At 56.1% G+C, this 101,096-nt stretch carries 96 protein-coding genes (1 of these 96 running past the window's edge); 42 read left to right on the forward strand and 54 right to left on the reverse strand.

Translation table 11 applies throughout. From position 1 onward, the window contains the following. The 7 genes from ABNS66_RS00830 to ABNS66_RS00860 form a co-directional block, all read right to left on the reverse strand. A protein-coding gene (locus ABNS66_RS00830; RefSeq protein WP_286837413.1) for a parallel beta-helix domain-containing protein crosses the window boundary here: on the reverse strand, positions 1–347 show its 5' portion. The gene continues 2,713 nt to the left of window position 1, outside the view; the window shows 347 of its 3,060 coding nt (coding positions 1–347); it begins with the start codon at positions 345–347; its stop codon lies beyond the left edge, outside the window. Positions 348–647: 300 nt separating this feature from the next. After that, positions 648–782: a hypothetical protein gene (locus ABNS66_RS00835; RefSeq protein WP_275587286.1), complete on the reverse strand. Its 135-nt coding sequence runs from the start codon at positions 780–782 to the stop codon at positions 648–650. Between the two features lie 161 nt (positions 783–943). Then, the gene (locus tag ABNS66_RS00840; RefSeq protein WP_204994794.1) at positions 944–3,484 is read right to left on the reverse strand and encodes a TonB-dependent receptor; all 2,541 of its coding nucleotides are present in this window, start codon (positions 3,482–3,484) and stop codon (positions 944–946) included. Positions 3,485–3,808: 324 nt separating this feature from the next. Then, complete coding sequence (locus tag ABNS66_RS00845; protein ID WP_286837416.1) at positions 3,809–4,738, reverse strand: mechanosensitive ion channel domain-containing protein; 930 nt, start codon at positions 4,736–4,738, stop codon at positions 3,809–3,811. A gap of 52 nt (positions 4,739–4,790) precedes the next feature. Beyond that, the gene (locus ABNS66_RS00850) at positions 4,791–7,277 is read right to left on the reverse strand and encodes a TonB-dependent receptor (RefSeq protein WP_286837419.1); all 2,487 of its coding nucleotides are present in this window, start codon (positions 7,275–7,277) and stop codon (positions 4,791–4,793) included. A 117-nt stretch (positions 7,278–7,394) separates the two neighbouring features. Continuing rightward, positions 7,395–7,961: a chalcone isomerase family protein gene (locus ABNS66_RS00855; RefSeq protein WP_286837421.1), complete on the reverse strand. Its 567-nt coding sequence runs from the start codon at positions 7,959–7,961 to the stop codon at positions 7,395–7,397. Next, on the reverse strand, positions 7,954–9,189 hold the full coding sequence (locus ABNS66_RS00860) for an MFS transporter (RefSeq protein WP_286837423.1): 1,236 nt from the start codon (positions 9,187–9,189) through the stop codon (positions 7,954–7,956). The genes ABNS66_RS00855 and ABNS66_RS00860 overlap by 8 nt, the downstream gene beginning before the upstream one ends. Before the next feature lie 160 nt (positions 9,190–9,349). Between ABNS66_RS00860 and ABNS66_RS00865 the strand changes: the two genes are divergently transcribed. The 4 genes from ABNS66_RS00865 to ABNS66_RS00880 are packed head-to-tail and all read left to right on the forward strand — an operon-like array spanning position 9,350 to position 13,695. Continuing rightward, positions 9,350–10,690: an NAD(P)/FAD-dependent oxidoreductase gene (locus ABNS66_RS00865; protein WP_286837425.1), complete on the forward strand. Its 1,341-nt coding sequence runs from the start codon at positions 9,350–9,352 to the stop codon at positions 10,688–10,690. Further along, positions 10,687–11,466: a DUF1365 domain-containing protein gene (locus ABNS66_RS00870; protein WP_286837427.1), complete on the forward strand. Its 780-nt coding sequence runs from the start codon at positions 10,687–10,689 to the stop codon at positions 11,464–11,466. Before ABNS66_RS00865 ends, ABNS66_RS00870 begins: the two co-directional genes overlap by 4 nt. 31 nt (positions 11,467–11,497) lie before the next feature. After that, positions 11,498–12,745, forward strand: coding sequence for a cyclopropane-fatty-acyl-phospholipid synthase family protein (locus tag ABNS66_RS00875; RefSeq protein WP_286837428.1), 1,248 nt, complete (start codon positions 11,498–11,500; stop codon positions 12,743–12,745). Continuing rightward, the gene (locus ABNS66_RS00880) at positions 12,733–13,695 is read left to right on the forward strand and encodes an FAD-dependent oxidoreductase (RefSeq protein WP_286837430.1); all 963 of its coding nucleotides are present in this window, start codon (positions 12,733–12,735) and stop codon (positions 13,693–13,695) included. Before ABNS66_RS00875 ends, ABNS66_RS00880 begins: the two co-directional genes overlap by 13 nt. Here the strand turns inward: ABNS66_RS00880 and ABNS66_RS00885 are convergent. Further along, on the reverse strand, positions 13,692–14,795 hold the full coding sequence (locus ABNS66_RS00885; protein ID WP_204994803.1) for a ketoacyl-ACP synthase III: 1,104 nt from the start codon (positions 14,793–14,795) through the stop codon (positions 13,692–13,694). The genes ABNS66_RS00880 and ABNS66_RS00885 overlap by 4 nt on opposite strands. 254 nt (positions 14,796–15,049) lie before the next feature. Here ABNS66_RS00885 and ABNS66_RS00890 point away from each other — a divergent pair, with 254 nt between their 5' ends. The 9 genes from ABNS66_RS00890 to ABNS66_RS00930 all read left to right on the forward strand — a co-directional run bounded on the left by ABNS66_RS00890 (position 15,050) and on the right by ABNS66_RS00930 (position 22,540). Further along, on the forward strand, positions 15,050–15,628 hold the full coding sequence (locus ABNS66_RS00890) for a TetR/AcrR family transcriptional regulator (protein WP_286695216.1): 579 nt from the start codon (positions 15,050–15,052) through the stop codon (positions 15,626–15,628). 162 nt (positions 15,629–15,790) lie between these two features. After that, positions 15,791–16,897 carry an acyl-CoA dehydrogenase family protein gene (locus tag ABNS66_RS00895; protein ID WP_286837432.1) on the forward strand — a complete coding sequence of 369 codons (1,107 nt, stop codon included), beginning with the start codon at positions 15,791–15,793 and terminating at the stop codon, positions 16,895–16,897. Positions 16,898–16,912: 15 nt separating this feature from the next. Further along, on the forward strand, positions 16,913–18,139 hold the full coding sequence (locus tag ABNS66_RS00900) for an acyl-CoA dehydrogenase family protein (RefSeq protein WP_286837433.1): 1,227 nt from the start codon (positions 16,913–16,915) through the stop codon (positions 18,137–18,139). A 150-nt stretch (positions 18,140–18,289) separates the two neighbouring features. Then, complete coding sequence (locus tag ABNS66_RS00905) at positions 18,290–18,478, forward strand: hypothetical protein (RefSeq protein ID WP_204994807.1); 189 nt, start codon at positions 18,290–18,292, stop codon at positions 18,476–18,478. Positions 18,479–18,681: 203 nt separating this feature from the next. Next, positions 18,682–18,861 carry a hypothetical protein gene (locus ABNS66_RS00910; RefSeq protein ID WP_204994808.1) on the forward strand — a complete coding sequence of 60 codons (180 nt, stop codon included), beginning with the start codon at positions 18,682–18,684 and terminating at the stop codon, positions 18,859–18,861. A 29-nt stretch (positions 18,862–18,890) separates the two neighbouring features. After that, on the forward strand, positions 18,891–19,562 hold the full coding sequence (gene yrfG / locus ABNS66_RS00915) for a GMP/IMP nucleotidase (RefSeq protein ID WP_204994809.1): 672 nt from the start codon (positions 18,891–18,893) through the stop codon (positions 19,560–19,562). A gap of 8 nt (positions 19,563–19,570) precedes the next feature. Beyond that, entirely contained in the window at positions 19,571–19,957 is a 387-nt protein-coding gene (locus tag ABNS66_RS00920) for a S4 domain-containing protein (protein ID WP_286837520.1), read from the forward strand. 10 nt (positions 19,958–19,967) lie between these two features. Next, positions 19,968–20,819 (forward strand): Hsp33 family molecular chaperone HslO, encoded by an 852-nt coding sequence (gene hslO / locus ABNS66_RS00925; RefSeq protein WP_286837435.1) that lies wholly within the window; start codon positions 19,968–19,970, stop codon positions 20,817–20,819. A 170-nt stretch (positions 20,820–20,989) separates the two neighbouring features. Further along, positions 20,990–22,540, forward strand: a complete 1,551-nt coding sequence (locus tag ABNS66_RS00930; protein WP_204994811.1) for a phosphoenolpyruvate carboxykinase — start codon at positions 20,990–20,992, stop codon at positions 22,538–22,540. Positions 22,541–22,649: 109 nt separating this feature from the next. Here the strand turns inward: ABNS66_RS00930 and ABNS66_RS00935 are convergent, their stop codons facing one another. Beyond that, entirely contained in the window at positions 22,650–23,435 is a 786-nt protein-coding gene (locus ABNS66_RS00935; protein ID WP_286837436.1) for an alpha/beta hydrolase, read from the reverse strand. Positions 23,436–23,707: 272 nt separating this feature from the next. Here ABNS66_RS00935 and ABNS66_RS00940 point away from each other — a divergent pair, with 272 nt between their 5' ends. The 4 genes from ABNS66_RS00940 to ABNS66_RS00955 all read left to right on the forward strand — a co-directional run bounded on the left by ABNS66_RS00940 (position 23,708) and on the right by ABNS66_RS00955 (position 27,925). Beyond that, positions 23,708–24,154, forward strand: a complete 447-nt coding sequence (locus ABNS66_RS00940) for a hypothetical protein (RefSeq protein WP_027873297.1) — start codon at positions 23,708–23,710, stop codon at positions 24,152–24,154. Between the two features lie 159 nt (positions 24,155–24,313). Continuing rightward, a complete protein-coding gene (locus ABNS66_RS00945; protein WP_036255753.1) occupies positions 24,314–24,796 on the forward strand; it encodes a phasin family protein in 483 nt (160 codons plus the stop codon). A 105-nt stretch (positions 24,797–24,901) separates the two neighbouring features. After that, on the forward strand, positions 24,902–25,540 hold the full coding sequence (locus ABNS66_RS00950) for a TetR/AcrR family transcriptional regulator (RefSeq protein WP_204994814.1): 639 nt from the start codon (positions 24,902–24,904) through the stop codon (positions 25,538–25,540). Between the two features lie 66 nt (positions 25,541–25,606). Next, complete coding sequence (locus tag ABNS66_RS00955) at positions 25,607–27,925, forward strand: Tex family protein (RefSeq protein WP_286837439.1); 2,319 nt, start codon at positions 25,607–25,609, stop codon at positions 27,923–27,925. Between the two features lie 3 nt (positions 27,926–27,928). On the opposite strand, the gene ABNS66_RS00960 is transcribed toward ABNS66_RS00955, so the two are convergent. From ABNS66_RS00960 to ABNS66_RS00980, 5 genes are all read right to left on the reverse strand, one after another. Further along, entirely contained in the window at positions 27,929–28,885 is a 957-nt protein-coding gene (locus ABNS66_RS00960) for a PA2778 family cysteine peptidase (RefSeq protein ID WP_286837441.1), read from the reverse strand. A 6-nt stretch (positions 28,886–28,891) separates the two neighbouring features. Continuing rightward, the gene (locus ABNS66_RS00965) at positions 28,892–29,290 is read right to left on the reverse strand and encodes a PA2779 family protein (RefSeq protein ID WP_286837443.1); all 399 of its coding nucleotides are present in this window, start codon (positions 29,288–29,290) and stop codon (positions 28,892–28,894) included. An 84-nt stretch (positions 29,291–29,374) separates the two neighbouring features. After that, positions 29,375–29,914, reverse strand: a complete 540-nt coding sequence (locus ABNS66_RS00970) for a glycine zipper 2TM domain-containing protein (RefSeq protein WP_286695224.1) — start codon at positions 29,912–29,914, stop codon at positions 29,375–29,377. Between the two features lie 123 nt (positions 29,915–30,037). Further along, complete coding sequence (locus tag ABNS66_RS00975) at positions 30,038–30,805, reverse strand: adenosylcobinamide-GDP ribazoletransferase (RefSeq protein WP_286695225.1); 768 nt, start codon at positions 30,803–30,805, stop codon at positions 30,038–30,040. 81 nt (positions 30,806–30,886) lie between these two features. After that, on the reverse strand, positions 30,887–31,291 hold the full coding sequence (locus tag ABNS66_RS00980) for an Hsp20/alpha crystallin family protein (RefSeq protein ID WP_027873303.1): 405 nt from the start codon (positions 31,289–31,291) through the stop codon (positions 30,887–30,889). A 163-nt stretch (positions 31,292–31,454) separates the two neighbouring features. Here ABNS66_RS00980 and ABNS66_RS00985 point away from each other — a divergent pair, with 163 nt between their 5' ends. Next, a complete protein-coding gene (locus ABNS66_RS00985; RefSeq protein ID WP_286837446.1) occupies positions 31,455–31,934 on the forward strand; it encodes a peroxiredoxin in 480 nt (159 codons plus the stop codon). A 7-nt stretch (positions 31,935–31,941) separates the two neighbouring features. Further along, positions 31,942–32,745, forward strand: coding sequence for a glutamate racemase (gene murI, locus ABNS66_RS00990; RefSeq protein WP_286837448.1), 804 nt, complete (start codon positions 31,942–31,944; stop codon positions 32,743–32,745). Here murI and ABNS66_RS00995 read toward each other — a convergent pair. The 3 genes from ABNS66_RS00995 to ABNS66_RS01005 all read right to left on the reverse strand — a co-directional run bounded on the left by ABNS66_RS00995 (position 32,732) and on the right by ABNS66_RS01005 (position 35,086). Then, on the reverse strand, positions 32,732–33,070 hold the full coding sequence (locus ABNS66_RS00995; RefSeq protein WP_027873305.1) for a hypothetical protein: 339 nt from the start codon (positions 33,068–33,070) through the stop codon (positions 32,732–32,734). The two genes, murI and ABNS66_RS00995, sit on opposite strands and share 14 nt — an antisense overlap. A gap of 109 nt (positions 33,071–33,179) precedes the next feature. Then, entirely contained in the window at positions 33,180–34,193 is a 1,014-nt protein-coding gene (locus ABNS66_RS01000) for a Rieske 2Fe-2S domain-containing protein (protein WP_286695229.1), read from the reverse strand. A 185-nt stretch (positions 34,194–34,378) separates the two neighbouring features. After that, a complete protein-coding gene (locus ABNS66_RS01005) occupies positions 34,379–35,086 on the reverse strand; it encodes a hypothetical protein (RefSeq protein ID WP_286837451.1) in 708 nt (235 codons plus the stop codon). 65 nt (positions 35,087–35,151) lie between these two features. Here ABNS66_RS01005 and moaA point away from each other — a divergent pair, with 65 nt between their 5' ends. From moaA to ABNS66_RS01035, 6 genes are all read left to right on the forward strand, one after another. Then, positions 35,152–36,144 carry a GTP 3',8-cyclase MoaA gene (gene moaA / locus ABNS66_RS01010; protein ID WP_286837453.1) on the forward strand — a complete coding sequence of 331 codons (993 nt, stop codon included), beginning with the start codon at positions 35,152–35,154 and terminating at the stop codon, positions 36,142–36,144. A gap of 5 nt (positions 36,145–36,149) precedes the next feature. Next, positions 36,150–36,632 (forward strand): cupin domain-containing protein, encoded by a 483-nt coding sequence (locus tag ABNS66_RS01015; protein ID WP_286837454.1) that lies wholly within the window; start codon positions 36,150–36,152, stop codon positions 36,630–36,632. Positions 36,633–36,653: 21 nt separating this feature from the next. Next, the gene (locus ABNS66_RS01020) at positions 36,654–37,577 is read left to right on the forward strand and encodes a MoxR family ATPase (RefSeq protein ID WP_204994826.1); all 924 of its coding nucleotides are present in this window, start codon (positions 36,654–36,656) and stop codon (positions 37,575–37,577) included. A gap of 6 nt (positions 37,578–37,583) precedes the next feature. After that, positions 37,584–38,942 (forward strand): VWA domain-containing protein, encoded by a 1,359-nt coding sequence (locus ABNS66_RS01025; RefSeq protein WP_286837456.1) that lies wholly within the window; start codon positions 37,584–37,586, stop codon positions 38,940–38,942. A 101-nt stretch (positions 38,943–39,043) separates the two neighbouring features. Continuing rightward, positions 39,044–39,682 (forward strand): DUF502 domain-containing protein, encoded by a 639-nt coding sequence (locus ABNS66_RS01030; RefSeq protein WP_286837458.1) that lies wholly within the window; start codon positions 39,044–39,046, stop codon positions 39,680–39,682. 8 nt (positions 39,683–39,690) lie between these two features. After that, entirely contained in the window at positions 39,691–41,151 is a 1,461-nt protein-coding gene (locus ABNS66_RS01035) for a TrkH family potassium uptake protein (protein ID WP_286837460.1), read from the forward strand. 19 nt (positions 41,152–41,170) lie between these two features. Here ABNS66_RS01035 and ABNS66_RS01040 read toward each other — a convergent pair whose 3' ends face one another. The 5 genes from ABNS66_RS01040 to gshA are packed head-to-tail and all read right to left on the reverse strand — an operon-like array spanning position 41,171 to position 44,963. Then, complete coding sequence (locus tag ABNS66_RS01040) at positions 41,171–41,866, reverse strand: LrgB family protein (RefSeq protein ID WP_286695236.1); 696 nt, start codon at positions 41,864–41,866, stop codon at positions 41,171–41,173. After that, positions 41,859–42,227 (reverse strand): CidA/LrgA family protein, encoded by a 369-nt coding sequence (locus ABNS66_RS01045; RefSeq protein ID WP_286837461.1) that lies wholly within the window; start codon positions 42,225–42,227, stop codon positions 41,859–41,861. The genes ABNS66_RS01040 and ABNS66_RS01045 overlap by 8 nt, the downstream gene beginning before the upstream one ends. Continuing rightward, on the reverse strand, positions 42,227–42,721 hold the full coding sequence (locus ABNS66_RS01050; protein ID WP_286837462.1) for a disulfide bond formation protein B: 495 nt from the start codon (positions 42,719–42,721) through the stop codon (positions 42,227–42,229). The genes ABNS66_RS01045 and ABNS66_RS01050 overlap by 1 nt, the downstream gene beginning before the upstream one ends. Before the next feature lie 47 nt (positions 42,722–42,768). Beyond that, the gene (locus ABNS66_RS01055; protein WP_286837463.1) at positions 42,769–43,398 is read right to left on the reverse strand and encodes an ACP phosphodiesterase; all 630 of its coding nucleotides are present in this window, start codon (positions 43,396–43,398) and stop codon (positions 42,769–42,771) included. After that, on the reverse strand, positions 43,395–44,963 hold the full coding sequence (gene gshA, locus ABNS66_RS01060; RefSeq protein WP_286837464.1) for a glutamate--cysteine ligase: 1,569 nt from the start codon (positions 44,961–44,963) through the stop codon (positions 43,395–43,397). The genes ABNS66_RS01055 and gshA overlap by 4 nt, the downstream gene beginning before the upstream one ends. A 143-nt stretch (positions 44,964–45,106) precedes the next feature. Here gshA and ABNS66_RS01065 point away from each other — a divergent pair, with 143 nt between their 5' ends. After that, a complete protein-coding gene (locus ABNS66_RS01065) occupies positions 45,107–46,012 on the forward strand; it encodes a Dyp-type peroxidase (RefSeq protein ID WP_286837466.1) in 906 nt (301 codons plus the stop codon). 65 nt (positions 46,013–46,077) lie between these two features. On the opposite strand, the gene oxyR is transcribed toward ABNS66_RS01065, so the two are convergent. Beyond that, positions 46,078–46,992: a DNA-binding transcriptional regulator OxyR gene (oxyR, locus tag ABNS66_RS01070; protein ID WP_027873319.1), complete on the reverse strand. Its 915-nt coding sequence runs from the start codon at positions 46,990–46,992 to the stop codon at positions 46,078–46,080. Positions 46,993–47,134: 142 nt separating this feature from the next. On the opposite strand from oxyR, the gene ahpC reads away from it, so the two are divergent. Together ahpC and ahpF are read left to right on the forward strand one after the other, a co-directional pair. Then, on the forward strand, positions 47,135–47,704 hold the full coding sequence (ahpC, locus tag ABNS66_RS01075; RefSeq protein ID WP_027873320.1) for an alkyl hydroperoxide reductase subunit C: 570 nt from the start codon (positions 47,135–47,137) through the stop codon (positions 47,702–47,704). A gap of 57 nt (positions 47,705–47,761) precedes the next feature. After that, the gene (gene ahpF / locus ABNS66_RS01080) at positions 47,762–49,357 is read left to right on the forward strand and encodes an alkyl hydroperoxide reductase subunit F (protein ID WP_286837468.1); all 1,596 of its coding nucleotides are present in this window, start codon (positions 47,762–47,764) and stop codon (positions 49,355–49,357) included. Positions 49,358–49,407: 50 nt separating this feature from the next. On the opposite strand, the gene ABNS66_RS01085 is transcribed toward ahpF, so the two are convergent. From ABNS66_RS01085 to ilvD, 7 genes are all read right to left on the reverse strand, one after another. Further along, positions 49,408–49,791: a DUF4112 domain-containing protein gene (locus ABNS66_RS01085; protein ID WP_286837470.1), complete on the reverse strand. Its 384-nt coding sequence runs from the start codon at positions 49,789–49,791 to the stop codon at positions 49,408–49,410. After that, positions 49,788–49,946, reverse strand: coding sequence for a YqaE/Pmp3 family membrane protein (locus ABNS66_RS01090; protein ID WP_036255757.1), 159 nt, complete (start codon positions 49,944–49,946; stop codon positions 49,788–49,790). The genes ABNS66_RS01085 and ABNS66_RS01090 overlap by 4 nt, the downstream gene beginning before the upstream one ends. A 132-nt stretch (positions 49,947–50,078) precedes the next feature. Continuing rightward, a complete protein-coding gene (locus ABNS66_RS01095) occupies positions 50,079–52,358 on the reverse strand; it encodes a TonB-dependent receptor (RefSeq protein ID WP_286837472.1) in 2,280 nt (759 codons plus the stop codon). Positions 52,359–52,434: 76 nt separating this feature from the next. Next, the gene (locus ABNS66_RS01100; RefSeq protein ID WP_286837474.1) at positions 52,435–53,184 is read right to left on the reverse strand and encodes an SDR family oxidoreductase; all 750 of its coding nucleotides are present in this window, start codon (positions 53,182–53,184) and stop codon (positions 52,435–52,437) included. Positions 53,185–53,218: 34 nt separating this feature from the next. After that, positions 53,219–53,776, reverse strand: a complete 558-nt coding sequence (locus tag ABNS66_RS01105; protein ID WP_286837476.1) for a hypothetical protein — start codon at positions 53,774–53,776, stop codon at positions 53,219–53,221. A 34-nt stretch (positions 53,777–53,810) separates the two neighbouring features. Beyond that, complete coding sequence (locus tag ABNS66_RS01110) at positions 53,811–54,443, reverse strand: DUF998 domain-containing protein (RefSeq protein WP_286837478.1); 633 nt, start codon at positions 54,441–54,443, stop codon at positions 53,811–53,813. A gap of 82 nt (positions 54,444–54,525) precedes the next feature. Continuing rightward, positions 54,526–56,367, reverse strand: coding sequence for a dihydroxy-acid dehydratase (ilvD, locus tag ABNS66_RS01115; protein ID WP_204994848.1), 1,842 nt, complete (start codon positions 56,365–56,367; stop codon positions 54,526–54,528). A 161-nt stretch (positions 56,368–56,528) separates the two neighbouring features. Between ilvD and ABNS66_RS01120 the strand changes: the two genes are divergently transcribed. After that, the gene (locus tag ABNS66_RS01120; RefSeq protein WP_204994849.1) at positions 56,529–57,617 is read left to right on the forward strand and encodes a mechanosensitive ion channel family protein; all 1,089 of its coding nucleotides are present in this window, start codon (positions 56,529–56,531) and stop codon (positions 57,615–57,617) included. Here ABNS66_RS01120 and ABNS66_RS01125 read toward each other — a convergent pair whose 3' ends face one another. From ABNS66_RS01125 to trxA, 6 genes are all read right to left on the reverse strand, one after another. Then, entirely contained in the window at positions 57,618–58,103 is a 486-nt protein-coding gene (locus ABNS66_RS01125) for an NUDIX domain-containing protein (protein WP_204994850.1), read from the reverse strand. It abuts the gene before it with no gap. A gap of 65 nt (positions 58,104–58,168) precedes the next feature. Further along, positions 58,169–59,347, reverse strand: coding sequence for a Na+/H+ antiporter NhaA (nhaA, locus tag ABNS66_RS01130; protein ID WP_286837481.1), 1,179 nt, complete (start codon positions 59,345–59,347; stop codon positions 58,169–58,171). A 210-nt stretch (positions 59,348–59,557) separates the two neighbouring features. Next, positions 59,558–60,709, reverse strand: a complete 1,152-nt coding sequence (gene hemW, locus ABNS66_RS01135; protein WP_286837483.1) for a radical SAM family heme chaperone HemW — start codon at positions 60,707–60,709, stop codon at positions 59,558–59,560. Beyond that, a complete protein-coding gene (ubiD, locus tag ABNS66_RS01140; RefSeq protein WP_027873330.1) occupies positions 60,706–62,172 on the reverse strand; it encodes a 4-hydroxy-3-polyprenylbenzoate decarboxylase in 1,467 nt (488 codons plus the stop codon). Before ubiD ends, hemW begins: the two co-directional genes overlap by 4 nt. A gap of 75 nt (positions 62,173–62,247) precedes the next feature. Then, positions 62,248–63,516: a transcription termination factor Rho gene (gene rho, locus ABNS66_RS01145; RefSeq protein WP_027873331.1), complete on the reverse strand. Its 1,269-nt coding sequence runs from the start codon at positions 63,514–63,516 to the stop codon at positions 62,248–62,250. A gap of 214 nt (positions 63,517–63,730) precedes the next feature. After that, positions 63,731–64,057, reverse strand: a complete 327-nt coding sequence (gene trxA, locus ABNS66_RS01150; RefSeq protein ID WP_027873332.1) for a thioredoxin TrxA — start codon at positions 64,055–64,057, stop codon at positions 63,731–63,733. A 65-nt stretch (positions 64,058–64,122) separates the two neighbouring features. Here trxA and waaA point away from each other — a divergent pair, with 65 nt between their 5' ends. Then, entirely contained in the window at positions 64,123–65,478 is a 1,356-nt protein-coding gene (waaA, locus tag ABNS66_RS01155) for a lipid IV(A) 3-deoxy-D-manno-octulosonic acid transferase (RefSeq protein ID WP_286837485.1), read from the forward strand. A 56-nt stretch (positions 65,479–65,534) separates the two neighbouring features. On the opposite strand, the gene ABNS66_RS01160 is transcribed toward waaA, so the two are convergent. Beyond that, on the reverse strand, positions 65,535–66,971 hold the full coding sequence (locus tag ABNS66_RS01160) for a TolC family outer membrane protein (protein ID WP_286837486.1): 1,437 nt from the start codon (positions 66,969–66,971) through the stop codon (positions 65,535–65,537). A gap of 120 nt (positions 66,972–67,091) precedes the next feature. Here ABNS66_RS01160 and ABNS66_RS01165 point away from each other — a divergent pair, with 120 nt between their 5' ends. From ABNS66_RS01165 to ABNS66_RS01190, 6 genes are all read left to right on the forward strand, one after another. Continuing rightward, positions 67,092–67,553, forward strand: a complete 462-nt coding sequence (locus ABNS66_RS01165) for a DUF1249 domain-containing protein (protein ID WP_027873334.1) — start codon at positions 67,092–67,094, stop codon at positions 67,551–67,553. 122 nt (positions 67,554–67,675) lie between these two features. Next, entirely contained in the window at positions 67,676–68,479 is an 804-nt protein-coding gene (cpdA, locus tag ABNS66_RS01170; protein ID WP_286837487.1) for a 3',5'-cyclic-AMP phosphodiesterase, read from the forward strand. Next, positions 68,476–69,063 carry a YqiA/YcfP family alpha/beta fold hydrolase gene (locus ABNS66_RS01175; protein WP_286837488.1) on the forward strand — a complete coding sequence of 196 codons (588 nt, stop codon included), beginning with the start codon at positions 68,476–68,478 and terminating at the stop codon, positions 69,061–69,063. Before cpdA ends, ABNS66_RS01175 begins: the two co-directional genes overlap by 4 nt. 61 nt (positions 69,064–69,124) lie before the next feature. Continuing rightward, positions 69,125–71,014 carry a DNA topoisomerase IV subunit B gene (gene parE / locus ABNS66_RS01180; RefSeq protein WP_286837490.1) on the forward strand — a complete coding sequence of 630 codons (1,890 nt, stop codon included), beginning with the start codon at positions 69,125–69,127 and terminating at the stop codon, positions 71,012–71,014. A gap of 104 nt (positions 71,015–71,118) precedes the next feature. Next, a complete protein-coding gene (locus ABNS66_RS01185; protein ID WP_286695255.1) occupies positions 71,119–71,904 on the forward strand; it encodes a methyltransferase in 786 nt (261 codons plus the stop codon). Further along, entirely contained in the window at positions 71,894–72,304 is a 411-nt protein-coding gene (locus ABNS66_RS01190; protein WP_286837492.1) for a hypothetical protein, read from the forward strand. The genes ABNS66_RS01185 and ABNS66_RS01190 overlap by 11 nt, the downstream gene beginning before the upstream one ends. Before the next feature lie 52 nt (positions 72,305–72,356). On the opposite strand, the gene ABNS66_RS01195 is transcribed toward ABNS66_RS01190, so the two are convergent. From ABNS66_RS01195 to ABNS66_RS01255, 13 genes are all read right to left on the reverse strand, one after another. Next, the gene (locus tag ABNS66_RS01195; RefSeq protein ID WP_286837494.1) at positions 72,357–72,560 is read right to left on the reverse strand and encodes a hypothetical protein; all 204 of its coding nucleotides are present in this window, start codon (positions 72,558–72,560) and stop codon (positions 72,357–72,359) included. Positions 72,561–72,581: 21 nt separating this feature from the next. Then, a complete protein-coding gene (gene rluF / locus ABNS66_RS01200; RefSeq protein ID WP_204994858.1) occupies positions 72,582–73,382 on the reverse strand; it encodes a 23S rRNA pseudouridine(2604) synthase RluF in 801 nt (266 codons plus the stop codon). A 175-nt stretch (positions 73,383–73,557) separates the two neighbouring features. After that, entirely contained in the window at positions 73,558–74,334 is a 777-nt protein-coding gene (locus tag ABNS66_RS01205; protein ID WP_286695259.1) for a glucose 1-dehydrogenase, read from the reverse strand. A gap of 9 nt (positions 74,335–74,343) precedes the next feature. Beyond that, positions 74,344–75,162: a glucose 1-dehydrogenase gene (locus ABNS66_RS01210; protein ID WP_027873342.1), complete on the reverse strand. Its 819-nt coding sequence runs from the start codon at positions 75,160–75,162 to the stop codon at positions 74,344–74,346. Between the two features lie 26 nt (positions 75,163–75,188). Further along, a complete protein-coding gene (locus tag ABNS66_RS01215) occupies positions 75,189–76,184 on the reverse strand; it encodes an MDR family oxidoreductase (RefSeq protein ID WP_286837497.1) in 996 nt (331 codons plus the stop codon). Between the two features lie 17 nt (positions 76,185–76,201). Continuing rightward, entirely contained in the window at positions 76,202–77,578 is a 1,377-nt protein-coding gene (locus tag ABNS66_RS01220) for a DUF1329 domain-containing protein (RefSeq protein WP_286837498.1), read from the reverse strand. 81 nt (positions 77,579–77,659) lie between these two features. Further along, complete coding sequence (locus ABNS66_RS01225) at positions 77,660–79,576, reverse strand: DUF1302 family protein (RefSeq protein WP_286695262.1); 1,917 nt, start codon at positions 79,574–79,576, stop codon at positions 77,660–77,662. 21 nt (positions 79,577–79,597) lie between these two features. After that, on the reverse strand, positions 79,598–80,545 hold the full coding sequence (locus ABNS66_RS01230; RefSeq protein ID WP_286837500.1) for a YCF48-related protein: 948 nt from the start codon (positions 80,543–80,545) through the stop codon (positions 79,598–79,600). Between the two features lies 1 nt (position 80,546). After that, the gene (locus ABNS66_RS01235) at positions 80,547–81,926 is read right to left on the reverse strand and encodes a DUF1329 domain-containing protein (protein ID WP_286837502.1); all 1,380 of its coding nucleotides are present in this window, start codon (positions 81,924–81,926) and stop codon (positions 80,547–80,549) included. A gap of 59 nt (positions 81,927–81,985) precedes the next feature. Then, the gene (locus ABNS66_RS01240) at positions 81,986–84,445 is read right to left on the reverse strand and encodes an MMPL family transporter (RefSeq protein ID WP_286837504.1); all 2,460 of its coding nucleotides are present in this window, start codon (positions 84,443–84,445) and stop codon (positions 81,986–81,988) included. Positions 84,446–84,614: 169 nt separating this feature from the next. Further along, entirely contained in the window at positions 84,615–86,219 is a 1,605-nt protein-coding gene (locus ABNS66_RS01245) for an AMP-binding protein (protein ID WP_286837505.1), read from the reverse strand. Positions 86,220–86,236: 17 nt separating this feature from the next. Then, positions 86,237–87,472: a thiolase family protein gene (locus ABNS66_RS01250; RefSeq protein ID WP_286695267.1), complete on the reverse strand. Its 1,236-nt coding sequence runs from the start codon at positions 87,470–87,472 to the stop codon at positions 86,237–86,239. Positions 87,473–87,485: 13 nt separating this feature from the next. Continuing rightward, entirely contained in the window at positions 87,486–88,814 is a 1,329-nt protein-coding gene (locus ABNS66_RS01255; RefSeq protein ID WP_084497933.1) for an acyl-CoA dehydrogenase family protein, read from the reverse strand. A gap of 82 nt (positions 88,815–88,896) precedes the next feature. On the opposite strand from ABNS66_RS01255, the gene ABNS66_RS01260 reads away from it, so the two are divergent. Further along, on the forward strand, positions 88,897–90,000 hold the full coding sequence (locus tag ABNS66_RS01260; protein ID WP_286695268.1) for an AraC family transcriptional regulator: 1,104 nt from the start codon (positions 88,897–88,899) through the stop codon (positions 89,998–90,000). Here the strand turns inward: ABNS66_RS01260 and ABNS66_RS01265 are convergent. Next, positions 89,973–90,980, reverse strand: coding sequence for an AraC family transcriptional regulator (locus tag ABNS66_RS01265; RefSeq protein ID WP_286837509.1), 1,008 nt, complete (start codon positions 90,978–90,980; stop codon positions 89,973–89,975). The two genes, ABNS66_RS01260 and ABNS66_RS01265, sit on opposite strands and share 28 nt — an antisense overlap. Before the next feature lie 174 nt (positions 90,981–91,154). On the opposite strand from ABNS66_RS01265, the gene ABNS66_RS01270 reads away from it, so the two are divergent. Beyond that, complete coding sequence (locus ABNS66_RS01270) at positions 91,155–92,267, forward strand: DUF5938 domain-containing protein (protein WP_027873352.1); 1,113 nt, start codon at positions 91,155–91,157, stop codon at positions 92,265–92,267. Positions 92,268–92,401: 134 nt separating this feature from the next. Here ABNS66_RS01270 and ABNS66_RS01275 read toward each other — a convergent pair whose 3' ends face one another. Beyond that, the gene (locus ABNS66_RS01275) at positions 92,402–93,490 is read right to left on the reverse strand and encodes a hypothetical protein (RefSeq protein WP_286837511.1); all 1,089 of its coding nucleotides are present in this window, start codon (positions 93,488–93,490) and stop codon (positions 92,402–92,404) included. A gap of 72 nt (positions 93,491–93,562) precedes the next feature. Further along, positions 93,563–95,953, reverse strand: coding sequence for a hypothetical protein (locus tag ABNS66_RS01280; protein WP_286837513.1), 2,391 nt, complete (start codon positions 95,951–95,953; stop codon positions 93,563–93,565). A gap of 365 nt (positions 95,954–96,318) precedes the next feature. Between ABNS66_RS01280 and ABNS66_RS01285 the strand changes: the two genes are divergently transcribed. Next, positions 96,319–97,377 carry a nitronate monooxygenase gene (locus tag ABNS66_RS01285; RefSeq protein WP_286837515.1) on the forward strand — a complete coding sequence of 353 codons (1,059 nt, stop codon included), beginning with the start codon at positions 96,319–96,321 and terminating at the stop codon, positions 97,375–97,377. 97 nt (positions 97,378–97,474) lie between these two features. Further along, positions 97,475–97,888, forward strand: a complete 414-nt coding sequence (locus ABNS66_RS01290; protein ID WP_286695273.1) for a DUF805 domain-containing protein — start codon at positions 97,475–97,477, stop codon at positions 97,886–97,888. Here the strand turns inward: ABNS66_RS01290 and ABNS66_RS01295 are convergent. Then, on the reverse strand, positions 97,885–98,550 hold the full coding sequence (locus ABNS66_RS01295; RefSeq protein ID WP_286695274.1) for a nitroreductase: 666 nt from the start codon (positions 98,548–98,550) through the stop codon (positions 97,885–97,887). The two genes, ABNS66_RS01290 and ABNS66_RS01295, sit on opposite strands and share 4 nt — an antisense overlap. Positions 98,551–98,713: 163 nt before the next feature. Here ABNS66_RS01295 and ABNS66_RS01300 point away from each other — a divergent pair, with 163 nt between their 5' ends. Both ABNS66_RS01300 and ABNS66_RS01305 read left to right on the forward strand, forming a co-directional pair. Then, positions 98,714–100,516: a bifunctional diguanylate cyclase/phosphodiesterase gene (locus tag ABNS66_RS01300; protein ID WP_286837518.1), complete on the forward strand. Its 1,803-nt coding sequence runs from the start codon at positions 98,714–98,716 to the stop codon at positions 100,514–100,516. An 82-nt stretch (positions 100,517–100,598) separates the two neighbouring features. Further along, positions 100,599–101,096, forward strand: a 498-nt coding sequence (locus tag ABNS66_RS01305) for a TSUP family transporter (RefSeq protein WP_348655190.1), incomplete at its 3' end; no start/stop codon positions are given.

The raw sequence follows: 101,096 nt of genomic DNA on the forward strand, positions 1-101,096 counted from the left end.
TCTTGCGAGCTACTCTCCTTGAAGGACAGGATCGTTTCGTTCATCCCCTGGCCTTTGATGTGAATATTTTCCGTGGAGGAAATCTGCAGCCCTGAGCGCAGCTCAAAGTAACCTTCGCTAAATTCGATAGTGTCACCGGGGCGGGCGGCGATCATCGCCGTCACCATATCATTGGTGGCGGACTCTCCCGGCTCAATGACAAACGTTCGGCCGACAACGGGCTCCTGGTCACCGCCACCATTGTCGCCCGGAACATCGCCCGAGCCACCCGACGAACTCGAACCGGAGCCCCCACACCCTGTCAGCGCCGTTAATAATAAAAGTATTCCCGCGAGATACCGCATCATCACTCACTACCTATGGCCAATATAGTTATTCTCATTAATGCATTAGGTGTGCCATAGCAGCTACATCTGCACACCTCAGCAGCAATTTGCCCGAAAGGCTATCAGATACCCACTAATACATAAATTAATAAATTGATGCCGTAGAGGACTGAAAGAAGAAAAATGCGGATAAAAAAAGGGGCCTAAAAAGGCCCCGTAAATTTGGTGTCATCGTATTCGATCACCGCCGCCCATTTCGGCAGTGTCCCGTCATGTGATGTCACCCGTCCCAAAACTGCGACGGCACATCCTTGCTCCAGCTTACTGACGCGTATCAATATCCTTTGCATCGCCGTTTTCTTGCGCACTCGCCGCTTTAACGCTGCGCACCGGCATCAAAGAGTGCCAGGCAACAAGCGCGACTGCGAACGCAAGTAAAAATAGTCCGGGTGTCATAACGGTATACCTTGTTCTCGCTCGGATTCGCCGATTTTCGGCGTTTGTTATACGTTAGACGAGCAGGAAATAATTGGTATACGCAGTTACCACAGTCCAGAGAGTAGGATTGTTACATGCCTCTCGCACAGCGGCAAGCCACTGCGCGAGAGAGAGCGCCCCTACCAGCGATAGCTGGCTTGTAAGGCGAAAGTGCGGGGGTTGTTGATCAAACCGTGGTGCGTGGTCGCCCCGGTGATGGTTTTCGCGGTGGGCGCATCAACACCGTAGACAACGATCAGCTCATCACTGAGGTTTTTACCCAGCAGGGCCAGTTCCCAATCGCCTTCGATAGAGGAGATTGCCAAGCGGCCGTTATAGGTAATGTACGCTTCTTGCTTAATACGGTTATCCATATTCGGCGAGGGGTGGTACTCGTCGGTGAAAATCGCATCCACGTTGGCGCGGAACATCAGGAAATCCCACAGCGGGCGCTCGTACGACAGCAACAAGTTACCGGAGTAGTCGGCAACATACTGGTTGGTCTTGCCGCTGTAGTCACAGTTGATGCCATTGGGGTTGTCCGGAATTTGATCCTGAACACAGGTACCGAACTTGTGGTCCTGGAACTCGAAATCAAGGAAGGCCAAACCACCGGCAAGCATCAGGTTCTCGGTCAATGCCATCCGGCCGTCCAACTCGATACCCTGTGAGATTGCGCTCGCCGCGTTACCCACGTTGAAGCCAAGGGTGCCGTCAAAGACACTGACCTGCAGGTTGTCGAATTCGGTGCGGAATAGCGCAACGTTCAGCTCTGCGGCGCCATCGAGCAGTGTCGACTTAAAGCCCAGTTCGTAACTCAATGCTTCCTCTTCTTCGAATTCGAAGCTACCGATCAGCACTTGCTGGTTAGTGCCTGTTGGCGCATTGGGATTGATCGGCGTGGGATCAGCGCTGGGTGAAGAATTCGAACGAGCGTCGAAGCCACCGGACTTGAAGCCCTTACTTGCCGTGAAGTACGCCATCAACTCATCGGTGGCATCCCACTGGAAGTTGATCGACGGTGCGAATTGCAGCTCTTCGCGCTCGCCCTTGAGGTCGTGACGCTCGGCAGCGAAGCTGACCGCAGCAGCCGTATCCACCTCACCAATAGGCTGGATAGAGCCATCGTCTAAGGCAAAGTTCAGGTTACGCGATGCTTCTTTATTCTCCCAGGTTAGGCGGCCACCCAAGGTCATGCGGAAAGTGTCCGCCATATTCCAAGTGGTTTGCAGGAAGGTCGACGCGATGCTCGATTCGCTGTAGAAGTTACGTGGGGTACGAATACCGCGCAGTGCGTTACCGGCATCACCCACACCCAACAACTCGAAGCCTGTTGCACCGGCTAGTGGGTCGAGGTCACCGCGTGCACCACCCTCCAACAAATCGGCCGCGTTAACAAGCTGCGGAATAATGTCTGAGGGGAGGTAGAGCGAGTCGAAGAAGTCCAGCTCGCTGTACTGGAAGTAGGCGCCACCGATAAATTCAAAGGTTTCTCCAGCGGGCGAGATCCAGCGGAACTCCTGGCTGAACTGCTTGTACTCTTCCTGGAACTCAACCTGGAACAGCGGAGCACCGGTAAAGTCACAGTCACAGTCTTCGTCGTACTCATAACCCATGATGCCGGTGATGGACGTGAACTGATGGTCGTCACGATACCAATCCAGGTTAGCGGTAAAGTTGTAGGTATCGTTGTAACTAAAGTCGCCATTGCTGTGACGCTTACGATCGGCCTTGTTGTTCAGTACGCCTTCATCCGAGTCGATATCAACCAAGGAGCCATTCGGCTGCAATTGAAGAATATTGAGAATTGGCGCCGGCAGAAGACCAACCAAACCACCCAGTCCACCCACGTCAGGAAAGACGGTACGATCCATAATCTCTCCGTAGGTACGTCCCTGGAACAGGAATACATCGGAGTTGGACTCGTAGTTAGTGATGATTTCCGAGTTTCGGCCCACCACGTCGAAGCTACCCGCTTCAACTTTAAACATCGCCGTAACGTTATCGGTGACATCCCAGCCTAGCTTCAAGCGGAATGTTTCTTCATCGCGCTGCGCTTCGTCGCGATCCAGGACGAGGTTTTCCATAAAACCATCGAGTTCGCGCTTACGCGCAGCGAAGCGGTAAGACCAGCGGTCACTGATGGGGCCACTGACAACCAAATCGACAATGCGCTCGTTTTGGTCTGGCTCGTAGGTAACCTGAACGTTACCCTCAAAATCTTCGGTGGGATCCGCTGTTTTGATGTTAATCGCACCAGCGATACTGTTTTTACCTAGCAGGATGTTCTGCGGCCCTCGCAGCACTTCCACCCGAGATAAGTCCAAGAATGGTGCACGCGCCAACTGAGCGCGGCCAAAGTAGATACCATCGACATACATACCTACAGACTGCTCAAAGCCCTGGTTCTCACCAGAGCCGATACCGCGAATGTAAATATCGGTACCGATGCCGGACTCAGACATGGTGAAGTTGGGAACATAGGCCTGCAGGTCTTCTATTTTCGCCAGGCCCGCCTCCATCATTTTCTCACCACCAATGGCGCTCACCGATACCGGCACGTCTTGCAGGCTCTGCTCGCGCAGTTGAGCGGTGACGACAACCTCTTCTAGCACCGGCGCTGCATGGGCGAGACCACCCACCAAGCTTAACGGTAATAAGGCGCTGATCCGTTTCTTCATTGTGACCCTCGTTTTTCAAGAAGTTAAAGCTGTTACCGAGCTCCACGAAAACCCGGCGATATTGTTGTTATCGGTAAGGCGGCAAGAATGTTGTTTTCCTGTTTTTTTACTTGGACGTTCGCTCTCGGCGAATTATGCTCTCGCTCTCTGCAAACCGAACCTCTATAGCATCCCGCAGCGTGAAGTATGCACAATCTTCATGTGCATACCATTGGCATGAATTACTTTTTTTTAATTTTTTTCAGTCAATGTAAAGAAATTACCCCCAAATTCCACGAATAACGGCGACGTTTAGTGGAAAATTACCCACAGCACTCCGATTTTTCAGCCGCTGTCCTCTGCAACCTGAGGGTGCAGGCCCGACACAAGATGAAGGTCTCGCTGCGGGAATGGCACCGTAATACCCGCCTCATTCAGCGCGGAATCCAAGGCCCATAGGTAGGCAGAGCGCGTTGAGCTTTGCTGCGCAGCAAATTCAGGCTTAACCCAAACTAACAGCTCAAAGTCCAAGCTTGAATCGCCAAAACCTTTCATTTGAAGGGTGGGTTGATGCGATGGCGAATCCAACAGGGTTTGATGCTGCGCCGCTACCGCCGCCAAAACAACCTCTCGCAGGCGTTCTTTATCGGTTCCGTAGGCGACGCCAAAGGGAATCCGCAAGCGACAGAAGTTATTGCTCAATGTAAAGTTAGTCACCTTACCGTTCACAAACTCCGAGTTCGGCACCACCACTTCTGCGTTTTCTAGAGTCGTAATTAAGGTTGCCCGAACGCGGATTTCACTGACCACGCCAATCACGCCGCTCTCCAGCTGAACGTAGTCACCGACCTTCAGTGAACGTTCGACCAAAATAATCAAACCGGAAACAAAATTACTGAATATCGCCTGAAGCCCAAAGCCAATGCCCACAGATAACGCAGAGGCGACCAGGGCCAGCTTAGAAAAATCGATACCGACAACAGAGAGTGCGAAAAAACTGCCCAGCACCAACACAACATAGTGGGTGAGGCGTTCCATGGTGTAGAGGGAGCTGGGACTAAAGCCACTGCGCCGCGAGGCAATACCCCTGAGGCTTCGACGCAGTGTTTTGGAAAGCAGCAGCGCAGCAACGACAATCACCGCCCCGGCGAGCAGTGTCCCCAGCGTAATGGGCCGCTCACCCAGCGTGATAAGCGGATAGTTGAGACTACTCTGGACGTTCAGTAGAAAGGCTTCAGGGCTAATAGCGTGTTCCTCACCAGCAAGTACCGCCACGGCAACTTGTTAGATATATAGCGCAGTTGGCGAATTCTACCAGCGATTGACGCTAGCGGCGCCAGCTAATTGTTGCCCCCCACACCACCGGCATAGCGGTATAACGACCGATGGTATCGAGCTGGTTGGTCACGTTATTGTAGTAGTACTCATCGGTGATGTTGCGCCCCCACAGCTGTACCTTCCAAGGCCCCGCCAGCGGCGCAAAGCCTAAGCGCGCATTGATTACCGTATAATCTTCCATGAAAAAGCGTGGATCTTTCTGCAAGGAGGCATTGGTCTCACCCCGATAGCTCAGGTCGCCGCCTATGGAGAGCTCATAGTCGTCGAACAGCGGCAAGGTGTATTCAGCAACAACGGAGTATTCCCATTGCGGGCTGTAATTAAAGGGCTTGCCGCTGAAGTCAAACTCTTCACCGTTGCGATCGCCACTGATGAACTCTTCTACTTCAGTGTCCAGATAGGAGGCCTGAAGGGCGAGGAACAGGCCCGCGAAGGGTGTCATTTTCAAGTCCAGCTCAGCGCCGCGCACGGAGGATTTGGGCGCATTGCGGAGCGCTGGCAACGCCCCGAAAATCGGGTCGCGAAAGTTCGTTACCAGCTGCTTGTCTCGGTAGCGGTAGTCGAATACCGAGGCATTCAATTGCATGCGCTCAAATAAGCGCAACTTCGTTCCCAGCTCTATAGCATCCAGGCGTTCCTGCGTCGCAGGCGCATACTGCACCGAGTCCGAAATATTGATCAGCGGGAAGCTTCCCGACTTGTAGCCCCGACTCAAGCCCAAAAACACCAGCTTCTCCGGCGCGAACTCCCAGTCCACGGCGATGCGCCCGGACACGTTGTCCTCGTGCAGCTCACCAAAAAACCGGCCGGGGCGACGTGTTTCGCTGTCGAGGGTAAAACACCCACCGCGCTCTGCTCTGCCCGGTGCATAACCAGCCATCGGCGCCTGCGCCAGGCTGATCAGCGTTATCGCATTGGCCAAGCCTATCCCTCTGTTCTGGGCTCCCGGTGCTTCCTGATCTGCACCGGGGTTGTCCTCCACATCAACATCGCGGGAACAACCGTTAAACTCACGCAGCTCGTCGGTATAGCGCGCACCAAGAGTCAGCTTCCAGTCCTCAGCGAATTGCCACTCGGTGTTGGCAAAAATCGCCGCCACCTCTGCCGTTTGATTCCCGCCAAAGCCGGAGCGATTGTCCAGCAGTGCAAAGCCGTCACCGAGAAGGCCACCCAGCGGGCCAACCGGGAAGACGATACTGACGTTTTCGTGGTGAAGACGCTGGAATTCATCGACTTCGTCCTCACTGTAGTTCACACCTAACTGCCAAAACAGGTCGTCACCCAATTCGCCGGAAAAACGCAGCTCCGCGTTGTAAAAATCGCTTGTTGCGAACACATTTCGTTCTGTATTAACGGTATCCAGACCCGACTGGGGAATAAAGCTACCGTCAGACTCAAACCGACCCGCCGATAGCAACAGCACCATATCGTGGCGCTCGTCCAACTGATACTCCAGGCGCAGCCCACCCGAGACAAAGCTATCGTTCAGGCGAAAGTTCAGCCCATTGTTCGGCCAGTCGGCCGCCTGGGCATCGCGAGTGTCCGGATCATTAACGGGGTAATTAGCCACGTCAGGGTGCAGGCCAAAATCGCCGAGGATGGCGTTTTGCGACTCAATGGCAATGACCTGAAGCGCTTGCGGTTCTGAGCGATCGCGCCAGCCCGACAGGTGGGTATTCACACTCCATTGCTCGCCCCCTTCCCAGCGCAGCGACAACCGCGCGGCATCGCGATCAACCTCTCCTAAACGGTCGTAGCCGAAGCGGTCGTATTCATTGCCGGGGTCGCGCCCCGTTTTGCCGTTGTAGGCATCACTGCCCGCATAGCGCGTGCGGCTGCGCTGCCAACCCTCTCCCGATTGCGTGGTGGTGTAAGCCAGTCGCGCGAACACGGTATCGGTGACCGGGCCCGACACAAAACCCTCGGCAGCCAGCGTATCGAAACGGCTGTAACTGAGGTCGCCGCCGTATTCGAATTCTTCACTGGGCTTATTGGCAATATAATTGATCGCGCCACCAGTGGTATTGCGGCCGTAGAGCGTGCCCTGCGGGCCTTTCAATACCTCAACGCGCGCCAGATCGAGGTTGCTGCCTTTGCTCATTACCGGGAACGGCAGATTGAACTCGTCAACGTACACACCCACTGTGGCGCTGGCAGTCTGGCTGTTTTCGTTAAAGCCGACCCCACGCAGGGTATAAATAGGAACGTTAAACCCGCCATCCGCGTAGGAAAACCCTGGCAGCAAGCGACCCAGGTCGCGCGTATCGGCCACACCGAGGGCAGTCAAATCTTCGCCGGTGTAGGTGGCAATCGCCAGCGGGATACTGTTGGCCCCTTCCTCTTTCTTCTGGGCGGTGACGATAATTTCTTCAATGTCCAAGCCCCGACTGGGCGTCACGGCCTGGGCCTGTTCGCTCAGACCAAATGCGACAAGGAATAAAAACTTAGGAAGCAGAGAGGGCGTTTGACGAGCCACAAAGATCACCTTTTGCTAACACCGCAACGGTAGCGCGGCATAAAATGACGCGAATGCTAGCAAAATGTGTCGTAAAGCTGGATTTTTTATATAGACCGAAGCGTTATATCCATATAACTAATTATCGGCCAACCGGTTCGTGGCACTGCGCCATTGCCGCAGGAAGGAATCTCGCTGATCCTCACTAACCGCCGCTCGTCCCAGCCACACGCTCAAGATCACCTGCGCAGCCTGCGCGTCTGCCAAGGTGCCAAGGTGAGCCTCGTTGTGATGCAAACTCAAGCCAACATCGGGCTGCCAGCTGAGCCGGTACTTGTCTCCCTTTTCAACACCGAGATACCAACTATTAAAGGTATCAATGGCGCGACGATGAGGTGCTAACTCCTCCTCGCTGTAGCCGTCCGCCAAGCTGTCATCAGTCAATTTGCGAAAACGCTCGGCAGACACCGACAAGCCGTAGCGAATAATAATTTGCTTGGCATAGCTGGGCGTAAGAATGTCTCCCTCCGCGGGCATCGCTTGCTCACCGTCCACCTGTAACTCAGTGTAGGTAATTTCCTTCCAGAGCAATTTATAGGTGTCAGCGGCCACTGTTTGCCAGTTCATGGCCTGAACGGTCCCCGCCACCCCGGCAAGCAGGGTCATTACCACTACAAATCGCCAACCGCCTGCTAATTTACGCATCGTGCACCTCTTCACTTAAGTAACGCAGCTGTTTGCGTCCGAGTAAGAAAAACACTGCCAGCTTCAATACCACCGGCGCCGCAACATAAGCCGCCGTGATCGCCCAATCAGGCGGCACCGACGCTAATTCTGGTTCAAGCTGGCTACCCAGCCATAAATAGCCCACACCAACAGCCAGCCCCATCGCCGCCTTACCCAGCATGCTCCACAGTGCAAATAGACTGGCCGCGATGGCGGTATTCGGTTTTTCTGCCATCAGCTTCTTTGCCAGACCTGTCTGCATCGCTGAGGGAATTGCCTGATCCGCACCGAGCATCAAACCGGTGCCCACACTAATCGCGATAAACCAGTACGCATCGCCTGCCCCAAGCAGTATGGCAAAGCTAAATAAAACCGCCGACAGCACCAACCCGAGGCGCCAGCAGAACAAGCTACCCCACCGCCGCGCGAGACCGTACCACAGCGGCACGGCAAGCAGACCCGCGAGGAAATAGCTCAGAAGCGCTGCCGGAATCATTGCCTCGGCCTCCAACACCTCGCGCATAAACAACACCAGCACGGTACCGGGAATCGCATTCGCCAACATGTTTAAAAACCAGGGTACGGCCAATGCCGACACGCGAGGCTCGGCCAAAAGATGGCGAAAAGGTGCCGCTTCGGTGCCCGGCGGCGGGCGATGACTGCCCTGATATAAAACTGCCACCAAAAGCAGGAGAAGCATGAAGGCCGCCACCGTAATCAGGTACTCCGGTGCAAACACCGCGGGCACCAACATGGCCAGTAGCGTGCCAAACAGCAACATGGCCTCTCGCGCGCTATTAAACGCTAAACGCTGGTCGTCATCCCGGCTAAGCGTCACTGGTAGCGCAAGCCAGGGCACCGTAATCAGCGTCCACCCCAGCATCAACACTACTAATGCCAACAGCAGGCTAACCGTCGGCCAGGGGTGAGGCAGGAATAACAGCGAGGCCGCACTCAGTGTCATGAGCACCCAGCCAGCGAGCCACAATATTCTTCGCGCACCGAGCCGGTCTACCAGCGCGCCAACGGGCAAATCTGTGACAACATCGGCAAGTCGCGCTAAAAAGAAGACCGCTCCGACTAAGGCATAACCATAATTGCCCTGCTCAGCCAGCCACAGCGGCACGTAAATATAAAAGGGCAGCCCAAGGGCGGACAGGGGTAAACCGGGCAAGGCATAGCGAAACAGCCTTCGGGGTTGGGACATGGTAGTATCTCCTTGGATCGCTGAGCACGGACGGGCACAGCCAACACCCTGTTAATTATTTCCCAAAGTCCGTATAAAGTGACATAAGAACAAGGAAAAGTGATCGCAACAGTGAGGGAGTACGTAACTAATAACTCATAAGATCAGAATTGCCCGCACTATGACAACTAAGCAACGAATCGCCATCATCGGCTCAGGTATCTCGGGACTGAGCTGCGCCTGGCTTCTGCAACGCAGTGGCCACGCCATCACCGTATTCGAAAAAGACGATCGCATAGGCGGTCACAGTAACACCGTGGAAATCTCCACAACCGCGGGCACCACGGCGGTAGACACCGGCTTCATCGTGTTCAACGACAAGTGCTATCCCAACCTTGTTAACCTTTTCAAGCAGCTCGGCGTCGACAGCCTCGCCACAGACATGTCATTCGGCGTGTCGCTTGACGACGGCAGACTCGAATACAGCGGCTCGAACTCACTGGCCACTATGTTCGCGCAAAAGCGCAACCTACTGCGCCCTCGCTTTTGGAAAATGCTCTCGGACTTGCTGCGTTTCTACCGAGAAAGCGAAAACTGGATGGAAACCTTGCCTGACAGTATGTCGCTGGGAGAACTACTGAAACGAGAGCGCTTCGGTGCGGGTTTCTGCGACGACCACTTACTGCCAATGGGTGCCGCCATCTGGTCAACGCCGGTAAACCAAATGCTCGCCTATCCGGCCAAAACATTCCTGCGCTTCTGTGAAAACCACGGATTGCTGCAGGTAAAAAATCGGCCGACGTGGCGAACCGTGGTTGGCGGTTCAATCGAGTATGTGAAACGGCTGTCTGCGCCGTTCGAGCAGCACATCAAGCTCAACTGCGGCGTTTCCCGCGTTGACCGTTTCGAGGACCACGTGATTGTTGTCGATGACTCTGGAGAGGCTCATCGCTTTGACCAGGTGGTCTTTGCCTGCCATGCCGATCAGGCGCTCGCGATGCTCAGCCAGAGCAGCGAGGCCGAGCGCAAGACGCTTGGCGCCTTCCGTTACGAGGAGAATCGCGCAGTGTTGCATTGCGATCCTCGTTTGCTCCCCAAGCGACCGACTGTTTGGTCCAGCTGGAATTACATGGGAGACCGCCAGCAAGGTGAAACCAAGGTCTCGGTAAGTTACTGGATGAACGCCCTGCAGCATTTACCATGCGCAGAGCCCATCGTCGTCTCGTTAAACCCGTTGACCGAGCCCCGCGCTCGCCACGTTTTTCGCGAGTTCAGCTATCAGCACCCGGTATTCGATGGCAAGGCACTGGCAGCGCAAACAGACCTCTGGGCATTGCAAGGTCAGCAACGCAGCTGGTTCTGCGGCAGTTATTTTGGCTACGGCTTCCATGAGGATGGCATCCAATCGGGGCTCGCGGTGGCAGAGCGCCTCGGTGGCGGCCTGCGCCCCTGGCAGGTAAAACCGGAGGACGATCGTATCAATCTGCCGCTGCCTGTTGAGGTTAGCAGTTCAGCAGCATGAGTGACGCAAGCAGCGCCCTGTATCGAGGCGAAGTGCTCCACCATCGCTTTCGGCCAGTAAAGCACCGCTTTCGCTACCGTATCGACAGCTTCCTGTTTGACCTGGATAAACTCGAGCAAGACGCCGCGCGCTGTCGCCTGCTGTCGATGAACCGGTTTAACTTGTTTAGTTTTCACTACCGCGACTTCGGCGCTGGCGATGGCCGGGCGCCGAAAGACTACCTCCAACAAACGCTTAGCGAGCACGGTATCGAAGAGCCCCTCCATCGTGCAGAATTACTGTGCTACCCGCGCATCCTCGGCTACACCTTTAACCCCCTCAGCGTTTACTACTGCTACAACGCCAGTAACGACATCTTCGCGGTACTGTACGAGGTCAGCAACACCTTCGGGCAGCGTCATAGCTACTTAATTACTGCCACAGGTGAAGGCCAGAAAGAGATTATTCGCCAGCGTTGCGATAAAGCGTTTTACGTTTCACCCTTTATTCCTATGGAGGCGACTTACCACTTCCGGCTGCGCAAACCAGGCTCCCGATTGGCTGTTGCGATACGTGAGACCGAGGACGGCAAAGCGCTGTTGCACGCTGTATTTCGGGGTGTTCGCCATACACTAAACGACTGGAATTTATTGGGCAGTTTCTTCCGCCTGCCGTTCATGACCGCCAGCGTGATGGTTGCCATTCACTGGCAGGCGCTTAAGCTCTATATCAAGGGTATGCGAATACTTCCCCGCCCCGCTGAACCAAAATACCCTGTCTCTCGTAATGATTCGTAAACCATAAACGTAATCGTTAACGGGATACGCGATGAAGACAGCCGCCATAGAATTACAGCACCAGCTTGGCACCAGCTGGTGGGGAAAACGCCAACGGAACTTGCTGGCAAAGGTGCTTGCACCGCTCGCCAATGCCAAAATCGGTTCACTCACAGTCACTTTACCCAACAAAAGTCAGCTCAGCTTTGGAGACCAACATGACAAGCGGCTGGCACCCAGTGTGATTCTTAATAACTGGAAAGGATTGCGTAAAGCCTTTAGCGGCGGCTCTGTCGGATGGAGCGAAGCCTATATGGATGGCGATTGGGATTGCCCCAACCTGGCTGCGCTGGTGGAGTGGATCGTGGTCAACGAGGAACACTTCGGCGATATGCTGGCGAGCGGCAAAACCAAGCAGTGGCTGCAACGCCTACAACACCGGCGCAACGCAAACAATAAGCGCGGCAGCAAGCGCAATATTGCCTACCACTATGATCTGGGCAATCACTTTTATCGCCACTGGCTGGACGACAGCATGACCTACTCGTCAGCACTATTCGACGAGGGCATTGATGATTTGCGCAGCGCCCAGCACCGCAAATATCAGCGCTTAATTGACGAACTGGCGGTGCAAAGTGGCGACCGCGTGTTGGAAGTGGGCTGCGGCTGGGGCGGCTTTGCCGAACAACTCTGCCAACAACAGGATGTCTCCCTACACGGCATCACCCTATCCAAAGAACAGCTGAGCTATGCCCGGCAACGTATCGCGGACGCCGGCCTTAGCGGCCGAGCCAAATTTAGCCTCACCGATTACCGCGACACCCGCGATCAATACGATCACATTGTTTCCATAGAAATGCTTGAGGCTGTCGGTGAACAGTACTGGCCAACCTATTTCGACACCCTGTATGCCCGCCTCAAACCAGGCGGCAGAGCGGCAATACAGGTGATCACCATTGAAGAAAAACGTTTCGAAGGCTACCGCGACAACCCTGATTTTATCCAGCGCTACATCTTCCCCGGAGGCATGCTGCCCAGCCCTGACATCTTCCGCTCACATGCCAGCAAAGCGGGCTTCGACGTAAAAAGCGAGCTGCCCTTCGGCCTGTCATATGCCAAAACCCTGGCGCACTGGGCGACAGCGTTTAATGCGCGCTGGGAAGACATCGTCCCGCTGGGGTTTGATCAACGCTTTAAACGCATGTGGCAATACTATCTTGGCTATTGCGAAGGCGGCTTTCGCGCAGGCTCGATAGATGTTTATCAATTCGTGCTTGAGAAGCCCCATTGCGCCCCGTAGCCATCATCGGCGCCGGATTGAGCGGCCTGCTTTGCGCAAAAATGCTCAACGAGTGCGGCCTACCCGTCGCCGTCTTTGAAAAGTCGCGCGGCCTGGGCGGGCGACTCGCCCGGCGCAGGCACCCCTGGGGTAACGTTGATATCGGCGCCCCCTTACTTGCCCTGACGCCAGAGCAGTTGCAATACTTCCCCAGGGACGCCATCAGCGCCCAACCATATACCACCGCGCAGTGGCGCGACGATAAATTACTGCCTCAAGCGACGCAAACACACTACACGGCTGCGGGCAGCAACAACCGACTATGCCATGCTCTGGCTGACGGCGTTGAGGTTCGCCGGGGGCAACGAGTGGCCGCCATTCACCCAACATCAACAACGCTGTCATTGCGCGATTACAAAGAGGAGGATCTCGGTGATTTTTCGGCGGTGATTCTCGCCACCCCCGCCCCCCAGGCGCGAGACCTGTTACCCACAACCAGCTCTCTCACCATTGCCGAATCACCCTGGCAAGCGGGCTGGACGGTGATTGTTCAATTTGACGGTGCGTGGACGCCGAGCGAAATAATCGATATTGAATCGCACGCGATACTGCGCCGAATTGTTTGCTTGTCGTCCGCGCCAGGACGGGACCATCAGCACTGCTATTCCATCGAGCTGACCGACGATGCCAGCCACCACTTTGAACAACGCAGCGATAACGAAATTATCGATAGAGTGATGACCGAGCTGGCATCGATAGCGCCCACGCCACCACTGCTACACAGCGACATACAGCGCTGGCGTTTCGCCAGACCGGAAACAGCAGTTATCAGCGACTCACAGCGTGCTGACGACAGCTTGAAAATAGCATTGGCGGGGGATTACTGCGTTGGAGGCAATGCGGAAGGGGCGCTACGCAGCGCCACCTTCGCGGTACAGCGGGTAAAACAGTGGTTGGCCAGCGCCTGTTAGCTATCTACCTCGGCTGCTTTTTTGGCTGCTGCAGCATTGCTGCCGTCAATCCAGGGTTTCAGCAGCTCCAACGCTGTTTTATCGCAGGGCGGCAGATCTTCTTCGCATTCACGCAGCGGCGTCACGCGATCACCCCATTTAATGAGTGCCGCCCCCCAGGTTAGACCTGCACCAAAGGCGGCTGTCAAAATGTGGTCGCCGGGCTTGATGCGGCCCTGCTCAAGCGCTTCACACAACGCAATCGGCACCGTCGCGGCAGAAGTGTTGCCATATTTTTCAATATTAACGATGACCTTTTCTTCCGGCGCCTTCAAACGTTTCATCAGCGTTTCGATAATACGAATATTCGCCTGATGCGGGACCAGCACATCCACGTCTTCAGCAGCCAGCCCGCACTTATCAAGTACGTCCGTTACCGCTTGGCCCATGCCGCGCACCGCGCGTTTAAATATTTCCGGCCCCTCGAAATTGATATCGTAATAACCATCGATACCGGCAAAGCGCTCACGAACGGTACCGGAATCACGCGCCGACAGAATATCGCGCGCGTCGCCATCACAACCCAAACGCTCCGCAAGCATGCCGCTTTCTTCTTCACCTGCTTCAAGGATGACTGCGCCCGCACCGTCGCCAAACAGCACCGCTACATCGCGCATGCTGTAGTCGAGGAAATAGGGGATTCGATCCGCGCCGATTACCAGTACTTTCTTCATTGCACCAGAACGGATCATGGCCGTGCCCACACTTAGACCATAAACAAAACCCGTGCAGGCCGCATTGAGGTCAAAAACCGCCGCATTGGTCGCGCCGATACTGTCCTGCACGAACGACCCCGAATTCGGAATCAGCGTATCCGGGCAAGCGGTTCCCATAATGATCATGTCCAGCTCGGCAGGGTCGAGGTCGGCGGCGGCCAGGGCGCGCTTTGCCGCCATGCTTGCCAGAGTCGCGGTGGACACATGAGAGATTCTGCGCTCTTTGATCCCGGTACGCGTCGAGATCCACTCATCAGACGTATCGAGGAAGGTTGTCAGGTCTTCATTACTCAGCACAGCGGGGGGAACGCATTTACCCCATCCAGTTATCGTCGCGTATGGCATGCACAGGTATCCTCTTCAGTGATGAGCGGCATTATGCCGAGCCAGATCGTTGCTGTCACGCCGCGCATCCAACGGGATATAGAGAGGCAAGCAGGGCCGTTTTGCACCAAAATGATCACTACTTCACAGGCTATACGTATAATCCCTTAGTCGATTGGGCCTTTTTCTGATCATCTGCAAGATTACAGCGTGCTAGCATAGTGACACACAAACAAGCTGTAAGAACCGTGTTGTAAATTCAGAGCGTGGTAAGTATGAAAACGAACAAACGTTGGGGCAATGGCGCCCGAGTAGATGATCTGGTAACCGGCAAGAAACTCCTGCTTGAGGCGGCCGTAAGCTGCTTTGCAGCGAAAGGCGTTAAGTCTACAACCATCGAAGACATTGCCAATGTCGCCAACGTGACGCGGCGGACAGTTTATCGCTACTTCACCGGCAAATCCGACATCATCTCTTCGCTTGTCGATATTGAGCGCAATCGCATGTTCGAACAGCTCAAGGATGTCGTTGCAGAATATAAAGAGGATTTCCCTCGTATGCTGGAAGAGTGTATTTGGTTTACTGCCAACTACCGCCCCGCCGAGGACAACCGCCTGGAAATCACCAGCGGCCGCAATTCCGCAGAGATCATGCCGCACATCGACAACGATGAGTCCGACCGCCTGTGGCGCGAACTGCTCATCGAGCCGCTGCGCAACTACAATGCGCAAACCGGCAAGAGCCTGAGCATTGATGACCTCGTGCCGCTAACTGGACGCTTGGCACTGATTTACCGTCAGCACCCTGTGAGCAAAGCTGAATTCCACGCCAGCATGCGCGCACTGCGCTTCTAATCTCAGCTCCCCCCGCTTTATCTAAACGGCCGCTAGCTTCTAGTGGCCGTTTTTTATTTCTCGCTCTTCTATAGTTAGTTGGCTCATATCACTGCTGCATTGCGCACGCGAATCCAACAAACTAATACGGCCGTATTAGATAAAAATAGTGGGAGCCGATCTATGAATTTTGATTTTTCCGACGACCAGAAAACCATTCAGGACCAAGCTCGCCTCGTTCTGAGCCGAGAATGCCCGCCAGACCGCGCGCGACAGGCCCTTGAGCACGCGAGAGCCTATGACGAAACACTGTGGAAACAGGTGGCCGAGCTTGGCTGGCCTGCCATCGCGATCGACGAAGAATTCGGGGGGCTCGGCATGGGCTACCTGGAGCTGTGCGTCATCGCCCAAGAGCTGGGTCGCGCAGTGGCACCACTGCCCTTTACCGCCTCAGTCTACCTTGCCACCGAGGCGGTAAAACTCTGCGCCAGCGACACCCAGAAGGCTGAATGGCTTCCTCAGTTGGCCAGCGGCGACGCCATAGCCTGTGTTGCCCTGCCCGAAACGCGCAGTGTCAACCACGGTTCCATAAATACCGTCACGGCTAGCAGCGCCGTCTTGAACGGCACGGCTCAGGCTGTTTTGCACGGCCACGCCGCTGATTTCGCCATTGTTGCTGCGCGCGATGACGCTGGCCGCATGGCCTTTTATAAGGCAGACCTCAACCACAGTGCCATACAACGCCAAGTCCAGCCGACAATCGACCCCAGTCAGGCAATGGCCACACTTCAATTTACCGACGCCCCCTCTGAGCCGTTGGGCAGTGGCGAAGATTTCTCCCATTGCTATCAACAGCTACTTGATCGCACCGCCGTACTGCTCAGCTTTGAGCAAGTAGGCGGCTGTGAAGCCGTAATTGATATGGCAAAAACCTATACCGAAGGCCGCTACGCATTCGGTCGCCAAGTTGCCTCTTTTCAGGCGATTAAACACAAGCTCGCCGACATGTTTGTGGCAAAAGAGCTGGCCAAATCCAACGCCTACTATGGGGCGTGGGCCATGACCGATGGCGAACGTGAATTGCCTCTGGCCGCCGCCACCGCTCGCGTCAGCGCAATAAACGCCTACTACTTGTGCAGCAAAGAGAACATTCAGGCCCACGGCGGCATGGGGTTCACCTGGGAGTTTGACTGCCACCTTTACTACCGACGCGCCCAGATACTCTCAAGCGTTATCGGCAGCGCCCCCGTCTGGAAAAACCGCCTCACCGAACAACTGCTAACTGCTTAAGCACCGGAGCTGACAATGGACTTCAAAGATACCCCCGAACAAGCAGCGTTTCGCGCAGAAGTACGCCAATGGCTCACTGCCAATGCGCGCCCAAAACAAACCGGCGCGGGTCGACCCTCCCAGGCCGAACGCTATGAAGATGCCAAACGCTGGTACAAAAAAGTGGCCGACGCGGGATTTGCCTGCCTCGACTGGCCTAAAGAGTATGGCGGCGCTGGCTTGAGCCAGATCCACAAAGTGATTTGGTCTCAAGAAGTGGCCAATTATGCCGAGCCCGATGGCTACTTTGTTATTGGCATAGGCAACTGTGGTCCGGCGATTATGCACTTCGCCAGCGAGCAGCAAAAACAGCACTTGCTACCAAGAATGGCCAGCGCTGAAGATGTTTGGTGCCAAATGTTTTCGGAACCGAGTGCCGGCTCCGACGTCGCCGGGCTGCGCACCAGCGCAGTCAAGCAAGGTAACAAATGGGTAGTAAACGGCCAGAAAATCTGGACCTCTGGCGCCCAGCACTCGGACTACGGTGTTATTTTGTGCCGCACCGATACCGAGGTGTCTAAATACCGCGGCATGACGATGTTTTACATCGATATGCACCAGCCCGGCGTGGAGGTTAAGCCCATCAAGCAAATGGATGGCGACGCGCATTTTAATGAAGTATTTTTCAATGACGCCGAGATTCCAGACAGCCAGCGGCTCGGCGAGATTGGCGGCGGCTGGGGCGCTGCGCTGTTAGTGCTGATGAACGAGCGCCTTGCGATCTCCGGTGTCCAGCCGGACGGCTTCCCAGAGCTCCTGCAATTAGTCAAAACGCTGCAGATAGACGGCGAGCCAGTATCCGACAACCCCTCTGTGCGCGAGCATTTGGCCGATTGGTACTGCCAGCACGCCGGGATCAAGGCCTCCACCAACCGCATGCTCACCGCTGTGGCCAAAGGGGGAATGCCCGGCGCCGAAGCCGCGCTCGGAAAACTGGTCGGTGCCGTGATGAATCAAGACATTGCCAACTATGCCCTGCAATTGCTCGGTGAAAGCGGCCCGGTGATGAACCCCGACTTCGCGCCGCAGCAGGCCCACTTCCAGAAAACCGCCCTGTTCTCTCCCGGTATTCGCCTGGCGGGTGGTACCGATGAAGTCATGCGCAATATCATTGCCGAACAGGTATTAGGCATGCCTCAGGAGCCCAGAGCGGATAAGGGCATGGCATTCAAAGACATCCCATCCGGCAACCAATCTGCTTAGCCAGCATGCACGGAAGTGATAGTCGGTAGCGGCCAGGCCTGTTAACAGGCCCTAGGTAAATGCCGCTACCGACTATTGCGTATACGCAGGAAGATATGACATTGCTACAGTCACTCCAGTATTAAAAATACCGAATCACTGGGGGCTACCATGGCAACGCAATTTTTAAAGCGCCGCTCCAACGCGCAATTATCGGCAAAAAAAGACACCGACAGCATTTTCCGACCTCGGGCCGCCGCCCGCCGTCTTTCTCGCCTAGGCCTCAACCACAGCGAATGGTGGCTGAGCGTGGACTACGCGGAATTCATCGACGCCAGCGCCAACACCGCTCGCGCTTAAGCTCAGCAATTCACGTGATTATCAACACCGATATGCGGTGACACATCAACCAAGGCAACGTGTGCTAACACCGTGCACAGCGCACATTTTTCTACAGCACTTCACTGATTACGGGCTTTTCCCTATACTGCTGCCGAGCCGCTATCACTATGGTTAACACTCGAACAGCGCAACTACTTAAGCGCACAGCAGAGGACACAGTGATGGCAACAGCAGCGAACAGCACAAACTCTATCTTCAGCGAAAATAAGCATCGCGGCCGCCCTATCGATCAATTCCGTAGCAACCGCGATGAGTGGTGGCTCAATGTGAACTACGCTGAAACCATTGATATGAAAGATGCCATTAGCCACCAGGCAATGCGAGTCAACGCGGCGCGCTAGTTTTCGCCGCGCAATTAGGGCGCGGCACTATGATTAACTGGCAAGACGTCGACACCGTTCTGTTAGACATGGACGGCACACTACTCGACCTGCACTACGACAATTTTTTCTGGACACAGCACCTCCCCCGCCGGTACACCGAGATTCATGGCGGCGACCTCCAAACCGTTAGCGAAGAACTGATCGCCCGCATCATGGCTGAGCGTGGCTCACTGAACTGGTACTGCCTCGACTACTGGTCTGAAGAGCTTCAACTCGACATCACCGCGCTCAAACGCGAAATTAGCCACCTCATTCGCATGCACCCCAGCACAGAACGATTTTTGAATGCCCTGCAACGCAGCGGCCGGGATGTTTGGCTGGTCACCAATGCCCACCAGGGCGGCCTCGATATCAAGCTGGAAAAAACCGGCCTTGGTCAGTGGGTTCAGCGCATCATTACCTCTCACGAACTCGCCCTGCCCAAGGAGGACGACACCTTCTGGCAAAAGCTCGCCCAACACTGGCATTACGAGCCCGCTCGCAGCCTGCTGATTGACGATACCGCCACCGTGTTAGACTCTGCCGCTCGCCACGGTATACGCCACTTAATTACCATGAAGCGCCCCGACAGTCGCGCGCCCCTGCGCCAGGGGTTATGCTACCCCGCTATTGAGCATTTTGACGAAATTCTGCCAATACCACCGCGAGACCGAGATTGAGCAAAGACATACAACGCCTTCGCCTGGATAAGTGGCTGTGGGCCGCCCGTTTCTACAAAACCCGCAGCATCGCAAAACAGGCCATAGAGGGCGGCAAAGTGCATTATAATGGCGCCCGCTGCAAGGTAAGCAAGGAAGTAGAAGTGGGCGGCATGCTAACGCTGCGCACCGGCTGGGACGAGCGCGAAGTCGAGATTATCGCTATCTCCGACCAGCGGCGTGGCGCGCCCGAAGCCGCCTTACTCTACCGCGAAACCGACGCCAGTATCACCAAGCGCCAGCAGAATGCAGCCGACCGGAAAGCGCTGGGGGCTGCAGCAGGGGTACTGCGCAGCGAGCGCCCCAATAAGAAACAGCGCCGCCAAATTCACCGATTCCGCGAACAACAGGACTAAACAGCCCCTTATGAGTGATCAAATTCACCGCTTCATTTTCGACGGCAGTGATGTGCGAGGCGTGCATATCCAGATTCAGCAAAGCTATCGCGAGATGCTGGAAAACCACCACTACCCGCCAGCCGTCGCGGCTTTGCTGGGGGAATTCTTGGTTGCCGCAGCCCTGCTGAGTGTCACCATTAAATTTCGCGGCAGCCTGATTCTGCAGGTTCGCGGGGACGGTCAGGTCCCACTCATTATGGCCGAGGCAAATTCCAACGGCGATATTCGCGGCATTGCTCGCGACGCCGGCCAGGCGATCGGCGAGGACTTTCATAGCCTGCTGGGCAACGGCCAGCTAGCCATCACTATCGACCCTGAAAAAGGGCAACGTTATCAAGGAATTGTCAGCTTAGATGGCGCGAATCTCGGCGCGTGTATAGAGGCCTACTTCCGCCAGAGCGAGCAATTGGCCACCCGCTTGTGGCTATCCGCCGATGGCGAAACCGCCGCGGGTATCCTGCTACAAGAGCTGCCGGAGCAACAAAGTGATGCCGCCGTTTGGCAACACCTCACCACCCTGGCCGATACCGTTCAACAAGAAGAGCTACTGACACTCAGCGCAGACCGCTTGCTGTACCGCCTGTACCACCAAGAAACGGTGCGGGTATTCGAGCCCAAGTCGCTAAAATTCGTCTGTAGCTGCAGCCAGCAACGCATGGAATCCGCACTGGTTTCTCTGGGTCGAGAAGAGCTGGAGAGCATTCTCAGTGAGCAGGGGAAAATAGATAGCCACTGCGAGTTCTGCCACCGCCAATTCCACTTTGACGCCGGGGATATTGCCAATCTCTTTGGTGACCCAGCGCCCAACACTCGACATTGAGTGAAAAAAAACCAAAATCGCCGCAGATCGGCGGCGATCAGGGTTAGCGCCGCTTGGCGATTTTTGCAATAATAGCCGCCTTCAAAATCTGGCCACCCGCGCGGGGGGTTTACCCCGATCAACTGTGACCTCCTAATGTCCCCAGGGACGACGTGACAGGAATACCGAGAATGAGTGCTGAAACAACTGTTTATAAAGATTTAACCCCCGCCCAATTAATCGAGCAAGCGCTGGCCCGCGGCGAAGGCCAACTGGCCGACACAGGCGCGCTGGTGGTAACCACTGGCAAGCGTACCGGCCGTTCTCCCGGTGACCGCTTTGTTGTTCAAGAGCCATCAACGGCTGACAGCATCGATTGGGGCAGTGTTAACCGCCCCTTCGACGCCGCCAAATTTGATGCGCTGTGGAGCCGTGTAGAAGACTACCTCGCCGACCACGATCGCTTCGTTTCTAACTTGCACGTTGGCGCTCACGAAGATCACTACATTCCCGTTGTTGTTAACACGCAAACCGCTTGGCAAGGCCTGTTTGGTCGCAACATGTTTGTACGCCCTGAGAAGTACAACCCAAAAGCCAAGGAAGAGTGGACAATTCTGAACTGCGCGGGCTTTGTATGCGACCCCGAGCGCGATGGCACTAACTCTGACGGCTGCGTCATCATTAACTTCGCCCAGCGCAAAGTACTGCTGGCAGGCATGCGTTACGCCGGTGAAATGAAGAAAGCCATGTTCTCTGTGCAAAACTTCCTGCTGCCAGAGAAAGACGTTATGCCAATGCACTGCTCAGCGAACGTCGATGAGCAAGGCAACACCACCTTATTCTTTGGCCTGTCTGGCACGGGTAAAACCACCCTGTCTGCCGACCCTAGCTGCTACCTGATCGGCGACGACGAGCACGGCTGGGCGAAGGGCTCGGTATTCAATATTGAAGGCGGCTGCTACGCTAAAACCATCAACCTGAGCCAGAAGAACGAGCCCATCATCTGGGACGCCATCCGCTTCGGCGCCATCGTTGAAAACGTAGTAATCGACCAAAACAGCCGCACCGCAGACTACGACGACACAAGCCTGACGGAAAACGGCCGCTGCTGTTACCCACTGGAAAACGTTGAAAAACGCGTTATCGAGAATGCCGCCGGCGAACCGAAAACCGTTATCTTCCTGACTTGTGACGTGTCAGGCGTTTTGCCTCCGATCTCTATCCTGTCCAAAGAAGCGGCGGCTTTCCACTTCCTGAGCGGCTACACCGCCCGCGTTGGCTCAACTGAGCTGGGCGCAGAAGCAGGTATCCACCCCACTTTCTCCACGTGCTTTGGTGCGCCCTTCATGCCGCGTCCCGCAGGCGAATACGCCGAACTGTTGATGAAGCGTATCGAAGACTTCGACTCTCAGGTTTACCTGATCAACACCGGCTGGACTGGCGGCTCAGGCGCAGCTGGCGGCACCGGTTCGCGCTTCCCCATCCCAGTGACTCGCGCTGTGGTTGCCGCTGCACAAAGTGGCGCGTTGATCGGCGCAGAAACCGAGCAACTGGATATTCTGAACCTGACTATCCCCAAGGCAATTCCGGGCGTAGACGACAAATACATCAACCCACGCAAGGCGTGGGGCGATGAAGCAGCCTACGACCAGGAAGCCAGCAAATTGGCGAAACTGTTCCAAGAGAACATCACCAAGTTTGACGTCTCTGACGCTATCGTAGCCGCTGGCCCGAAAAGCTAAGCGAATAATAGCCGGATAGCAAAAAGGGCAGCCCTTGGGCTGCCCTTTTTTATGCGCGACGGTTTCATACTGAAACCGCCCGTCACTGCGGCACTTCTCTCTTAGCGTATTACGCGACGGCCAAGTGCTCACTCACGTGGAATAACCGGCGGCGCAGGCCCGTCAATTCAAAGGGCCGCCACTGACCCTCTCGTTGAGAGAGACGGTCGGCCAAGGCATACAGCACTGCCAAATTATGGGTCATCCCCATATGGCTCGCTGGTACCCGTAAATTTTCGCTCTGTTCGCCCGGTTCCTGATGAACGCAGTACTTCCAATCCACAATACCGTCACTGGCGCTATACATCGCCGTAGAAGGCACTGGCGGCGCACTGCACCACTCCTCCCGCCAATTCAGCATGGGGTCATCCATCGCCCCGGGGTTAAGCATTTCGTATAACTTCAACACAGGGCCGGATACACCGCGCATTTCCGGAATATTTACCGGCGAGCCCAGTGTCACCACCTGGCGAATAAAGTCGGGATTCCGCTGGGCAAGGCTGCGAGCATATATGCCACCCAGGCTCCACCCCACCAGACTGACTTTACGCCCATAGCGGCTCGCCAAATCCTTTACATGGCGCTCGAAATTCAGGTAAACCTGCTCGCGCAGCCCTGTATTCAGACCCTGCTCCCAACCATAGGCATCGAACCCAGCTTGACGCAAAGCTCGTCGCATTACCGAGGTTGCGACATCGCTGGTCATAAATGACGGCGCAATCACCACTGGGTGACCGTCGCCTGAAGATAAATGACGGTGAAAACCGCGCATGGAGATTGCCGAAAAAATCTCTGCAAGAGAACGCAACTCTTTCGCGGTACTGCGTGAGGCCGCAGCATTAGTGCTAGTTTCCATCTTTTTCTCTCTTATTATTCGGGTTCGTAACAGCGACCCTGTCATATTATCTAAACAGTATTCGGCGGCACTGGCAATCCTTTCCGTCACCTCCTACCGGCCGTGAGATAATTCGACCCTCTGCGACACAATGTTTGGAAACGTGCACTTTAGTATGCCCTTTCTAATTTTTATGCGTAACGTTCACCCCATACAGCGAGACCGGCGGCCAGCAGTTTGCGCCGTCGCTGATAACACACATTACGGGGCATCCCCCAAGAGAGGAACGTACTATGAGCGACGCAAAAACTAACTTCGTTGAGAAAGCAAACACTGTTGCCAAAGATGTATTTTTGGCTCAACTGGGCTTGGCTGGTAAAGCGTTTGAGCAAAGCCAAGAGCTGGCTAAATTGACCGAAGAAAAAATCAAGGCAACTGAAGCTAAGTACAAAGATCTGTACGCAAAGCGCAACGAAATTTTTGAAGGCCTGGTAAGCCGTGGCGAGCAAGTACAAAGCAGCGCCATTGCCAAGTTTGAAGAAAGCAAAGAGCAAGTTGTTGCCAAGATCAACGAAACAAAAACCGAAGCGACTGCCAAGCTTGAGTCAGTAAAAAGCGAAGCGGTAGACGTGCGCATTAAAGAGCTGCGTGAAAGTCTGGAAAGCAACCTCGAAAAGGTAAAAGGCTTGGTTTCTCGCAAGAGTGAAGATGCTGTAGCAACAGAAGCTGCTGCATCGTAATTGAGCATTTTGGCGGTCACTTTGACCGCCTACCCCCCTAGGTCCTTACCCTAACTATGCTTTGCACGATGCGCCAACTTGGTCATCGTGCTTTTTTGCATCAGTGCGGAGCTCCACTCTCACTGCTGCGCAAAAACGTTTCGCACATTGGAGAATCTTATGAGCAACGACAGCAAGAAAAGCCTGAAAGACGTTTCTTCTCAAGCCGGTGAACTGGCAAAAAGCATTTGGCTGGCTGGCCTTGGTGCATACGGCCGCGCCTACGACGAAGCACAAGAAGTCTACGAAAAAGCAAGCAAAGACAGCCCACGCCTGTTCAAAGAGTTGGTCGACAAGGGCAACAAACTGGAAGTGCAAGCTCGCGAAAAACTGGGCGAAGCCAGCAATATTGGCAAGACTATTTCCATTGAAGAGCGCATCAGCAAAATGCGCGCAAGCCTGGGCTTTGGTCACACTGCCAGCGCCGACGACCTCGAGCGTCTCGAGAAAAAACTGGATGCACTGAGCAAGAAAGTCGATGCACTGAGCAAGGCCAGCAAAGCGCCAGCAAAGGCGGCCCCCGCTAAGAAAGCTGCCGCGAAGAAAACTGCAGCCAAAAAAGCGCCCGCGAAAAAGGCCGCTGCAAAGAAAGCTGCCGAGTAAGCCCTTCGCGACCCGCTTTTTAGCGGGTCGCGTCCTCTCTGGACAAGCGCCCACAGGCGTGTCACTTTAACGCCCTGTCGATGAATATGGGTGGTTAACTCAGGGATGAAAACCCGCGAAAAAATCCTGCTGGCAAGCTTGGCCCTATTCAATGACGAGGGCGAAGCCAACGTCACCACCGTCGATATCGCCAATGAGCTGGACATCAGCCCCGGCAATCTCTACTACCACTTCCACGGCAAAGAAGAAATTATCGAAGAGCTGTTCTCTGCCTTTGAGCTAGAGCTCAGCGATATTCTGCAAGCCCCGCTGCAAAAAAGCCTAAGTCCCCAAGACGCTTGGTTTTATCTGTATATTGTTTTCGAGCAACTGTTTAAGCACCGTTATTTATACCGCAACCTCAACGATATTTTACAGCGCTACCCCGATATCGACCGTCGCTTCCGCAAACTACTCAATCTAAAATTACAAGCTGCCGAAGCCGTTGCCGAAGAGCTGGTCGCCGCGGGAATTCTGGACACCACCGGCACACCACTTTCGCGCCTCTGCGACAACGTCGTACTCAATCTCACATTCTGGCTAAACTACAACAGCCTGAGAGAGAAAAATTGCGCCGACGAGATCACCATCCACCGAGGCGTCTTTCATCTTATGTCGCTGGTTGCCCCCTATCTCACGGCGGACTTCCGCTACTTCTACGACGAGTGCTGCACCCTTTTCGACGTATTAACCAAAGACGCCTAAAACCTCGCCGCGAGCGCGAAGTTTCTGCATAATGTGGCGTTTTTACGCGGTATCAGGCCACACATTATGCAAGCAATTTCGAGTCGTATTGCCCAGGAATTGGGCGTAAAAGAATCACAGGTTAGCGCCGCTGTTAACCTGCTTGATGACGGCGCCACGGTCCCCTTTATTTCTCGTTACCGAAAAGAAGTCACCGGCGGGCTCGACGATAGCCAAATGCGCGAGCTGGAGAGCCGCTTAGGCTACCTTCGCGAAATGGAAGAGCGCCGCGACAGTATTCTTAACAGCATACGCGAGCAGGGCAAACTCAGCGCCGAACTTGAGGCAGACATTCTGGCGGCAGATAGCAAGAATCGACTCGAAGACCTCTATCTCCCCTACAAACCCAAACGCCGCACCAAGGGCCAAATTGCCATAGAGGCTGGCCTGGAACCGCTGGCCAATGCCCTGTTCGACAACCCAAACCTCGACCCGAACACTGAGGCAGTCGCTTACATCGACGCCGAGCAGGGTCTTGCCGACAGCAAAGCCGTGCTAGACGGTGCCAAATATATTCTTATGGAGCGCTTCAGCGAAGACGCCAACTTGATCGCCAAGCTGCGTAGCTACCTTTGGGAAAACGCGCAGCTGAGTAGCACGGTAATGGCTGGCAAAGAAGAAGAGGGCGCAAAATTTCGCGACTATTTCGCGCACAGCGAGCCGCTAAAAAGTGCCCCTTCTCATCGCGCTTTGGCCATGTTCCGCGGGCGCAATGAGGGCATTCTGGCGCTGAGCTTGGTCGCGGGTGAGCCAGATGCCAAAATTCACCCCTGTGAACTGATGCTGGCAGAACACCTATCTCTGCAGGATCAAGGTCGCCCCGCCGACAGTTGGCTACGGGAAGTACTGCGTTGGACCTGGCGAATCAAACTCTACACCCACCTTGAAACCGATCTGCTCGGCCGGCTTCGAGAGCAAGCCGACGCCGGCGCTATCGAGGTATTCGCCAGAAACTTAAAAGACCTTCTACTCGCCGCCCCAGCAGGGCCACGTGCGACCATCGGGCTCGACCCCGGCCTGCGTACCGGTGTTAAAGTCGCAGCGGTTGACGCCACCGGCAAGGTATTGGATCACGGCGCTATTTTCCCGAATCCACCGCAAAATCGACAGGCGGAGGCCGCTGCCAGCCTGCTCGCGATGATTAAAACTCACAATATAGAATTGATCGCCATCGGTAACGGCACCGCCAGTCGCGAGACCGAGCGCTTTGTCAAAGACCTGCTTTCCGCCCACCCCGAACTGGGCTGTACCAGTATCATGGTCAACGAGTCAGGGGCGTCGATCTATTCCGCATCGGAGTACGCGGCGCGGGAATTCCCCGACCTGGACGTAACCATCCGCGGGGCCATTTCTATCGCCCGACGATTGCAGGATCCGCTGGCCGAACTGGTGAAGATAGATCCCAAGTCCATTGGTGTTGGCCAGTATCAGCACGATGTCTCGCAAACGGCGCTGTCTCGCAGCCTGGAAGCCGTCGTTGAGGACTGTGTTAACGCCGTCGGCGTGGACGTGAACACCGCATCACCTGCGCTGTTGTCGCGGGTGTCGGGGCTCAATCAGTCGATATCGGCGAATATTGTCGACTACCGCAACCAGCATGGCGCCTTCCGCAACCGCGCGCAGCTGATGGAAGTTAGTCGCTTTGGGGCCAAAACCTTTGAGCAAGCCGCCGGCTTTTTACGCGTAATGGGCGGTGAAAACCCTCTGGACAGCTCTGCGGTTCACCCAGAGTCTTACTCCGTAGTGGAAAAAATTGTGCAGCGCTGCGGTCGAGAGGTCAGTAACCTGATCGGTGATAGTCGCTTCCTGAAAAGCCTCAACGCCGCCGACTACGCCGACGACAGCTTCGGTATCCCCACCGTCAGCGATATTATTAACGAGCTGGATAAACCGGGCCGCGACCCGCGGCCGGAATTCAAAACCGCCGAATTCAAAGATGGCATTGAAAAGATCTCTGATCTTGAAGCCGATATGGTGCTGGAAGGCGTAGTAACCAATGTGACCAACTTTGGCGCCTTTGTGGATATTGGCGTTCATCAAGATGGCTTGGTCCATATTTCTGCGCTTTCCGAGAGTTTTGTAAAAGACCCTCACAGCGTTGTGAAGGCCGGCGATATCGTGAAAGTGAAGATCATGGATGTTGACGCCGCGCGTAAGCGTATTGCCCTGTCCATGCGCCTGAGCGATCAGGCCAGCGACCACCAAGCCGAGGGCAGGGGCGGCCGCCGACCTGAACGCAGTAATCGCGACGTCAAACAGCAGCAGAAAAAACAGCAAAACGCCCCCGGCGGCACGATGGCAGCGCTCTTTGCTCAAGCGAAACAGGGCAAAGGCAAACGCCTGTAGCGGCTATTGCGGGAGCCGCTCCGGGCAGCTCCCGCGCAGGGCGCTGCCCCCTGGCCGCTGCAGTAAATCATTGCGACTATCCGCAATATTTTCGTCCTGCGGCGCTAAGGCCAATGCACGTTCCAGGGCGTCAAGGGCGAGCTGCGAGCAACCCTGCGCATGCAGGGCGTAGGCATAATTATTCCAGACTGACGCGCGTTCTGGCGCAATCGTAAGTGCACGCTCATAGCTATTTATCGCACCAGCGAAATCACCCTGAGTATAGGCGGCATTAGCCAGGGCCAGCCATGCCAACACGCTGCCTGGCCATTCATTTACCGCGCGCTGATAAAAGTCCATCGCACGCTTAGTATCACCGGTTTCCTCAAAGGCGTGGGCACTCTTCAAATAGGATACAGGCATTGCCGTGACCGGCATCACCGATGCCGGAACCAGCACTCTCGCCCAGTGTTTTGCCCGCGCCCATGTTGCAGCAAACGTTGCGAAACCCAGCCGATAGTACGCCTCTTCCCCGGAGTGCAGGAGCAGGGTAATGGACCTGAGGTCATAACCCACTGCCAGCGCATAATGCCACTGCGGCCACCAGCTCAAACCGAGGTTTTGTAGCACCAAAACCGGGTTACCCGCATTGAGCTCTCTTAATAAGTCTTCGAATTTTGGTGCGAGAGGATAGGGCAGCAAGCCGATGCGTCTTCCCGCGGCTTGCATATCAACCGTTAAACTACCCTTGCGCTCGGGCACAAAACTCATGTCAGCGACAGACTGCTGATCAATGTGAATATCGCGATAATTCGCCACAGAGCTTAACGCCGCGGGACCGCAGTAGTAGGCCTGCTGAGCAACGAAGGGAACATCGAGCTTACGACTATCTGCCAAGTCATTCAGGGTGGCAGGGGGAAGTGCGGGGACACTGCTGCAGGCAACCAGCAGCAGCGCCCATATAACAAGTAAAGAACGCAACGGTCTTTAGTTGGCCGCGTTCACAAAGGGAAAGATGTCGGTAATCCCGAGTACATCGGTAATGAAAAACACCAGCACAACAAAGGCGAGTAAACCCACCGCACCAGCACCGGCGGGCATATCGTCCATGTTCGCTTTTAGGCTGGCCAGCTCATCTGCCGTCAGCGCATCGATGCGGGTATCGACATCGTCGATAGAGATACCGAGGTCAAGCAAGCGCTCGCGAACATCGTCGCGGTCGAGCGCCGACTTCAACGCCGCCTTGTCCTCTGCAAGGCTGTACTCACTGATCGTCACCGACGTATCGACCATGGCCGCAGAGGCCGTCGTCGCGGCCATGCCCATCCACGAGAGCAATACACTCATAAAGATCGCGGCTAACTTTCGTGATTTATTAAATTTCATACTCTCTCCCATTTTTTTCGAAAAAGATTACCTGCAGAGCTGACCGTGAAACGCTCCGCCATATCGTCCAGCGTTACGTGCTAGCTAGCCCTCCGGGTTTTCCAGCACCAGCTCGCCATTAACAACAGGAATCTGCTCGCCCGGGCGCTGCGCTAAGGTAACTGTGCCCGCCTCACCATCAAGACTATAGCTGACTTCATAGCCAGTGACGCGCTGCTTAGGATCTTGCAGGGTTTGGCAGCGGCGCTCTGTGCGGGTTTGCACATTCTTGCTCTGCATATCTTCCTGAATACGCTTGCCCGCGTAGCCACCTGCAGCCGCCCCCGCCACTGTCGCGAGCTTTTTACCGTTCCCGCCACCCACTTGCTTACCGATAACCGCGCCGAGTACAGCGCCGACTACCGTGCCGGCTATTTGATTGCTGTCGCGGCTCGGTGCCTGCTCCTGCACCACCTCGTCGTAACACTCTTCACGGGGGACAAAATAGGTTTCGGTAATTGGCTCAACAGACAATACCTGCGCATAGCGCGGCTGCGACTCCAAGTAGTGGTAACCGCCATAGCCACCCGCCGTGGCCAGCGCAACCGCACCAACACCAGCGGCAACAACTGCAAACTTAGACATTGTTATCTCCTCTTACTGATACTTCTCTGACCAGCGAGCGCCGACAAAGTGCGCCGCTAAAAGGAACAACAATTTACAGTCGCCGTTCAGCTGCGGTTCAGCGACATCTTTGCCTGCTGACAACTACAGTAAGATCACTAAGTAGATAAGTATTTCACTCAGTTGCTGCGCCGCCCCCAGTGCATCTCCGGTATACCCTTGTATACGGCGCGACAAATACCGCCCAAAACCCAGCCGAAAGCCCCCCAAAATCAGCAACAAGAGCAGCCACTGCGAGGCCTGTGCAAAGCCTGATAACAACAGAACAGGCAGCCCTGCCAATAGCCAGTCACGCAGTGATAGCGCGGTCGCCAGAGGCTTCGACTTTCCTTCACCGCTCACATAGGGCATATCGATCAGAAAGGAGATGGCCAACCAACGGCTCACCACTTGCGCGATAAGGATTCCGCCAACCGCTTGGGCGATCGGCATCGCCGCCAAGCTCGCTGCCTTAATGGCTAGCACCATGAATAACGCGGCGGTGCCATAGCTGCCGATGCGCGAGTCTTTCATGATGCGCAGCACGTCATCGCGGCGCCATCCGCCGCCAAAGCCATCGGCGCTGTCGGCCAAACCATCCTCATGAAAGGCGCCTGTCAGCAACAAGCCCACTGCCATACTCAACAGCACCGCCAACAGCGGGTTATTAAACAGCGCAAAAAAAACCAGCAAGGCAATAGCCGTTACGCCACCAATCAGCAGCCCCACGAGAGGAAAGTAGCGCGCTGTACCATCAAGCTTTTCGGGGCTGAAGTCAGGGTCTTGGGGAACAGGAATACGACTCAAAAAGCCCAGCGCCAGCAGGAATATTTGCCACTCGCGACGCAGTGACGCTTTATCAAAGGGGGGCATAGGAGAGGGCTCAGTGATTAAAAACCCTGCGATTCCAGCACAGGCAATTAAGCCCTGCAAGGGCAGGGCTTAACAGGGGGCCTATTGAACGGTGATACGACGCGGCTCCGCCGCGGCAAGTTTGGGTATGTGCAGCGCCAAGACGCCGTTTTCTACCTTGGCAGCAATCTTCTCCTGATCCACGGTATCGGGCAGCGAGAAGCGGCGAACAAATTCTCCTTGCCAGCGCTCGTTTACCGCCAACTTTGCGTCGGCATAGTCGATAGTGCGCTCGCCCTTAACCGTTAGCACGCCACCGTCAACGCTAACCTCAATCGCCTCTCGACTGATACCGGGAACATCCATACTTAGCAGGTAGGCGTCGTCCGCCTCACTGATATCCACAGCAGGCGCCCATGCACGACGCGCCTTCTCGGCCGGCTCACCGCGGCTATCAAAATTGCGGCTTAGGTCTCCAAATAATGTGAAGGGCAGATAGCTATTCATAAAACCACCTCCAATAACGCTTCAACGCAATTTCAGCTTTCGCTGTTGAACATTATCTGGGTATTGGCGTCGCATATTTCAAGTGCATGTCGACACGCTATTAGCTCTGCTACACTTGTCGCGCAGCACAAACTCCTCTTTTTTCTGGTTAAAGGACAACGATATGAGCATCCAAGCTGGCGATAAAATCCCCGACGTTACGCTCAAAGTTATGGGCGAAAAGGGCCCCCAAGACATCACCACTGGCGATATATTTAGCGGTAAGAAAGTTGTGCTGTTTGCCGTGCCCGGTGCCTTCACCCCCGGCTGTAGCCTCACCCACCTACCTGGCTATGTCGTGCACGCTGACACAATTAAAGCCAAGGGTGTCGACAGCATCGTGTGCATGTCGGTCAACGACGCTTTTGTGATGGATGCCTGGGGTAAGAGCCAAAACGCTGAACAGCTGCTCATGCTCGCCGACGGCAACGCAGAACTCACCGCCGCACTGGGCCTGGAAATGGATGCCAGTGGCTACGGCATGGGCAAACGCAGCCAGCGCTTTGCGTTGATTGCAGAAGATGGTGTCGTAAGCTTTATTGCCGTCGAGCCAGCCGGTGGCGTCGATGTCAGCGCCGCTGAAAAGATTATTGAACAGCTGTGATCCGGGAATGAATAGTGTTGAGCACCGCCCCCAGGTGCTGGTGTTCGACAGCGGTGTCGGTAGCCTGAGCATCGGCGCCGAAATCCACCATTTGCTTCCCGATGTTGACCTGCTCTACGCGATGGATCGCGGCGGCTTCCCCTACGGCATGTGGCAGGAGGATGCACTGGTAGAACATATTCTCCAGCGTATTCACACCTTGCTACAGCGCCATCGCATCGATATCGTGGTGGTCGCATGCAACAGCGCCAGCACTGCCGTGCTACCCAGTTTACGACAGCAAGTCTCCCTTCCTGTTGTGGGTGTCGTGCCCGCCATTAAGCCTGCCGCCCTGCAAAGCAAAAGCCGTGTTATTGGCCTGCTCGCCACGCCCGGCACCATAAAACGTCGCTACACTGCCGAGCTAATCGACACCTTTGCCAGCGACTGCACCGTGCTATCGGTAGGAGCAGAAGCGCTGGCACCGGCGGTGGAAGCGTTATTCTGGCAGGACGAGGATTCCCCTGACGTTTGGCAGAGTGTGGCAGCGGCATTTCACCAACACCCCAGCGCAAAAGCGCTGGACACAATTGTATTGGCCTGCACCCACTTCCCACTGGTTAAACCACAACTAGCCAAACACCTCCCGGGAATCAATTGGATAGATTCTGGTGAAGCCATTGCCCGGCGAGTGAAAGATTTGCTTGAAAATAATCGCTACATTCGCGGAGGCAAGGGGCGCCAACGCGCGTGTATTCTCGGGGCAGAAGCGGCCAGCCAGACTCTGGGCGATAAGCTCGCCACCCGCGGCATTGAACTCATCGCAGATTAAAGCGCTCAGCCTCGCGGTTATAACGCTCCACCGCCGCCGACATCTCCGCCATCGCAGTATTGTAACGAGCGATGCGCTCTAACCGGCGTTGCGCCGTGTCATACCCGGTTCCCTTGGCAGTTTTTTCCATGGCGTCCAGGCACTTTAGGTAACGGCCTTGCTCGTCGACATAACGCTCGAGTTGCTGGCGCAGCTGTTGCATCTCGTCGCGGCTTGCCGCCTCGCCATCGGGGAACTGCTTGGGCGGCGCAGGCAGTTTGCAGGCCGCCCAGCTGGATAGGGGCATCAGGCAAACGATCCAAAGCAGGATGACTGCGCGCTTCATTGCATCTCCAGAAAGAGTAGGTTGCGCACTAGTATAGCTGCTACCCATACAAAAAAGGGCGCCCAGTTGGGCGCCCTTTTCATTTATCTGACCAGATTCACACTTGCCCTTACAGCGAGCGTGGGTCGAAGCCACCGGCATAGAACTGAGAATACCATTTGCGGAATTTCGCGATAGGGCCATCGCCGTCACACAAAATTGGCAGTGGGCGATAGATCTTGTTTTCCCAGATGGGCTTATCTTCCTCAAGCTGGCCAACGATATTGGCGATAATCGCCGCGTTCACACCACCTTTCTGTACTTCACCGTTAACCTTGGGCTGGGTGAAAGCAAAACGTACGTGTACCGTCTCTTGGTCGATCGGCGTCGTGAGACCCATCAGGAACGTATCGGCAATGCCTTCAAACTTAGTAAAGCCCTGGCCTGGACCAGCGCTACCAGTGTGAATAGCACCGCGAACTTCACCGCGCGGCGTGGGCATATTCGCCTTTTGCAGGCCGCGAACCATTGGGCCGTCATAGGTTGTTTCCCACTCAGGGAAAGAGGCCGTACCGTGAACGTATTTAAAGTGAGCAGGGTCAGCGGCATTTTCCGCCATTTCCTGAGAGTGAGTATTCAGAATCCACTCGTAGCGATCCAGCGGCGACCAATCATCGGAATTCGCTTCCTCGTGTTCGATCACTTCCCACATGGGCGACTCACCTTCAGGGTGGTACCACGCCCAGATCACCTGATTCACTTCACGCACGGGGAAAGACTTCAGGCACTTCTGGCCGGCAATCTTAGGCGGCATATTCTTCGCGTAAGGAACCTCAACACACTCGCCCTCGGGGCTAAATTTCCAAGAGTGGAAAGGGCAGACAATGTTATTGCCTTCAATACGGCCACCGCCGGTACCGGAGCGCTCGTGAATACCGTGGCCCAGGTGAGCACCAAGGTGGGGACAATACGCTTCCATCAATACCGCGCGACCAGCCTCGGTACGAAACAGCACCAACTCTTGGCCGAAGTAATGCACAGCGCGGGACTGGCTGGGAGCCAGTTCGTCAGAAAAAGAAACCGCAAACCAACCATAAGGCATGGGCATTGGGTAGCGTTTTACGGTAGTTGTTGTGCTAGTCATTGGCTTGTCCTCAGCTCTAACGCATTAAGATCGCCGCAAGGCGGCTAAAAACCCTATAAAAAGAAGGCCTATTCACGGCTTCCAGAGTAAACGTTGCCAGCAGCCAGACAATGACAAAATGAGACATCCCACTGGCAAAATACGACAGTGGGGGATTCTAAGGCCAATAAAAAACGGTCTCTTCGCTACTGGCGCCAGCTGCGAAGCTTCTCCATAAACACATCGGCGCCCATGCGAATTAGCGACTCATCAGCAGAACCGGGCTTGGCACCGGTGTAAATAATGGCTTCTTGTACAGCGATTTCCTTGGCGACATCTTCCAGTGTTTGCTGGTCCACCTCTTCGCCATCAGCCGTTTCAATACGCCCCTCGGCCGCCGCACGGATCTGCGCCGCCTGCTCACTGTCTGGATCTATCCCCGCACGCCCCATCACCGCTATGGCAGCAAAACGCTCACTGGCCTGGCGGTGTGAAATCGCTTCACCCTGCGCATTATAAGCACCGTCGTTGGGCTTATCCGCAATTTCTGGCGATTGCCCCATGCTTATGCGAATCATCGCCGCCTCTTGCGAATAGGGGTCGACACCCGCTTTTTTGACCGCCGCCTCTACAGCGACGGCATCTGCTAATGCGCTGGCCGATATCGCCTGACCAAAGCGGTTGTAGACCCGCCAATCGGCACGCGCCTGGGCACCACCTGCGTTGCCCTTGGCGGCGTAGGTATCGCCAGTTTTTTGCTTGTTTTTACCGTGAGCATGCCCCTGTGCGGGCTCTCCCGGTGCTTTATTCTGGCCGGGCGCATGGGCCTTGCCGTAAGCATTGCCATTTCCGGGTTCAGCTTGCACAAGGCTTGCGCAGGCAAGCAGCATTACAATCGCCAGGCTGTATTTCATAAACACTCTCTCAACATGTTATTGCTTACAGGCTACCCGCCCGCAGGCTGTGATAATATCGACGGATGACTACAGCCACTCCGCCACTGCAAGATCGATTTGGTCGCCAGGTAGACTACCTGCGCCTCTCCGTTACCGACCGCTGCGATTTTCGCTGCGTCTACTGCATGGCCGAGGACATGACCTTTCTACCCCGGCGCGACATCCTTAGTCTGGAACAACTCTACGACATTGGCGCCGCATTTGTGCAATTGGGTGTCACAAAAATTCGTTTGACCGGCGGCGAACCGCTGGTGCGCCGCAATGTGCTGTCTCTGGTGGAGCGCTTAGCGTCGCTGGACGGCCTCGAACAATTAAATATGACCAGCAATGGCGCCCAGCTGGATCGCTATGCTGAGCCCCTGTATCGCGCGGGCTTAACCGGCATCAATATCAGCCTGGACAGCCTCCGCGAAGATCGCTTTAAAGAGCTGACGCGCGTTGGCGAACTGAGCAAGGTATTGGCCGGCGTCGACGCCGCCAAAGCCGCCGGCTTTGAGCGGATTAAATTGAATGCGGTCATTATGAACGGCCGCAACGACGACGAGATCCTGGACTTGGTGGATTTCGCCCGTGACCGCCACGTCGATATCAGCTTTATTGAAGAAATGCCCCTCGGCCATATCAGCGAGCACGACCGGGCCCTCAGCTTCTGTAGCAGCGACGAAATTCATCAGCGCATAAACGCGCGCTACCCACTTACCGCCAGCGCGGAAACCAGCGGCGGTCCGTCGCGCTATTACCGTATGGCTGACAGCGCAAGTCGGGTTGGTTTGATCTCGCCCCACAGCCACAACTTCTGCCATCTCTGCAATCGCGTGAGGCTGACCGTTGAGGGGCGTTTATTGCTTTGCCTGGGCAATGAATACTCCGTCGACCTCAAAAGCGTTCTGGAAAACCAGCCAGAGCAGCTTCAGCAACGTATTATCGACGCCATGGACATCAAACCTGAGCGCCACCACTTCGACCTGAATGACGAGCCTCAGATCGTGCGCTTTATGAATACCACTGGCGGCTAAGCGCCATGCAAGCGCAGCAAATTATCGAGCAGCTTAAACTGGAAGCCCACCCCGAGGGCGGCTATTTCAGGCGCAGCTTTACCCACCCACAAACCACTGGCGACGGTAGTGCGCAGCGCCCGCTGATGAGCAGCATCTATTATTTGCTCACCGCCGACAGCGCCACTGGCTACCTGCACCGCAATCGCAGCGGCATCCTGCATTTTTGGCAGGGCGGCTCCCCCCTTCACTACACGCTCTTGAAAGAAAACGGCGATGTTGAGCACCTCGTCATGGGGCCGGACCTCGAAAAGGGGCAGCATCTGCAGCTCTATGTGCCCGGCGGATGGTGGAAAGCCTCCCAGCTCAAAGAAGGCGACTACGGCTTGATCTCCGAAGCGGTTAGCCCGGGCTTCGACTACCGCGACCATGAATTTGCCAACGCCGACGATATTCAGGCAGGCTACCCACGGCACTGGCAAGCTCTGCAGCAACTAGTGCGGCCCTAGGCAGCGAACACAGGACTCTGTATGAATACGGCGAGACAAGCCATCGATGAACTGATTTCACAGCTGGCCGAGCAGGGCTACATCGCCAGCGAGCAAATCGCTACCACCCTGCACCTTGCCCGCGCGCTCCAGCGCCCTATTCTGATTGAGGGGCCGCCCGGCGTTGGCAAGACCGAGCTCGCCAACGCCAGCGCGGCGATGCTCAAGTTACCGCTGTTTCGACTGCAGTGCTACGAAGGTTTAGACGAAAGCAAGGCACTGTACGACTGGAAATACAGCAAGCAACTGCTCTATGTGCAAGTGCTAAAGGAGCAGCTACAAGGCATTCTTGGCGGCGCCAACGACCTGTCCGCAGCCGTGGAACGCCTGCACAACTTCGATGACATTTTCTACTCAGAGCGGTTTCTGGAACCTCGCCCTCTGCTCAGCGCGCTGCAAAGCGATGACGGCGCCGTACTGTTGATCGATGAAATCGACAAAGCCGACTACGAATTTGAATCGCTGCTGCTGGAAATCCTCGCCGACTTCGCGGTCACCCTGCCGGAAATTGGCACCCTGCGCGCCAAACACAAGCCGCTGGTGCTTTTGACCAGTAACAATACCCGCGACCTCAGCGATGCGCTCAAGCGACGCTGCCTGCACCTGTACATCCCTTTTCCCGAAGCAGAGCTAGAGAGCCGCATCGTGCAAAGCCGGGTGCCAGACGTCGCCGACAGCCTGCGCCAACAGCTGGTCACTTTTGTGCACGGGGTTCGCCAGCTCGACCTGAAAAAACAACCGGCCATCAGCGAAACGATCGACTGGGCGCGCAGCCTGCTTCTGCTGCATGCCGACAGCCTGTCCGCCGCACTGGTTGATGACAGCCTGAATGTGCTGCTGAAATACGAGGAAGATATCAACATCGTGCGGCCTGAAATCACCCGCCTACTCAGCCAGCGTTACTGAAACAACGTGGAAGCCATCTTACTGCAGTTTATTCGCCACCTGCGTCATGCCGGGGTCGGTATTTCCACCGCAGAAACGCTAGACGCCATGCAAGTTGCTGTCAGCCTTGGCTATGGTGATCGCCAGCTTTTACACGACGGCTTGGCGAGCTGCCTAGCGAAGTCAGAGGAACAACGTCAGTTGTTCAGCCGCTGCTTCGCCCAGTTCTTTGACCTGGCAGAGACACCTAACGACACCACACACACCGTCGACCCAGAGGCACAACAAGACCGCAGTGCCGACGACGGCGAAACCGCGGGCGAGGGAGAGGGCCAAGGGCAGGGTGGCGGTGGCGGCATGGGCAGCGATGCACTGCGCGCGGAGCTGATGCGCGCCGCAGGCGACGTCGACCTGGCCGCAATGCAATACCCCACCCAGCGCGGCATATACCGCCGCCGCATCCTCGATGCCCTCAATGACAGCGGCCGCCGCGAGCGTATCGCCCAATTGGCCAGTGGCAGCCCACCAGAACAACAACAGGCGCGGTGGCTGGAACGCGAGCGCGAAACGCAACTGGCACAACTCAGCGAACTGCTGGACCGACAGTTATTGCTCAACAACAATGCCGCTACCCGCGAGTTTCAAGAAACCTTAATGCGCGATAGCCAGCTGTCGGCACTGGACACCTACTACCGCGACCGCCTGCCGCCGCTGATACGCAAACTAGCCAAAAAACTCGCCGCCAAGCACCGGCAGCGTTATCGGCGCGCCAAACGCGGTCGCCTAGACCTCGGCAAGACCTTGCGCCGCAACATCGCACTCGGAGGGGTTCCCTTCCATCGCTACTGGAAAAGCACCCGCCGCGAAAAAAGCGAAATTTTTGTGCTGTGCGACCTCAGTGGCTCAGTTAGCAGTTGGTCGCAAGTGCTAATGCTGTTTATGCAGGCCCTGGCCGACGTACTCCCCAACACACGCAGCTTTGTTTTCTGTGGCGAAAGCGTTGAAGTCAGCGAGCTATTCCGCCAGCACGATGCCGACGAGGCCCTCGCGATTATTCAGCAGCGCCACGGCATGGGCAGCAGCGATTACGGCCGCGCACTGAACAGCTTTCGCCAGTTAGTTGAAGAGCGCGTCAATCGTCGCAGTACCATCATTATTCTCGGCGACGGCCGGGGCAACGGCGGCGACACCGGCATTGCCGCACTGCGAGAACTCTACCACCGCGCCCGCCTGGTGCTGTGGTTCAATCCAGAATCCCAGGGCCGCTGGAATACCGGTGATTCGGAAATACGCCGCTACCAGACGGCGTGTCACTACGTGGCGGAATGCGGTTCACTGCGCAAGCTCGAGCGCTTGCTGGACGAGCTGCTGACACTGATTCGGTAAAAAACGGCAAATATTGCCATTAGTTTCGCAAGCGGTCGTGCCGAGCGCGAACAAACTGTTTACTATTAGCCCCGCCGACAAGCAGGAATCCGCGAGTCATCATGAATAAGTTCAAGCACTTTATCGGCCAGTCATTTATTGGCGGCATCCTTGTTATAGCCCCGATTGTTATCCTGTTACTGGCATTGCGCTGGGCGGTAAATGCCGTGCAAAGTTTGATCGCGCCGCTCACCGAGCCACTGGTGAAAATTAGCGGTGCGCCACCTGCTTTGATTGATGTTGTTGTTATTGCACTGATTTTATTCGCCTGCTTCGTGGTGGGTACCTTGGTCGCCACCAGCGCCGGTCGCTTCGCTCAGGGCTTTATCGACCGCCACCTGTCACGTTTCGCCCCCGGCTACCGGCTGATCCGCGACATCCTTCAGCAAATGTTTGGCAACGACAGCAACTCGCCCTTTACCCGCGGCGAGGTCGCCATCGTTCAGCTCTACGGCCGCGACGTTCCCACCCAAGCCACCGCCATCGTCACCAGTCGCCACGACAATGGCTGGTTTAGCGTATTCGTTCCCACAGGCCCCAACCCCACCTCGGGCTTTGTATATCACCTGCCCGGTGATTGCGTTACCTTGCGGCCGGATATAAAACTCGACGCGGCATTTAAATCCATTATTGCCTGTGGCGCCGGTTCCGCTGAATTGGGCGTGTGTCGCAATAACGACTTACCACTGGGCGCAGAGTAGGACCCAGCATGAGCCCCCAGCGCCTGATGATGCCCGTCGTCAAGGTCTGCAGCTTTACCATCGCCGTCTTCGGCCTGAGCCTGATGCTGCCACTGGCGACCGCATGGATTTACAGCAGTGACAACGCCGCGGCCTACACACTGGTGCTGCTCGTCTGCGAGAGCCTGGCACTGGCCGGCGCCATAGCCACCTGGAATTACCAGATTCACGCGCTCACGCCGCGCCATATGTTCTTAATTACCAGCGTGAGCTGGCTGCTGATGTCCCTGCTTGGTGCCTTGCCGCTGCTGTTAACCGACACGGTGTTCAGCCTTAGCGATGCCGTTTTCGAGTCGACATCAGGGCTGACGACAACCGGTTCAACGGTGCTTACCGGCCTGGACAATCTGCCCGCCGACATCCTGCTGTGGCGCTCCATGTTGCAATGGATAGGCGGCCTCGGCGTTATTGCCATGGCCGTGGCGATACTGCCGTTCTTACGCGTTGGCGGGATGCGCCTTTTTCAAACAGAGTCCTCTGACTGGTCAGACAAAGCGCTGCCGCGCGCCAAAACGATGATCAGCCGGATCATCTATTTTTACCTGGTACTCACCGCGCTGTGTACCGGCGCTTATATGCTGGCCGGAATGGACAGCTTCCACGCCATTAACCACGCGATGACCACGCTATCGACGGGCGGCTTTTCCACCTCGGACAATTCCTTCGCTCAGTTCGACGACCTGGGAAGCCACTGGGTGGCGATTGTGTTTATGATGATCGGTGCGCTGCCGTTCACCCTTTATGTGCAATCGCTGTCACAACGGCGCTGGCTATTGTGGAAAGATCAGCAGCTGCGCGGCTTCGTGTTGATCGTCATCGCTGCCTGTTTAGTCCTCAGCCTCTACCAAATACTGGTGAATCATCAGGCGCCGCTGCGCGCCCTCACACTGTCCAGCTTTAACCTTATCTCGGTAATCAGTACGACCGGCTTCGCCAGCGGTGACTACAGTCACTGGGGGCCATTTGCCGCCGCACTGTTTTTCTTCGCGACGTTTATGGGTGGCTGCTCGGGCTCTACCAGCGGCGGGGTGAAAATGTTTCGCTTCCAGCTGCTCGCCATTAGCCTGAAGGAATCGCTTTCACGGGCCCTGCACCCCCGCGCGGTCGTACCGAGGCGCTACAATGGCCACAAGGTAGACGACGCGATTCTTCTGTCATCCGTTGCCTATTTATTTGTCATGCTGATCAGCCTGATGCTGATTACCTTATTGCTCAGCTTCAGTGGCGTCGACTTCGATACTGCGCTCACTGGGGCCAGTACCGCACTGATGAATGTTGGTCCGGGGCTGGGGGAGTTGATCGGGCCCGCTGGCAACTTCGCCAGCCTGAGTGATGCCAGCAAGTGGATTTTAAGTGTGGGAATGCTACTCGGACGCTTGGAATTTATTACCGTGTTGGTGCTGTTCACCCCCGCCTTCTGGCGCAGCTAAGTTTCACCGCGGCCAAAACTCAGGCGAACCAGCTCACTGCCAATGGCACAAACAGGGCTGTGAACGCGCCCGTCAGGCACAGCGCCAAACTGGCAAAGGCACCGGCCACCGGGCTGCGCTCGAAGGCGCGCGAGGTACCAATGGCGTGGGCCGCCAGCCCCAGGCAGAAGCCCCACAAACGGTCATCACGGATATTTAGCCGCTCAAACAACCAGCTGATTGTGGTGATACCCGCCACCCCGGTGAGAATCACTGATCCAACGGCAACCGACGTAATACCGCCAATCTCTTCAGTCACTGTAATCGCGATCGGCGTGGTGATCGACTTGGTCATCAGCGACAGCAGCGTTTCCTGTGTCGCCCCGAGCCACCACGCTAACAACAACGCCGAGGCGCATGCAAACGTCGCCCCAAAAAACAGCGTGACTAATAAGGGGCCAGCAAGCTCGCGGAGCAGGGGTAATTGCCGATACAGCGGCACTGCCAATGCAACCGTGGCGGGCCCCAGCAAAAAGTTAAGCCAGTTAATATCCTGATAGTAGGCAAAGTAATCAAGCTGCAGGGCTTTTAAGGCGACAGCAATCAATACGGCCCCGCTAATCGTCGGGTGCAACATCGCCATTTTGCCACTGCGAGTGTAGGCCCACATTGCGCATTGATAGGCCAGCAGGGTTAATGTCAGCCCAAACAGCGGGGTGTGCATCAGCTCAGTCATTTCCTTGCTTCCGACCGCGCGTTAGCATTTTCAATAACAGGCCGCAGGCAATCATCGTCAGCACGGTGCCAACACTCACCGCAGCAATAAAACCCGGCCATTGATCCGCAAAGCCAGCGCCAAGGAAGAACACACCCGCCGCTGGTGCCATCAACAGCATCGGCAGCAACTCAATCAACCGCTGACTACCTTGACTCAAGCTCTCGGGTACGGCGTCGTCGCGCAGCGCGCCGCGTACACAAAGCAGGATAAACAGCAAGAACATGCCCAGCACCTGCCCCGGTAAGGGCAAGCCCAATACCCGCTGCAGCCATTCACCGGCTAATTGGCAGGCAAATAAGGTGAGAAATCCCGCCAGCATTAACGGCGTACCCAGGGCAGGGCGCTCGCCACGGCGGCCAAGGCTAAACCGACAAAGGCGATCAACGACCAGGTTGGCATGCTCATGCCGAACATGGTCCAGACCACTTCTGCGCAGTTGCCATCACCCATCAGCAGTGTGCTGAACGCCTCGCTCATTGGCAGATTCTCAAACATGTATTCCAAACTCGGACCACACGCCGGTACTTGTTCCGGTGGCAACCCTTGCAGCCAGATTTGCCGATAGGCAAAACCGCCGCCCGCGGCACAGCTGGCAAACATGAGGCCGCCGGCAATATAACGACCCAGTTGTTGTGGGTGGAAGATCAGGGCCATCACCGCAACAACGCCGGTGAATACAAAGAAGGCCCGCTGGGTAATGCACAGAGGGCAGGGGTGCAAGCCATCAACGTACTGGGTATACAGCGCGTAGGCCAGTAAACCGGTGCAACAAGCAAAGATAAAAAAGTAAATCCAGCGTGAGCTGATGGCCATGATAATTCCCTTGTTGTGGTTAGCTGCCGCCGGTTCCGCTCGGCAAGTCAGGCGGTAGCTCCGTTGGCAAATTCGTCGCTGAGCTGAGCGAGCAGGCGCGGGTACAAGGCCAGAAAACTGGCTTCGATCTCACCCTGCATAGGCGCCAGGATCGCCCCGCAGTCACTGAGCGGATTGTCCCGCTGCAAACGGCGGGCAATGCGCGCTAGCGTACGCTCAATATTATGCCAGTCTTGCAGCGAGCACAGAACATTGTATTCGGCCAGAAAACGGCTCTGGCGCCGCGCAGCCTGAGGAAAGTGCCGACTGTCTGCCTGCAATTGTTGGTAACACTGCTCGCTGAACGCCGCCAGCGCCTGGGGCGCTGTATCCAGCCAGTCAGCCTGCCAATGGCGACTCAAGAAGTGGTCGTAGCACACGTCCAGGGCAATGCCGCCGTAGCGTCGAAAGTGGGCGGGGAAGGCACGCAGGCACTGACGCGTGGCTGGGTCGCTATCGGTGAGCGCATCAATGCGGCGATGCAGGCGAATCCCCTGTTCCCAGTGACTGGGATATTCGCCCTTCAGCGGCCCTTTAACATGATCCCCTAACAGTGCACCCACTAGCAGGCCGTGATCGGCCTCTCCACGGCGACGACGGATGACGTCGGCAATATGGAAGTGGGCGAGGAAGTTCACAGGGCTTTATATTGCTGGTAGAAACGCGCCAGATAATCCTCGAAACTGCCACTATTTTCCGCCTCAATCTCAGACTGCTGGGCCTGCGACTCCACTTTAAGGCCAGCGAAACGGCTGACATCGGAGGGCAGCAGCGGTGACTGCTTAAAGCGCTCTGCGTGCTCCTGGGACTGGCGTAAAGCAAAGTGGAAGAAACTGCCATCGCGCTGCTGGATTTCATCGAGAATGCGCGCTGAAGGCGTTAGCGCAGGGTTGCGCAGCTTGGCTCGCTGCGCGGCACAGCTTTCCCGGTAGTGTGTTTCACCGTGCGCCCGGTCAAGCTGCGCGGCGAGCGCATCAATATCATCGAGCAGGGATTCTCCCCACTCAACCAATAAACGTTGCTCACCCGCCTCGCCGGTCAAAGTCAGGCCGGGCTTGCGCCCCTCGTTAACCACTTTTAACAGGTTATCGGTGATCGCCGCATTGGCGTCATCGTCACACAGGTCGCTGTTTTGGCACAGGCAGAACAGCAGGAAAGCATCGATAAAGCGCACCTGCTGCGCATCGATACCCAGAGGCAGTAGCGGGTTCACATCCAAGCAGCGAACCTCGATGTATTCCACGCCACCGCGGCGCAACGCACCCAGTGGAATCTCACCGCTGTCGGTCACCCGCTTGGGCCGAATGGGACTGTAAAACTCGTTTTCGATTTGCAGCAGACCACTGCTCAGCTGCTCACTGGCGGGAATGCGTTCGTAATCTGCGTGCGAGGTGGTAATGGCGTTGCGCAGTGTGTCGATGTAAAAATCGAGGTGGTTGTAGCAGATATCGAGATTCTTCTGGGCATTGCTCTGGTAACCCAGATCTCCCATTCGCAGCGAGGTCGCATACGGCGCATACAGCGTGTGCTCCCCCCACTCCTGGAGATTGTGGCTCTGGCCATTCACAAAACACTTAGACACCGCCGGGGCAGCGCCAAATAAATAGATCAACAACCAGGAGTAGCGGCGAAAATTGCGAATCAGCGCAAAATAGCTGTCGGTAATAAAGTCCTTGTCGGCTTTTCCCTCACCGCCCTGAAGCTGAAAGAGCGCATCCCACAGCGCTGGCGGCAGCGAGAAGTTGTAGTGGATACCCGCGATGGTTTGCATTTTCCGGCCGTAGCGATGGCCCAAACCAAGGCGGTAGCGGGTTTTCATAGTAGCGGAATGGCTGCTGCCGTATTGTGCAACGGGAATGTCGTCGCTGGCTGGCAGACGGCAGGGCATGCTGGCATTCCACAACATCTCGTCGCCAAGACTACCGCTGGCAAAGCGATGAATGCTGTCTAACTCAGCCAGTGTTTCCTCTATGCTCTCGCTCACCGGCGTGATGAATTCCAGCAGCGCTTCGGAAAAGTCCGTCGTAATTGACGGATGGCAGAGCGGTGAACCAAAGGCCTCGGGATGAGCGCTGCGCGATAACAGGCCGTCGCCATCCATTCTCAGGCTTTCCTTTTCGATACCGCGACGGATCGCTCTCAGTAGACTGTGCTGCGCAGGCTCGGCAAGAAAAGCCAGCCTTTGCTCAAAACGTGTAGCCAATACTCTATCCTCGGCGGGGCGCGAAAAGGCCAAACAGTGTAATTCCGCCACCTATTGTGAACAAGCTTTGCCGCAAACGGGATTGCCAGCCCCGCAGCGGCCTGTTAAAAAATGACTTTTCGCACACCAAAAGAGAACACCGCATGAGTCTTCCCCAAGCCGGCATTTTTGTCGAAGGCAGTCATCGTCATATCTTTCTCGAATTTGAATTGTTAGACGCCACCAGTGACGCGGCGTTACAGGCATCGTTGGCAAACGCCATAGGCGCCCTTCAAGACCTCGACGGCCGCCAGCTCAACGTCGTTTGGGCCTTCGGCGCAGACTGCTGGCAGCGGCTGGGCCGCTCTCAACCCGCCGAGCTAAAACCCTTCAGTGCGGTCGGCAATGGCGCCGTCGCCGCCCCCGCCACACAGCGCAGTATTTTACTGTGGCTCAATGGCGACGAATACAGCGCATTGTTTGACGCCGCCATGAAAGCCAGCGAATTACTGGCGGACGTGGCTGCCGTTTCCCTTGAGATAAACGGCTTTCTGTACAAAGACTCCCGCGACCTGAGTGGCTTTATCGATGGCACCGAAAACCCGAAAGGAGAGGGCCAGCGCAAAGTCGCACTGATCCCCGAGGGCCAGCCCGGCGCCGGCGGTAGCTTTGTGCTCTCGCAGCAGTGGCAGCACAATTTGAAGCACTTTCGCGCAATGCCACAACACGAGCAGGAAAAAGTAATCGGTCGCACCAAGCCCGACAGTGTCGAGCTGAAAGGCGATGCCATGCCGGACGACTCACACGTGAGTCGCAGCGATGTGAAGATCGATGGCGTGGCACAAAAATTATATCGACGCAGCGTTCCCTATGGCGGAGTCTCTCAGCACGGTCTTTACTTCCTGTCTTTTAGCTGCGAGATCGAGCGATATGACCACATTTTAGCGAGCATGTTTGGCAAAGCCGACGATGGCATTGTGGATCGCTTGAATGATTTTTCGACGCCGCTAAGCGGCAGTTACTGGTTTGCACCGTCGGCGGCGGAACTTTCTGATTTGGCGTCTGACTAAGATTACGAAGTCTCCTACTCTAGGTATGATTAGGGCGCCCCAAGCGGCGCCCCTTTTTTTGCCTGCTAAACCCCCTCAGCCTCTGACAACGCCCCCGCCATTGCCCCGCGGATACTGGCGACCATCGCCCGCACCGCCTCCATACGCGAATAGTTTGGCCTGACCAACAGGCAGATTTCCCTACTCGGCGGCGGCGTACCAAAAGGCACGTAATGCAGCCCCTGATCTTCGTCGGCGGGGCGTACAGCGAGCTGCGGCATCAAGGTAATACCCAGGCCACTGGCGACCATATAGCGCAGGGTTTCCAGGCTGGTAGCCTGAAAGCGTTGGTCCTCTTTCGCCCCTGCTGAAAAGCAATAGTCTAGGGTTTCATCACGCAGGCAGTGGCCATCTTCCAAAGTAAGCACTAACTGACCATCCAGATCAGAGAGCGCAGCGCGATCCAGTTTTGCCAGCGGTGTATGGTTTGGCGCCGCCAACACCAAGGGCTCACGGTAGAGGTTGTAGCGCTCCACATTTTCGATGCTGTCCAGCCACGACAAGATCACCACATCGAGTTTGCCGTCATCCAACTGCTGCAACAGAACATGCGTCTGGTCTTCGTGGAGATAAAAATTCACCTCCGGCAAGTCCCGCCCCAGTGGCCCCATAATATGGGGCAGTAAGTAGGGCGCCACGGTGGGGATCAGGCCCAGGTGGAAGTCACCCGACAGCGGTGCCGACAGTGCCCGCGCACTGTCCTCAAAGTCTTCAGCAGCGCGCAGTACGGCCCGCGCGCGCCCAATCAAGGCCTCGCCCGCGGGCGTCAGCATCACTCGCTTACGGTGGCGTTCAATCAGCACCAAACCGATCTGCTCTTCCAGTTTCATGATTTGCCCGCTCAGCGTCGGCTGACTGACAAAACACGCCTCGGCCGCACGGCCAAAATGCTGGTGGCGCGCCACTGCATCGAGGTACTGCAAATCGCGAAGTTTAACCATGGCTCCTCCTTTCTTTAGCGCAGCATACCATAGGAATTATCTATTGAAATAATTATTACGATCGATTAGATCGCATTTAAATCCCTGCGTAGACTCACTCCTGTCTTCACATTTTCGACGCCAAACAATACAGGAGAGCACTATGTTCCCAACGATTATCAACAGCAAAGTACAGCCCTTCACGGCGACCGCCTTCCACCAGGGTGACTTCATCGACGTTAGCGATGCCGACCTGAAAGGCAAATGGTCGGTCGTGATGTTCTACCCGGCCGACTTCACCTTTGTCTGCCCCACCGAACTGGGCGATATGGCTGACCACTACGCGCAGCTGCAAGAGATGGGGGTTGAGGTTTACTCCGTGTCCACAGACACACACTTCACCCACAAAGCGTGGCACGACAGCTCCGACACCATCGGCAAAATCCAATTCCCGATGATCGGCGACCCCACTGGCAAGATCTCGCGCAACTTCGGCGTAATGATCGAAGAGGACGGCCTGGCCCTGCGCGGCACCTTCGTAATTAACCCCGAGGGAGAAATCAAGGTCGCCGAACTGCATGACCTGGGTATCGGGCGGTCAGCCAAAGAGCTGGTTCGCAAGGTGCAGGCAGCACAGTACGTCGCCGAACACGATGGCGAAGTCTGCCCAGCAGCTTGGCAGCCTGGCGAAGATACGCTGTCACCGTCGCTGGACCTTGTCGGCAAAATTTAAGGCCACACCGGCCCCAAACGGGGCCGCTCTTACCGACTCAATCTACAGGGAGCCACTATGTTAGACCTGAAAATGAAACAGCAACTGGCAAGCTACTTGGAAAACCTGAAAACGCCGGTAGAGCTGGTCGCCTACCCCGGCCAAGGCGAGGCCTCCCTGCAACTGGAGGCACTGATTCAAGATATCGATAGTCTTTCCAGCGATATTCGCGTTCGTCGCGATACCCATGCCGACGTCCGCCGCCCTGCCATGGGCGTGCGCCCAGCAGCCGGCGACACCGAAATTCGCTTTGCCGGTTTACCTCTGGGGCACGAGTTCACCTCGCTGGTGCTGGCCATTCTTCACAGCGGCGGCCACCCAATGAAAATTGACCCGGCACTGATCGAGCAAATCCGCGACCTGGACGGCGAGCTGCACTTCGAAACCTATATTTCACTGAGCTGCCAAAACTGCCCCGATGTCGTTCAAGCACTGAACATGATGGCGGCCATCAACCCCAACATCCGCCACGAGATGATCGACGGCGCACTTTTTCAAGATGAGGTCAGCGAGCGCAACATCATGGCCGTGCCCTCGGTGTTGTTAAATGGCGCGCCGTTTTCACAGGGCAGGATCAGCCTTCAAGATATTTTGCAGAAGGTCGACAGCAATGCCGGAGAACGTCGCCGCGCCCAGCTGGCCGATAAAGACGCCTTCGACATGCTGGTTATCGGCGGTGGCCCCGCCGGTGCATCGGCAGCCATCTATGCGGCGCGCAAAGGCATCCGCACGGGGATTCTGGCCGAGCGATTTGGCGGCCAGCTGATGGATACCGTCGGAATTGAGAACTTTGTCTCGGTGTCAAAAACCGAGGGGCCAAAATTGGCGGCGAACCTGGAAGCGCACGTCAGTAGTTACGACGTCGATATTATGGAGGGACAGCTTGCCCGCGGCCTCAGCACCGACCAGCAAGGCCTTATCCGCGTTGATATCGGCGACGGCATGGCGCTGCGCAGCAAATCGGTGATGCTCGCCACGGGTGCCCGCTGGCGTGAAATGAATGTTCCCGGCGAACAACAGTACCGGGGCAAAGGTGTGGCCTACTGCCCACACTGTGATGGCCCCTTGTTCAAGGGTAAGTCGGTAGCCGTAATCGGTGGTGGCAACTCCGGCGTTGAAGCAGCCATTGACCTGGCTGGCATTGTCGAGCATGTCACGGTGTTGGAGTTTGACACTACCCTGCGCGCCGACGAGGTGCTGCAGCGCAAAGCCAACTCTATGGCAAATATCGAATTTATCCTGAACGCGCAAACCACCGAGGTACTCGGCGATGGCAAACGTGTAACCGGCCTGCGATATACCGACCGCAATTCCGGCGCCTCGCGCGAGCTTGCACTGTCGGGCATTTTTGTTCAGATCGGTTTAGTGCCCAACACGGAATTCCTGCAGGACAGCGTGGCGCTCAGCGAACGCGGCGAAGTGATCACTGGCGACCGCGGCGAGACCTCAATGCCCGGCGTGTTCGCGGCTGGCGACGCAACCACCACCCCATACAAGCAGATTGTTATTGCCATGGGGGACGGTGCCAACGCCGCTCTCGGTGCATTCGACTACTTGATTCGTCAATCGGTAAGCGATGCGCAAGCCGACGGCGACCGACACCAAGCTGCCTGATTCTCCCACCCTGTGCGACACCCCATGCTTGCCCCGGTATCGGGGCTTTTTTAGTGGCGCGACGTCGTACGCGCTTCGGCTCTGTGGTCCAACTGATTTGCCCAGTCTTCAAGCAGCTTGGCATTGCGATCATTTTTACGAAAGGCTATGTCGGCAATGTCACCGACGATCGGTACTGCGCCCAGGGCAAAGTCCAGGGCGATATTGCCAAGCATTTTTACCTTCAGTGCCCGCGGCGCCGATGCTTTGTGGGCCTGCCAGACAATGCCCAAGCCGAGCAGCGCACCGACCACGTCACCGGCCACAGGAAGTAGACCCAGCAAAGGGTCAATACCGATACGCCAACGGGTAAACGGAATTCCCCAAGCGCCGTCGAGTAGCGCCGCCCACTGACGGCTGCGACGCACCCGCAGTGCGATGTTGTCATCCGTCATTTTTTGGCAATGATATAAACCGCGTGGATAATGCCGGGAAGGTAGCCGAACAGCGTAAGGATGATGTTAATCCAGAAGTGTTTGCCAATGCCCACCTGCAGGAATACACCGAGGGGCGGCAGCAAAATGGCAAAGATGATGCGGATGATGTCCATAAAAAATCCCTGATAAACAAGCTGTTGAGTAACTTAAGGTAGCACAGAAAAAAAAGCGCCGTGAACCTCGGTAAGGCACCGGCGCAAATGGAGGAAGCGCAAATCTCTGCGGTATGGGGGCGTTAACAGCCCCTAGAACTGCACGCGGCCCTCTAGATAATAAGATCGGCGTGGCTCCAGGGTGCCGCGATACCCGCCAACATCCAACACCGTGGGCGAGCCAATACCAATCGTCAGCTCGTCGGTGATATTCTTACCCACCAAGGCCAGGGACCAGTCGCCATTGCTGTCGCCGAGCGCCAAGCGCGCATTGAACTTGGTGTAGGCTCCCTGAATGCCGCGAGGGTCGAGGTCACCCGAGGTAAAATGGGTATCTTTAAATGAGGCGTCAGCGGTGAAGTCGAGCATTAAATCGGCTGGCATGGGAATACTCACCGTACCCGATAGCGTGGCCGTCCACTCCGGCGTCTGTTGATTTTCTTTGCCGCTGAGGTCGCATATATCCTCGTCGGCAGTGGCCACACAAGGCCCCTCTTTGTATTCGAGCCACTCAAAATCCAAGTAGGCAAGCGAGCCGCTGAGCATAAACCATTCACTCATTAGCCAGCGCCCATCCAGCTCTACACCTTTCGTCAATGCACTACCTGCATTGGACACCACAAAACCGGCTACGCCATCAAAGACACTGACCTGCATGTCTTCGTACTCAACGTGATACACGGCAATATTCAGTTCCGCCGCGCCATCAGCCAGCTGCATTTTACTGCCTACTTCTATGGCATCGGCCACTTCGTCTTCAAACTCAAAGTTCTCGCCACCACCGCCCGGCCCATCTTTGGCATTGTTGTTGCGCGCGTCAAAACTGCCTGACTTCGCCCCGCGGGTAACGGTGGCGTAGGTCATAATGTCTTCATTGAGATCCCACTGAACATTGATCGACGGCAGGGTGACACCCACCTCGCGGTCACCCTCGATCTCATGCTCCTCAATGTTCAGCGCACCCAGTACGGTCGCAGTCACCGGATCAACGGGATTTTTCGTCCCCGACTGATAGAGGAATAATTCACGGAAGCCGGTTTTTTTCTCGTTCACGTAACGCAGGCCCAGCGTCGTTCTCAAAGAGTCCGTCCAGTTGAAGGTTACCTGGGCAAAGGTCGACCACGCCTCGCTGTCCATGTAGAAGTCTTTCTCAAGGTCCGCAGCCACGTTGGTCTGTGTATTGATCAGGCAGCCCACCGGATTGCGGCCCGCATCTGCCAGTGCGCCATTGCGCACCTTCAAGGGCGTAGACTCGTAGAAGGTCATCTCGCCCTCCTGATAGAAGGCGCCAACAATATAGTCGATAAACTCTCCACCTGGAGAGGTAAAACGGAACTCCTGGCTGCGTTGGTCGTACTCCTCAATACCCAACAGCGGTACGGTATCAAAACTGCTGGAATCGCCGTCAAACAAGTCCTCTGACTCGAAGCCGGTCGCCGCAGTTACCGAGCTAAACGTCCCCTTCTCAAAATCGATATCGACGTTGAGTGTGGCGTTGTAATTATCGATTTCGGCGTACTCTTCGGCGTCGGTATTTTTAATGCCGTCCAAGGTGACATTTTCACCGCTACAACCTGTCAGTGCGCTCTCGTGCGTAATTTCAAACTGACGACCATCCTGCTTGCGATTGGTTTTTTCAAGCTTCAGGCTGGTCGTGATGTCATCGCTGGGCAGCCAACCAAAGGTGATACGGCCCGAGAATTCCTCGACGCCCGGTTCATCGCGATCGACGGCGGGATTTTCATTGGTCATATAACCATCTTCGTCTCGCGTTCTCACCGCCGCACGAATGCCAAAGGTATCGCTGAGCGGCATCGACAACATTGCAGAGATTTCCCGCTGGCCATCCGGGCCGCCACGCAGCGCGCTAAAGTTCGCCTCCAGCTCGTCGCCAGGCTTGGCGGCAATCAAACTCAGTGCACCGGCAATCGCATTTTTACCGAACAGGATAGACTGCGGGCCGCGCAGCACCTCCACTCGCTCTAAATCCATGAAGGCGCCACGAGTTTGGTGGGGGCGCCCCAAGTGAACGCCATCCGAGAATATGCCCACCGACAGCTCAAAGCCCTGGTTTGAACCGGAGCCCACGCCGCGCATATACACATTGGGAATTAAGCCGCCTTCCACCAGTTTAAAATTCGGCGTGTAATCGGAAAGGTCGCTCAGGTTTTCAATGCCGGCTTTTTTAAGCTTGTCACCGTCCAGTGCGGTTACTGAAACCGGCACATCCGACAAAGACTCCGCGCGCTTCTGCGCGGTCACGATCACTTCTTCCAGCTTGAGTTGCTTGGCGGGCTCAGATTCGGCAGCGCCGGGCAGGGGGGTAACCATTAGCGCACTCGCCGTGAGTGCGCCAGACAAGGCTTTGTGCATAGTCGATCTCGCTTTTATAGTTATTGATGCGATGCTTAGCGACTTTCAGTATTGCACTATTTTCAATATCTGTGCATTAGCCAGCTGTCTGGCCGCCATCAATGGCGAACGCGACACCGGTAACAAAGCGCGCCTCCTGCGATGCCAGATAGGCCACGGCGGCGGCAATTTCCTCGGGCTGACTCATTTCCAACAGGGGGAACATGCGCCCCATAAGCGCGGGGTCGGCCCCTTCCGGCATTTCAAATTTCGCACTCAGCGGCGTTTCCACCGCGCCGGGACAGACGGCATTCACGCGTACGCCCTTGCCCGAGAACTCCATTGCCAGCGACTTGCTTAACATCACTACCGCGCCTTTGGTTGCGCAGTAGCCCGCGTTGTAGGCCAAGCCGTCCAGGCCCGCCGTCGACGCCATATTAACGATGTTCCCCCGGGTCTCCACCAAGTGGGGCATTGCTGCCTGGCACATGTAAAACACCCCGTTTAGATTGATCGCAACGATCCGCTGCCATTCCTCTGCGGTAATGTCAGCAAGGTTGCGACACAGCGATATGCCGGCAATATTGCACAGCACATCCAGCCGCCCGAAATCGATCATGCACTGGGCGACTGCTTGCTGGCAGCTGTCGATGTTGGTCACGTCCAGCTCCTGGCACTGCACTCTGGCAGACGGCGGCATCAGGCTGAGCGTTTCCTCTAGACAGCTCATATTCACATCGCAGAGCATAACGCTTGCGCCCTCTTGCGCCAGCCGAATCGCTGTAGCGCGCCCGATACCCGACGCCGCGCCGGTAACCAGCGCAACACTGCCCTTATGTCTTTGCATATAATTATTCTCCCTAACTCGGCACTCTGCCCTGTTAAATTCGCTGGGCCGGCGCCATGTCACCCGGCCCGAGCAACGCCAGCGCCAACATCAAATAAAACACGCCACCGAGCGCCACTGCCAGCCAATTCCAACCCTGTATTTTGTCATTCAGCTCCACAGGGGGCTGCTGAACAGCGTTGATACGGCTCATCGCGGCATTTGCCGGCAGCAGGGCACTAAAAGACAGTATCGCCAACAGGCCCACTGGCGCTTCAAATTGCGACAGCACCTGAAAGGCAAGATAGAGTAGCGCCCACGCGCCGGCGACAAGCGTGCTTGCTATGTGCAGTTCTTTAAGCTGGTCGCGCAAATGATCAAACAATACATAGGCCCACAGCGGCGCGAACACGGCTCGCCAAAATGGCATCATCTGTGCGCCGGTTTTTTCTTTCACGCGCTGCCAGTTTTTATAAAACCAAAACACCTCATACAGCCCCAGCGTGCACGCCGACATGACAATGAACTTTGTCGCTGATACCGCAAAGTAACCGGGGAATTCTGCGCCTTGATTGGCCGCTGACTGCTGATCTAGCGACGAGGATTCTTCCATAATCTATGATCCCTTTAAGTGTTCATCGCCGACCTTATCGACGGCCCTGCAGCCAATAAAGCTGACCCGCCAGCGCGCTCAACCAAAGTACCGACACGCCGTAGTTAAGGCGCTGGTATACGCCAAAGTTTTCCCCTGACTCGATGGCTGCAGCCATGGGCCACAAGGTCAGAATTGCCAATGCGCAGCAAGCGGCTGACAGCACAGCCAGCCAGCGACACTGCAGCACACGCCAGCTGAGGCTACCCCACAGTGCGCTCGCTATCAGTAAACTCAAAAACATCACCGCCCCAAAAAGATTGTGCAACTGCTGATCAACAGAAGGAGACGGCGGATTACAACCCATGTCGCAGGAAAACAGGCCAGCTCCAATACTGGCCACGCCATGTACGCCTATGAGCACGGCGCTAAACTTTGACAACCGGGAGTGAGGGAAGGTTTTGAAAACCGCATAGGCGAACAGTAGAAACAGCCCGCCCAACGGGAAATTATTGATCAGTGGTGACAGCACATCGGTCGGCGCCCCAGTCGCGCCCAATTCACTCAGCGCTTGGTGGCGATGGCTATAGCCAGGGTAGAACGATGCGGCGAGCATCACCCCAACTAGCAGCCAAAGAGGAATTACAATACCGGCGATATATCCCAGCCGGCGCCAATCTTGCGCCATACACTCATTCCTTGGTGTCACCGCTGGCCATGCAAGCTAGCGCGCCGCCGAAGCGCTGTGTGCTCCAGCGGCGCAGCGTGCATTACAGCTGACTGATGTCCCTTACAGCGCCTTTATCTGCACTGGTTGCCATTTTGGCATAGGCTTTGAGCGCTGCAGAAACCTTGCGCGGACGCTCTTTTAGTGGCTTCCAGGCCTCGCTGCCTTTGGCATCCATCGCCTTGCGGCGCTTAGCCAATTCAGCATCATCGAGCAGCACATTAATGGTGCGCGCGGGAATATCAATGCGAATGATATCGCCCTGCTCTACCAAACCAATGGCGCCGCCCGCTGCGGCCTCTGGTGAGGCGTGGCCGATCGACAAGCCAGATGTACCGCCCGAGAAACGGCCATCGGTCAGCAGCGCACAGGCCTTGCCCAAGCCTTTCGACTTGATGTAGCTGGTGGGATACAACATCTCTTGCATACCCGGGCCACCTTTGGGGCCTTCATAGCGCACAATCACCACGTCACCGGCTTTTACACGGTCATTGAGGATGTCATCAACCGCATCTTCTTGGCTCTCGCAGATATGCGCCGGGCCTTCAAAGACCAGGATGCTTTCATCCACGCCCGAGGTTTTTACAACACAGCCGTCCTCGGCGATGTTGCCATGCAGCACCGCCAAACCACCTTCTTCCGAGAAGGCGTGCTCCAGCGAGCGAATGCAGCCATTTTCGCGGTCGGCATCCAGTGACGACCAGCGCGTGTCCTGGCTAAAGGCGGTTTGCGTCGGAATCCCTGCGGGGCCAGCCTTGTAAAAGGTTTTCACCGCGTCGTTGTCGGTCACCATGATGTCCCAGGTTTGCAGGGCCGAGGCCACACTGCTGGCATGCACGGTAGGCAGGCCGGTGTTGAGCAGGTCAGCGCGCGCCAACTCACCGAGAATACCCATAACACCGCCAGCGCGGTGCACGTCTTCCATATGGTAGAGCGGTGTATTCGGTGCAACCTTACAGAGCTGAGGCACGCGGCGAGACAATTCGTCGATGTCCTTCATGCCAAAGTCCAGCTCCGCTTCCTGAGCGGCGGCAAGCAGGTGGAGAATCGTGTTCGTTGAGCCGCCCATGGCAATATCGAGTGCCATCGCATTATTGAACGCCTCACGACTGGCAATATTGCGCGGCAGTACGCTGTCGTCGTCTTCTTCGTAGTAGCGCTTGGCAAGCTCAACAATTCGACGGCCGGCTTCCAAAAACAGTTTTTCGCGGTCGGCGTGAGTGGCCAGCAACGAGCCGTTACCCGGCAGCGACAGACCCAGCGCTTCGGTCAGGCAGTTCATGGAGTTCGCGGTAAACATCCCGGAACAGCTGCCACAGGTTGGGCAAGCTGAGCGCTCATATTCCGCCACGGTCTCATCGTCCGCATTTTCATCCACGGCAATCACCATGGCATCAACCAGATCCAGTTTGTTTTCCGACAACTTGGTTTTTCCGGCCTCCATCGGGCCGCCAGAGACAAAGATAACCGGAATATTCAGACGCATCGCTGCCATCAACATTCCCGGAGTAATCTTGTCGCAGTTGGAAATACAGACAATGGCATCGGCGCAGTGGGCGTTGACCATGTACTCAACGGAGTCGGCGATGATGTCCCGGCTCGGCAGGCTATACAGCATGCCGTCGTGGCCCATCGCAATACCGTCATCTACAGCAATGGTATTGAACTCTTTTGCCACACCACCCGCTTTCTCAATTTCGCGGGCAACCAATTGCCCCATGTCCTTGAGATGGACATGGCCCGGCACAAACTGGGTAAAGGAGTTGGCAACAGCGATGATGGGTTTATTAAAGTCATCATCTTTCATACCCGTGGCGCGCCACAGCGCTCGGGCACCTGCCATATTGCGGCCGGCGGTGGAGGTTTTGGAACGGTATGCAGGCATGCTGACCTCTTTGTTAAATCGACTCTCCATTTGAGCCAGCCAGTTTAACACAGCGCCGGGCACTCACCCTATGCCTGCACAGGACTATCCGCGACACAGCGAGCAGACTACACTGAGCACCATCAAAGCTCAGAAACTCGGCGAAGGTAAGGCAAAAACGTATGGAACAGGCGATAGACGCAGCACAGGGCATTTTACCTACCTGGCTTGGGCTCTGGGTGCCAGCGCTTGTTGCCCTGCTGCTGATCGTCATTGGCTGGCTGATTACCCGCAAGCTCTTCAGCGTTCAGAAAGAGCACGGCGCCGACATCCGCTACCGCGAGCAGGGCATGCGCCTGGTGTTTCGGCTGCTCGGTCTGGTTGCGCTGATAGCCACCTTACCCATGGACAGCGAATTACGCGGACAGCTGTTTTCGCTGGTCGGTCTGCTCGCCTCTGCGGCAATCGCGCTGTCGTCAACCTCGGTTATGGGCAACCTGATGGCGGGGTTTATGCTGCGCACCGTCAACAGCTTCAAAGCGGGCGACTACATAGAGTTTCGCAATGAATTGGGGCGGGTGAGCCAACTCGGCTTATTGCATGTGGAAATCCAAAACGAGACCAGCGAGTTGGTCACCGTACCCAACCTGTTGCTGGTGCAGGAGCCCTACAATGTGGTGCGCTCCTCTGGCACCGTGGTGTCGGCGGACGTATCGCTGGGTTACGACGTTGACCGCCGCGATATTGAGGCCGCACTGTTAAGTGCCCTCAATAAAGCCGAGCTGGAAAACGGCTTTGTGCAAATTCGCGAACTGGGCGATTTCTCGGTGCTCTACCGCGCCAGTGGATGGCTGAAAGAAGCCTCTCTGCTGGTTAGCACGCGCTCCAAATTACGCGGACGCATGCTCGATGCACTTCATGATGCCGGTATCGAAATCGTCTCGCCAAACTTTATGAACCAGCGCGTACTCAATGCCGACGAGCCTATTATTCCGGTTAAGCGCCGCTATTACCGAGAGACTCACAACGATGGTCACGCCGAAGAGGTTTTATTTAATAAAGCCGAATTGAGCAGTGCCGTTACCGCACTGGAAAATAAAATTAACGCACTGAAAACCCAGTTGAAAAACGAGGAAGAGCCCCTGGAAGGCGAGGCCCGGGAAGCGGTGAAAGCCGAACTCGGCGCACTTACGGAAGAGCTCGAAGCCGCTCGCCTGCTGGCAAAAAATGAAGCGGAGAAAGATCGCGGCACTGCCAGCGAGGAGGAATAATCAAGCGTCGCGACGCTGCTGCGCCAGCCAGTCATTGATCGCCAGACCAGTCCCCATATCCCACCCTTTGAGCTGTTCAACAGGGATGATTTTATAGTCGTCCAACTCGTGATTCAGGCGAATCTCTCCGGCCGCTTTCACATGGTAGGCGATGATCACTTGGTTTTGCTGAGCGAAGGGGTAAACCCCCACTAAATCAGTCTCCAGGGCGTGCAGATTAAGCTCTTCCATGGTTTCGCGGCGAGCGCACTCCAGAGGGTCTTCGCCCGCCTCAAGAAAGCCCGTAATAATTGAGTAGAAAGCTTTGGGCCATGCCACATTGTGTGCCAGGACCACGCCGCCGTCCACTTCGACAATCATCGCCACAACGGGCACCGGGTTGTTGAAATGGACGTAGCCGCAGCCCCTGTCCGGGCAGCCACTGCGAATTTCGTTGTCCACCAAAACATCGCCCATAGGACTGGCGCACTGCGGGCAGTAATTCATGGTTTTTTCCTTAAACGATGGGGCGGGTTGAAAGCCCCGCCGCCACGATAACTATTCACAATAAACTATTTAGGTAGCGCACGGCGCAGTAGGAAATAACCCAACACACCGGACATCAACGAGCCGACAATAATCCCCAAGCGTTCGTCAAACAGTTGGTTTACCCCGGTCTCCTCGAAGGCAAGCGACCCGATAAATAAACTCATGGTAAAGCCGATACCGCACAGTGCTGCGGTACCGTACAAGCTCATGGTATTCATACCTGAGGGCATCTCGGCCAAACGCAGCTTTATGGCCAGGTAGCACAATCCAAATATGCCTATCTGCTTACCCAGGAATAAGCCTGCGGCAATACCCATTGGCACGCCGTGCATCAATTGCTCAACGCCCACACCGCTTAGATTGATACCGGCATTGGCAAAGGCGAACACCGGTAGCACAAAAAACGCCACCACCGAGTGCAGGTCGTGCTCCAGACTTTTTAATGGTGATGGATTATCCGGGTCGTTACTGCGCAGGGGAATGAACATCGCCATCACTACTCCGGCCAAGGTGGCGTGCACCCCCGACTTCAACAAAGCCACCCACATAATGGTGCCAAGTAATATGTATGGGCTGTTGGCACTCACGCCGCGGCGATTGAGAATAATTAATGCGGGAATACAGCTAGCGGCAATCACCAGCGCCGCAATGGAAATATTGGCGGTATAAAACACCGCGATGATAACAATCGCACCGATATCATCAAAAATTGCCAGCGAGGTTAGAAAGATCTTTAAGCTCACCGGCACCCGTGAGCCCAGCAGGCTTAAGACGCCCAGCGCGAAAGCAATGTCCGTTGCGGCGGGGATCGCCCAGCCCTGCATGGCAACAGGGTTTCCAGCATTAAAATAGGTATAAAACAGCGCCGGTACCGCCATACCACCGACGGCCCCGATACCCGGCAATATAATATTGCGGGGGTCAGACAACTCGCCCTCGACAAGTTCGCGCTTTAACTCCAAACCCACCAGGAAAAAGAACACAGCCATCAGGCCGTCGTTAATCCACAATAACAGCGGCTTGGCTATTTCCAGCGCGCCGACGCGGACTTCTACGGGTGTGGTAAGGAGTAATTCGTAATAGGGGGAGAGGGCAGTGTTGGCAAAGATGATTGCCAACAAGGCAGAAAACATGAGTAGCAATCCGCCGGAGGACTCTTGTTTAAAGAAATTAACGATAAATGAACCGTTGGTATTCGCCATAAGTCTCCTTCTGAAAGGGCGTAGTCGCGGAGTGTTGACACCCCATAAACAAAACACTCGACGCTAATATTGCATCAGCCGTCGCCCGCTGTCAGCAAAAACCGGCACTCGCCCCCAGCGAACACTCAGCGACATCGCACCAAGCCGTCATGGTTTCCTATTTACCGGGAAAGGCGATTTCCGACGAAAATTGACTGTGTTGATGAGCGACTAGCCCTCAAGGAATTCACTGAGGATGCTATCGATAAAGGCGAAGCCGCGCTCGCTACAGGCGATACGCTGAGGATCGTCAATTAACAGGCCGCGAGCCTGCAGGCGCTCGAGGGCCGGCGCAATAGTCGCAAGAGGCAGGCCGGTTCGCTGTGAGTAAAGCGCGCTCTCAACACCCCCGCGCAGGCGCAGTGCATTCATCATAAATTCAAAGGGCAAGTCCGTATCGATAACGCCTTGCGATTGACTGGTTCGCGACGGAGAGCGGCTCAAATAGTCCTCTGGCTTGCGGGTTTTTTGGTAGCGTAGCACGCCGCTAGCCAAAGTCACTTTGCCGTGAGCACCAGCGCCCAGCGCCAAATAGTCGCCAAAGCGCCAGTAGTTTAGATTGTGGCGAGCGCGGCGACCGTCGCGGGCGAAGGCCGACACTTCATAGCGCGTCAGGCCAGCGTCTGACAGCAGCGCAAAGCCAGCTCGCTGCATGGTCATTAATGCGCTCTCTTGGGGTAGCTCGGGCGGGCGCTTGTAGAATTCTGTATTCGCCTCGATGGTGAGCTGATACCAGCTGATATGTGGCGCGCCGCTGTCGATCGCGATGCGCAGATCATTGAGTGCATCGGCTTCAGTCTGGCCACTTAGCCCGTGCATCAGATCAATATTGAAGTTGTCGTAACCCGCGTCGCGCGCGCTGGCAATGGCCGCCAAGGCGTCGCCGGCGCTGTGAATGCGGCCGAGCTTATCCAGCTGCTCGGCATCAAAACTTTGCACCCCAATCGAGAGGCGGTTGATACCCAGCTCGCGATAGGCGGCAAAGCGACCCTGCTCGAGCGTGCCGGGGTTCGCTTCAAGGGTAATTTCAATATCGCGGGAGAATCTCAGGCGCTGGCGCAGGCCCTCAAAAAGTTGCGCATACGCGTTGGCCGAGAACAGACTGGGCGTACCGCCGCCGATAAAGACAGAGGCCAACTCACGGCCCTGAATGTAGTCGAGGTCTTGATCGAGGTCTTCGAGCATGGCGGCAATGTATGCCGCCTCCGGCAGGTCGCCACGCTGGGCGTGGGAGTTAAAGTCGCAGTAGGGGCACTTCCGCACACACCAGGGAATATGAATATACAGCGACAGAGGCGGCAGCTGCGCCCCGACGCTACTCATTCCAGGCCCAGCTCCGACCAAATATCGTCGACTTTCTTCACTACGTCGGGGTCTTTAACAATCGGTCGACCCCACTCCCTGTCAGTTTCGCCCTGCCATTTATTCGTGGCGTCCATGCCCATTTTCGAGCCGAGGCCAGAGACCGGCGAGGCGAAGTCCAGATAGTCGATCGGTGTATGCTCAACCATCACCGTATCGCGCTGTGGATCCATGCGGGTGGTGATCGCCCAAATCACATCGTTCCAGTCGCGGGCGTTGACATCGTCGTCGCAGACGATGACAAACTTGGTGTACATAAACTGGCGCAGGAACGACCAAACACCAAACATCACGCGCTTGGCGTGTCCCGGATACTGCTTTTTAATCGTGACCACCGCCATACGATAGGAGCAGCCCTCCGGCGGCAGATAGAAATCGACAATTTCCGGGAACTGCCGGCGCAGCAAAGGCACCAACACCTCGTTCAAGGCGACACCCAGCACCGCTGGTTCATCAGGCGGACGGCCGGTGTAGGTGCTGTGATAAATCGGGTTTTCACGGTGGCTAATATGCGTCACAGTGAACACGGGGAAGCGGTCGACTTCGTTGTAATAACCGGTGTGATCGCCATAGGGGCCTTCGTCGGCCATCTCTTCCGGGTCGATGTAACCTTCGAGGATAAACTCACAATTGGCGGGCACCTGCAGGTCGTTGCTGAGGCTCTTCACCAACTCGGTTTTTTCACCGCGCAGCAAACCGGCAAAGGCGTATTCGCTGAGTGTGTCGGGCACTGGCGTCACCGCGCCAAGGGTCGTCGCGGGGTCGGCCCCCAGCGCAACAGAAACGGGAAAACGCTCACCCGGGTGCTGCTGTTTGAACTCCTGAAAATCCAGTGCGCCGCCGCGGTGAGATAACCAACGCATAATCAGCTTGTTTTTGCCGATCACCTGCATGCGATAAATGCCCAGATTTTGCCGCTCTTTGTTGGGGCCGCGGGTAATGACCAGCGGCCAGGTAATCAGCGGCGCGGCGTCTTCCGGCCAGCAGGTTTGAATAGGCAGCAAGTGTAAGTTGACGGCGTCGCCCTGAATCACCTTTTGCTGGCACACCGCCTTGGACACCATCTTCGGGCCCATATTGAGCACTTGCTTGAAGATCGGCAGCTTACTCCAGGCATCGCGCAGACCTTTCGGGGGATCAGGCTGGCGCAAAAATGCCAACAACTCACCCACCTCTTGCAGCGCCTCGATATCTTTTTGGCCCATGCCCATGGCCACACGCTTTTCAGTGCCGAATAAATTTGCCAGCACCGGCACGGAGTAACCCTTGGGGTTTTCAAACAGCAATGCCGGTCCGCCCGCTCGCAGTACGCGGTCGCAGATTTCGGTCATTTCCAGGTTGGGGTCTACAGGATAGCTAATACGCTTCAACTCGCCTTGTTGCTCAAGGTAGTTGAGAAAATCGCGGAGGTCTTTGTGCTTCATAATCCGGTGTCCGATATCCGGCGCCCGGCGGGCGGGGGCGGGGTTTCGCCACTGCGGCGAACCCCGACAGCGGCCTTATTTACGCTTCATTGAATCGAAAAATTCAGCGTTGGTTTTGGTGTCTTTCAGTTTGTCGATCAGGAATTCGATCGCCGGCGTGTCTTCCATACCGTGCAACAGTTTGCGCAGAATCCACATGCGCTGCAGCTCGTCTTCGCTGGTTAGCAGCTCTTCGCGACGGGTGCCGGAGCGGCGAATATTGATCGCGGGGTAGACGCGCTTCTCGGCAATTTTACGATCCAGGTGCAGTTCGTTGTTGCCCGTCCCTTTGAATTCCTCGTAGATGACCTCGTCCATCTTCGAGCCGGTGTCGATCAGTGCGGTCGCGATAATGGACAAGCTGCCGCCTTCCTCAACGTTACGCGCCGCACCAAAGAAACGCTTCGGGCGCTCCAGTGCATGAGCGTCAACACCACCGGTCAACACTTTGCCCGAGCTCGGTACGATCGTGTTGTAGGCGCGAGCCAGGCGGGTAATTGAGTCCAGCAGAACCACAACATCCTTTTTGTGCTCTACGAGGCGCTTGGCCTTTTCGATGACCATTTCCGCCACCTGCACGTGACGCGCCGGCGGCTCGTCGAAGGTCGACGCCACTACTTCAGCCCCGCGAGCACCCACCGAGCGTTGCATCTCGGTTACTTCTTCCGGACGCTCGTCGATCAGCAATACAATGACGTAGCACTCGGGGTTGTTGCGAATAATACTCTGCGCGATGTTCTGCAGCATCAGCGTTTTACCGGCCTTTGGCGGCGCAACAATCAAACCGCGCTGCCCCTTACCAATGGGCGCAGCCAGGTCGATAATACGACCGGTTAAGTCTTCAGTAGAGCCGTTACCCAGCTCTAAGGTTAGGCGCTCATTGGGAAACAGAGGCGTGAGGTTTTCAAACAGAACTTTGTTCTTGGACTGCTCTGGACGCGTGAAGTTAACCTCATCAACCTTCAACAGAGCAAAATAGCGCTCGCCTTCTTTCGGCGGCCGAATCTTACCGGCAATGCTGTCGCCCGTGCGCAGATTGAAGCGACGAATCTGGCTGGGTGATACGTAGATATCGTCAGGGCCAGCAAGGTAAGAACAGTCGGCGCTGCGCAGGAAACCAAAGCCGTCTTGCAAGATCTCCAGTACACCATCGCCGTGAATGTCCTCACCACTTTTAGCGTGACGCTTCAGGATCGAGAAAATGATGTCTTGTTTGCGAGAGCGGGCAATATTGTCGAGGCCGATCTCTTTGGCGATGTCGAGCAGTTCTTGGGCGGACTTGGTTTTTAGGTCAGTAAGGTTCATAGGTTTTGGGTTGTTGGCTTCGATTTGATAAGGCTTGGACGATACGCAGGAACGGCAAAGTCGCGGCCGGCGCGTGCTCGACGTATTAAGCAGATATGAAAAAAATTAAGGTGTTATTTTTGAATATTTTGGGGATTGATCGAACTCTATCACCGAATGGCAGGTCCGTAAAGCAGAAAAGAAAAGGCCCCGCGTTAGGCGAGGCCTCTTGCTATTACAGTGCGCTGTCAACGAAGTCGCACAGCTGCGACTTGGACAAGGCGCCTACTTTGGTGGCTTCAGCATTACCGCCTTTGAAGATCATCAGCGTTGGAATGCCACGAACACTGAATTTGGCAGGGGTTTCTGAATTGGCGTCAACGTCGATCTTGCAGATCTTGATCTTGCCAGCGTAATCGCCAGAGATCTCATCAAGGACCGGCGCGATCATTTTACAGGGGCCACACCACTCCGCCCAGAAGTCTACCAGTACTGGCAGATCGGACTTCAGCACTTCTTCTTCAAAGCTGCTGTCGGTGACGTGAACGATGTTGTCGCTCATCTTGGTTCTCCAAGTTGATATCGTGATAACGGAATCGCGGATGATAACACAGCTCTGGACGCGATGTGAAAGCCATCAACATCGGCCTGCGCTGGCCAGCGTCGCCAGCGACCGCTATGCTAGCCGCCGTATCACTGACTAAGCTTAACGCCATGCCGCGCCTACTCTACAGCCTGTTCTTCTACCTGATTTTACCACTGGTCCTGTTGCGGCTAGGCTACCGAGCACTGCGCGCGCCCGACTACCGCCGCCGCATCGGCGAGCGCTTTGGCTTTGTCTCAGTGCCCGAGCAAACAGGGGGGCTGTGGGTACACGCGGTTTCCGTTGGCGAAAGCATCGCTGCTGCGCCGCTGATACAACATATGCTGGACCGACACCCAGAACTGCCCATTGTCGTCACCTGCATGACACCCACCGGCTCCAGCCGGATTCGCGCCATGTTTGGCCAACAGGTGCACCATGTCTACGCCCCCTACGACCTGCCTGGTGCCGTAGCCCGCTTCCTGCGCCGCACCCAGCCGCGCGCGGCGGTCATTATGGAAACCGAGATCTGGCCAAATATGGTGCAAATGACAGCGCGGCGCGGCATTCCTGTTGTGCTCGCTAACGCCCGTCTTTCCGCGCGCTCAGCCAGAGGCTACCAACGCCTATCCGGACTGAGCCGGCCGGTGATAAAAGCCTTTAGCCGGATCGTCGCCCAGGGCCAGGACGACGCCGAACGCTTTCTGAGCATTGGCGCCCACGCCGATCAACTGCGCGTTTCCGGCAGCATAAAGTTTGATGTCGCCATTCCCGATACCCTGCGCCAACACGCGCGGCAGACGCGTGAGCAATTTGGCCAGGACCGTCCCGTGTGGATCGCCGCCAGCACCCACGACGGCGAAGACAGCATATTACTGGACGCCCACCAGCGCGTACTCAAACAACAACCCGATGCCCTGTTGGTATTGGTGCCCAGGCACCCCGAACGCTTTGACGCCGTCGCCAAGTTGGTCGCCGCCAAGGGCCTGCCCTGCCAGCGTCGCAGTACCGAGAGCGCCATATCCCCCGACACTCAAGTTCTGCTGGGCGATACCATGGGTGAACTACTGCTGCTGTTGGGCACCGCAGATATTGCCTTTATCGGTGGCAGCCTGGTGCCGCGCGGCGGCCACAACAGTTTGGAAGCTGCCGCCTGGGGCTTACCGGTACTGGCCGGCCCCAGCGACTTCAACTTTGCACAGATTAGTGAATTATTGCAGACCGCTGGCGGCCTGAGCCTGCTAGACAGTGCCGAAAGCATCGCCGCTGAACTCATCGCCTTGTTTACCGACAGCGAGATGAGAGAAACCCGCGGACGCAACGCCCTGGCCGTTGTCGAGGCCAACCGCGGCGCACTGGCAAAACTGATCGAGGAAGTTGAGGGCGCGCTAACTCGTTAGTGCGCCCTCCGAAAGGGAAAATTACGCGGCGGGAACCGCGTTAGCAGACGGGAATATCAGCGTTTGCCATTGCCGTTCAGCAATACTGCATCACCTTCCTGCAGCCACTGATTAAGCCCCTGCACATCCGCCGGGCTTAGAGTGCCAGCGTTCAGCTTGAGCTTGAGCATATCGACAACGTAGTCGTAGCGGGCGTTACTGTAGTCACGCAGTGCCGCATATAACTTGCGCTGGGCGTCCAATACATCAACCACGTTGCGCGTGCCGACATCGTAACCGGCTTCGGTCGCATCCAGGGCGCTACGCGCAGAGACAATATTCAGTTTGCGCGCCTTCACGGTCTGCACGGCGGTATTCACCGCAATGTGCTGGGCGCGCGTGCCGGCAATAACCTGGCGCTGCGTTAGCTGCGCGGTGTACTGCGCCGAATTGTATTGCTCGTAGGCTTGGCGACGACCCGCACTAACGCCACCACCGGTAAACAGCGGCACTGTCAGCGTGACACGCAGGGCCTCAGTTTCATACTCACTGTCTGGCGGCACAGCAAAGGAGCTGCTGGGGTTGAAACGCCGCGAGCCGTCCAGGTCTTCCTTGGTATAGCTGAAGCTACCGCTAATCTTTGGCAGGTGCTCGCTCTTTTTCGCACGGGCATTTTCATAGGCGGAACCAGACGCTGCCGTTGCCACCTTAAGCTGGTAGTTGTTCTTTAAAGCCATATCGACCCAGGCTGCGCGACTGGCAGGCAGTGGATTATCGATAGGGAAACTCTCTTTCAATGACCACAGCTTGCCGTGATCTTTGCCTGTAAGGGTAGTGAGGTTCTCGCGGGCGATCGCCAGTGCGCCCTCAAAACCAAGGCGCTGAGCCACGGTAGAGTCGTATACCGCGCGCGACTCATGCACGTCGGTAATCGCGATCAGGCCAACATCAAAGCGCTGCTGCGTTTGCTCGAGCTGGCGCTTGGCCGCGCGCTCTTCTGCACGCGAGGCATCGAGGTTTTCCCGCGCCTTTAGCACTTCAAAATACGCTTCGGATACACGCACAATCAGCTCTTGCTGGTCATACGCCAACTGCGCCTTGGCGCGCTCGGTGACTTTTTGGCCCGCCTTAAAGCTGAACCACGCCGGCAGATCGAAAATGGCCTGGCTCAGGCTCAAGGAGTAATTTTCCGTTTCCGAGCCGGTATGCACCTTCTGGTCAATTATCGATGTCGACCCACCACCGAAACCGCCACCGGAGAACGTTGTGCTCTTTGACTGCGAGTCGGTTTCGGTATCCTGGTAGTAGGCTTGGCCACTCAGCTGGGGTAACAGCGCTGAGCGACTGAGGTTTTCAGACTCCAGATCGGCGCGGTAGGTCGCCTCTGCGGCTTTTAACTGCGGATCGTTATTCACTGCAAGCTCGTAGACATCTAGCAATGTGTCGGCATGGGCGCCGGAAATACCCAAAGCCAGTGCAACAGCTGCACTGAGAAAGTGACGTTTGGCAATCATAGAGTTAACCTGTTCTGCTAACGGAGGGGCTGCGTCAGGCCCGCAGTGTATCAGACTCGCCCTATGCGAGAATGATTATTAAAAAATCTTATTGAATTAGAACGCAAATTCGGGAGCCTTGTGAAGACGCCGAACTACCAAGTTGACCTCAACGCGCATCTCGCCGACTGTGAGATGAATTATCTGCGTTTGCAGAAGTTACTGCCCGACGCCCTTCAGGCCGGTGACGAGCTCTGCATTGGGGTAGGCAATCACGCGCTCAATATTCGTGTGCGCGAGTGCGCGCCGTACACCAGCTTTCTCGACTTGCGTCTGGCCCAGGCAAAAACACAAGCCTGGGCCGCTATGTGCTTACAGGTGCGCATCTATCACGACGCAAAGCTTGCCGAGGTCAGTGGTGCCGAGCAGGTCTACGCCCTGCGGCAACGCTACGACTACCCGAATAATAAAATGTTCCAACGCGACGAAAAGGCCCAGCTAAACCGTTTTCTTGGCGAATGGCTAAGCCAGTGCTTGCGGCACGGTCACCGGCACGACAGCGCCGTATTAGAAAAGGTCAGCGCGACCGGCACACAATTTTAGCAGCGAGACTGCAGTCGCAAATCACACATTTATTGTCGCGGGGCAACGCCCTCTGATGGACTGCGTCTGGATTTGTGGCAACCCATACCGTATAAAAGCCGAAGATATTAACGAGGCTTACTGTGAACAGCGCCAACGCAACAGCGACTCCCGCTTTCTGCTTAGTGCAGATTACCGACTGCCACCTGGGCGCCAGCCCAGGCAGCTCGCTGTTGGGCATGGATACCGACCACAGCCTCGACGAAGTGCTCGCTTTGGTGCAACGCCAGCACCCACACATCGACATGCTGGTGGTCTCTGGCGACCTCTCGGGTGACAGCAGCGCCGCCGCGTATCAACGCCTCCTTCCCAAGCTCGAGGGGCTCGCGGACACGATTGTATGGCTACCCGGCAACCACGACGAACCCGCCACCATGCACCAATGTGCGGGCGAGGCGCTGATGCCAAAGCAGGCGACACTCGGCAACTGGCAGCTGTTATTTTTAAACTCGGCGGTTAGCGGCCAAGTAGGCGGTCATCTCGCTGAAAGTGAATTGGCGCTGTGCCGCCAACACCCCTGCGACAGCAACACCTTAATCTTTGTTCACCACCACCTGAATGAGCTCGGTGCCGAATGGCTGGATGAGCAACTGATTGATAACGCCGATGCGCTGTTCGATATTCTTGACGACAAACCGGGCGTGGCGGCCATTGTATCCGGCCACGTACACCAAGCCTCAGCGCAGCGCCACCGCCAGCAACGCTTGCTGACGACGCCTTCAACCTGTATACAATTCGCGCCTGGCAGCCGCGACTTTGCCTTGGACGACCTAAACCCCGGCTACCGTTGGTTCACCCTGCACACCGACGGCAACTGGCAGACAGGCGTGGAGCGCGTTAGCGGTGTGGAATTTACGGTAGATAAAACGGCAAACGGCTACGAATGAGCGCAACAGTCATTTATATACACGGCTTTCTCTCCTCCCCCCAATCACACAAAGCACAACTGGTTAAACACTACTTTGCCCAGCATCACCCGTCGGTCAGGCTGTGTATTCCCAGCATGCCCAACAACCCGGCAGGCGCCTTTGCCAAACTGGAGCAAGTGGTGGAAGAGGAACTGGCTGCAGCGCCGGACACCCTGGCACTTATCGGTAGCTCGCTGGGCGGCTTCTTCTCGACCGTACTGGCCGAGCGCCACCAGCTAAAAGCCGTGCTGGTCAACCCGGCGGTTACCCCGGGAGAGTGGGGAGAGCAGTTCATCGGCGAATACGACAACCCCTATACCGGCGAGCATTTCAGCGTAACCGAAGAAGACCTCGCCTGCCTGCGCAGGCTAACGCCAGCGGACATTACACCCGAGCACTACTGGCTAATGGCGCAAGAGGGCGACGAAACGCTGGATTACCGCCTTGCCGTGGCGGCTTATCACAACTGTAAGCAGCTCGTTGAGCCCGGCGGTGACCACAGCTTCGAGAATTTCGAAGCGCATTTGCCCGCAATAGTGGAATTTCTGGGCGTGGCTGGTTAACAATAGCCGACCCAAACCGATTCATTCACGGCGCCGCGATGCGGCCTCGCAGTGGTAGAGCATGTCACAATACACCTCACAATCGATCGAAGTCCTCACTGGCCTTGAGCCTGTGCGCAAGCGTCCGGGCATGTACACCGACACCGCCCGCCCCAACCATCTGGCGCAGGAAATTATCGACAACAGCGTCGACGAAGCACTGGCCGGCCACGCCAGCCAGATCATCGTCACCCTGCACAACGATGGCTCGCTGAGCTGCGCCGACGACGGCCGCGGTATGCCGGTAGACATCCACCCGGAGATGGGCCTGCCAGGTGTCGAAGTGATTCTCTCCACCCTGCACGCCGGGGGTAAATTCTCCAACGACAACTATCAGTTCTCCGGCGGCCTCCACGGCGTGGGGGTATCGGTGGTCAACGCCTTGTCATCCCTACTGGAAGTCACCATTAAACGGGACGGCCAGGTTCACCAGATGCGCTTTGCCAATGGCGACAAAGCCTCCGACCTGGAAGTCATCGACAGCTGCGGCAAGCGCAATACCGGCACCCTGCTGCGGTTTTGGCCCGATGCCCAATACTTCGACAGCGCCAAGTTTTCCGTGCGCCGCCTCAAGCATGTGTTGCGTGCCAAAGCCGTACTCTGCCCGGGCCTGAAAGTTATTTTCAAAGATGAAACCGGCGAAGAGAGCGAGGAGTGGTACTACGAAGATGGCCTGCCCGACTACCTGGCCAGCCACACTCGCGAATACGAAACGCTGCCTGCGCAACCCTTTGTCGGCCATTTCAGTGGCAATACCGAGGGCGTGGACTGGGCTGTGCAATGGCTGCCCGAAGGCGGCGAGCCGCTGGCCGAGTCCTACGTTAACCTGATCCCCACCGCTCAGGGTGGCACCCACGTTAACGGCCTGCGCAGCGGCTTGCTGGATGCCATGCGCGAGTTCTGCGAGTTCCGCAATATGATCCCGCGCGGCGTAAAATTGACCCCAGACGATATCTGGGACAAATGCAGCTATGTGCTGTCTTCCAAGCTGGCCGACCCACAATTTTCCGGCCAGACCAAAGAGCGCCTCAGCTCCCGCGAAGCCTCTGCCTTTGTATCCGGCGTGGCCAAAGATGCCTTCAGCCTGTGGCTTAACCAGCATACCGAAGAGGCCGAAAAACTCGCCGAGCTGTGCATCAGCAACGCCCAAAGCCGACTGCGCAAAGCCAAAAAAGTGGTGCGCAAGAAAGTCTCCGCCGGACCGGCACTGCCCGGCAAACTGGCAGACTGTGCCGGTGTAGAGAGCGAGCGTTCAGAATTGTTCCTGGTGGAAGGGGACTCAGCGGGGGGCTCGGCTAAACAGGCTCGCGACCGTCAGTTTCAGGCCATCTTGCCGCTGCGCGGTAAAATTCTGAATACTTGGGAGGTGGACTCCCAGCAAATTCTCGCCTCGCAGGAAGTTCACGACATCTCCGTGGCACTGGGGGTCGACCCCGACTCCGATGATTTAAGCGGCCTGCGTTACGGTAAGATCTGTATTCTTGCCGATGCGGACTCCGACGGCGCCCACATCGCCACGCTATTGTGCGCGCTGTTCCTGCGTCACTTCCGCACAATGGTCGAGCAGGGTCACGTGTTTATTGCCATGCCACCGCTGTACCGCATCGACGTTGGCAAAGAGGTGTTTTACGCCCTCGACAACGACGAAAAGCAGGGCATTATCGACCGCATAGAGGCGGAAAAAATCAAAGGCAAAGTGTCTGTCACGCGCTTTAAGGGCCTCGGTGAAATGAACCCCTTACAGCTGCGCGAAACTGTTATGGACCCGGATACTCGCCGGCTGGTGCGCCTGGGCATCGAGCCCGGCGACGACACCGATGCCCTAATGGATATGCTGCTCGGCAAAAAGCGCGCTGCAGACCGCAAACAGTGGCTTGAACGCAACGGTGACGAGGCCGACATCATCGTTTAAGCCCTGTCATAAATTCACAGTAAAAGCGTCGCCAGCAAGCATTCACTAATTGTGGCCGCCGCGTAGTATCGGCAGGCACACACTAACAATAATAGGAATGCACCATGGAACAGCAACGGGAACCGATTCCCGGCTGGGCGCGCGCTTTTCTCGCCCTCGTCGACAAACTTATCTGGAACGCACCGGGCAAACCGCGCATTCGCGTTGCCTGGGCGGTGGACTTCCACAAGATTTTTACCCTGTTCATCATCTACGCCATGATGAATTACTACGACAATTTCACCACCACCGCCTGGGTCTACCTTGGCTTGCACGGCATTTATGGTTACTGCTGGCTGATTAAAGACTTCGGTTTTCGCGACCACCAATTCAACGACCGCATCAGCTTACTTGCCTCCATCAACCTCTATGTTTTTCTCATCGGCTGGTACTGGATCACCCCGTGGCTGCTGATTTCGCGCTTCATCGAGCCCAGCGGCGCGGTCGTATTTGCCGCCATTGCCATTCACACGCTCGGCGTTGTCACCATGATGGCTGCCGACGGCCAGCGCCACTGGATACTTAAATACCGTCAGCAACCAGGGCTGATTACCGACGGCGTCTACCGCTACACCCGCAACCCGAATTACCTCGGCGAGCTAATGCTGTACGCCGCCTACCCAATGCTGGCCCAACACTGGATCGCCTGGGCGATCTACGCGTATATGGCCAGCTATTTCCTGGCGCGAATGAAGAACAAAGATCACGCGATCTCCCGTCACCCGGGCTGGCAGGAATACAAACAACAAACCGGCTTGCTGATACCCTGGCGCTTACTGACCGGCGCCGCCATTGCCGACCGCCTAAAGCAATCCCCCTCGCACCCGGAGGCCAGCATCAATGCAAAATGAAACTTCCTGGAAGCGCTTTTACCGCTTCGCCGCATTCTTCAACTTCGCGGCGGCGTTTATGCTGCTATTTGCTACTGAGGCCTTCTTTGCCCTGCTGCAAATGCAAAGTCTCTATGTGCCCGAGCTACTGCCCTGGGCCCATCAATTTGGCGTGCTGGTATTGGTGTTTGGCTTTGGTTATTGGCGCATTGCCGGCAACCCAAAAGACCACAAAGACATTATCTGGATGGGTTGCATCGGCAAAACCCTGGTCTTCGTTGCAGCCTGGGTGGATACATTGAGTTTTCCGGCGCTGATGCCCTTCGCTATTTTTGTGATCGCCGATCTCGCCTTTGCGGTGTTTTACGGCCTGTACCTACTCAACAATGCCCGATACGAGGGTCAGCGCCAATTGCGCTAGCCCTCAACGCCACGCGTAGTGCTTGTGGAAGGCTCCTGGGCCTTCCACCTTTTTAATTCTCATCAGACTCTATCGCCCGACGCTCGCGATCATAGTCATCGTAGGGCTGCACCGTCTGCGCGATACATGCCTCGTACTGAGAAGGCGGCAGCTTATCGCACTCGAAACGATTACTCGCCCGAATACTCTCGTATAACTCTCGGCTCGCACAGCCGCTGAGTAAAAACAGCGCGCCAACCGCCAATACACGTTTCATCCGCATACTCCAACAATGTCGCTAGCGCCGGCGGCCGCCTGTTTTAGGGCCATTCTGTCGCCGTGGACGCGACTTGCCAGCCGCCCCTGCGGTGCCCGATAAACCGCCCACGGCTTGATTAATCTCCGCCATTTCCTCAGCGCTGAGATTGCGCCACTGACCAAGCTTCAATGCATCCAGTTTGACGTTCATAATCCGCGTGCGCTTGAGCCGCGTTACTTCATAGCCAAAGTGTTCGCACATTCGCCGAATCTGGCGATTCATACCCTGCACCAAGATAATTTTGAACACATTGCGACTAAGGATCATGACCTTGCAGGGCTTGGTAACGGTGCCAAGGATAGGCACGCCTTTGGCCATTCGCTCGGCAAACTGTCCGCTCAACGGCTTATCGACGGTGACGATATATTCCTTTTCGTGGGCATTTTCAGCACGCAGAATTTTATTGACGATGTCGCCATCGCTGGTCAGAAAAATCAGCCCCTCGGAATCTTTGTCCAGGCGACCCACGGGAAAAATGCGCTTTTTGTGTCCGACGGCGTCGATAATATTGCCCGGCACATGGGCTTCGGTGGTACAGGTGATGCCCACCGGCTTGTGGTAGGCGATATACACCCTGTCGGTTTTATCCGGGTTAACCGTGCGAATGCGCTTGCCTTCCACCATCACGACATCGCCAGGCATCACCTGCGCGCCGAGACCGGGGCGTTTACCATTGATACTGACTTGATTCTGCAAAATCAGCTTGTCGGCTTCGCGACGCGAGCAATAGCCCGAGTCACTGATAAACTTATTTAAGCGCCGTCCTTCACCATTACTCACGCTGTATCTCTCTTTACTTGCTACTCACGCCCGTTACCGATGGTGGTCTCGGGATAACAAGTCTGACACAGAAATCATTGAGATGAACTACAAGCGCGGAGCAAAGCAGGGGAGAGAGAGAAAAAAGAGGTGGTCGCCAGGGCGATAGCGGCCACCTCCCTCCCCGAGGGGATTCTTAACGGGCGGTATAGCCACCGTCCATAACCAGTTCCGAGCCGGTCATATAACTTGCCGCGTCGGAAAGCAAAAACACAATACCCTGGGCAATTTCCTCTGCCCGCGCCATACGTCCCATCGGGATACTGGCCACCACTCGCGTAGCAAAGGCATTGGCGTCGTCCTCTGACAGCTTGGCCAGGGCGCCGCTTACCAGAGGCGTTTCTACATAACCGGGGTGAAGGGAGTTCACGCGAATACCGTAGTCGCGATCGGCACAATACAGCGCCAGTGACTTGGTCAGTGCGCGAACGGCGCCTTTGCTGGCGTTGTACGCTGGCAGCATTGGGTCGCCGACAATACCTTCAATCGACGAGACATTAACGATCGCACCGCCGCGCGATTTCATGGCCTGAATGGCCGCACGACTGCCGAGAAAAACCGCGTCGCTATTGATGGTCTGGGTGCGCCGCCACCCCTCCAGACTTTCTTCCTCGGGGCCGCAAATTACCGCGATACCCGCGTTGTTCACAACGCCATCCAGCTGACCAAAGCTGGCGACAACCGTTTCCATGCAATGCTGCCACTGCTGCTCGTCGCACACGTCCAAGGGAAAGAATTCCGCATCGGCGCCCGCCGCGCGCAGTGCCTCGCACAGCGCGCGGCCAGCGTCCTGATCGATATCGCTCACCGCCAGCTTCGCACCTGCTGCCGCCAGGGCATGGCACGCCGCCGCGCCAATGCCTTTTGCGGCACCCGTGATCAACACCACTTTGTCTTTACAATGAATACTCATCACACTCTCCTACGCTGCGGTGAAACCGCCATCCACGGTCAGCTCAGCGCCACTGATATAAGCGCTGGCATCACTGGCGAGAAACAGCGCCGCATTGGCAATATCCTCTGCTGTACCGAGCCGCCCCATCGGGATCATCTGCTGCTCCAGTACCGCACTGGCTTCCTCGCGAGACTGGGTGAGCCCAACATCCACAAAATCGTCGTAAACCTGTTCAGCCATGGCGGTATCGATCAAACCCGGGTGCAGCGAATTGACGCGAATGCCGTAGCCAAAGCGGGCGAACTCAACCGCAGAGTGCTTGCTGATGGAGCGCACCGAGCCCTTGGTTGCACCGTAAATGCTGTGACCAGGGACGCCGATCAAGCCGGCGATAGACGACAGATTTATCACGCTGCCGCCGCGACCAAAGCAGCCGCTGGGCTGCATCGTTTCAGCCGCATAGCGCAGGCCGAGAAACACCGATTGCACATTGACCTCGTGGATACGGGTCAGTTGCTCTACCGAGTTGTCTTCCAGGCGGCCGCCAATGTAAATGCCGGCGTTGTTCACCAGAATATCCCAGCGGTTGTGCCACTGTTTCAACTCTGCCACCAAGGCCTGCCAGTCTTCCTCCAGCACCACATCTTGCTGAATAGCGCGCGCGTCAAAGCCCTGTTCATTCAGCTCCGCTGCCAGGCGCTGACAGGCGGCCACATCGATATCACTTAGCAGCACCGAGGCGCCCGAGTAAGCCATGCGCTGGGCGCAGGCCTTGCCAATGCCCGCCGCTGCTCCGGTCACCACAGCGACTTTGCCCTGCAGCGAAAAAGGATTGTTCTCTTTCATTGTTATTTTCCGTTGAGTATTGATGTTCAGCGCGCGGCGATATTCACTACCGCGCGGCCACGAATTTTCCCTTGCAAGATTTGCCCAGCGGCGTCAGGAAGATTGTCGAAATCAATCTCAACTGCCATCGCTTCCAGTTTGTTCAGGTCGACAGACTCGGCCAAACGCTGCCATGCGCGCTCACGCAGCGCCATTGGCGCGTGTACCGAGTCCACGCCCAGCAAGGCGACATTACGCAGTGCAAAGGGCATCATATTGCCGGGTAAGTCCAGCCCCTGAGCCAAGCCGCACGCGGCCACGGCGCCGTTGTAGTGAAGTTGGGCAATAACATTGGCCAGGGTATGGCTGCCACAGGAATCCACCGCCGCTGCCCAGCGGGGCGCTTGCATCATCTCACCGGCTTCGGACAACTCGCGGCGATCAATCACGGAGTTTGCACCCAGGCTCTTTAAATAGTCGCTTTCTTCAAGGCGGCCCGTCGACGCTGCCACGGTATAGCCCAGGCCCGCCAACAACATAATGGACACGCTGCCCACTCCCCCCGACGCGCCTGTTACCAGCACTTCGCCCGACTCAGGGCTAATACCGAGCTGCTCCAATCGCAGCAGAGACAACATCGCGGTGTAGCCCGCCGTACCCAGCAGCATGGCGTGGCGGGTAGTGAAAGCCTCAGGCACCTTCAACAGGTAGTCGCTCGAAATACGCAGGCGCTGGGTATAGCCGCCATTGTGCGTTTCTGAGGCGCCATAGCCATTCATCAGCACCTTGTCACCGACCTGAAAGCGGCTGCTCTCAGACTTAATCACAGTGCCTGCCATATCAATGCCGAGAATTAGCGAAGGTTTTTGAACAATGGGAATGGCGTCGCTCATCGCCAAGCCATCTTTGTAGTTAACGGTAGAGTATTCCACCGCTACCTCCACATCGCCGTCGCCAAGTTGTTCGCTGCTGAGCTGCTGAAATTCAACGCGGTAGCCACTGTCGTCGCGTACGCCAAGCAAGGCTTTGTATGTGTCTGTCATGGTGAGTCCTTTTGTTGTTAGTTACCCAAGCGGCGCAGGGCGCCGTTGGTTAAATAGCGGTTGTAAATATCGTGATCATTCACGCGCATTCGGTGGCCGCCAGAAATTTCTGCCAGTTGTTCTATGCGGGTCATTTTTCCGGTCTGCACATCGAAAGCGTGAACATGGCACCACGACCAATAGGGGTGCTTACCGTCCATTACCCGGCGATCGCCGTCCTCGTATAGCCCATAGGCACCATCGAAGGAACGGAATAGATCGCCGCGCCGGTCAAAGGTGACCATGCCCAGCGGCAACTGGGTGCGCGCATCAAACCACACCCGTTTAACGCCGACGGGTGCGCGCGGGAAGCCCGTGGGCTTGGCGTCAACGGCAATGGCTTCGGGCACTAATTCCACGTCGGTATCCCAGAAGGTTTCTCCCTGTGGGCCGCCATGGGTGTTGTGCGACCAATCCTCACTTTGCGAGGCCCAGCCACCGCTGACGGCGGCCAGCATGGGGCCGCGCCACACCACTTTGTAGTCGCCCCAGGTGTGCAGGGGGTCACCCGCCGCCCAGGCGTCGGACAGGTATAGCGATGAACCCGGCACCAATGGTTCAAAGCGCTGGTCGGTGGGGAAGCGGCGAATGCGTTTAAAATCGGGAATGTAGCCGTATAACTCGGGAAATTTGTTTTGGTCGTAGTGCCAAATGTTTAAGAAAGACGTGCCGCGTACGCTGTCTGGCGCCGTGAAAAAGACGCTCTGATAGCGCAGCTTGTCTTCGTGGCCCTTCCAGTAAACATCCGGCAGTACCAAACGCCCCGTCGGCGCATATTCAGCCCAGCCATTTTCGTAGCCGTAGCTGACTTTGCCGTCGCGGTTGAGGTCGTATTCGCGGATCGCATAGAACGAAGCATCATGTCGCCCCCAGCTTAACGTTAGGCCGGCAAAAAGCTCCACACCGGTCTTGGCATCGGGAAAGGGCAAGCCACCAATCCAGGGTTTGCCGTCGGCCGTCACAACATTGCCATTGTCGTCAAAGCGCGCTTGGCCGCGGTGGCGAAAGCTCGCTTCCATATATTCCCATGGGCTCAGCTTCATCACATCGCGAGTGGTCTCACGCAACCTCAAACGACGCCCCATGTCTTTGACTTGCATGTACTTCACCGGCTCGAGAAGATCTTTTACCAGCTCGACATTCCCGGCGTCGATGACGTCACCGACCTTGAGCTGGCCGCCGGTATATTGCTCTATGGACAGCAACTCCTCTGGATAAGCCGCCGCATAATCGCCGTGTTTTTCCATTGCCGCCCAAGCCGGCATCAGCAGGCCCGCCCCGACAAAACCCGAGCCTACACGCAAAAACTCACGCCGGGAAAACTGCCGGTCAAACCGCCTGATATGAAAACTCATACAACATCCTCGCGGTAAAAAAGCCGGCGACAAAGTCGCCGGCAAGGTCCCATTACTTCCTGAGGGTGGGGGTAGGGTTCGCTAGAATTGGTAGGCTACGCGCAGACCAAATTCATCGGCCCAGTCCACGGTTTGCATGATATTTTCATTCTCGTTGGCGCCATCAACGTAGCCGTCCATGTGGTTGTAGAACATTTCTATGTTCCAGTTACCGGAGGGCTTCCATTTCAGAGCCGGCTGCACAAACAAGCCGCCGCGCGTGTCATACAACACCGACAAATCTGCTCGCCATACCAAGCCGGGGAAGGGCTGCTGAAGGGCTAATACCAAGCCATTCCAACCACCATCCACACCTTTAGGCGTGTTGTTGACCGTGCCGCCCATACCACTTAAGTGGCGGCCAAAAAGGTCGCTCTCGCTGCGGTGCATCCACTGGAAAACCATGTAGGTAGCAGGGAAACTGCGGCTGAAGCGCTGATATTTTTCTAATACCAGGGCAGTCACGTATTCATCTTCAACAATGTATTCCTGCCCCAGGTCGATAGGGGTAAAGGTTTTGTCCGGCGTGAAGGAAACCTCGAAGTTCAGAATCAACTGATCCGTCCAGCTGCCGGGCTCGCCACTGAATACATAGCTGACACCAGTGCCGAAAACATCTTCGCGGTGGTAGGTGCGCTCAATGTGACCACGCAGACCACCGCCGCCCTGACCAGACAGTGGGTTATTCAGGAAACCACCCGTCAGGATAAAGAACAGATCGAGCTCTTCTTTTGCCGCATCGATGCCCTGAACAGGCCGTGCCAGCAGCAATTGCGATGCGGGGAAGTCGGTAACAATTTTGTTCAGACCTTCGGTGCCGTCAAGGCGCGCCATACCCGCATAGGTAAACCACTCCTCAGCACTCCATACCCCGGTGGGGTCAATTTCAAGCGGGGTCTCCGCAAGGATGGCACCCGACAAGGGGATACCCGGTGCATCGCGGTTCACACCCGATTTGGTCCAGCGCACAACACCGTCGGGGTTGTAGCGGTTGGTATACATAAACTGCAGACCAAAGTCGCCGATAAAGCCTTTCAAGCGGAAACCGCTATTCACTTCTTCGTCAACACTGCTGTAGCGATCGTGCACGGTAAACTGCGAAGGAATCACGTTGTAGGGTGTGTTCGGGTTGCCGTAAATGGTCGGCTGGAAGCTCTGCGCAAACATGTCCAGTTCCCAGTTGGAATTCAGCTGGTAGGACACGCGGATGGCCGGTGAGGCGATACGCTCATCGGCGTACTCCTCGGAAGCGAAATCGAAGATTGAGTGACGACGCAAGTCCAAGCCGTTGGCCACGTCGAATACCCGGAAGAACAAGGCCTGTCCCCAGGCAATTTGCTGGTTACCGGCGCGCACCAATAACGGCCCGTTCTGATAGTCCAGGTACAGCGACGGAAAGTCGACCATGTAGTTGTCGCCAGCGATCTCCAGAGGATTCTGTTCACCGCCGTTTTCAAAGTCGTCGTACTCGAAATAATTGGGCTCGCCATAGAGGTAACCCGCGGCGTTGCTGTTCACCGAGTCCGGATCAAATTCATCGTATTCGGCTGCGTCAAAAATGCCGCGCAGCTTTGCCGTCGCTGACCAGTTGTCACTAAACTTCAGCTGCAGAGTGCTCTCTAAACGCACCTGGCTGTGATTAAAATCGTTGTCGGCCGGAACACCGTTGCGCGTCGCGGTATCCGAGATCGGTGCACTGATAGGAATGGGTAAATTCAGGCCGAGCAGCGTGCCCACGTTGAGGCCACCGTTACGCTCAACCTCCTTGCCATTAAAGAGGTTACCGCGTTGGTTGTAGGGGTTTTCGTCACTTACCGTTTTGGCAGCCAGCTCTACACGAATCAAACCACTAAGGCTGTAGTCGACACCCAGCAGCTCACCACTGGCCGACCACGATGGACTAGACAGTGCCATCGCCGTTGTGGCGAGAGCCCAATTAAGCCGATTATTATTTTTCATCTCGCTTCTCCGAGGCTATTTTTAAAGAGAAATTTTGATCACTTTGGCTTGTTCACCGACGGCATAAAAAGCGTTACCGAGTACCGCAATATCGCTGTACCAGCTTTCTAAAAATGCGTCGTGATTCAGTACCCGCGCCTGACTGCTGGTCGGCGAAATACTCAAGGCCTGACGAATGCCCGTTGCGACTGCCTTGCCATCCGCGCGGATGGCAACATCCATCAAGATGGCGTCGCTATTACTGGTTATGGCTTTCCAGCTGTCGCCACCATCCTTGCTGCGCAATACCGTTCCGCTCTGACCAACCGCATAGGCCAAACCGGTATCGCTGAGGGCGAGGCCGAACAGCGACGCTTCACCGCTGTGCAGCGACTGCCAGCTTTTCCCGGCGTCATCAGAGCGGGCGATCATGCCAAACTCACCGACAATGTAGATGCGACCACGCGCATCAATTGCCGCGTTATACACATGTGGCTGATAGTTCTGTCCGATCAGTGCTGGCCAATCGATCTGCGACTGCTGCCAGCTGCGACCACCGTCTTGGGAACACAGCACCGCACCAAAAGCGCCAGTGACAACCGCCAGACCGAAGTCTCCCTGCGCAACGGCAAACAAGCGCTCTTTCACAGGTGCCTCGACAGCCTTCCAGCCGTCGCCGGCATTGTGAAAAATGCCGCCCTGCTGGCCCACAGCCAACAGGTTGCCCTGGCGCTCCGACACCGCCAGTAGCGCGCGACTATCACCAACATTGCTGTTGCTCTGCCACTGGCTACCGTCGCGGCTCTGCCACAAGCGGCCATTGCTACCCACGGCAAGTAAGCCGTCACTGCTGGTATTCACGCCGAAGAGCACATCGTGGGGATGACCTCGGTGTACCTGTTCGCTGCTGGCTGCGGCGGCGGGCATCGCCCCCGCCGTCAGCAGCAGCGCACAAACCCCCGCGGCAACGCGGTTCTTAACGCTAGCCATATCAGCCTCCCAGGCGCTGCATCGCTTGCACGGTGAGGTACTTGTTGTACACGTCGACATCGCCGGGATTGAAGTTGGTCTTGTAACCGCCCGTTACGCCCTTGGCCTGTACAAAACGGCTCATGCGGTTGGACTGCACGTCGTGGCTGTGAACACTGGACCAGGACCACGCGGGATGGGCGCCGTCCATATTGGTCATCTTGTCATTCGACTGCTGCGCGTAATGCGGCTCGAAGGACTTCCAGATCTCACCGCGACGGTCGTAGGTCACGTAGGCGACATACATTTGGTTGCGTACATCGATCCATACACGGCGCTTACCCACGGGCGCACGTGCATAGCCGGTTGGCTCCGACTCCAGCACGATGCACTCCGGCACCAGTTCCATGTAGGTGTCGAAGAAGGTCTGGTCTTTAGGACCACCGTGCACGGGTTTTTCCCAGTTGTCGTGATAGCCACCGTGGAAATTGCGCGGACCGATGCAACCCAGCATTGGCTGGCGGCCGACAATTTTGTAGTTGCCCCAGGTTTGCAGCGGGTCACCCGCCGCCCAGGCATCTGACAGGAACAAAGTGATACCCGGTACCAGCGGCTCAAAACGCTGGTTAGTGGGGAACTGTCTTACCCGACGGAAAGCGGGGATATAACCGTGCAGTTCGGGGAATTTACGTTGATCGTAATGCCAAATGTTCAGGAACGAGGTACCGGCACTGTCGTTAGGCGCGGTGAAGAATACCGACTGGTAGCGCAGCAAGTCTTCTTTGCCCTTCCAAACCTGACCGTCGGAACGTGACGTGGTATTCAGCTCACTCCATACAAAGTCGTACTGGTAAGACAGACTGCCGTTATTGTCGATATCCCAGTCGCGCACCGCGTACTGCGACCAGTCGTGACGACCCCAGCTCATCGTTAGGTTGTACTGCGCCTCTACCCCATTTTTGGGTTCGGGGAAGGGGTTACCGCCAACCCAGGGCTTGCCGTCTTTTGTCCACACATTGCCGTCACTGTCGAGCACAGCCTTACCCTTATTGCGCAGGGTGGCCTCGAGGTACTCAGCGGGGTAGAGCTGCGTAATATCTTTCACCGGTTCAACAATGTGAATACGGCGACCCATGGTTTTTACTTGCATATACGCAACGGGGTCGAGCAAGTGCTTCACATGTTCAACGTTATCGGCAGTAATCACATCGCCCGGTTTGATCTTGCCTTTGGTTTGCATCTCGATAGACAGCAGCTCATCGGGATAGGCCTTACTCATGTCAGCGCCGTTGGCGATCAGTGGCCACAGCGGCGCAATCACGCCCGCTGCACCAATACCTTTAACGGTTTTTTCCAGGAAACTGCGACGGCTAAAGTCTGTATCGTATTTTTTAATATGCATCGTTTACCTCCGGGTGGAACCCTTGATTATCTTTTTATTGATTGTCGGTCAGCTCAGGCTCAGCTGACCGCCTCGGCCCTGATTGCAGCGCGTTGCTGAACGGCTGCGCGCTCGTCTTCTTCTAAAAGTTTGCTAATGTCCATGCCCTCGCCCAAGACCAAAATGTCTTTGCTGGACACGAATTTCGGCTTCATTACCCACACCAACAACGGCAGCACCACCAGCGCGATCACCATGTTGATCAGCATCACCAGCACCAGCAGCAAGCCCATGTCGGCCAGGAATTTCAGGCCGGACAGGAAGTACCAGGGGAGAATGCCCAGCAGCATGATGCTGGCAGTGAACATGATGGCTTTACCGGTAGTGGTCAGCGCTGAGGTAATGGCGACGCCATAGTCCTCACACTCGTGATATTCCTCACAGATGCGGCTGAGCAGATAGATGCCGTAGTCGATACCAACGCCGACACCAATGGCAGCAACCATCAACGAGTTGATGTCCAGACCAATGCCCATGAACGACATGCTGGTGGTTAAAATCATGTTGGACAGGTTAACCGGGATCAGCAGTACCACACCGGCAACCACCGAGTGATAGGCATAGCTCGACACCGCCAAAATGACCAGGTTGAGCAAACCCATAATCAACCAGTGATAACGCTCTACCACATGGTTAATGGCCTGTTGGATAGCGATAGTGCCGCTGCCGAGGCGCACAGTGAAAGCGTCGTGGTCTGCACCCACTTGCTCCACGGCCGCCCGCGCGGCCGCCAGCGCGTTGTCGACGGTGTCTTGTTTGTTATCGGCATACCAAAAGGACACAGTGGAGTTTTGCAATTCAAAGTCCACGACATTCGAGAACGCTTTGGGGCTCGTTCCCATCAGTACTGCCGACGCCGCAGCGTTAACGGCTCGGTCGTTATTGTCCAGCGGCAACCACTTGCTGTGGCCACCGGAGATCAGCCGGTTGGCATCCATTAAGTAATCGGCAAAAGACAACGTCGCCCGCGGCGCGTGCTCGCCCGACTCCATAATCGATTGCAGCTGCAACATCGTTGCCACCGCATCGGCTTGTTTGGCCACGCGATCGCTTCCGCTGTCGCCCTTCGCCTCCAGGATCACTTCGAGCGTATTCACACCGGGGAAGTGATTATTGATCTGGGCCACCGATACGTTGTACTCAGAGTCCTCCCACAACAGGTTGCTGCCCTCCACCGGATTACCGATCTGAATACGCATCGAGTGGTACAGCGAGAACACACCCACCGCGATCACAACAATCATGGTGTAGGGAGCAATACGACCTTGGGACAGACGGGAAATACTGGCTAATGCTGCTTTCACCTTGCCGTGGAAACCACCGGAATGATCGCTGACAATCTTTTTAAGGTTGCGCGGCTCAGGCAGCACTGACAGCAACAGCGGCGCAAGAAATACCCCAGTCGGCGCTAACATCATTGCCCAGAAACCGCAGAACAGCGCGAAGCGTTCCATTGCCGGGATCGGTGCGATAGAGATCAGGAAGATACCCGCAGCGTCGGTGATAATGCCCAGAATAGAGGGCGCCATCATCACGCTGGTTGTTAAACCCGCGGCTTTTACCTTGTCGCCGAGTTGATCGAAAATTTCATAGAAACGCTCGGTGAATTGTACGCAGTGACTAAACGAACGCGCGATCAACAGCAGCGGCACGATCATCAACAATGGCTCGATCGGCATCTTCATCCAACCGGCAAAACCAAAGCCCCAGATCGCGGCCACAATACTGGCAAATATCGGTGTAACAACACCCGCCATGTTCTGCGTATACAGTACCAGGGCGATGACCAATGCACTCAGGGTAATGGCGAAAATACCGATCATTTGATGCTGGTATTCATAGACCCAACCGGTCAGTGCGGGCTGGCCCGCCATATATACATCGTGATTCGCATCCGTCGCATCATCGGCCAGCTTTTTAACAAAAGCGAAGGCCTCACCGTAGTCCAGGCGCTGCTCAATAAATGTTGCGGTTACCAATGTAGCGGTTTCGTCTTCTGAAATAAGAAATCGACGCGCATTCGGCGACTTGCGAACATTGTCTTTAAATTGCTGCACTTCTTCGGGCGTTGCCGGTACCGAATCACCCATTAAAGGTTGGGCGTCAATACCGAAAGGCGTAGCCTCTGCGTAGCGCGCTTTTGCCGATGCGATCGATAGTATCTGGTCGTGATCCACCCCCGGCGACAAGTCGATGTCGCGAGTGAGATCCCAGACTTTCGACAGCGTTTCAGCATTGTATATATCTCCGTTTTTATTCTTCACCATCAAAGTGAATGTCAGTGGATTACCGAAATTCGGATGGTCCTTAAAAACATGAATAAACGGATCGTCCTTGGGAAGCAGGTCTGAAAAAATGGTTTCTAAACGGACATTTTTCAAACCGGCGGCAAAGAACAGGGTTATTGCGAGAAACAATATCGAAGCAATTATTCGGTGCTCAAGCACCGCCATTGCAATTCGGCCTCTTATATTATTCATCTTGCCGGTCCTTCAAGATCGCGGAAAATTAGTCATTAATTTTCCCGCGTATTATTTTTTTTAATGTATCAACGAGAACGTGATTAGCAGTCAGATTAATCGCTTATTAAAAGGCCGGTAATGCCTGTTCCCGACCCTTTTGCTGTTAATTTACGACAGCGTTTTCCAGCTATGACGCGAAGTCATAAACATGATTTTTTTGCTCTTGGAAAAGCTGATAGCAGAAGCGCGCCTGCGGTTTTTCCGAGGCGGTTTTCGGTATTTCTGACATGACCTGGATGTAGCTCGGCAGCTCTGTTCTACCCAGCACGGCTCGACAGTGATCGAGTAGTTTTTGCGGGCTGAACAAACACACATCCACCGGCACTACCGCGGCAATGACATCTTTCTCGCCGGGCACCCCACTGGTGGCGGGAATACCATAGACAAAAACATCGGCGACATCGGGATACTCGGCGATGGTTTTTTCAATTTTTGCGGTATCGATAAATTCGCCATTACGGCGAATTTCATCACCCTTACGGCTGTCGAAATAAAACCACCCGTCCTCATCACGGTGACCAATGTCGCCGGTAAAGAACACGCCGTTTTGTACTTTCTTCGCCGATGCTTCTGGATTTTTAAAATAGCTTACTGCCAATGTGGGTTGCCCTGGCGCCGCCTCGAACACAATTTCGCCGCGCTCATTCGGGGCGCATTCGCGGCCGTCTTCGTCGATGACTTTGGCAATCAGGCTGGCGGGGGGCTTACCGATACTGCCTATCGGGCCACCCGGTGGATTAAAGGTCATCCCACCTTCGGCGGCGCCGTAAAATTCGAACAGCTCAACGTCGAAACGCTGTTTGAAATCTTCCCATATTGCGGCGGGCATACCCGCACTGAGAATATAGCGAACCGGGTTATCGGCATCGTCGGCTTTGCGCGGCTCACTGTATATTGCCGTGGTCATGCCGCCGAGCAGGTTAAACATGGTGCAGCCATAGTGGCGGCAAATATCCCATAAACGGGATTTACTAAACTTGCGGCTAATGACCCCGCGCAGGCCCATTTTTAACACATTGCCCAGGGTAACCAGTTGCGCGTTAGCGTGGGTTAGCGACAGGCCGGTGTAGGGGCGGTCCTCACTTTGCAAACCGATCGCGGGCCCAATTGATGCCACATTATCAAAGCGTGTATAGGGCGCGCGTATCGCTTTTGGGTCGCCGGTGGTGCCAGAGGTATACAGCATTTGCATAACCTCGTCGGCACTCTCTACCCGACAGGCGCGCTCTTCATAGGGACCGGAAATCACGTCACTGTATCGTGCCACGCGCTCGTCAGCCGATTGCAGGCTAACCTTCTCGCCGGTGTCCATCACCCAGATCCAGCGGATCTGCGGCATGTCCTTACACACCTGGTAGACGCTGTTAAAGCAGTAGTCTGCACAAACCACGCCCGAGCACTCGGCCCAGCTCAGCATATAGCGCAAACGGTCGCCGCCGGTACGCGGATCAATCGGCACGTATACCGTGCCCGCCAGCGAGCTGCCAACCATGCAGTCGATAAATTCCGGGTGGTTCTGCATCACTAAAGCAAAGCTACTGCCGCGCTCCATGTTCTGCTCCAACAAGGCCTGGTTGACTCGCTGACCTTGTTCCCACAAATCGCGGTAGCTTCGCTTTTCATCTTCAAAGCCACCACAGGGTTTAATGTTTACAAATGTCAGCACGTCCAGATCGGGCTGTTGCTGCATTTTCGCCTCAATTAAATTGGCGAATATTCGTTGATCTTTCATGGTGTCCCCCAACAGTCTTATTCTTTGGACAAAATGCTTAACACCAGCGCAGCAGCGTCGCTGCCAATGAAGCCGCCGCCGTTTTCAGCCAGAGCATGCTTCGCGCCGTGAACTTGTCGGTCTCCCGCCTCGCCGCGCAGCTGTGTTACCAACTCGACGATTTGGGCGGCACCAGTGGCGCCAATCGGGTGACCCTTGCGCATTAGTCCACCCGAGGTATTCACCGGCACGCGGCCGCCCAGCGTGGATTCACCGCGAGCGACAAAGTCGCCGCCTTCGCCTTCTGCACACAGGCCGAGGTATTCGTAGTATTTAATTTCAGAGATCGCCGAAGCATCGTGCAGCTCGACGCAGTCGACATCGTCGGCGCCGATGCCCGCTTGCTGGTAAATGGCTTCCGCGGCCTGCGGCACCATTTCCGGCTCGTCGTCAACGCGGTCCCAACCACTGTGCAGAGAAGAGGCGCGTACGCGCACGCAGCGCGACATACCCAGCTCTCGCGCTTTCTTTTCACTCACCATGACCAGCGCCGCCGCGCCGTCGCCAATGGGCGCGCACATTGGCAGGGTCAATGGGTCGACAATCGCACGCGCCGACAAGACGTCTTCGGCGGTAATACGGTGGCGAAATTGGGAGAGCGGGTTGAGGCTGCCGTGAATGGAGTTCTTCGCCGACACCGCCGCCAGTTGTTCACGGGTGGTGCCATACTGGTGCATATGTTCACGCGCCCAGGTGGCGTAAATATCGATAAACAGCGATCGACTGATACCGGCCTGGCTCATATCCAGGTCCATGCCGATGGCGGCATTGCGGGCTTGCAGGCCTTCTCGAATACTGTCCATCTGGTCGATATCCACCGCGCCGGTAAATACCGAAAAGGTTTTTTCTTTATCTTGGTGATAAAGCTTTTCGTAGCCACACACCAACACCACATCGTAGACGCCGAGGCTGATCATCGTGGCGGCTTGCTGAAAGGCCGTTGCCGAGGTGGCGCAGGCATTTTCGACATTGATAACAGGTATGCGCCCAATACCCATGTTGCGCAGCACCACTTGGCCTGGCACACAGACTTGGCCGGTAATGACCGCCGCCGCGCCATTTCCCATGTAGGCGGCGTTCAACTCAGAGGCTTCCACATCAGCATCGCGCAGCGCCTGCTGAATAGCAGCGCCGGCGAGCTGACTCAAACTCTGGTCAATAGCATTCCCAAAGGGCGTCATGCCGACGCCCGCAATATAGGCTTTTTGTTCCACGGGGTTCTCCGGCTTAGTTGCCCAGTTTTTCTTCGTCGATCAAGTAGCTGCCGCCCTTAATAGCGAGCACTTCGTTGCAGCCGTCTTCAATCATTGATGCGCGGGCATCGCGGAGCATTTTTTCCATCGGGTACTCGCGAGTCAGGCCATTGCCGCCGAATATTTGCAGCGCATCGCTGCACACTTCGAAGGCCTGTTGCGTGCCGGTGGTTTTCGAGAACATGGCTGAACACAGCGAGGGGATCGCCGTTGCCGGGTCGTTGTTGTAGTCGAGGGCACGACGCGTCACTGCGCGCGAGGTCTCCACCTTGCGGAACATATGGAAGAGGCGGCTTTTCACCGATTGGTGATGAATAATCTGCGTGCCACCGGCAACGCGTTCGTGAGCGTAGTCCAGCGCCATGTCCGCGGCTGCCTGCGCCAAGCCGGTGAAGGTAGCCCCCATCAGTGCGTTGGCTTCAGCGTGAATGCAGTACACCGCGCGCTGGTAATCTTCAGGACCAGCCAGCAGATATTTGCGCGGCAGCCGAACATTGTCGAAGAAGATTTCACCCTGGTTCAGCGCCCGCTGTCCCATTTTATCCAGCGGCTTGCCGCGAGAGATGCCCGGCAGGTTCATCGGGAAAACCAGCACGCAGCCATTGTGCGGATCAACACCATTACCGCTGTCGGCCGCACAGTACAGAATACAAACGTCGGCGATCACGCCGTTGGAAACCCACGCCGCTTTCTGGCCGTTCAGAATAATGTCGTCGCCGGTCAAATCGGCAACCAGATTCGGGCGGCCGTACTTGCCACCCGGCTGAGCGGCAGCGCCGTTGGGGTCGAGCATATCTGAACCGTGGTCGGGCTCGGTGATACCCCAGCAGCCAAGCATCGCGTCGGGGAATTCTTCCAGTAGGTCAGCGCGACCAAATTTGGCAGACAACCACTGCGGCAAAATACCGGCACCCACAGAAATCGCCAGACCGGCGTCGCCATAGCCCAGCTCTTCAAACAGTATGCTAAACAGCAGGGCGGCCTCGCGCGGCGGCATCTCTGACAAGGCTTCAATCGTTACGCCCAACTCCAAGTACTTCTCACGGAATTCCCAAAAGCGCGAATCCTTGGCAATCACCTCTTCCGGGCTCAGCTTATCCAGTTCAATACCAATGGGGCGCACCACGTTAATCGCAAAGTCGCGCAGGGTTTGTTGGAATTCAGCAATATGCTCGGGCAAACTCGCCTCGGCACCTGAGATGGTCAGCTTGCTTTTGGGGGTAGCGGGCCAGCGGTACAGAGGGGCTTCTAAGTTGCGGTAGTCAACATCCACAGGGCCTGTGGCAAGAGCGGTATCGTTCATGACATTTCCTCTACTTCGTTATGTTTGTTATGTGTAAGCGATATCGATGTGAGGATAGTAGCCAGCGCCCCGGCAAAGTTAGATGTTTACAGCAGACAATCTGGTTGTTAATTTACGACAGCAATTTTCAGCGCGTGACGTGTTCATGGAGATTCGATCTTCTTTATCAGTGCCGCCGGCCAGACATCTTGGCTACGGTCTAAACCCCCTGATTACCCTGCTCAAGGAGCATGGTGCCGACCCGTTGCTGGTGCTGGATAAAGCCAATATTCCACCCGAAGCCTTGGACAGCCCCACCTATCAACTTACCCCACAGCAGGAATTGAGCTTTACCTCCGAGGTGATTCGCGCACTGGATAAGCCCGAGCTGGGGCTGGTGGTGGGCAGCCGCTATCACCTGTCGGCGTATGGCTTATTGGGGCTGGCGGTGATGACCAGCGAGAATCTGCTTCAGGGTATGCAGGTGCTGTATAAAAATATTCTGATGACGTGGACCTATATGCAATGGATAACCACCATTCGCGACGACCGCGCCTATATCAGTTTGGAACCACTGCGCGACCTCGGTGACAGCCACCAATACATGATTGATCGCGGCCTAGTCGCCTCGCATATTATTTTTAAGGAAGCCCTCGGCCAGCCCATTCCCGTACACGAGGTGCATTTACGCCAGCCGGAACCCAGCTACGCAGAAGAGTACCGACGCTATTTCAACTGCCCGGTGTATTTCGAAGCTGCCGAAAACTGCTATGTCTTCGACAGCGCGCTGCTGTACCAAGAATTGCTGCAGGCCGAACCAGAAACTGCCCGCATTTACGACAGCCAGTGCGAAAAGATATGCGAACAACTGGCCAAGAATTACACCTTCTCGGACGTGGTGCGCAATCAAATCCTGTCATCACCGCGGGAAATTTTTACACTGGAAACCATCGCCGATCGCTTAGGCATGACCGCTCGCACGGTGCAGCGCAAGCTTAGCCAGGAAGACAGCAGCTACAAAACCATTCTGGAAGACGTGCGCAAAAATCTGGCGGTGGAGTACCTGCAAACCACCTCATTTACGCTGGAAGAAATTGCCGTGCGCCTCGGCTATGCCGACTCATCCAGCTTTTGTCACGCTTACAAACGCTGGACCGGCGTTAACCCCGGCGAGCGCCGTCAGGCGGCGGGCGCGCCGCGAAACTGAGAGGGCGGACAGCCCGACCAGCGTCGAAAGGCATGGCAAAAGTGAGCGGCATCGCTATAGCCCAGCAGCGATGCCACCTGCTCAATCGACATTGCCGTGCCCTGTAAATACTCCCGCGCTAGCTCATAGCGCAGGTCATCAACAATTTTTTGATAGCCGCTACCACTGGCCCGCAAGCGGCGCCGCAGTGTGCGCCCCGAGATATTTAACTTTTCCGCCACCGCCTCAATACCGGGAAAGTAACCCGGCCTGAGCAACAGCATTTCCCTCACTTCATCAACAATATTGTGCTCTTCTGACAGGCGCGCCTTGATGCGCTCGCAGCGGTCGATGCACAGCGCCGCGGTATCGCTGTCGCACTGCAACAACGGTGTTTCCAATACATCGAGGGAGAAGCGCATGGCGTTCTCTGTTGCGCCAAACGTGGGAGCCACGCCAAACACATCCCTGTAACGGCTCAACTCCACCTGCCGGGCGTGGCGAAAACACACCTCAGCGGGGTGGAAGTCATCGCCCAGCAAGCCGCGCAAAATCATGAAAGTGGCGGTCATTTCCCGCTCGCTGAGCATGGGTAGATCTTCGACGTGGTAATCATCGGCGGCCATTGCCATCACCACAAAGCCGTCTTCAACGCGCATGTGGTGCTCGTAAAAGGCAAAACTCAGCTCCACAAAGTGGTAGGCCAACTTCAGCGCCTCGCGCATTGTCGAGGCACTCATCAACGCGTAGCCATACAAGCCGAATACGCTCAGTGGATAGCAACTGCCCACATACAAACCAATACCGGGGTCACCGCTCACCCGGCGCAGGTTGCGCAGGAAGGTCAGCTCCTGACTGAGGTTAACATGCTGTTCCGGACGCTCCAGGATCGACAGCGACAAACCTGTGGCCGTGAGCGACTGCGCGACAGAAATGCCCTCGCTGCGCAGCTTCATCAATGGCGCAAGAATGGTTTTGGCAGAGTGGTATTTGGGCTTCATGGGTCACCGATTTTTTGCTCACGCTAGCATCGCTGTCCTCATTTCGCAAATAGCTGTCCTCATTTCGCATTCAGACGAGAGCATCACTTAATTAACGTAATTAGCGACGCAAATCGCCGCTCAGGCGGCGTGGCCAAGTACTCACTGAAAAACAAAAATTACAGGAGCAAGACCATGTCAGAAGCACCCAAAATTCTCATCTATGGCGCAAGCGGTTACACCGGCAAACTCGTGGCCGAGTGCCTGGCGCAGCGCAACCTGCCCTTCTACTTTGTTGGTCGCAACCAGCAAAAACTCGAAGACGCCCTCGCCATCGTGGAGGAGCGACTGGGCCACAAAGCCCCCGCCACCATCGTTCGCGCCAGCAACGACAAAGCCGAATTGGCGCCACTGTTTGCAAAAGTGGAAGTGGTTATCAATGTTGCCGGCCCCTTCATGCAGCTGGCATGGCCGGTGGTTGAAGCCTGCCTGGAAAACAACTGCCACTACCTGGACACCACTGGCGAGCAAGACTTCGTGATCGCCGTTCGCGACAAATACGGCAAGGCTTTCGCCGACAAAAACCTGTTGCTCAACCCCGCCAACTCCTACATGTGGGCAGCGGGTGCCCTGGCCGCTGAAGTTGTACTGGAAACCGAAGGCGTCGACACTCTCGACATTACCTACCAGATCAATAACGCGCTGCCTTCGCAGGCCTCAACCAAATCCTTCCTGCGCATGGTAAACAACCCGCAGTACATGATTAAAGAGGGCGAAATGGTTGAGTGGCAGGGCGACCGTCACTTCACTGTTTGCGTTCCCCACCTGTCGCAGCCGGTGCTGGCCCTGCCCTGGAGCGGCGGCTGTGAGCCCGCTTGGTACGAGCACGACGACCGCGTGCGCAACTGTCGCGTACTGACCGCTTTCGGTGATGAAATCATCGAAAACGTCGTTGCGGTTATCCATCGCTTCAACGAAGAATCCAAGGGCATGAGTCAGGAAGAGAAGGAAGAGCTCACCAACCGCTACGGCGATGAAATGACCCCTGCCGAGCCACCCAAAGACGATCGCGACCTGCACCGCACCGTGATCACCTGTATTGGTCAGGGCCGACAAGTGACGACGGTGTTCCCGCTGTCGCTGAACGCTCCGTATACCTTTACTGGTGAAATCTGCGCCGAGGCCGCCCAACGCCTGCTCAACGGCCAACTCAAAGCCGCCGGTTTCCAAAGCGCCACAGGGGCATTCGGACACCGCGAGCTGCTACAAACCTTCCACGAACTGGGTTACACCAACCTGCCAGCGTAAAACTAACAAGCCCCGCTTTCGCGGGGCTTTTTGTTTGGCTGACGACGGCTTAAGAATGTACGACGAATTAAGGCGAGTAAACGCCGCGAATCGCGGTCAGGGCAGCAGGCAAAACAAAACCGTTGATCTGCCGCCTACAGCCGCCAGGTGTAACTCAAACTTAAACCGAAAGCTTTCGCATCACTCGGTTTGATGGCGTCGCTTTTTAGGTCTAATTTCAAGCCCTGATAATTTACACCCAACATCAGCGCCTGCTGTTCTATATCCACCCCCAGCTGCCACTGCGTCCCGCTACTCACCCAAGACGCATGAAGCTGTGGGAACAGGTATTTGTCGACACTGCGCAGTCCAGCAGTGAGTTGCACACTGCCGCACCATTGATGGCTAAGCATGGCGGCAATCCGGCGGGGCAGGGTCTGACTGTGGTCGCGATAGGACTCAATCCCCGACACCGTCGGCTTTACGTCGATAAAGCCCTGATCGTCGTAGCTTACGGTATCGCTTATGGCTGTTGCTCGCGTGTAGGTAACATCTCGCCAACGGATCTCTGACACCAGGTCGCGGGCACGCACATCCAGCGTCCATCGCTCGGCAAATGGCCAGCTAAGGTCAAGGTCGAGGCTGAGGCCATTGCCTCGGACATTTTCCTCTTCGCGCTTTAGCAAGGCATCTCGGGAATAGTTGTAGTCGAGGACAAGATCGGCCTCGACCTTGTCTTCAAGGGTGCGCAGCTGGCCACTCAGCGTGCCATCGGTCAGCTCTTCCGCACGGAGGTAGTTGGCCCGCAGTTTCAGTTTGGCCTTACCCGGTAGCGAAAAATAATAGCCAAGCCCTAAGCCCTTAGCGCGCAAGTGGTTGGGCTCGATATACAGGTGATAGTTGCGCTGCTTATCCAGTTCTTTGTCGTTTTTATCAGCATAGGCGACTTCTGCGGTGTCATTGCTGAATTCCAGGAAGTAGTCGTAGCGATAAAAGGCGCTCACTTCCCAGTTGCCGTCGCGTTCGCCGACTTCAAATTTATTGTGAGTGAAGGCGAGATCGCCTCGACTGAAGCGCGGACCGTTTAGGTCATCTAATAGCTGCTTTATCGGCGCGATTTCGCTATAGGCATCGGATTCTGCCTGGAAATAAAAAGCATTTTCGGCATGGCTGAGCGGCATGCTAAGTAGCCCTGCCAGCAATACGATTACTGAGTATGTACGTGTATGGGTTTGCGCTTTCACGGTAAACGCTCTGTGTAAGAAATAGAAAAGGGAGGCTAGGCCTCCCTGTTTACGTTTATTTAACGCGCTTACTTAGAACGATTCAAACTCGCCATCAGTATAGGTGATAACTGGCGCGCCGGCGTCTTCATCTATGTCGGCATATTTTACGCCGTCCTGCTCGATGGTACCGCTCAGTTCGCCGTCGGCATCTTCCGTCAGGGTCATAACCACATCGTTGTGGTTGCTAACGGTAACGCTGCCACCCTCAGGCGCATCCTCGGAGAGGTCTGCGGTGTGGGCAATTGTCAGCGTATTGCCACTGTAGGCAAGCTCAACATCCAGATCAGCTTCTTCAAGGCCGGTGCGGGTTCCCGTCGCTGTGAGCTTCACAAAGTCGGCTACGCCGTCCAGCGCGATATCAAAGCTGACTGCAATGGCGGCACTGGCGTATTGCTCAGCGCTTTCCTGCAAGCTGCAATCGTAGCTGGCATCCCACTGGTAGGGCTCATCCATCGAATAGGAGTAGCTATACTCGTCTGTGCAAACCTCGTGGATACCGTCAGCTTGCAGAGCCAGGCTGGCGTTGAAGGCATCACCGTCGTTGTTGGCAATGGAACCCGACAGGGTGAGTTCAAAGCCATCAACCATTACCGTGCTTTGGCTATTGTCGTAGCCGCTACCGCTTGCCTCTTGCCAATTGGACTGGTCTCCCCACTCCTCAGAGTAGTCAGAGTCGAAACGCTCAACGCCAAGCTCCAAGCCGCCGCTGAACGTCACCGTCTGCTCGCCTTCCAGCGCTGTTTCCAAACTGCCATTGATAATGGCGCGCAAATTGGTAACGGTGAATTCGTCGGTATATTGGCCGTCATACTGGTAGCCGTTTGCTGACTGAGTGTCGGTTTCGCTGCCGCTCCACCCCCCGACCAGGCTGCCTTCAAAAAGCGAGCCTTCGGCGATGGTAAAGGTCACGGTATCCGTGCTGGCTGAGCCGCTAAGCTGCATATCCGCCGTAATTTCCGACGTGCCAGATTCGGTGGTTTCCGTGGTGCCATTCTGCGGGCCTTCAATGGCCACCGCACGCGCGGTTTTCATTTCGCCAGCCTGCTCTTGCTCAGCAGGGGTGAACTCGGAGTTCTCGGTACTTTGCTCATCGATCTCCGAATCATCCAGCGCCGTCAATACAACCGCCGCACCGTTAATGGTTTGATCGATGCTGTAGCGAATACCGCCTTCCACTTGTGCAATGGCGACGGTGACACCCTCTTGCTCGAAACTTTCGGGCAGCGGTTCTTCATCCGCCTTGGCATCCTGCACCGCCTCAAAGGCATAGGAAATGGCGTTCAATCCCATCGCCGCCGCTTCCACAACGGCAGAGGCGTCAGTGGACAACACATCGCTGGCCATACCCACTTGCTTGGCAAAACCAGTCAAGGCCTCGCCGTCTTCACCCTCTGGTTCTAGGAAGGCGGCCGTGCCAACATTGCGCAGCTGCTTAACGAAGGCCTTGCTCGCCTGCAAGCCCTGCGAGCCGACATCATCAGGCACATCACCCTGACTGGGTGTCGTCGAACCGTTGGTTTCCGCATCGCCCTCTTCAACATCAATCTCAGTGGCTAGTGCATCAATATCTTCATTGTCTGCCCCGTCGACCTCGGCGACTTTATCCATCAATTCCTGAGCAGCTTCGAGCAGCTCTTCCACAGAAACAGAGGGGTCGCCGTCCTCTTTGTCGGCCATCCCCGTCGACTTATACTGATTGGCAAATGCCGTGAGGGCGTCTTCAATGCGCCCGTCTGCCAGCGCGGCGGCAATGGCCGCTGCGGCTTTCACGTTGTATTCCAGCGCCTCTTTGCCCGCCGCATTCAGTGACTCGGCATTGGTAATGTCGACAATTGGCTGACTCAGCAAGTCGCTGCTAGCCAGACCAAGTTTATTGGCCACCTGGGCATTGGCTGCAATGGCTGCGTCTCCTGCACGTGCACCAGCGGCGACTTTCTGCAAACCAAGTGCGGCCGCGGCGCTGGTGAGAGGAGTGATGCTGGCTGACACGGTACCCGAGGCAGAGGGCAGCATGGCCTGCATGCTAAAGTCGGCCGCCAATGGGTAATCATCGCCGAAGCTAACCGTTGGCGTGCCTTGGCTGTCACGCTGGCATACCGCCAAGTCACAGCGCATGGTGGTGCCATCTTCTGCCGTAATTTCTATCAGCAGAGCGCCGCCCTGGTAATTGCGATTAAGGGTCAGAGAATAGCTGCCATCGTCCGCCGTTGTGGCCGGTTCAGCAACGCTGCTGCTTTTGTCTACCGAGCCATCGTCGGCAATGGCGTAGGCGTTAACCACACCACCGATAACAATACCTTTAGACGCACCACCGCTGACAGTGCCCGGCGAGCTGCTACCACCTCCACTGCTGCTACCACCGCCGCCACAGGCGGCTAGAGTGGCGGTGATGGCGGAAGCCAGAATCCAATTCTTATTCATTGCTATTCTCCAGTACAACATGTGGACGGTCGGTACAGACAGCCACAGCATCGCGACGCCAAACTAGCGATACTCTGTGTTGAGGCTGAAAACGCGGATGCGTCATAGGACTCGTCCTTGATTTATATGAGGGCGTGTAACGTGGCTGTTCTCTGGCTTCCCTTCCGTCGACAACCGCTTGCGCACTAAAATCACACAGGGGCAATATTTAGCAGCGCACTAAATATTTATAGCCGATGGCCTACTCATTGACAAGCAAGTCCTAAAAAACGTGGGCGAAACCGGTTTTCAATCAAGCTCGAACACCCCATGCTGCACAGTACCCGTCAGGCGTAATACCCGAGCGCCAACCAACAGGAGAGTTTATGTTCCAGCTAGGTAATGCGCGTTTTCGCCACGCAGTGATTCAAGCACCGATGGCGGGTTCGCAAGACAGTGAACTCGCGCTGGCCGTCGGCCGTGCCGGCGGGCTGGGTTCGCTGCCCTGTGCCATGCTAAGCCTCGATAAGCTGGAGCAGGAACTCCAGGCATTGCGGAGCTTGGAGAGCTATAACCTCAATTTCTTTTGCCACGATGCAGCAGCAGCCGAGCTCACTCGCAATGCCGAGAAACTCCAGCACTGGCAGCAGCTATTGCAACCTTTTTACGAAGCGTGGGGAATCGCCCCACCCGACCCAATGACACCTGCCAGCCGCCAACCCTACAGTGCAGCGCAGGCAGAGTTGCTGGCCGCGTATCGGCCACCGGTAGTGAGCTTCCACTTCGGATTGCCGAAAGCCGCTTTGCTGCGCCAAATAAAAAGCTGGGGCAGCGCCGTTATTTCAACCGCCTGCACCGTCGATGAGGCAGTACATCTGCAGAGTGAAGGGGTGGACGCCATTATCTTGCAGGGACTGGAGGCAGGAGGGCACCGCGGTCATTTCCTGCGCGGCGACCTGACGGGGCAGATGCCCACACTGAAGCTGTTGGAAGCTTGCCGAGATAAAATTTCGCTGCCACTTATTGCGGCTGGCGGCCTTAGCACCGCCTCTGCGGTTCGCCTCGCCATTGCCTCGGGCGCCAATGCCGTACAGGCTGGCACCGCCTATTTGTTGTGCCCGGAGGCAAAAACCTCTGCGGTCCACCGCCACGCCATAACATCGACAGCCGATGCCTCCACAGCTGAGGCAACCCAGCTGACAAATTTACTCTCCGGACGACCAGCACGCGGACTGAGCAACCAGCTCATGCAAACCCTGGGGGCACTTCGCGACGACCTGCCCGCCTTCCCACTTTGCAGCGGCCTGCTTGCGCCGCTACGCGCGGCAGCAGAAGCGCAAAACAGAGACGACTTTTCGCCGCTATGGGCCGGAACCGCTCTGCAAGACTGTCGCGTTACGTCCGCTTCAGAGGTAACTCAGCAGCTGGTCGCGGAAACTTTCTAGGGCTGACGAGCCGCATACAAGGCTAGGAAAGCGAACACAGATCGTTGCACAATTGGACTGATCGCGAATCGCTAACAGCCTTGTCAGGGAGACAACAATGGAACCACAAAGCGCCAACCTTCGCAGCCCCTTCGACTGCTATATAAACGCATGGCGACATTACGCCGACTTTAGCGGTCGCTCACGGCGGCGCGAATATTGGTTTTTTGTGCTGTTCAATATATTGATCAGCATGGCGCTAAGCATAATCGACAGCGCTTTGGGCCTGGGCAATGCCGAAATTGGCGCCGGGCTGTTTAGCGGCTTGTACGGCTTGGCGGTGTTGTTGCCATCGATCGGCTACGCTGCGCGCCGCCTGCACGATATCGGCCGCAGCGCGTGGTGGCTGCTTGTGATCTTCATTCCGTTGTTGGGCCCCCTGATTATGCTGGTGTTTACCGTGCTCGACAGCCAGCCCGGCGACAATGCCTTCGGGCCCAACCCAAAAGGCATTGACGACCCCGAGCGCTAGGAAATCAGCGTGGCGACATCCTCCAGCGGCGCGCGATCCATGATCACCTTATTGATTTGCTCACCGGGCTGCTCGTAGCCGAAAGACAAGCCGCAGATAATGCCGTGCCCTTCAGGCAGGTTGGCGATCTCTTTGACCGGATCGGGGAAAAAGGCAAGCGCGCCCTGGGGGATGCTGGCCAGGCCGTAATCGACGAGCAGTAACATTAGCGTCTGCAGGTATATGCCAATATCGATGGCGTTGACCGAACCCATGCCGGTGGGCATAGAAATAAATGCGACATGCGGGGCGCCGAAAAACTGCCAGTTCTTCAACATTAGGGCCTGACGCTTGTCTTTTTCGTGGCGCTCAATGCCCATGGTGCCGTAGTAGGTCATCGCGCAGTCGAATTGCCGCTCTTTATACACGCCGTCTAGATCGGCGTCGCCGGGTTTAAAGGCGGGCGAGGGTGCCTTGCCACTGAGAATTTCTGTGACAATGGCATCTTCCAGCTTGTTGCGCGCCTCACCACTCACCACCGTGATATGCCAGGGCTGGGTATTGCAGTTTGAGGGGGCGTGGCGGGCAATATCCAAAATTTCACGCAACAGTTCTTCAGGCACCGGGTCGGGCTTAAAGCCCCGAATGGAACGTCGGGCTTTTACGGCTTCAGCTACACGCATAATCTCTCACTGTCTTTGGCTCAAACGCCCTAGTCTAAACCAGTCGCGACAATGGGCAAGAGTTCACAGCCCGGTAAAATCATTATGACAGTTCAGCACCTTGTTCCTACAATACAGTAAAGGCAATTAGCGCAGACCCGCAGCAGCACTACGGAGCTTACCCATGGCCCTTCGCGGCTTTTTCAACCACTACTACTCCGACGCAGCCGCCGCACGCCTGTTACGGGATGTGCGCTATATCCATATTCTGGCGGCAACAGGCGCCACCGCATTGATGATCCTGCTGAGCCAGGAACTTCCTCGCTATTTCATTACCAGCTGGTTGAGTACCCTGCTGTGTATACAGGGCGGACTCACCCTTGTTCCACTATTATTCCGCCACTATGGCTGCACGAACACGGTAAAAAACTGGCTGGTGCCTTACGGGGCACTTAGCGCCCTGGGACACCTGACCTGGGGCTGCCTGTTTTTGACGTTTGCCGACCATTTAACGCTGTGGCAGCAAATTTTAGTGATGCTGCTTTTGTTTGTGATTCTGTCCATGTCGATGCCCATGCTGGCGCGTTTTTACCCGCTGTTTTGCCTGGATGTAGTGATGCTTGGCCTGCCGTTTTTGGCGCTTCTGGCCGAGCGGCAGGACTTTGCATGGCAACTATGGTTTGTGGCGGGGCTGCTACTAATGGGCACCCTCAGCCTGTTGTGTCGCGGCCACACTGAGGCTCAACAGCACTTGGATGCGGTAAAGCGCGACCCACTTACCGGCCTGCTAAACCGCGAAGCCTGCATTACCGCCCTGGCAAGCACAGCGGGAGAAACGCGCGGCGCGCTTATTTGCCGGCTGCACAACTATCGCGCGATCTGCGATGCTTTTGGCAATCGCGCTGGCGATGCGGTGTTACAACACTGCGCCAACAGCCTGCGCTATGTCAGCGAACAGCAAAAGCTCACTGGCCGTGTTGGCGAAAACGAATTCTTTCTACCGCTGGCCGTTGCCGACTCGACACTCTGGCAAAAACGCAGCCGACACCTGCTTCGCCAGATCGGCGCACAAATGAGCTGGGGAGAGCACCTTATCGCCCTCGATATCGGCATCGGCCTGGCGGAATTAGCGGGTACGCCCGAAGAAGCCCTGCGTCATGCACAACTGGCGGCTGCCGTGCGCAACCCACACAGCCAGATCAACCAGTATCACCCCGAATTGTGGGACCGGCTGCAGCGCGATGTCAGTCTGCGCTCGGCACTGCAAAGCGCCGCGCTATACGAGCAACTAACGCTTCACTTTCAGCCTAAGAAGCAACTGCGCGACGGCGCAATCAACGGCGCTGAGGCGCTGTTGCGCTGGCAGCATCCCGAGCTTGGGGCCATACCGCCCGACGAGTTTATCGCCATTGCAGAACAGAGCGAGGTGATCAATGACCTTGGCGACTGGGTGATCCAACAAGCCGCCAGGCACCTGGCTGAAATCCCCGGGGATGCGCCGTTTTGCATTGCCGTGAACGTATCGATGGCGCAATTTACCAGCCCGCGCTTACTGGCAAGCCTTCGCGATGCCGTCGCCGAACTGCCGAGCAATCGACGCCTGGAGTTAGAAATTACCGAGAGCGTGATGATGCTGGAGCCTTCGGTGGTTAACGATACGCTGGCAACCCTCGCCAGCCTCGGTGTCAATGTTGCCCTTGACGACTTTGGCACGGGCTACTCGTCGCTGCAGTACTTGGCAACACTGCCCATACACACGCTGAAAATCGATCGCAGTTTTGTCTCTGACCTGACTCAGGATAAACACCGAGCCGTGATCAAGGTCATTATTGAAATGGCCCATGCACTGGGTATTAAGGTTGTTGCCGAAGGCGTGGAGAGCGCCGAGCAACTGGCTGTTCTCGCGGAGTATCACTGCGACGAAGTCCAGGGTTACCACATTGCTCGACCGGCGCCATTTAGCTCGCTTGTTGCCGCACTGCGCTAATCCTGCGCTGGCCGAGTAGGCTCTGCAGCCGGTATCATGCGCCGTCACACCCTTGCGCTGCGCCGTAATTTAAAGAGCTGGAATGACCGAACTCGCACCCCTGCAATATATCCTGATTGGGCTGATTTTTGTCTGGAGTGGCTTTGTTCGCTCCGGCCTTGGCTTCGGTGGCGCCGTGCTCTCGCTGCCCTTTCTGTTGCTGGTACACAACGCACCGCTCGTTTACCTGCCGCTGATCTCCGTTCACTTACTGGTGTTTTCATCGTTAACCATCGCCCTGAATAATCGTCGGCGCCTCGGGGGCAGCGGCGCTCAGAGCACGGTGGACTGGCAGTATTTATGGAAGGCGCTGGCGGTGATGATCGGCCCCAAATTACTCGGCGTGTTCGGTTTGATTACCCTGCCCAGCGGCGTACTCAGCGGTATTATTTTTAGTATCGTGATGCTGTATTCACTGAGTTATATCTTTAATAAGCCATTTCGCAGCAACAACCGCCTGGTCGATGCGGTGTTTCTAATGGCCGGAGGCTATATCAGCGGTACCTCACTCATCGGCGCGCCGCTGATCATAGCGGTGGTC

Origin of the sequence: uncultured Spongiibacter sp. (assembly GCF_964011655.1) — a bacterium.
Classification (GTDB): domain Bacteria; phylum Pseudomonadota; class Gammaproteobacteria; order Pseudomonadales; family Spongiibacteraceae; genus Spongiibacter; species Spongiibacter marinus.

What these genes read in the sequence shown, in the direction of transcription:
- ABNS66_RS00835 (WP_275587286.1), bottom strand. Translation starts at nt 782, where the DNA reads ATGACACCCGGACTATTTTTACTTGCGTTCGCAGTCGCGCTTGTTGCC.
- ABNS66_RS00840 (WP_204994794.1), bottom strand. Translation starts at nt 3,484, where the DNA reads ATGAAGAAACGGATCAGCGCCTTATTACCGTTAAGCTTGGTGGGTGGT.
- ABNS66_RS00855 (WP_286837421.1), bottom strand. Translation starts at nt 7,961, where the DNA reads ATGCGTAAATTAGCAGGCGGTTGGCGATTTGTAGTGGTAATGACCCTG.
- ABNS66_RS00860 (WP_286837423.1), bottom strand. Translation starts at nt 9,189, where the DNA reads ATGTCCCAACCCCGAAGGCTGTTTCGCTATGCCTTGCCCGGTTTACCC.
- ABNS66_RS00865 (WP_286837425.1), top strand. Translation starts at nt 9,350, where the DNA reads ATGACAACTAAGCAACGAATCGCCATCATCGGCTCAGGTATCTCGGGA.
- ABNS66_RS00870 (WP_286837427.1), top strand. Translation starts at nt 10,687, where the DNA reads ATGAGTGACGCAAGCAGCGCCCTGTATCGAGGCGAAGTGCTCCACCAT.
- ABNS66_RS00875 (WP_286837428.1), top strand. Translation starts at nt 11,498, where the DNA reads ATGAAGACAGCCGCCATAGAATTACAGCACCAGCTTGGCACCAGCTGG.
- ABNS66_RS00885 (WP_204994803.1), bottom strand. Translation starts at nt 14,795, where the DNA reads ATGCCATACGCGACGATAACTGGATGGGGTAAATGCGTTCCCCCCGCT.
- ABNS66_RS00890 (WP_286695216.1), top strand. Translation starts at nt 15,050, where the DNA reads ATGAAAACGAACAAACGTTGGGGCAATGGCGCCCGAGTAGATGATCTG.
- ABNS66_RS00895 (WP_286837432.1), top strand. Translation starts at nt 15,791, where the DNA reads ATGAATTTTGATTTTTCCGACGACCAGAAAACCATTCAGGACCAAGCT.
- ABNS66_RS00900 (WP_286837433.1), top strand. Translation starts at nt 16,913, where the DNA reads ATGGACTTCAAAGATACCCCCGAACAAGCAGCGTTTCGCGCAGAAGTA.
- ABNS66_RS00905 (WP_204994807.1), top strand. Translation starts at nt 18,290, where the DNA reads ATGGCAACGCAATTTTTAAAGCGCCGCTCCAACGCGCAATTATCGGCA.
- ABNS66_RS00910 (WP_204994808.1), top strand. Translation starts at nt 18,682, where the DNA reads ATGGCAACAGCAGCGAACAGCACAAACTCTATCTTCAGCGAAAATAAG.
- yrfG (WP_204994809.1), top strand. Translation starts at nt 18,891, where the DNA reads ATGATTAACTGGCAAGACGTCGACACCGTTCTGTTAGACATGGACGGC.
- hslO (WP_286837435.1), top strand. Translation starts at nt 19,968, where the DNA reads ATGAGTGATCAAATTCACCGCTTCATTTTCGACGGCAGTGATGTGCGA.
- ABNS66_RS00930 (WP_204994811.1), top strand. Translation starts at nt 20,990, where the DNA reads ATGAGTGCTGAAACAACTGTTTATAAAGATTTAACCCCCGCCCAATTA.
- ABNS66_RS00935 (WP_286837436.1), bottom strand. Translation starts at nt 23,435, where the DNA reads ATGGAAACTAGCACTAATGCTGCGGCCTCACGCAGTACCGCGAAAGAG.
- ABNS66_RS00940 (WP_027873297.1), top strand. Translation starts at nt 23,708, where the DNA reads ATGAGCGACGCAAAAACTAACTTCGTTGAGAAAGCAAACACTGTTGCC.
- ABNS66_RS00945 (WP_036255753.1), top strand. Translation starts at nt 24,314, where the DNA reads ATGAGCAACGACAGCAAGAAAAGCCTGAAAGACGTTTCTTCTCAAGCC.
- ABNS66_RS00950 (WP_204994814.1), top strand. Translation starts at nt 24,902, where the DNA reads ATGAAAACCCGCGAAAAAATCCTGCTGGCAAGCTTGGCCCTATTCAAT.
- ABNS66_RS00955 (WP_286837439.1), top strand. Translation starts at nt 25,607, where the DNA reads ATGCAAGCAATTTCGAGTCGTATTGCCCAGGAATTGGGCGTAAAAGAA.
- ABNS66_RS00965 (WP_286837443.1), bottom strand. Translation starts at nt 29,290, where the DNA reads ATGAAATTTAATAAATCACGAAAGTTAGCCGCGATCTTTATGAGTGTA.
- ABNS66_RS00970 (WP_286695224.1), bottom strand. Translation starts at nt 29,914, where the DNA reads ATGTCTAAGTTTGCAGTTGTTGCCGCTGGTGTTGGTGCGGTTGCGCTG.
- ABNS66_RS00975 (WP_286695225.1), bottom strand. Translation starts at nt 30,805, where the DNA reads ATGCCCCCCTTTGATAAAGCGTCACTGCGTCGCGAGTGGCAAATATTC.
- ABNS66_RS00980 (WP_027873303.1), bottom strand. Translation starts at nt 31,291, where the DNA reads ATGAATAGCTATCTGCCCTTCACATTATTTGGAGACCTAAGCCGCAAT.
- ABNS66_RS00985 (WP_286837446.1), top strand. Translation starts at nt 31,455, where the DNA reads ATGAGCATCCAAGCTGGCGATAAAATCCCCGACGTTACGCTCAAAGTT.
- murI (WP_286837448.1), top strand. Translation starts at nt 31,942, where the DNA reads ATGAATAGTGTTGAGCACCGCCCCCAGGTGCTGGTGTTCGACAGCGGT.
- ABNS66_RS00995 (WP_027873305.1), bottom strand. Translation starts at nt 33,070, where the DNA reads ATGAAGCGCGCAGTCATCCTGCTTTGGATCGTTTGCCTGATGCCCCTA.
- ABNS66_RS01000 (WP_286695229.1), bottom strand. Translation starts at nt 34,193, where the DNA reads ATGACTAGCACAACAACTACCGTAAAACGCTACCCAATGCCCATGCCT.
- ABNS66_RS01005 (WP_286837451.1), bottom strand. Translation starts at nt 35,086, where the DNA reads ATGAAATACAGCCTGGCGATTGTAATGCTGCTTGCCTGCGCAAGCCTT.
- moaA (WP_286837453.1), top strand. Translation starts at nt 35,152, where the DNA reads ATGACTACAGCCACTCCGCCACTGCAAGATCGATTTGGTCGCCAGGTA.
- ABNS66_RS01015 (WP_286837454.1), top strand. Translation starts at nt 36,150, where the DNA reads ATGCAAGCGCAGCAAATTATCGAGCAGCTTAAACTGGAAGCCCACCCC.
- ABNS66_RS01020 (WP_204994826.1), top strand. Translation starts at nt 36,654, where the DNA reads ATGAATACGGCGAGACAAGCCATCGATGAACTGATTTCACAGCTGGCC.
- ABNS66_RS01030 (WP_286837458.1), top strand. Translation starts at nt 39,044, where the DNA reads ATGAATAAGTTCAAGCACTTTATCGGCCAGTCATTTATTGGCGGCATC.
- ABNS66_RS01035 (WP_286837460.1), top strand. Translation starts at nt 39,691, where the DNA reads ATGAGCCCCCAGCGCCTGATGATGCCCGTCGTCAAGGTCTGCAGCTTT.
- ABNS66_RS01040 (WP_286695236.1), bottom strand. Translation starts at nt 41,866, where the DNA reads ATGACTGAGCTGATGCACACCCCGCTGTTTGGGCTGACATTAACCCTG.
- ABNS66_RS01045 (WP_286837461.1), bottom strand. Translation starts at nt 42,227, where the DNA reads ATGCTGGCGGGATTTCTCACCTTATTTGCCTGCCAATTAGCCGGTGAA.
- ABNS66_RS01050 (WP_286837462.1), bottom strand. Translation starts at nt 42,721, where the DNA reads ATGGCCATCAGCTCACGCTGGATTTACTTTTTTATCTTTGCTTGTTGC.
- ABNS66_RS01065 (WP_286837466.1), top strand. Translation starts at nt 45,107, where the DNA reads ATGAGTCTTCCCCAAGCCGGCATTTTTGTCGAAGGCAGTCATCGTCAT.
- oxyR (WP_027873319.1), bottom strand. Translation starts at nt 46,992, where the DNA reads ATGGTTAAACTTCGCGATTTGCAGTACCTCGATGCAGTGGCGCGCCAC.
- ahpC (WP_027873320.1), top strand. Translation starts at nt 47,135, where the DNA reads ATGTTCCCAACGATTATCAACAGCAAAGTACAGCCCTTCACGGCGACC.
- ahpF (WP_286837468.1), top strand. Translation starts at nt 47,762, where the DNA reads ATGTTAGACCTGAAAATGAAACAGCAACTGGCAAGCTACTTGGAAAAC.
- ABNS66_RS01085 (WP_286837470.1), bottom strand. Translation starts at nt 49,791, where the DNA reads ATGACGGATGACAACATCGCACTGCGGGTGCGTCGCAGCCGTCAGTGG.
- ABNS66_RS01090 (WP_036255757.1), bottom strand. Translation starts at nt 49,946, where the DNA reads ATGGACATCATCCGCATCATCTTTGCCATTTTGCTGCCGCCCCTCGGT.
- ABNS66_RS01095 (WP_286837472.1), bottom strand. Translation starts at nt 52,358, where the DNA reads ATGCACAAAGCCTTGTCTGGCGCACTCACGGCGAGTGCGCTAATGGTT.
- ABNS66_RS01100 (WP_286837474.1), bottom strand. Translation starts at nt 53,184, where the DNA reads ATGCAAAGACATAAGGGCAGTGTTGCGCTGGTTACCGGCGCGGCGTCG.
- ABNS66_RS01105 (WP_286837476.1), bottom strand. Translation starts at nt 53,776, where the DNA reads ATGGAAGAATCCTCGTCGCTAGATCAGCAGTCAGCGGCCAATCAAGGC.
- ABNS66_RS01110 (WP_286837478.1), bottom strand. Translation starts at nt 54,443, where the DNA reads ATGGCGCAAGATTGGCGCCGGCTGGGATATATCGCCGGTATTGTAATT.
- ilvD (WP_204994848.1), bottom strand. Translation starts at nt 56,367, where the DNA reads ATGCCTGCATACCGTTCCAAAACCTCCACCGCCGGCCGCAATATGGCA.
- ABNS66_RS01120 (WP_204994849.1), top strand. Translation starts at nt 56,529, where the DNA reads ATGGAACAGGCGATAGACGCAGCACAGGGCATTTTACCTACCTGGCTT.
- ABNS66_RS01125 (WP_204994850.1), bottom strand. Translation starts at nt 58,103, where the DNA reads ATGAATTACTGCCCGCAGTGCGCCAGTCCTATGGGCGATGTTTTGGTG.
- nhaA (WP_286837481.1), bottom strand. Translation starts at nt 59,347, where the DNA reads ATGGCGAATACCAACGGTTCATTTATCGTTAATTTCTTTAAACAAGAG.
- hemW (WP_286837483.1), bottom strand. Translation starts at nt 60,709, where the DNA reads ATGAGTAGCGTCGGGGCGCAGCTGCCGCCTCTGTCGCTGTATATTCAT.
- ubiD (WP_027873330.1), bottom strand. Translation starts at nt 62,172, where the DNA reads ATGAAGCACAAAGACCTCCGCGATTTTCTCAACTACCTTGAGCAACAA.
- rho (WP_027873331.1), bottom strand. Translation starts at nt 63,516, where the DNA reads ATGAACCTTACTGACCTAAAAACCAAGTCCGCCCAAGAACTGCTCGAC.
- trxA (WP_027873332.1), bottom strand. Translation starts at nt 64,057, where the DNA reads ATGAGCGACAACATCGTTCACGTCACCGACAGCAGCTTTGAAGAAGAA.
- ABNS66_RS01160 (WP_286837486.1), bottom strand. Translation starts at nt 66,971, where the DNA reads ATGATTGCCAAACGTCACTTTCTCAGTGCAGCTGTTGCACTGGCTTTG.
- ABNS66_RS01175 (WP_286837488.1), top strand. Translation starts at nt 68,476, where the DNA reads ATGAGCGCAACAGTCATTTATATACACGGCTTTCTCTCCTCCCCCCAA.
- parE (WP_286837490.1), top strand. Translation starts at nt 69,125, where the DNA reads ATGTCACAATACACCTCACAATCGATCGAAGTCCTCACTGGCCTTGAG.
- ABNS66_RS01185 (WP_286695255.1), top strand. Translation starts at nt 71,119, where the DNA reads ATGGAACAGCAACGGGAACCGATTCCCGGCTGGGCGCGCGCTTTTCTC.
- ABNS66_RS01190 (WP_286837492.1), top strand. Translation starts at nt 71,894, where the DNA reads ATGCAAAATGAAACTTCCTGGAAGCGCTTTTACCGCTTCGCCGCATTC.
- ABNS66_RS01195 (WP_286837494.1), bottom strand. Translation starts at nt 72,560, where the DNA reads ATGAAACGTGTATTGGCGGTTGGCGCGCTGTTTTTACTCAGCGGCTGT.
- ABNS66_RS01205 (WP_286695259.1), bottom strand. Translation starts at nt 74,334, where the DNA reads ATGAGTATTCATTGTAAAGACAAAGTGGTGTTGATCACGGGTGCCGCA.
- ABNS66_RS01210 (WP_027873342.1), bottom strand. Translation starts at nt 75,162, where the DNA reads ATGAAAGAGAACAATCCTTTTTCGCTGCAGGGCAAAGTCGCTGTGGTG.
- ABNS66_RS01215 (WP_286837497.1), bottom strand. Translation starts at nt 76,184, where the DNA reads ATGACAGACACATACAAAGCCTTGCTTGGCGTACGCGACGACAGTGGC.
- ABNS66_RS01220 (WP_286837498.1), bottom strand. Translation starts at nt 77,578, where the DNA reads ATGAGTTTTCATATCAGGCGGTTTGACCGGCAGTTTTCCCGGCGTGAG.
- ABNS66_RS01225 (WP_286695262.1), bottom strand. Translation starts at nt 79,576, where the DNA reads ATGAAAAATAATAATCGGCTTAATTGGGCTCTCGCCACAACGGCGATG.
- ABNS66_RS01230 (WP_286837500.1), bottom strand. Translation starts at nt 80,545, where the DNA reads ATGGCTAGCGTTAAGAACCGCGTTGCCGCGGGGGTTTGTGCGCTGCTG.
- ABNS66_RS01235 (WP_286837502.1), bottom strand. Translation starts at nt 81,926, where the DNA reads ATGCATATTAAAAAATACGATACAGACTTTAGCCGTCGCAGTTTCCTG.
- ABNS66_RS01240 (WP_286837504.1), bottom strand. Translation starts at nt 84,445, where the DNA reads ATGAATAATATAAGAGGCCGAATTGCAATGGCGGTGCTTGAGCACCGA.
- ABNS66_RS01245 (WP_286837505.1), bottom strand. Translation starts at nt 86,219, where the DNA reads ATGAAAGATCAACGAATATTCGCCAATTTAATTGAGGCGAAAATGCAG.
- ABNS66_RS01255 (WP_084497933.1), bottom strand. Translation starts at nt 88,814, where the DNA reads ATGAACGATACCGCTCTTGCCACAGGCCCTGTGGATGTTGACTACCGC.
- ABNS66_RS01260 (WP_286695268.1), top strand. Translation starts at nt 88,897, where the DNA reads ATGTTTACAGCAGACAATCTGGTTGTTAATTTACGACAGCAATTTTCA.
- ABNS66_RS01265 (WP_286837509.1), bottom strand. Translation starts at nt 90,980, where the DNA reads ATGAAGCCCAAATACCACTCTGCCAAAACCATTCTTGCGCCATTGATG.
- ABNS66_RS01270 (WP_027873352.1), top strand. Translation starts at nt 91,155, where the DNA reads ATGTCAGAAGCACCCAAAATTCTCATCTATGGCGCAAGCGGTTACACC.
- ABNS66_RS01280 (WP_286837513.1), bottom strand. Translation starts at nt 95,953, where the DNA reads ATGAATAAGAATTGGATTCTGGCTTCCGCCATCACCGCCACTCTAGCC.
- ABNS66_RS01285 (WP_286837515.1), top strand. Translation starts at nt 96,319, where the DNA reads ATGTTCCAGCTAGGTAATGCGCGTTTTCGCCACGCAGTGATTCAAGCA.
- ABNS66_RS01290 (WP_286695273.1), top strand. Translation starts at nt 97,475, where the DNA reads ATGGAACCACAAAGCGCCAACCTTCGCAGCCCCTTCGACTGCTATATA.
- ABNS66_RS01295 (WP_286695274.1), bottom strand. Translation starts at nt 98,550, where the DNA reads ATGCGTGTAGCTGAAGCCGTAAAAGCCCGACGTTCCATTCGGGGCTTT.
- ABNS66_RS01300 (WP_286837518.1), top strand. Translation starts at nt 98,714, where the DNA reads ATGGCCCTTCGCGGCTTTTTCAACCACTACTACTCCGACGCAGCCGCC.